Source organism: Actinomyces succiniciruminis, from assembly GCF_900002405.1.
In the GTDB taxonomy this organism is placed as follows: Bacteria; Actinomycetota; Actinomycetes; order Actinomycetales; family Actinomycetaceae; genus Actinomyces; species Actinomyces succiniciruminis.
The window spans coordinates 86,449-201,791 of record NZ_LK995542.1 but is presented as its reverse complement, the minus strand read 5'-3'; the positions used below and the strand labels follow the sequence as shown (position 1 = coordinate 201,791).

Here is a 115,343-nt window from a genome sequence, read left to right as displayed (position 1 = left end):
GGCCCGGACCCGGCCGCCGCATGGCCCAGCTGCTGGCCGACGGCGGCGTGCCCGCGCGCATCGTCACCGGCCTGGACGACGCCGCCGACCTGTCCTACCAGTCCCCCGACGGCGTGGTGCGCGTAACCCAGGCCTCCGCCGGGCACGGCTTCGTGGCCGAGGGACTGCGCCTGGCCCTGGTGGCCGAGTCCGACCTGACCGGACGCGCCCCCGCCGCGGCCCGCTCCGCCAAGACCCTGCCCGCCCGCCGCACCCGCAAGAGCGTGGACCCGCTGTCCCTGCGCCCCGGCGACCTGGTGGTGCACGCCCAGCACGGCGTCGGCCGCTTCGTGGAGCTGCTGCGCCGCGACGTCGGCTCCGGACGCGGCGCCGGCAAGGAGAAGGCCACCCGCGAGTACGTGGTCATCGAGTACGCCCCCTCCAAGCGCGGCCAGCCGGGCGACCGGCTGCTGGTGCCCACCGACGCCCTGGACCAGGTCACCAAGTACGTCGGCTCCGACAACCCCGCCCTGAACCGCATGGGCCGCGCCGACTGGGCCAAGACCAAGCAGCGGGCGCGCAAGGCGGTGCGGGAGATCGCCGGGGAACTGGTGCGCCTGTATGCCGCCCGCTCGGCCACCACCGGGCACGCCTTCGGCCCCGACACCCCCTGGCAGGCCGAACTGGAGGAGGCCTTCCCCTACACCGAGACCCCCGACCAGCTGGCCACCATCGACGACGTCAAGGCCGACATGGAGAAACCCCAGCCCATGGACAGGCTCATCTGCGGGGACGTCGGCTACGGCAAGACCGAGATCGCCGTACGGGCCGCCTTCAAGGCCGTCCAGGACGGCAAGCAGGTGGCGGTGCTGGTGCCCACCACCCTGCTGGTGTCCCAGCACGCCGAGACCTTCACCGAGCGCTACGCGGGCTTCCCCATCAACGTCGCCCAACTCTCCCGCTTCCAGACCGCCGCCGAGTCCGAGCGGGTGCTGGCGGGACTGGCCGACGGGACCATCGACGTCGTCATCGGCACCCACCGGCTGATCACCGGGCAGGTGCGCTTCAAGGACCTGGGGCTGGTGGTCATCGACGAGGAGCAGCGCTTCGGCGTGGAGCACAAGGAGACCCTCAAGGCGCTGCGCACCGATGTGGACGTGCTGTCCATGTCCGCCACCCCCATTCCGCGCACCTTGGAGATGGCGGTGACCGGCCTGCGGGAGATGTCCACCCTGTCCACCCCGCCGGAGGACCGCCACCCCATCCTCACCTATGTGGGCACCTACGAGACCAAGCAGGTCAGTGCCGCCATTCGCCGCGAGCTGCTGCGCGACGGGCAGGTGTTCTTCGTGCACAACCGGGTGGAGGACATCGAGTCCGTGGCCGCCCGGCTGGCCGACCTGGTGCCGGAGGCGCGGGTGGCCACCGCCCATGGGCAGATGCACGAGTCCCGGCTGGAGCAGGTCATCGACGACTTCTGGCACAAGGAGATCGACGTGCTGGTGTGCACCACCATCGTGGAGACCGGCCTGGACGTGTCCAACGCCAACACCCTGATCGTGGACCGGGCCGACCGCATGGGCCTGTCCCAGCTGCACCAGCTGCGCGGACGGGTGGGACGCGGCCGGGAGCGCGCCTACGCCTACTTCCTGTATCCGGCGGACAAGCCGCTCACGGAGACGGCGCTGGAGCGGCTGCGCACCATCGCCACCAACACCGACCTGGGGGCCGGCATGCAGGTGGCCATGAAGGACCTGGAGATCCGCGGCGCCGGCAACCTGCTGGGCGGCGAGCAGTCCGGGCACATCGCCGGGGTCGGGTTCGACCTGTACGTGCGCATGGTCTCCGAGGCGGTGGCCGCCTATAAGAAGGCCCTCAAGGTGGGGGACGCGGGCGGAGCCGGGGCCGCCGGCGCGGACGAGGAGGACCTGGAGGACGTCGAGCTGCGCGTGGACCTGCCCGTGGACGCCACCATCCCCGAGGAGTACGTGCCCCACGAGCGGCTGCGCCTGGAGGCCTACACCAAGTTCGCGGCCGCCCGCACCGACGCGGATGTGGCCGACGTGCTGGACGAGCTCACCGACCGCTACGGGCCGGTGCCCGAGGCGGTGCGCCGCCTGGCGGCCCTGGCGCGGCTGCGGGCGCTGGCCGCCCAGCTGGGGGTGCGCGAGATCGTGGCGCAGGGCAAGTCGATCCGCTTCGCGCCGGTGAACCTGCCCGAATCGGCGCGCATGAAGGTCACCCGCCTGTACCCGGGCACGGTGCTCAAGCCCGCCACCCGCACCATTGTGGTCCCCGCGCCCGGTACCGCCCGCATGGGCGGCGGTGCCATCGAGGGAGAGGAGCTGCTGCGCTGGGCGGAGGTACTGCTGCACGCCGTCGTCGCGGGGGAGGCCGACTGGGAGTCCGAGGCCACCAAGTATCGGCGGCGCCGCTGACTGTAGTCGAGTATCGTTACTGCGTTGGATGAAGAGTTTGTGGGAGGCAGTGTGGTCGTGCCGGGAGCGCCGGAGGAACCGTGCGGACTAGGGCGGAGTCAGGGTGAGGGGCAGGAACCGGCGTCGTTGACCATCGCTGTCGTATCCGTTGGAGATCCGCTCAATCCCGAGACCTGGTCGGGTACGCCTGCGGGGCTCATTGAAGGCCTGCGAGCTTACGGTGTGGAGGTACTGGCGGCGGATGTGCGACCTCCTTGCAGCATCATCGAGTATGCCCTGCGCGTCCTTGCACGGCTAACCCGGCACGGGGCGGCCGGGAGAAACTGGATGATGTGGCGTGATACTGCCCTGTACGGGGATTTGATTACGTTTACAGCGCGGGCAAGGTGCCGTCGATTCAATCGCGCTGACATCGTCATCCAAATCGGCTCCCAATTCCGAGTGCCTCACTCGCACGTGTTCACTCTGGAGGACATGACCCTGGTTCAGGCGCGTGGTGCGGGATTCGGCAACTGGGCACAGCACTCCGATCGCGCCGTCTCTGCCCGGCTGCGTCGTCACCAGAGGACTTACCGCGAGGTGGACGGACTGCTCGCGGCAACCGAGTGGGCCGCGGCGTCGATGCGGGAGGACTTCGGAGTGCCTGCGGAAAAGGTCAATGTCATTGGCCTGGGCGGACGCTACAGGGAGACGTCCAGAGCAGCGGCCGACGCCGCCACCCGTAAGAACTGGGAGGCGCCGTGCTTCCTGTTCGTTGGCCACGACTGGGAACGGAAGAACGGTCCCTTGCTGGTCAGGGCCTTTCGACGTGTGCGCACGGAGCTTCCCGAGGCGCGGCTCGTTCTCGTAGGCGAGCACCCCAGAGTGGAAGCTCCCGGAATCGAGGACTACGGCCCGCTCGTTCTGTCTGATCCCGCTGCCCAGGAGTTATTGGCCACGCTGTTCGCGCGGGCGACCTGCCTCGTCGTGCCTTCAAGAATTGAACCGGCCGGACTCGTCTACGCCGAGGCCGGACAAGTCGGTGTCCCCTCCATCGGCTCGGACGCTGGCGGTGCTCGTGAGATGATCGGCCCCGGCGGCATCATCGTTCCAGTCGACGACGAGTACGCCCTGGCGGAGGCCATGCGGACTCTCGCGGATCCTGCAACCGCTCGCAGGCTAGGTGCTCTGGCCAGAGAACATGCGGCTACTCTTACCTGGGAGCAGGTCGCGGCACGCGTTCTGAGGATCATCGCCCCCGAGAACGAAATGAGCCGGTGAGATATACGATGGGCGGTGGTCGAGCCCGGCAGCATCGTCGGTGACTCAACGAACAGGAGCAGACCGTGACCCGAACCACCACAAGTCTCACCCGGCGTGCCCGCGTACTGGGAGCCGGCGCCGCCCTGCTGCTCGGCGTCAGTGCCCTCGCCGGCTGCTCCGCACACCCGGGGCAGGCCGCCATCGTGAACTACACCGATGCCGACGGCGTCCTTCAGACGTTTACCCTCTCCGAGCAGGAGGTGCAGGACGCCACACAGGACCTCGCCGAGTACGCCGCCGCTGGCGGCGAGCAGGGACCCACCGCCGCCTTCGTCGTGACCGCGCTCGCGGATCTGCCGGCGGCCGAACAGCTGGCCGCAGAATTCGATATCGAAGTTTCGGACGCGGATGCGTTGGCCGAGTTGCAGGCGCAGAAGGATATTGACTACTCGCCCGCCGCCGTCGACACCTATCGCTATGTGCAGATAGCCAACCAGGTCTTCGCGCTGGAAGACCAGGACGCGGTCAGCGCCCGATACCAGGAACTGCATGGCGCCCTGAGTGTGGAGGCCTCACCGCGGTATCAGGGCGGCGGTGCGTGGCTGCTGCAGGATGACACCCAACTGCAGTTGGGCTGACGCAGACGGCGGCCCGCGCGCCTCGACTGGGTGGAGGAGGCGCGCGGCTGCGGCGACGTCGTTGGCCGAAACCGCCGGCGCGCCGGGTGCGCGATCTCGCCGGGCGTGAACAACTGCGGAACTGACGGGACCAATGCACTCGTGATGTGGGCCGCGGGCCGCTAGGCTGGCCCTGCATGTGCCTGTTCCCCAGGCAACACAACTTCAGCAAGGAGCATCAAGTGGCCCTCATCGAGAACGTTCACGCGCGCGAGATCCTCGACTCCCGCGGCAACCCGACCCTCGAGGTCGAGATCCTCTTGGAGGACGGCTCCTCCGCCCGCGCCGCCGTCCCCTCCGGCGCCTCTACCGGAGCCTTCGAGGCCGTCGAGCTCCGCGACGGCGACAAGGACCGTTACCTCGGCAAGGGGGTCGAGAAGGCGGTCGCCAACGTCAACGACACCATCGCCCCCGAGATCATCGGCTACGACGCCGCCGACCAGCGCGGCCTCGACCGCCTCATGATCGAGCTGGACGGCACCCCCAACAAGGGCAAGCTCGGCGCCAACGCCATCCTGGGCGTGTCCCTCGCCGCCGCGGCCGCCTCCGCCGACTCCGCCGGCCTCGACCTGTACCAGTACCTCGGTGGGCCGAACGCCCACACCCTGCCCGTTCCCATGATGAACATCATGAACGGCGGCTCCCACGCCGACTCCAACGTGGACATTCAGGAGTTCATGATCGCCCCGGTCGGCGCCCCGACCTTCCGCGAGGCGCTGCGCATGGGCGCCGAGGTCTACCACTCGCTCAAGGCCGTCGTGAAGGGCCGGGGCCTGTCCACCGGCCTGGGCGACGAGGGCGGCTTCGCCCCCAACCTCGACTCCAACCGCGAGGCGCTCGAGCTGATCGTCGAGGCCATTGAGAAGGCCGGTTACACCCCCGGCAAGGACGTGGCCCTGGCCATGGACGTAGCCTCCTCCGAGTTCTTCGACGCCGAGACCAAGACCTACCAGTTCGAGGGCGAGGCCCGCGACAACGACTTCATGGTCGACTACTACGAGAAGCTCATCACCGACTTCCCGATCGTCTCCATCGAGGACCCGCTCTCCGAGGACGAGTGGGACGACTGGAAGGCCCTGACGGACAAGATCGGTGACCGCGTCCAGCTGGTCGGCGACGACTTCTTCGTCACCAACCCCGAGCGCCTGGCCAAGGGCATCGAGCTCGGCGCCGCCAACGCCCTGCTGGTGAAGGTCAACCAGATCGGTTCGCTGACCGAGACCCTCGAGGCCGTGGAGATGGCCCACCGCGCCGGCTACAAGACGATGACCTCGCACCGCTCCGGTGAGACCGAGGACGTCACCATCGCCGACCTGGCGGTTGCCACCAACTCCGGCCAGATCAAGACCGGTGCCCCGGCCCGCGGCGAGCGCATCAACAAGTACAACCAGCTGCTGCGCATCGAGGAGGCCCTGGGCGAGGACGCCGTCTACGCCGGCACCAGCGCCTTCCCGCGTTTCAAGGCCTGAGCCGAAGCGTTAGCGGAGGCTCGGGGCGGGCACGGCGTAAGTCGTCTGCCTGAGCCGAGGCCTGCTTTCCCGGATTGGTCCCGGGGTATGCACGCGTTGATCGTGTGCGTGCCCCGGGACCGCTCTGTTTGGAGTTGTCGGGCGTTTCCCGTTTGCGCGTGTGGCGGGGCGGGTGGCGGGCGTCTGGTGGAGGTGGACCGTCTGGTGGGTGTGACGGGTGGGCGGGGTGTGCGCACGGCAAGTAGCGGTGGGTCGGGAGCGTCGGCTCGCCTGTCCCTTCGGGGTGGCCCGTGCACCGGGAGTCTCTAGGAGGGGTGATTGTCATGATTCGGGACAAACGGGTCCGGCGGCGTCGGCGGCCGTGAAGGAAACGTTGGAATCATGCGGGTGCCGGATGCCCCTGGTAGGTGTTGAGGCTCGTTTGTCCCGGTTGGTGACATTTCGGGCCACCACCGCACAGTGGCATGTGCGCCAACGGCAGGCCGGCTGCCGGTTGCAGCCGGCACACCCCGTAGGCGGACAGCCTGCGGGGCCGTCTCACGGTTCAGCGGGCGACGTCGAGCCGGCATGCCCGCAGGTTGACAGTTCGGCACCCCACGACACCAGAATCCACCACCACACCCACAAACTGGAAACGCCAGTTATCGGCGCGAATGTGTGCGCGTGATCGGGGGTTTTCGTTGAAATAGTGGGGAGAACTTGGGGTTTATCGGGTTGGGTATGGCTCAGCACGACACCCCGCGACACGCCGGTCTAATGCACCACGTTCGTGCCGATGACCCCGGTGGCGGTGATGCTCACCCCGCCCCTATGTATGTGCTGCACGACCTCGGGCTGCGTTCCACGACCTTGGTGTGTGTTGCACGACCACCCCGGGGTCGTGGAGTGCGCACCAAGGTCGTGCAGTGTCGCCCAAGGTCGTGCAACAACACCGCCCCCGCACGCCGCCGGGCCAAAACACGCGTTCGCGCCAATAGCCCCGAACCACGCACGTATTCGGTCCGATCACCTTCTATTCGGACCGCGAAAGTCTCTTGGGACCGCCCGTGTCGGGTTGGACCGCCCCAGTGGCACACTACGGCGGTCCAAATGGAGGATTGCGGTCCAACAGGGACGTTGACGCCCCGATGTCGTCCCCGCCGTGCGGTCGTCTTGCCGCCCTGCCATCGGGCCGCCGCCCTGCCGCCCTGCCGCGGTGTCGGGGCAGGGCCGGGATACTTGCCGCTTCGTGGCCGACGCACCGGCGCCGCACGCTCGCCATGCGCACGTCCGTGAGGCAGGATCGGTTCCATGACGCCGCGCCGACCTGTACCAGCACGCCCCGGCGCCCGCAGAACCCGCTCCGGCCCCTCCCGCGACGCTCGAGCCGGCGCCGGCCGGCACACCGATAAGCCCGATACCGCCCGCAGCACTTCCCGCGGCGCTGCCGACGCCGACCACAATGCCACCTCCGCCCCCACCCACGAAGATTCCGAAGATCCGGCTCCCCGCCTGGGCGGCGCGGAGGGGCTGTCCCTGCCCATGCGCCTGCTCATCCTCGCCGGTGTGTTGGCCCTGGCCTTCGTCGTGGTCTTCCCCTCGCTGCGCGGCTACCTAAGCCAGCGCGCCCAGTACGACGCCGTGCTGGACCAGATCGATGAGGCCCGTGCCACCTCCACAGCCCTGGAGGAGGAACTGGCCCGCTGGGACGACGACGATTACGTCAAGGCCCAGGCCCGCGAGCGCCTGTCGTATGTCATGCCCGGTGAGACCACCTACGTCGTGGTCGGGGCCGACGATTTCGAGGACACCGACGCGGCCGGCTCCGCCCGGGCCGACGCCGAGGAGCGACTGCCCTGGTACGAGGAGCTGCGCGAGTCGGCGCGCGTGGCCGGACAAGTCGAACGGGAACAGGCCGACGATCCCGCCCGCCGAGGCTGGTCCACCCCCGCCCCGCAGTCCACCACGACGCCGCAGCCGGCCACGCCGTCGACCGGCACCGATACCGAATCAGGAGACCAGCAGTGACCGTGAGCGAAGCCGACCTGGAGACCCTGCGTACGCAGCTGGGGCGTACACCGCGCGGTGTCGTCGACGTGGCCGCCCGATGCGTGTGCGGCCGACCGACGGTCGTGCGCACCGCGCCGCGCCTGCCCGACGGCTCGCCCTTCCCCACCATGTACTACCTGACCCATCCGGCGGCGGTGCGCGGCTGCTCCACACTCGAGGCGGAGCACCTCATGGAGGAGTTCAACCGGCGCCTGGCCGCCGAACCCGATCTGGCCGCCGCTTACGCGGCCGCTCACAACGACTACCTGGCTCGCCGCGCCGAACTGGGCAGCCCCGAGGAGATCACCGGGGTATCGGCCGGCGGCATGCCCAACCGGGTCAAGTGCCTGCACGCGCTGCTCGCGCACACGCTCGCGGTTGGCCGGGGCGTCAACCCCATCGGCGACCTCACCCTGGACGCACTGCGCGAGCGGGGCCTGTGGGACCCCGAACGCTGCTCCTGCTGAGCGCCGACCACCGCCGTAGAGTTACCGCTGAAGTCGTCGGCACAGCCATCCGAGGGGGAGCCACACATGACCCGCGTCGCCGCTATTGATTGCGGCACCAACACCATTCGGCTGCTGGTCGCCGACGCCGTCCGGGACGAGCGCACCGGCGCCGTCCGCCTGCACCCCCTGCACCGCTCCAGCACCATCGTCCGCCTGGGACAGGGCGTGGACCGCACCGGGCGCCTCGACCCCGAGGCCCTGGCCCGCACCCTGGCGGTGGTAGGCGAGTACGCCGCCACCTGCGCCGGCCTGGACGTGCCGCTGAACGCCGAGCACGCGCGCTTCGTCGCCACCTCCGCCACGCGCGACGCCGAGAACCGTGACGAGTTCGTCGACGGGGTGCGTGCGGCGCTGGGCATCGTCCCCGAGGTCGTCTCCGGCGAGGAGGAGGCCCGCCTGTCCTTCGCCGGCTCACTACTCGGGGCCGACGACGACGGCGCTCCGGCGGCCGGGCCCGCCGAGGCCGACCGGGCCGGGCAAGAGCCCGCCAAGCAGCGGAACGAGGCTACACACGGTCCCCGCCTCGTCGTCGATTTGGGTGGCGGCTCCACCGAGCTGGTCCTGGGCGTGGACGCCCCGCAGGCCGCCTACTCGATGAACACCGGCTCGGTGCGCATCACCGAGCGCTACCTGGCCGACGGCGTCACCCCCGCCGCGGAGCAGGCCGCCCGCGCGGAGGTACGCGCCCTACTGGACCGGGCCGCCGACGCCGTCGACCTGGGCGCCGCCACCCGGCTGGTCGGGCTCGCCGGCACCATCTCCACCGTCACCGCCCACGCCCTCGGCCTGGACGCCTTCGACCGTGACGCCATCGACGGGGCCGAGCTGAGCATCGCGCGGGTGCTGGCATCCTGCGACGCGATCGTGCACTCCACCGCTGCGCAGCGGGAGTCCTGGGGGTACCTGCTGCCCGGCCGCCGCGACGTCATCGCCGCCGGGGCGCTGGTGTGGAGCGAGGTGGTGAGCCGGGTCGCCGCCGACACTGCCGCCGCCGGGCATCCGCTGACCACCGCCGTCACCAGCCTGTCCGACATCCTGGACGGCATTGCCATCTCGCTCCTCCCCGCGGGAGCGCAGGCATGAACACGGACGGCATACGGGCAGCCAAGCCCGCGGCCGAGAGCGACTCAGTGGAAGTCCCCGAGGACTCGTCGTCGTCGGGCGTCCCCGCAGACCGACGGGCAGTACTCCGGGAGGCGCAGGACCTGCGCGCCCGCCTGGAGGAGAGCGGGATCGCGGTGCCGGGCTCGCCGGCGTGTGCACGACCGGCCACCTGGCGGCGGGCGACGTTGGGTGGGCCGGTGCCCATAGTCGCGGTCGCCACCACCGGGGCCGACGCCGCCGCCTGCGCCGAGCAGGCCCGGGCGGCCCGCCGGGCCGGGGCGGACCTGGTTGAGCTGCGCGCCGACTTGCTGACCGCACCGGAGGCGGCTGCGGCGACCGGGCGTAAGCGCGCCGCCACGACCATGCCGGCGCGGTGGGCGCCGCAGGAGCTTGCGGGACTGTGGCTGGCGGCCGCCCGCGCGGTGGGGGCGGAACTGCGCGGTTCGGACATGCCGGTGCTGCTGACGGTGCGCACAGCCGCGGAGGGCGGTGGGCTCGACGTCGACGACGTCACCTACCGGGCCGCGCTCGCGGACGCGATTGAGCGGGTCGGCAGGGAATGCGGTGCCGCTGCGGCGGTCGACGTCGAACTGGCCCGTGGCGACCTGCCGCGCCTGGTGCGGCTGGCGCGCCGGGCGGGGCTCGACGTGGTCGCCTCCAGCCACGACTTCGCCGCCACGCCGAACGACGTCGAAATGCTGCGCCGTCTGCACGCCATGCAGGACGCGGGCGCCGCGGTCGCCAAGCTCGCCGTCACCCCGGCGGGTCCGGCGGATGTGGAGCGGCTCGTGGGCGTGGCGGCGCGCGCCCGTGGGGAGCTGGACATCCCGGTGGTGGCGATCGCCATGGGGGAGGCGGGCGTCCTGACCCGGCTTGCGGGCGGGGTGTTCGGTTCGGCGCTCACCTTCGCGACCGCGGGATCGGCGGCTTCCGCGCCCGGCCAACTGCCTGTGGCTCGGGTGCGGGAGGCCCTGGCGTTGCTGCACTCCTGATGTCTCCATTCGCCGAGGTCGGTTGATCTTACGTGCCGAGGTCGGTGGAAGTTACGTGCTGAGGTCGGTCGGTATTACGCGTGTGATCGATCAGCGCCCGGGCCGTGGGGCGGGTCACCGTTGGCGGCGTCGTCGGAGAGCACCGTCATCGCGTAGAGTGGCGGCATTGCCCCGGCGAGGGATGCGCCCAGCGCATCCGTGATCGACGTGGTGGTGCCGGAAGGTGCTGCACGTCGTCGTGCCCGCCGGACCACCGAACCGCGGGGCACGCTCCCCGCCACAACCGAGGAGAACGCATGCCCGCCAACGCCATCAAGCTTGACGCCACCGACCGCACCGAGTTCGGCAAGGGTTCCTCCCGCCGCGCCCGCCGCGCCGGCCAGGTACCCGCCGTCGTCTACGGGCACGGCACCGAGCCCCGCCACCTGCTGCTGGAGGAGCACGCCACCCGCCTGGCCCTGCGCGGCAACGAGAACGCCCTGATCGAGCTGAACGTCGACGGTGAGTCCCTGCTGGCGCTCGCCAAGGACGTCCAGCGCCACCCCATCCGCCCGGGCGTGCAGCACATTGACTTCCTGCTGGTCAACCGCAACGAGAAGGTCGAGGTCGAGGTGCCCGTCGTCGTGACCGGCGAGCCCGAGCCCGGCACCATCCACATCATCGAGCTGGCCCACGTGCTCGTCTCCGCCCCGGCCATCGCCATCCCGGAGTCCATCGACGTCGACCTCACCGGTGTCGAGGCCGGCACCGCCGTCCGCGTGTCCGACCTGACTCTGCCCGATGGCGTTGAGGCGATCACCGAGGCCGACGCCGACGTCGTCAACGTCTCCCTGGAGGCCGTCGAGGTCGCCGAGGAGGAGACCCCGGCCGAGGCTGCCGAGGGCGCGGCCCCCGCCGAGGCCGAGTGACGCTCGCCGTCGCAGCCATACGCTCATGAACTCCCCTTGGCTCGTCGTCGGGCTGGGGAACCCCGGGACCCGGTACGCCCACAACCGCCACAACGTCGGACAAATGGTCATTGACGTGCTGGCCGGGCGCGCCGGGTCCCGCCTTTCCAGCCACAAGACCCACACCCGTGTCGCCGACGTGCGTCTGGGCGTCCTTCCCGGCGGCGCCCCCGGACCGCGCGTCATTCTCGCCTGCACCACCGGCTACATGAACGAGTCCGGCGGACCGGTCAAGGCGCTGGCGCGCTTCTACGATGTCGACCCGGCCTCGCACCTGCTGGTCATCCATGATGACCTCGACCTGCCCGCGCACACCTTGCGGCTCAAACGCGGCGGCGGCGAGGGCGGGCACAACGGCCTGCGCTCCATCTCCCAGGCGCTGGGCACCCGGGACTACGCACGGCTGCGCGTCGGCGTGGGGCGGCCCCCTGGGCGGCAGGACCCCGCCGACTTCGTGCTCAGCGACTTCCCAGGGCGGGAACGGGCGGAGCTGGCCGTCACCCTGGAACAGGCGGCCGACGTCGTCGAGCAGGTGGCGGTGGACGGTTTCACCGCTGCACAACAGCGGTTGCATACGGCCTGAGCCGCCCGCCGGCGTCGAACGCCATATCAACCGACCTCGGCACGTAAGATCTACCGACCTCGGCACGTAAGATCTACCGACCTCGGTACGTAAAATCAACCGACCTCGGCGAAGAGGGCGGGAGGGCGCGGTGGCGCCGGGGACTACTGGTGGTCGGGGCGCATGAGGCCGGTCTCGTAGGCGACCACCACCGCCTGCACCCGGTCGCGCACGTCCAGCTTGGCCAGCACGTTGCCGACGTGCGTCTTGACCGTGGTCGCCGAGACGACCAGATGGTCGGCGATCTCGGAGTTGCTCAGCCCCTGCGCCATCAGCATCAGGATCTCACGCTCGCGCGGCGTGAGCGCGGCGATGCGCGGATCCTCCTGCGCGCGCTCGCCGTCCTCGGGCAGGTGCGAGGCGAACAGCTCCAGCATGCGCCGGGTGATGCGCGGGCTGACCACGGCCTCGCCGCTGGCGACCGTGCGGATCGCCTCCGCCAACTCGCCCGGCCGCGTGTCCTTGAGCAGGAAGCCGCTCGCCCCGGCGCGCAGGCCCGCGAAGGCGTACTCGTCCAGGTCGAAGGTGGTCAGGATGAGGATCTTGGTGTCCGGGCACTGCGCGGTGATCGCGGCAGTCGCGTCGATGCCATTCATACCGGGCATGCGCACGTCCATGAGGATCACGTCGGGCTTCAGGGCGCGTGCCTGTGCCAGGGCGGTGGCGCCGTCGGAGGCCTCCCCGACGATCTCGATGTCCTCGGCCGGGTCGAGCACCATGCGGAAGCCCATGCGCATAAGCGCCTGGTCGTCGGCCAGCACCACCGTGATGGGCCGCTGCCGGCGGGCGGAGTCCGCCTGCCCGGGCGGCACCGCCCCGGCGCCTGCGGTCGGGTCGGCTGCGTCGTTCACTGCGGCATCTGCCACGGCGCTGTCCCTTCGTCGTTGTCTTCCAGGCTCTCATCCCAGTGCAGGACGGCCCGCACACGCCAGCCGGTCGGGGTCGGCCCCGCCTGCACAGTGCCACCATAGACGGCGGCCCGCTCGCGCATGCCGATCAGCCCCTTGCCGGAACCGTGCAGCGGCGTCGAGCCCGGGGCGGCGTCGTTGTCGATCGTGAGGACGGCGGTGCCGGAGTGCCGGTCGACGGCGACGGCGACCGAGCGCGTGGTGGGCGCATAGCGCAGCACGTTGGTCAGCGCCTCCTGGGCGATGCGGAACAGGGTGAGCTGCAGACCCTTATCCGCGGGCAGCCTGCGGCCGGTCCACCGGTAGGTGACGGGTACGCCCGCGGTGCGGAAGCGCTCGACGAGTACCTCCAGGTCGGCCTGCTCGGGGGCGGGGGCGAGTGGCGTCTGACCGCGGGAGGCGTCGGCGTCCACGTCGGTGGCCTGCCGACGCAGGTCGGCGATCGGCTGGCTGGGCTCGACCGGGGCGACGGTGCCGGGCGGGGCGAACTCGGGAACCGGCAGCTCGCGCACGGTGGTGCCCGCGGCCGCGGGCGGCTCGACGACGGCGCTTTCGCGGGCGGTGGTGGAGGTATCCGCCCCGGTCGACTCTGCGGGCGCGCGGCGGGCCGCTGGTACCGGGCGAGTGTCGGCGTCGTCCCGGGCAGTGGGGGAGGCGACGGGGTCCTCGCGCAGCACCCCCACCAGTCGGCGCGTGTCGGCCAGGGCGGAGCGGCCGGTCTCCGCCAGTGTGGTGAGGGCCTCTTTGGCCATGGCGGGGTTGCGGTCGATGGCGGTGGCCGCGCCGTCGGCCAGGGTGATCATGACCGCGAGGGAGTGGGCGACGACGTCGTGCATCTCGCGGGCGATGCGGGAGCGCTCGTTGGCGGCGGCCAGCGCAGCCTCCTGCTCGCGGGCCAGCATGAGGCGCGCTGAGCGCAGCTCCGCCTCGTGCAGCTGGGTCTCCTGGGCGCGGATCACCACCCCTACCAGCACCCCGATGATGTTGGTCAGTCCGTAGGGCATGAGCAGTCCGCCGAGGGTGTCGACCGCGTAACCGCCGAGCGCGGCCTGGCCGAACACGGTGGTCAGTGTGGAGACGGCGCAGGCCGCCCACACCCAGGCGGCCCGGTGGTGCAGGGCCAGGGTGGCCAGGGCGAAGGGCAGGCCCAGCAGGGTGAAGGCGCGCAGCGCGTCGGCCGCATAGCCGATCTCGGCCACCCCCATGTCGGGAAAACCGCGGGCTACCACCGCCTCGTGGGCGAGCGGCAGGAAGGTCAGCACCGCCCAGCTGACGGTCAGGTGGCGGCGTCGGAAGACCAGGGCCAGCGCGCACACCAGGCAGGCGGCCAGCGTCAGCGGCAGCCAGGAGTGCAGCGACGGGATCTGCGCCTGCCGCAGCGGCCACAGCCCCATGAAGACGTTGAGGACCAGCACCACCACCGCGATGGCGGCGTCGGCGAGGTAGGGGTGCGCGGCCTGCCAACGCAGCACCCGGCCGGCGCTTGACGGCGTGCTCATCGCGTGGGCTCCCCTCTGCTCATGGACTAATTGTGCCCCGGCGGCAGGTGGCCGCCGGGGCACGGGTGCGGTTCAGGCGTCGCGGCGGGCGAACAACACCCAGCCGGCCAGCAGCGGCACGATGCCCCAGGCACTGAATACCAGGATCGCCTGCATGTGAGACAGGGACGCGCCGTTCTGCGCTCCCCAGGCGGTGACGAGGCTGAAGGGATCGGCGACGGCGGTGGCCACATTGAGAGGCAGCAGTGCGATCAGGCTGGATGCCCAATCCCACTTCATCGCCATCAACGACAGCGGCACGCTCAACACGAACAGCAGGGTCATCACCACGGTGATGGAGCCGGCGGTTGAGCGCATGAGGAATCCCAGGCCCAGAGCCATCAGGGCGATCACCACGAAGCTCAGGCCCGTTCCCCATACGTAGCCGAAGTAGTGCATGTCGGTCAAGGAGCCGGAGTAGCCGTGCATGAAGGGTGTGGACACCGCCCACGACACCAGAATCGACACCGCTCCGATGCAGAAGGCCAGCATACTGGCGACGAGCGCCTTGGCGGCCAGCACCCGGCTCCGGTGCGGAACGGCTGCCAATGAGGAGCGGATCTGCCCGGAGGTGTACTCGCCGGTGATGATCAGCGCACCCAGCACCGCCACCACGATCTGGCCGAAGGAGGAGCCGAAGACGATGGCGTGCTTGGCGTCTTCCGCCAGTTCCGGGGAGGCGGCGTAGCCGATGGCCGTGCCCGCCCCCAGCAGAACGGTGATGCCGACGGCGATGAAGGACGTGATCCAGGTGGAGCGCAGGGAGCGGATCTTGACCCACTCGGCCCGCACCGCCCGGCCGAAGGTTTGGCGGCAGCCGGAGGGCGCGGCGGTCGGGCGGGCGTCGCTGCGGCGGGCGCGGGAGGGGTGGTCGTCACGGGTGCGGGCGACGTTGGTGGGAGCGGCGTCGGTCTGCTCCCGGCCGGGGGAGACGGTTTCGGAAACGGTGGAGGTGGACATGTGGATGCTTTCGTGTGTCGATGTGGCTTGTGGGGTGCGGCGGGCCGGCCGGCGCGCGGGCGGTGGGCCCGGCGGTCAGGGCCGGGCGGCGGCCGCGGGGAAAGGCGCCGGGGCCGAGCCGGCGGTGTATTCGACGTCGTTGCCGGTCAACTCCAGGTAGGCCTCCTCCAGGGAGGCGCGCTGGGTGGCCAGCTCGTGCAGGACGATGCCGTGTGCGGCGGCGATCTCCCCGACCCGGGCGGCGGGTGCCATCGTGGTGGTCAGGACGCCGGGCTCGGGAGCCTTGGTGTCGATGCCGGCGGTGTTCAGGGCGGCGGCGAGGTCGGCTGTCTGCGGCGAGGCGACGCGGACGACGTCGTTGGTGGCGGAGGCGATCACCTCGTCGACGGGGCCGGAGGTGAGGATGCGGCCGCGGCCGATGACCAGCAGGTGGTCGGCGGTCTGCGCCATCTCGCTCATCAGGTGGGAGGAGATGAAGACGGTGCGGCCCTGGTCGGCCAGGTGGCGGCAGGTCTCGCGCACCCACTTCACGCCCTCGGGGTCCAGGCCGTTGACGGGCTCGTCGAAGATGAGTACCTGCGGGTCGCCCAGGAGTGCGGCGGCAATGCCCAGGCGCTGGCTCATGCCCAGGCTGAAGCCCTTGACGCGCTTCTTGGCCACCGGGGTCAGGCCGGTCAGGTCCAGCACCTCGTCGACGCGGCGGGTGGGGATGCCGTTGGAGACCGCCAACTGGGTCAGGTGGGCGCGGGCGCTGCGGGAGCCGTGCAGGCCCTTGGCGTCCAGGAGCGCACCGACCTGGCACAGGGGAGCCGCCAGGTCCCGGTAGAAGTGGCCGTTGACCTTCACGGTGCCCTCGGTGGGCTTGTCCAGGCCCATGATCAGGCGCATGGTGGTGGACTTGCCGGCGCCGTTGGGGCCGAGGAAGCCGGTGACGGTGCCGGGTTCGATCGTGAAGGAGATGTGGTCGACGGCGGTCTTGGAGCCGTAGCGCTTGGTGAGATCGACAGCTTCGATCAACGGAATCAACTCTTTTCGGGGCGGGGTGGCGCGTTTGCGTGTTCGCGCATTTGCGCGGCGGCTGCGGCCGGATGTTTACCGGCCTGCGTCCGAACACCACCAGGTTAGGAAGCGTCCCGGGCGCCTTCATCGGTCCGGCTGGCGATTAGTCGCCGCGTCGTCCTGGGCACGCCGGAGGAGCGGGGTCCTCCTGGAGGAGGAACCTGACCGAGGCCGGGTGAGGTTACCGGCGGGGTCGGTAGATATGCCGGGTGACCGGAGCCTTGAACTCCTGGTGGAGCCGGTGGCTGACCGCGTTCAGGGCTTCTTCAGGAATATCGGCGATACTTCACGCGATGAGCAACCCGTACTTCTCCCGCAGCCCCGTATTCGACGGGAGCGCCAGTTCGGCGTCGTCCGTGCAGCGCACTCCCAACGGCTATCCGACCATGCCGGGATACCAGCCCGGCCAGGCCGGCCCGCAGGCCACCCAGCCGTACGGCCAGGCACCCGCCTACGGCTATCAGACCGGCGGCCAGTACGGCCAGGCGCCCGCCTACGGCAGCGTCTCCCCGCAGCAGCTCTCCGACCTGGAGGCCCAGTACGGCGCGCCGGCGGCCACCAACGTGGACCGCGGCCGCATGACCTACGACGACGTCATCGTGCGCACCTTCGGTATCTTCGCGGTGATCCTCGCCGTCGGCGCCGTCAGCTGGATGCTGGCCACCACCGAGGCCACGGCGGAGATCGGCCTGCTGGCCCTGGTAGGCGGCGCGATCGGCGCCCTGGTGCTGGGCCTGGTCAACTCCGCCAAGCGCGAGCCCAGCCCGGCACTGATCATGGCCTACGCCGTCTGCGAGGGCGCCATGCTCGGCGCGTTCTCCGGCGTCATGGAGAGCTTTTACGACGGCATTGTCATGCAGGCGGTGCTTGCCTCGGTGGCGACCTTCGGCGTGGTGCTGGCGGCTTACAAGTTCGCCGGCTTCCGCTTGAGCTCCAAGGCGCAGCGCATCCTGCTGACCGCCATGGGCGGCTACCTGATCTTCAGCGTGATCAACTTTGTGCTCATGCTCACGGGCCTCGTCTCCGACCCGTGGGGCCTGCGCGGCGCCACTATCTTCGGCATTCCGCTGGGCCTGGTGGTCGGCGTGCTCGCCGTCGTCATGGCGGCCGCCAGCCTCACCATGGACTTCGAGTCCATTCAGCGCGGGGTGGAGCGCGGCCTGCCCACCCGGTACGCCTGGTCCGGCGCCTTCGGCCTGACCGTCACCCTGGTGTGGCTGTACGTGGAGTTCCTGCGCATTCTCGCCATACTGCGCGACAACTGACGCCTTCGGTGCCGACGACGGTGCCCGCGGTCCGGTCTCCGGCGCCGCGGGCACCGTCGCGTCCTGAGTGGGGCAGACGACGCCGTCGGGCCGTGCGGCGAACTGGGCGCGGCTGCGCCCCCTGCCGTAGCCTGGCCCGCATGATCAACAGCAACATGCCCACCGTTTCCGGCGCCAAGGGCGCCAAGCCGACCTTGACCTTCCCCGGGCCGGATGCCCCCGAGGGCCTGCAGGTGCAGGTGCTTGACGCCGGTGACGGCGCCGTCATCGAGGCCGGCGACACCGTCGTGTGCCACTACCTGGGCCAGGTCTGGAACGGGCGCGTCTTCGACAACTCCTACGACCGCGGCCAGCCGCTCAACTTTCAGGTTGGCGTTGGCATGGTCATCCGCGGTTGGGACGATGGGCTGGTCGGCCAGCGCGTTGGCAGCCGCGTGATTCTGTCCATTCCGTCCGAGCTCGGCTATGGCTCGCGCGGAGTGCCGCAGGCCGGTATCAAGGGCGGCGACACCCTGGTGTTCGTCACCGAGATCCTCGGCACCATGTGACGCGGGCGCCCCGGGCGGGTGGCCGCCGCGGCGGTCCGCTCCTGGAGCGCTTATCTACTCGGCCGGAGACGCGAGTTCGTGCTCTGGTATGAGTTTTTGCCCCCTGATGTACGGCGAAATGGTGTACACCAGGGGGCAAAAGTTCGCAGTAGAGGGCGATGGCGGGTGGGGCGGGCATGTCGGCGGCGGGGCAGGAGGAGGGAGGCGTGAGGAGTGTGTGCCGTAATTCGGCGGGTAGATGTGAGGCGTCTCGCCTGCCGGTGAGTGGGGACGTCGTCGGTGGAATGGTGCTGTGCCGCGGGAAACCGGTGGTCCGGTGAGTGAACGCACACGGACTGCCGACGTTGCTGACACTACGCTGTGGCCATTCGAAAATCGTCCGCATCCCAGGAGACGCTCATGCCCCGCTATCGCAGTGCTACCTCCACCACCGGCCGCAACATGGCCGGCGCCCGCGCCCTGTGGCGCGCCACCGGCGTGAAGGACTCGGACTTCGGCAAGCCCATCATCGCCATCGCCAACTCCTTCACCGAGTTCGTCCCCGGACACGTGGGCCTGCGGGACGTCGGCCGCGTCGTCGCCGAACAGGTGGAGGCCGCCGGCGGCATCGCCAAGGAGTTCAACACGATCGCCGTCGACGACGGCATCGCCATGGGGCACGACGGCATGCTCTACTCCCTGCCCAGTCGCGAGCTGATCGCCGACTCCGTGGAGTACATGGCGAACGCGCACTGCGCCGACGCCCTGGTGTGCATCTCCAACTGCGACAAGATCACCCCCGGCATGCTCATGGCCTCGCTGCGCCTGAACATCCCCACGATCTTCGTGTCCGGCGGGCCCATGGAGTCCGGGAAGATGGTCGCCGCCGACGGCACCACCCGCAAGCTCGACCTGATCGACGCCATGATGGACGCCGCCGACCCCACCGTCCCCGACGAGACCATTTCCGCCATCGAGCGCCTGGCCTGCCCCACCTGCGGCTCCTGCTCGGGCATGTTCACCGCCAACTCCATGAACTGCCTGACCGAGGCCCTGGGCATGGCGCTGCCCACCAACGGCTCGCTCGTCGCCACCCACGCGGACCGCAAGGCCCTGTTCCAGGAGGCCGGCCGCCGGATCGTGGAGATCGCCAAGGCCTACTACGAGGACGACGACGCCTCCGTCCTGCCGCGGTCGATCGCCACTAAGCCCGCCTTCGAGAACGCCATGAGCCTGGACATCGCCATGGGCGGGTCGACCAACACGGTGCTGCACTTGCTAGCCGCCGCCCAGGAGGCGGAGGTCGACTTCAAGATGGCCGACATCGACCGCCTCTCCCGCAAGGTGCCCCACCTGTGCAAGGTGGCCCCCTCGACCAACCTCGTGCACGTGGAGGACGTCCACCGCGCCGGCGGCATCATGGGCATCCTCGGAGAACTCGACCGCGGTGGTCTGCTCGACACCACTACCCGCACCGTGCTGCGCGGCACCCTGGCCGACGAACTCGACCAGTACGACATCGGCCGCCCCGGCGAGGACGGCGTGCGCGACCCGCAGGCGAGCCGTGTCGACGAGGCGATCCGCACCCGCTACCTGGCCGCCCCCGCGGGCGTGCGCACCACCCAGATGTTCTCCCAGAACTCCCGGTGGGAGGCCCTGGACGTGGACCGGGAGAATGGCGCCATCCGCGACATCGCCCACGCCTACTCCGCAGACGGCGGCCTGGCCGTCCTGTTCGGAAACGTCGCGGAGAAGGGCTGCATCGTCAAGACCGCCGGGGTGGATGCCTCGATCCTGACCTTCTCCGGCCCCGCCGTCGTCTTCGAGTCCCAGGAGGAGGCCGTGGACGGCATCCTCGGCGGCAAGGTGAAGGCCGGGGACGTCGTCATCATCTCCCACGAGGGGCCCCGCGGCGGCCCGGGCATGCAGGAGATGCTCTACCCGACCACCTACATAAAGTCCATGCACCTGGGCAAGGAATGCGCGCTGCTTACCGACGGCCGCTTCTCCGGAGGCACTTCCGGGCTGTCCATCGGGCACGTCTCCCCGGAGGCCGCCGCGGGCGGGCTCATCGGACTGGTACGCACCGGCGACCGCATCGTCATCGACATCCCGAACCGCTCCATCGAGTTGGATGTGGACGAGGCGGAGATCGCCCGGCGTCGCGCCGAGGAGGAGGCTCGCGGGGAGGACGCGTGGACGCCGCACAACCCGCGTCCCCGGCACGTGTCCAAGGCTCTGCGCGCCTACGCCATGCTGGCCACCAGCGCCGACCTCGGCGCGGTGCGCGACCTTAGCCGGATCCGCGTTCGCTGACGCCTGGCGCATTCGGAACTGGCGCAGCTGAGCGGGCGTGCGCGTCCCGCCGTCGTCGGGGCCGCACCCGCTCAGCGTGTGAGCGCCCAGCATGCGGTGGAGAGTATGCAGGCGACGAGTGCGGGAACGTACTTGCGCGGGTGGCGGATTACTTCGCGTTCGGACTTCCAATCGAGCAGCGGCCAGCGCCATTCCATGACTGCAGCGGCCAGGGCCGCGGATGAAGCCGCGGTGACCACGAAGACGACGTCGTTGCCGAAGTGCGCGAGGGTTGGCTCGGGAGCGAAGACGGCGACGGCTCCGCATATCAGGTACAGGGCCGCGAGTTGGAGGGCGTAAACGCATAGCGTGCGCCACGTGCGTGGGCAGGTCTTGACCACGAGCCAGGTGCTCGGATGCCGGGAGAAGTAGGCGTTGAGCGGGGTGTTTTGCACCACCATGACGGCCCCGAGCGGCAGCGCGGCACCGTGGTTGTGGAGCATTGCGTTGAACAGCCAGCCGAAGGCAACCAGCGCGGCGGTGTTGATCTGCGTCATCCGGGAGCTCGCCAGCTCACCGAGTACGAGGCTGGAGACGCGCAGTCCGGCTCCTCGCCTTCGTGCGGCGTCATCAACCACCTCGAAGCCGAGGAGGAAACAGACGGTGCCCTCGACGGCGAGCATCACGGCCGCTATGAGCGGATTGAGGACAACGCCAAGGACGATCCCGGCCGCCAATGCGATGAGCGCTCCCAGGCGATGGCGGCGCGTGGGGCCGCTCCAGAGCAGGAGGACCGGGGGCGCCATTCCGAGGGCGAGCAGAGTCACCGTGATGGCATCGGTCCACGTGACGTTTTGAGCCGTGGAGATGAACGCGATCACGGGTAGAACGACTTCAAGGAACACCACCAGCGAACCGACGAGGTAGGCGGCGCGAGCCAGGTCCTTGGCGGCGATCGGGAAACGTGTCAGGCCCGGCCACCGCTCGCTGTGGACCCAGGTCCAGGCGATTGATGACATGGCTGCCGCCGTGGCCAGGAAGACCCCGGCGGAGGCGACCCGCAGGTTGACCACGACGCCCAGGTGCATGCCAACCCACGCCGCGACCGCCGTCAGGATCAGGCTGGACCATATGGTCCGTTTGCTGAGGAACTCGCCCGCCACGGCTCGAGCTGCCAGAGCGCTAGTTGATGAGGGCTGCGACAGCATCGGAATCACCAGGAGTGTCGAAGGGGCCGCTGAGCCGGCCCGCGGAGAGTACGTAGAGCCTAGTGGTGCACCGGGTGAAGGACTCGGCGATGTGGGAGCTCAGTAGTACCGCCTGCCCACGTTCGGCGGCAGCGACTATGCAGTGGTAGAGATATTCCGTTGCCGCGAAGTCGAGGAAGTCCACCGGCTCGTCGAGGAATAAGATGTCGGCCGGCGTTTGGAAGGCGGCGATGAGCGCTGCCTTCTTTCGGGTGCCGCTGGACAGCTGCCCGAATGGGGTTGACCGATAGTCGCCGAAGTTGAAGCCGTCGATGAGTTCGTCGAGCAGCTGCGGGCGTTCTCGCCGCCCATAGGCGCGGTCCAGGAAACGAATGAAGGTGTCCAAGGACCAGGTGGGGAACGACGTGTCGTTGGTTAAGGCGAAATAGCGCTGCTGTTTGAATGCGGGCGTATCCGGCCTGCATGCGCGTCCGTGGTACCGCATGGACCGGAACTCGTAACCCCGGTGCGCGTCGCAGAGCGCCTTGAGCATGGTGGTTTTTCCGGCGCCGTTGACGCCCAGTAACCCCACCGCCTCGCCCGCATCGAGTGTCAGCGAGACATCGGTCAGGACGGGGTCGGAGCGGTTGTACCAGGAGCGCAGCCCAACAACCTCGAAGACGTGTTCCATGATTCTCTCCTCGATCGGGGTGAGGTGAAAAGCAGGGGAAACGGATGATCTGCGTGCGGCTCAGGCCTTCGGTGATCCGGAGCGCCCTAGGAATGCGGCGGCGACGAACAGCACCCCTAAAACAAGGCTCGCGATGGCTTCGAGGGTATTGCCGATCGTGAATGCTCGTACCGCCACCGCCAGTGCTAGCAGGCCAATTACCAAACGCAGTGTGCGTCGCGAGCGAGTGGCGGGTTCAGGGGGCATTGTTGATCGCGCCTTTCGTATTGAGGATGCCGCTCGTCGTAAATATATCAGATGTGTAATGAAGGTGCAAGGTGTGCTATTGAATTGCTCTTAATGTGGCGATGTTTATGGGTCTTCGTGTTTGAGGGTGCGGCGGGTCGAAAGGACAATGCGGAGGCTGTCCTCGGGTGTGGGAGGGCGGCGTTCGGGCATGAGGAGGCCGTTGCGGGGCCGGCCAGAACACGCCGCCAGTCACAACCCTAAACAGGCTCTTCCGGTTTGCGGGTGTGGGTTCCGGCCGGGTCTGTGGTGTGGGGGTGGTGGTTGGTGCGGTGCGGTCGTGCTCGGGTCGGCGGAGTCGTCGTCGGGCCGCCGAGGATGCTCTCCCGGGAGGCGTCCTAGAGGGCCGGGCCGTGTCCTTGAACAACCCCACCAGGCCATCCAGACCGGCTCCTCGTGCTTGTGGATGTGGCGGCCGACGTGTCGCCGGGTGAGGAAACCGGTGACCCTGCCGGTTCACCAGGCCGGACTTGTCTGCCGGCGACCCCGGCGTCTGGGAGCGGGGGTCATCTGCTACGCCACTTCCCGGTCTCCAACGCCACTTCGGGGTTAATAACGCCTGTTAACGGTTTACTGAAGGGCTCCGAGGTATACAGCAGAGCGTTAAGTAGCGTTGTTAACGCCCAACCGGCGTAGCAGAGCCCCCAGTCCACTTACACGCCCGGCTCAGGCTCCCGACCGGCCCGTGGACACCACACCCACAAACCGGAAGAGCTCCTAAACGCGAAGAGACCGTTGAGGGTGCAACCGACCTCGGTGTGTAAGATCTACCGACCTCGGTGAAGGGGGCGGCGGGGTCAGCGGGCAAGGAAGAAACGGGCGGAGGGGTCGTCCGTCTCCTCCTGGTAGGCGTAACCGAGCCGATCCATGTGCTCGGTCAGCTCGGCGTCGTCCGGGCCGGCCTCGAAGGCCGTCAGGATGCGCCCGTAGTCGGCGCCGTCGGTGCGGTAGTGGAACAGGGTGATGTTCCAGCGGGTCCCCAGGATCTCCAGGAACCGGGTCAGCGCCCCGGGAGACTCCGGGAACTCGAAGCTGAACAGCCGCTCCACCAGGCCCTCCGGGGCCCGCCCGCCGATCATGGAGCGCACATGCACCTTGGCGAGTTCGTCCTCGGTCAGGTCCACCACGCCGTAGCCGGCGGCCTCCAGGTCGGCGACGATCTCGCGGCGCTCGTCGCGTCCGCGAGTGAGCCGCACGCCCACAAAGATTCGGGCCGGTGCGCCCGCGGGGGCGGAGGCCGAGACCCGGTAGTTGAACTCGGTGACCGCGCGGCCGCCCAACACGGAGGCGAAGCGCAGGAACTCGCCCTGCACCTCGGGGATGGTCACGCCCAGGATGGCCTCGCGCTGCTCGCCGATCTCGGCGCGTTCGGAGATGTAGCGCAGTTGGTGGAAGTTCAGATTCGCGCCCGACAACACGCAGGCCAGTCGCTCGCCGGAGAGGTCGTGCGCGGCGACGTACTGCTTCAGCCCCGCCAGGGCGACGGCGCCGCTCGGCTCGGGCACGGCGCGCAGGTCCTCGAACAGGTCGCGCACGGCGGCGGAGACCTCGTCGGAGGAGACGGTGACGACGTCGTCGAGCAGCTGCGCACACAGGCGGAAGGTCTCATCTCCGATGCGGCGCACCGCCACCCCCTCGGCGAACAGGCCGACGTGCTCCAGCGTGACCGGCTCCCCGGCGGCCAGTGCGGCATTCAGGCAGGCGGACTCCTCGTGCTCGACGCCGATGACCTGTACCTGCGGCATGAGCTGCTTGATCAGCACGGCGATGCCGGAGACCAGGCCACCACCGCCCACGGGCACGAACACGCGGTCTAGATTGGCGTCCTGCTGGATCATCTCCAATCCGATGGTGCCCTGGCCGGCGATGACGCGGGGATCGTCGAAGGGGGCGATGTAGGTCAGCCCCTCGGCCTCGGCCAGGCGCAGCGCCTCGGCCTTGGCGGCGTCGAAGTTGTCCCCGCTCAGCAGCACCTCGCCCCCCAGGGTGCGCACGGCGTCGACCTTGATGCGGGGGGTGACGGTGGGCATGACGATCAGTGCGCGCACCCCCAGCAGGGAGGCGGAGCGGGCGACGCCCTGGGCGTGGTTGCCGGCGGAGGCGGTGACCACGCCGCGCTCGCGCTCGGCGTCGGACAGTGAGCGCATGGCGTTGTAGGCGCCGCGGATCTTGAAGGAGTGAACGGACTGCAGGTCCTCGCGCTTGGTCTCAACCGTGTTGCCCAGGCGGGTCGACAGCGCGGGCATCGGCTGTAGGGGGGTGTGCTCGGCGGCCTCATAGACGGGGACGCGCAGAATCTCCCGCAGGTAGCGGGCACCGTCCCAATGGGAGTCGGGGTCGGCGTGGTTTCCGTTGCTTCCGGCATCGCTCACGCTCTCAGCCTAACTGGGGGCGTGCCTTGGAAACACACGGCCTTCTAGAAGCATGAGCGATGAGTATGAGCAAGGTCATTGGATGAGCTGTATGTCGGCGGGGACCTTTGGCCTAGAGTCCGGTCTGCTTGATTTGCTTTCAACCGTGCTTTCAAGGAGTACAACATGACCAAGATCGCCGTGATCACCGGCTCCGTTCGCCCCAACTCCGTGGGCGGGCCCGTCGCCCAGTGGGTTGCCGAGAAGGCCAACACCGTTGCGGGCGTGCAGGCCGAGGTCCTCGAGCTCGCCGCCTTCAACCTGCCGGTCTTCGCCGAGGAGCTTCCCCCGATGGCCGCCCCCGCCAAGGACCCTGCCGCGGTGAAGTGGAACGAGACCCTGGCGGCATACGACGCCTACGTCTTCGTCACCCCGGAGTACAACCACTCCGTCCCGGGCGCGCTGAAGAACGCGATCGACTTCGTCACCCCGTCCGTGCTGGCCAACAAGGCCGTCGGCCTGGTCGGCTACTCCTTCTCCGCCGGCCACCGGCCGATCGAGGCCCTGCGCCTGATTCTGTCGAACTTCACCACCGGCGTGGTGGGGCCGCAGGTCAACCTGCACCTGGCCACCGACTTCGAGAACATGTCCAGCTTCGCCCCGGCCGCCTTCCACGACGCCGAGGTCCCCGCAATGGTCGAGGCGATCGTCGCCCAGGACCAGGCGCTGGCCGCGCTGCGCTGAATCCGTCTCGCGCTGCCCATACACGCGGGAGCCCGTCACCTCGCAAGGTGGCGGGCTCCCCGTCCATTTGGGCCTTGAGCGGCGCTCAGCTGCCTGTGTGGGCTCCTCAGGCCAGCTTGAGCTTGCGGTAGCGGTTCACCGCGGCCGCCACGTCCACCATGCGCGGGCGCACCAGGAAGGCCGGGCGACGATCCAACGCGTCCAGGCCCTCATCGTCCAGCAGCGCATCCAGGTCCTCCAGACACTGGGCAAGCGTCGACTCCCCGTCGAAGCGCTGCTCCAGCAGTGCGCGCAGGGCGTAGGCCACGGCCTCCGCCTGTCCGGACTCGACCACGCCGGCCACGTCGGAGATGTCGATGTCTTCCCGGTCCAGGGTGAGCGAGTCCGTACCGCGGGCGCGCGTGCGCACCGGGCCGCGCTGGGTGCGCTGCGAGGGCAGCGGCACGCGCGGGGTCTGCATGGGGAAGTCCGCGAGCGCCGTGGCCTCCCGCGGCTGCGCCGCAGCGACCTCGGCGGCCCGCTCGGTGGCGTCGTGCAGCACGTAGGAGTCCAGCAGCAGCACTCGGTCGGCCACATCCAGGTAGTCCCCGGAGCCGCCCATCACCAGCACGGTGGACACGCCCGCCTCGGCCAGCGCGCCCACCCGGTCCACGAACGGGGTGATCGGCTCCTGGTCGTCGGCCACCAGCGTGCGCATGCGCGCATCGCGGATCAGGAGGTTGGTGGCGGAGGTGTCCTCATCCAGCAGCAGCGCCGAGGCGCCCGCCTCGATCGACTCCACGATGGAGGCCGCCTGCGAGGTGGAACCGGAGGCATTGGTGGTGGTGAAGGAGGCGGTGTCCCTCCCGCCGGGCAGGTGGGAGATGAACGGGGTCAGGTCCACGCCCGTGACCGCCCGGCCATCCGCGGCGCGTACCTTGACGGCGTCCGGGACCGTGGCGACCAGCTCGCGGCCGTCGCCCGGCACGTGCGGGTAGACGCCGCGCTCGATCGCACTCAGCAGCGTGGACTTGCCGTGGTAGCCGCCGCCGACGATGAGCGTCACTCCGGAGCCGACGGCGGTGCCGCGCACCTCGCCGGCGTGCGGCAGGGTGACGGTGGCGGCCAGCGAGTCCGGGGCGGTCAGCGCGACGGCGCCCTCCTCCATGGGGGCATCGCTGACGCCGGAGCGGCGGGGCAGGATCGACCCGTCGGCGAGGAAGGAGACCCAGCCGTTGTCGAGCACCGCCCGCGTCAGCGCCCGGTGGTCCTCCAGGGCGGCGACGTGCGCCAGCAGGCGCTCGGCACGCTCGCCGGTCAGGTCCAGGGCCGCGTTGACCTCGCGGGTCAGGTCCAGGTTGAAGATATTCGCGGCCTCGCGGCCGCGGATGGAGCGGCCACGGGCCGGCAGCGCCACCCGGGCGCGGATCTCAATGATGAAGTCGGGGCCGGAGGCGGCAGCCGGGGCGGGCGCCTCCTCTGCTTCAGCTCCTGCGACCTCGGCAGTGTCCTCGGCGTCCTCGACGGCGTCCGGGGCCTGTGGAGCGGAGGCGGCGGAGGCCGGCTCGGTGAACTCGATCTGCGCCGACGGCGCCGCAATCGTGGTGTCGACGGGCTCGGTGGAGCCGATGGCAGCGGCGAAGTCATCCGCGGCGGGCATGTCCTCTTCGGCAGCGCCCTCAGCGGCGTCATCGTCGGCGGCGGCATCATCCTCGGCGGCGGTCGCGCGGGGGCTGCTCGCCTCCTCCACTGCAACGGACTCGTCCGCGTCTTCGGCGTCCGTCTCGGTCAGCACCGTGAACAGGTCCACGACCTCGTCGGCCGGCTTTGCGGGGCCGCGCGATTCCTCCGCGTCCGCTGCGGACGCCGCGGCGGAGGCATCGGCGTCGGTCTGTGCCTCGGGATCGGCCTCGGCCGGGGCGGAGACGATGACGGAGCAGCGCTCGAGAATCTCCTGGCCGGGGCCGGCGATCGAGAGGTTGGTGCCGCGGAAACCGCGGTGCAGTTCCCGGGTGAGGAAGTCGCCCACCGCGACGCGCCGGTCGTGGGTGGACAGCAGGTCCTCCTCGTGAAGCAGCTTCAGACCCGGCAGGTCGGCAGGAACCTGAATGCGGATGCGGGTGGGCGGGGCGTAGGGGTCGGGCTGGACGTAGTCGACGTGCAGGACCCAGCCCTCGGGGGCGCGGTAGTGGCCGACCGTGTCGCGGTAGGCGGAATAGGAGCGGCCGTCGAGTACGTGCAGGTAATCCACCAGGTCGCTGAGCGTGCCCTTGCGCGGGCCCTTTTCGTGGCGGCGGCCCTCGCGCCGGTAGTCGCGGTCCCGATCTCCCCGGTCGTAACCGCGCCCGCCGCGGTCATACCCCCGGCTGTCTCGGTCGTATCCGCGTCCGCCCCGGTCGTAGCTCCGGCTCTGGTCGTAACCGCGTCCGCCGCGGTCGTCGCGCTGGTAGTCGCGTCCGCGCCGGTCGCCATAGCCGCGGTTGTCGCGATAATCCCGGTCCTCTCGGTGGTTGCGGTAGCCCCGGCCGTCGCGGTCGTATCCGCGCCCGCCCCGGTCGTATCCCCGGCCGTCGCGGTCGCGGTTATAGCCCCGGTCGTCGCGCCGGTCGCCATAGCCGCGATCCCGGCCGTAGCCGCGCTCGCCGTCGCCCCGGTAGTTGCTGCGGTAGCCACGGTCGTAGCCGCCGGAGCCGCGGTAGTCCCCGCGGTCGCGCCGGTCGTATCGGTCGCGACGGTTGCCGCGGTCGCCATAGCCGCGGTCGTCTGTGAAGTCACTGCGCTCACTCATGCCCTGATATTGGCACATTTCCGGTGCGATCCCTGCGGTGCGGTCCGCCGACGGCGAGTTGCACCCGGCACCGCGTGGGCTCCGCCACCGAGGCGGACGGCGGGCCGGGCTTACGGCAGCCCGGCCGTTGCCCGTACGGTCGGGTCGTGATCACTTCCATGAGCCTGCTGGATTGCGCGGCCTTGATCCCTGCGCCCTGGAATCCGACGTCCACTGCCCTGACGGCGGCACCGGTCTTCGGAACGGTGTCGGCCGCACACAACGCAGGCTTGGCACCGGCCATTACCGGCTTCGCCACCGGCCTGGGGCTGATCGTGGCGATCGGCGCACAGAACGCGTGGGTACTGCGCCAGGGCGTACGCCGCGAACATGTCGGGCTGGTGATCGCCATCTGCGCGCTCAGCGACTTGGCGCTCATCGCCATCGGCACCGGCGGGATCGGCGTGGTGGCGCGCCTGGCCCCCTGGGCCCTGGAGGTGCTGCGCTGGGGCGGCGTGCTCTACCTGATCGGCTTCGCGATCTCCAGCTTCCGGTCGGCCATGCGTCCCGGTGCGCTTGAGCAGGAGCAGGCGCGTCCGGCGTCGTCGGTGGCGCTGACGACGCTCGCGCTCACCTGGCTGAACCCGCACGTCTATCTCGACACCGTGCTGATGCTCGGCACGGTCACCAACGGCTTCGGGGCGGCCCGGTGGGTGGCCGCCGCCGGCGCCGGTACGGCGTCGATCCTGTGGTTCACGGCGCTGGGCCTGGGGGCGCGGGCGCTGTCCGGGCCGCTGTCCAGCCCACGCACCTGGCGCGTGCTGGATGTACTGGTCGGCCTGGTCATGCTGGGGGTGGCCGTCAACCTGGCGCTGGGTGCCTGAAGGCGGCGGCCTTCCTCGCCGCCGCCGGCGCCGGTAGGGCGCCGGGTGGGAACGTAACGGGCCGGGTAGAGACGCTGAACGCCTCTGCCCGGCCCGAACGCGTTGCCGCGGCGTGCTCGGTGTGCTTACACCGCCTCGGGCGGCAGCACGTCCGTCTGGGCGGGCACGTTCGCGATCCCGATCGGGCAGGTGATCCCGTTGGGGCCGTGGTTGCAGTAGCCGTCGGGGTTCTTATCCAGGTAGCCCTGGTGGTAGTCCTCCGCCAGGTAGAAGGGGCCGCCGAAGTCGGCGTACAGCTCGGTGGCCGGCGCGATCGTGGTCACGCAGGTGCCGCGGCCCAGCCGCGTCAGCTCCCCCTGGAAGGCGGTGCGGATCGCCAGGGCGGCGTTGGCCTGCGCCGACGTGGTGGTCCACACCGCCGAGCGGTACTGGGTGCCGACGTCGTTGCCGTGCCGGTTCAGCTGGGTGGAGTCGTGGTTCTCCCAGAAGGTGCGCAGCAGGCTCTCCCCGCCCTGCCCGCACACGTCCGGGTCATAAGCCACGCGCACCGTCTCGGCGTGACCGGTGGCGCCGGTGCACACCTCCCGGTAGGTGGCGTTCGGGGTGGTGCCGCCCATGTAGCCCACGGCGGTGGCCACGACGCCGGGCTGGCGCCACAGGAAGCGCTCCACACCCCAGAAACAGCCGCCCGCCAGGTAGAGCACCTGAGTGCCCTCGGGCCAGGGGCCGTCCAGGGGAGTGCCCAGGACGACGTGGTCACCCGGGTTGGGCAGGAGCGTGGTCTCCCGGCCGGGAATCTGAGGGTTGCGGGCCGGGCGGGGGCGCGCCGTCGGCGCGGCGGCAGGAGCGGGCTGTGTAGCTGCTGTCATGGGGGTGACCGTACTCGGGGCGGCCGAGCGCGTTAAGTGTGAACCATGGGAGTACGCCGGAGGCGTATGCGCGGGCACCCCCGCGGCACCCCGGTCGAAAACGCCCCGTTCGCGCCGACCCGGGAATGCGGCGCGAGGCGTGGAGTACGAGTGGGAACAGGAGAGGAACGAGCGCGCCCCGTGCCCGCCGCATGGGCGGGCACGGGGCGCGTTGGTCGTTGGTGCGGTCTACAGCGCCTTGACGTCGATGATCTCGGCGGTTATCTCCTTGCCGGTGGGCGCGTTGTAGGTGACGGTCTCGCCGGCGCGGTGCCCCATGAGGGCGCGGCCGAGCGGGGCATCGGGGGAGAAGACCTTGACGCCCTCGGGGACGTCCGCGGTGATCTCCTGCCCGCCCAGGGCGAAGGATTGCTCGCGGCCGGCGACCTTCGCCGTGACGACGGTGCCCGCGGTGACGGAGCCGTCGAAGCTGGCGGCGCCCACCTGCGCGTGCTCCAGCATCTCGGTGAGCGTGACAATGCGGGCCTCGTTGAGCGAGGCCTCCTCGCGGGCCGCGTGATAGCCGGCGTTCTCCCGCAGGTCCCCCTCCTGGCGGGCGGCCTCCACGCGCTGGGCGATCGCCTTGCGCTCAACGTTCTTGCGGCGCTCGAGTTCCTCGGTGAGTCGGTCGAACGCCTCCTGGGTGAGCCAGGTGCCCTGCTGTTCGGTGGTCTCTTCGGCCATGGTTCCTCCTTGCGAACGGGCGGCAGAAATCCTCAGGTGCTGTCCGGATATAAACCGCGAGTCTATACGCTCCCGCCGTCCCGTGGGTCGGCGACGGCGGTGTGCGTGGCCATGTCAGCCAGATGTCTGCGGTGGGCGTGGCGCGGTTCGCGGCCTCTCAGCCCAGCACCGCCAGATAACAGGCCACGCAGTGGCAGGCCCACGCGGCCACCGTGCACGTATGGAAGATCTCATGGAAGCCGAACCAGCGGGGGAACGGGTCGGGGCGCTTGCGCGCGTAGATGACACCGCCCACCGTATAGACGACGCCGCCGGCCACCAGCAGCCAGAAGACCGCCGGGCCGCCGGTGACCCAGAATTGGGGCAGGAACCACAGCGCCACCCAGCCGAGCAGGATGTAGAACAGGGTCGACAGCCAGCGCGGCGCCGTCGGCCACAGCAGCGTGGTGAGGATGCCGAGTACGGCCCCGCCCCACACGATCCCCAGCACCAGACGGGCCGTGCCGGCGTCTAGCAGCGCCACCGACAGGGGTGTGTAGGTGCCGGCGATCAGCAGGTAGATGTTGGCATGGTCAAAGCGCTGCAGCACCGTGGACACGGCGCTGGGGAAGTGGCCGTTGGAGATGTGGTAGACGCCCGAATTGGCGAACAGCAGCAGCGAGCAGGCCAGGTAGGCGGCACACGCCCACTTCAACCCCGCACCCGGCGCCAGTACCGTCAGCACGATGCAGGCGGCCAGCGCCAGGGGAGCGGTGCAGGCGTGGATCCACCCGCGCAACTTGGGTTTGACGGCGCGGGCGAGGTCGTTGGCGGCGCTGATTGCGGCCGCGCCGCGCGACCGGGCGGAAGTACGCATCGACGGTTCTCCTCACGTGGACGTCCCAGCAACCTACGCTACCGTAACTTACGCTTCCGTAGGTTTGTGGGGAAGGTGGGCTAGGGCTCACTCGCGGTACCCTCGGAGCTGGGCGCGCCCACCGACCCTGGTGCGGTGGCGTCATAGCGGACCGGCGCGCACAGAAAGAGACGAGCCATGGCGGGCGACAACCTCCTGTACGACCTCTACGAGCGCCGCCTGGTCGCCCAGGTCAAACCCGACCGCGTGCCCGAGCATGTGGGCGTCATCCTCGACGGCAACCGCCGTTGGGCGCGGGCCATGGGTATCGGCACCGCCCAGGGGCACAAGCGTGGCGCCGACAAGATCGAGGAGTTCCTGGGCTGGGCGGAGGATGCCGGAGTCGGTGTGGTCACCCTGTGGCTGCTGAGCACCGACAACCTCTCCCGCGACCCCGCCGAGCTCTCACCACTGCTGGACATCATCGCCCACGCCGTCGACGAGTTGGCCGCCGCCGGCCGCTGGCGGCTGCGTCTGGTGGGGAATGTGGACCTGTTGCCCGCGCCCGTGGCGGACCGGCTGCGCGCCGCCGTCGCGTCCACCGCCGGGCGCGACGACGACGGCCTCGACGACGCTGGGAGCGTCGGGCCCGGATCCGCCGCCGGCGGCGCCTCGGCGTCTGCGGCGGGGAATGCCGGCGGGCCGGGCGTGGATGGGCGTATGCAGGTCAACGTCGCCGTCGGCTACGGCGGGCGCCAAGAGATTGCCGACGCCGTGCGCTCCCTGCTGCGTGAGCGCGCCGCCGCCGGCGCCACGCTGGAGCAGGTCGCCGACTCCCTGTCCGAGGAGGACATCACCGCCCACCTGTACACCAAGGGGCAGCCCGACCCCGAGCTGGTCATCCGCACGTCGGGGGAGCAGCGCCTGTCCGGCTTCCTGCTGTGGCAGTCGGTTCACTCCGAGTACTACTTCTGCGAGGTGTACTGGCCGGACTTCCGCCGCATCGACTTCCTGCGGGCGCTGCGCGACTACGGGCGACGCGAGCGCCGATTGGGCAAGTAGCCGAGGTTTGTTCGGGCGCCGGCCCCCGCGGTCGGCGGTGGCTCCGTGGCTGGCCGTCGGCGGGTGGGTACGTGGCTGTAGACGTACGCGGACGGCGGTCCGGCCACCACGCCTCGTTGTGCTCAGCGTTCCGGCAGCGACAGCGGGTATGGTGAGCGGTATCACAGACGGGCCGGGTCCGGACGTCGGGTACAGCCCGCCGAGCACAGACGGAGACAGCCATGCGAACCTACGTCCTGGACACCTCGGTCCTACTGTCAGACCCCCGCGCCGTGTTGCGCTTCGACGAGCACGCCGTCGTGCTGCCGGTCGTGGTGGTCACCGAGTTGGAGGGCAAGCGTCACCACCCCGAGCTGGGCTACTTCGCCCGCTCCGCACTGCGGCTGCTCGACGGCCTGCGCGAGCAGCACGGCCGGCTCGACCGCCCCATCCCCGTGGGCGACCGCGGCGGCACGGTGCGGGTCGAACTCAACGGCGCCGACGACCACGTGCTGCCCGCCGCCATGCGCCTGGGCGACAACGACTCCCGCATCCTGTCCGTGGCCGTCACCCTTGCCCGCCGCGCCCGGCAGGGAGGGGACGACGGCGAGGTCGTCGTCGTGTCCAAGGACCTGCCCATGCGTATCAAGGCCGCGGCCGTCGGGCTGACCGCGGAGGAGTACCGGGCCGAGCTCGCCAGCGAGGACATCTACTCCGGCATGACCGCTGTAACCGTCACCGCGGAGGAGATCTCCCGCCTGTGGGACGACGGTGTCCTGGACCTGTCCGGGCTGACGGACGAGGAGGCCGCCGACGACCTGGCGGCTCAACCCACCCACACCGGCGTGGTGGTGACCTCCCCACGCGGATCGGCGCTGGCCACCGTGATCGGCGGGACCCTGCACCTGGTCGACCCCTCCCGTGAGGTGTTCGGCGTGCGCGGGCGCAGCGCCGAGCAGCGCATCGCCATCGACCACCTGCTCAACCCCGACATCGGCATCGTCTCACTGGGCGGCCGTGCGGGCACCGGCAAGTCCGCCCTGGCGCTGAGCGCCGGCCTGGACGCCGTCGTCAACCGGCACGAGCACCGCAAGGTGATGGTGTTCCGGCCCCTGTACGCGGTGGGCGGGCAGACCCTCGGCTACCTGCCCGGCGACTCGGCTGAGAAGATGTCCCCCTGGGGGGACGCGGTGTTTGACACCCTCAGCTCGGTGGTGCCCACGGACCGGATCGACCGGATCGTCGCCGCCGGGCAGCTGGAGGTGCTGCCACTGACGCACGTGCGCGGACGCTCCCTGCACGACGCCTTCGTGATCGTGGACGAGGCCCAGTCGCTGGAGCGCAATGTGCTGCTGACGGTGCTGTCCCGGATCGGCCAGAACTCCAAGGTGGTGCTCACCCACGACGTCGCCCAGCGGGACAACCTGCGGGTGGGCCGCTGGGACGGCGTGGTCAGCGTGGTCGAGTCCCTGAAGGACCGGGACCTGTTCGCGCACATCGACCTGGTGCGCACCGAGCGCAGCGAGATCGCCGAGCTGGTCACGCGCATGCTCGACGAGATCCCGCTGTACTGAGCGCCGAACCTGCCCGCCACTGCGGAGGGGCCGGGCGGGGTCAGGCGGTGTGGCCCTCCAGCTCGGCGCGGGTGGGCGGGTTGGCGCCGGCGCGGGAGACGGTGATGTCCGCGATGGCGGCCGCATGCCGCAGCACGCGCTCGAGCGCCGCGGCGTCGATGTTGCGCAGCGCCTCACGCTGCTCGGCGCCCACCAGGCCCTCTGCCCAGATGCCGTCCTCGAGCCCGCCCATGAAGGAGTCGCCCGCGCCGACGGTGTCGGAGACCACCACGGTGGGGTCGGCGGGCACCTCCATGCGCAGCCCGGAGGCGGTCACCGCCAGCGAACCCTGCTTGCCGCGGGTGACGACGACGACGGCCGCGCCCAGCTTCAGCCAGTCGCGCGCCACGGCCTCGACGTCCGCGTCCTCACCGTAGAACCAGGCAATGTCCTCATCGGAGCACTTGACCACGTCGGCCAGGGCGATCAGCCGCTCGACCTGCGCGCGTGCCTGCTCGGGCGTGCCCATCAGCTGCGGGCGGGCGTTGGGGTCGTAGCAGATCGTGGAGGTGGCCCGGTAGTCGGACAGCACCTGTTCGACCGTGCGTGCGCCGGGCTGGAGGACCGCCCCGATGGAGCCGGTGTGCACCAGCAGTGGCGCGGGGGCGCCCTCAGTGCGCTGCGGGTAGGGCGGATTCCAGTCCAGGTCGAACACGTAGGTGGCGGCCCGGTCGGCGCCGATGGTGGCCTGTGCCGTCGAGGTGCGCTCGGCGCCGTCGGACCCCGGTGTCAGCCGCACTCCGGAGGCCTCCAGGTGCGCCTTCACCGCCAGGCCGCGCGGGTCGGTGCCGATCCAGCAGTCCAGCTCGGCGTCGCGGCCCAGGCGACTGAGTCCCAGGGCGACGTTGGCGGGGGAGCCGCCGGGAATGTCTTGGGCGGGCTCGCCGGGGTGGATGACGACGTCGACGAGCGCCTCGCCGATGACGAGAGCGGCGCCTGCGGGGCCGGGTGCGGACATGTTGGGCTCCTCATGGTTGATGGGCGGTGGCGAGGGCGGACGGTGACAAGTGAATACGGGGCGGAAGGGCGCTCAGAAGGGTGTGGAATTGGCGTCGGGGACGGCGGATTCGGTGGACTCGCTGCCATTGCCGGCGACGGCGGCCAGGCGGGCGCGCGCGTCGTCGAGCCAGGACTGGCAGCGGGCGGCCAGGGCCTCGCCGCGCTCCCACAGCTTCAGGGCCTCCTCCAGGGGAACCTGACCGGCCTCCAGGCGCTGGACGACGCCGACCAGCTGCTCGCGGGCCTGCTCGTAGGGCAGGGAGGCGACGTCGGCGTTGGCGTCTGCGGGGCCGATCGACTCAGCGGGGGAGGGTGCGCTCATGGCACCGATTGTTGCACGCGGGCGGCGGATGTGCGCCAGTTAACGCTCGGGCACGGTGAATCCGGATCGAGACTCCGCGCGAACCGGCAAGCAACTGCACGCCTGGTACGCCGATGGCCTTGATGGCCCGCGCCTGCATCGCGGCGGACCACATGGGGGATACTTACCGCCTGCCCGAGTGTTTGCAGGAGGGAGTGGCCGATGAGCCCTGGTCGCAAGGCTGACCGGGTCACCATCAAGGATGTGGCCCGGGAGGCCGGCGTATCCGTCACGACGGTCTCGCACGCCTTGAACAACCCGGAGGGATCGCGCGTCTCGGAGGAGACCCGCACCCACGTCAAGTCCGTGGCGGCGGCTCTCGGCTACCGCGCCAACCCCTCCGCCCGCGCCCTGCGCACTCGACGCACGGACACGATCGCCTTGGTCGGGCGCCAACTGGCCACCACCGAACACCTGGGCCGCATGGTGCTGGGAGCCCAGGACGCCGTGCGCGCCCACGGCGGGCTGCTCATCGTCGCCGACACGGCAGACGACGAGGACGGTGTGATCGCCACCCTCATGGATCATCAAGTCGACGGCGTCATCCTCGGTGCCCTCTACCACCAGGAGGTGACGGTGCCATCCGCTTTGGCGGGCGTGCCCACGGTGGTGGTCAACGCCTTCACCACCGACGCCCGGTACTCCTGGGTGGTGCCGGATGAAGTGGCCGGCGGACGCGCCGGCGCCGAGACGCTGTTAGCGTCCGGGCACCGCCGCGTGGCCATGATCAACAACCAGGATGACATCCCCGCGGCTCACGGGCGCGCACAGGGATTCGTCGCCCGCTGCCGCGCTAGTGGCATCGAGCCCGTCGTCGCCGCCTGCATGCCGACCGGTCGCGCCGCTCACGACGCCGCCATCCGGCTGCTTGACGCGCCACCGGCACAGCGCCCCACCGGAGTGTTCTGCTTCGCCGACGCCATGGCCATGGGCGTGTACGCGGCCGCCGCCGAGTTGGGACTGCGTATACCGCAGGACCTGTCGGTGGTCGGATTCGACGACATGGTGCTGATAAACGAGTCGCTGTCCCCGCCGTTGACCTCCATCGCCCTCCCGCACGCGGAGATGGCGGCGTGGGCGGTGGAGCGGCTGTATGGGCTGCTGGACAACCCGGATGCGCAGCCGCAGAACCTGCGAATCGTCGGGCGCGTGGTTGAGCGGGAGTCGGTGACGCGGCCGGGAAGCTGAACCTGGCACTCGGCAGGGTCGGGCTCGGCGCAGGTGGGTGTAGTCCGACCCGGCGCGGGGCGGCGTTTCGTTATTCGGGTGCGTTGGAGGCGGGCTTGGTGGTGCCCACAACCTGCGCCACCAGGCGGCCCGAGGCCAGCACACCCTCGATCAGATCGCCCTTCTTCAACTGCTGGGCGGAGGTGATGATGCCGCCGCCCGGGCTGCGCAGGATCGCGTAGCCCCGGTCGAGCACACCCTGGGGGGACAGGGCCCGCAGGCGGGCGTGATCGGCGCGCAGATCGGCGTCGGCCAGGGACAACGTGGCGGACAGCGCGCGGCGCATGCGCTCGCGGGCCTGCTCCAGCTCGGCAACCCGGTCGCGCACGATGAGTGTCGGATCGGCCATCACCGGCCGGGCCAGCACCTGGTCCAGGCCGCGCTGCTCGGCGTCCAGGCGGGAGCGCAGCACCGTGCGCATGCGCTCACGGGCCTGGTCCAAGCCCATGGTCTCCTCGGCCAGATCCGGCACAATGCGACGGGCCGCATCCGTGGGGGTGGATGCCCGGTAGTCGGCGACAAGGTCCAGCAGCGGGCAGTCGGTCTCGTGCCCGATCGCGGAGACGATCGGGGTGCGGGCGGCGGCCGCGGCCCGCACTAGCCCCTCGTCGGAGAATGGCAGCAGGTCCTCTACGGCCCCACCCCCGCGCGCCACTACGATCACGTCCACGCTCGGGTCGGCGTCGAGCTCCCGGATGGCGGCGGTGACCTCCCGCACCGCCTGCGCCCCCTGCACGGCGACCTCACGGATCTCGAAGGGCAGGCCGGGCCAGCGCAGGCGGGCGTTGACGACGACGTCGTCCTTGGCCTTGGCGTTGCGGCCGCAAACCAGTCCGACCTTGCGGGGCAGGAAGGGCAGTGGGTGCTTGCGCTCGGCGTCGAACAGGCCCTCGGCCGCCAGGATCCGGCGCAGCTGCTCGATGCGGGCAAGCAGGTCGCCGATACCGACCGGGCGGATGTCGTCGGCGCGCAACTCCAGGCTGCCGCGCTTGGTCCAGAAGCGCGGCTTGGCGTGGACGACGACGCGGGCCCCCTCGGTCACCTGCACGCCGGTGGCCCGCTCGATGGCGGTCAGCTCCCGGGTGAACACGGACACGGACATGGACATGTCGGCGTCGGCGTCGCGCAGGGTCAGGTACTGCATGCCCGAGCCGGGGCGCCGGTTGAACTGGACGATCTGCCCCTCCACCCACACGAAGGTCATCTTGTTGACGTACTCGTCGATCTTGGTGGACAGCAGCCGCAACGGCCAGGGGTTCTCCGGGGTGGTCTCACGCGCCAGACGAGCCAGGGGTCGGCTCGTGCCGGGACCAGCGGGCTGGGCGGCGGGCGGGTTCAGGGGCGCCTGCGCGGGCGGCGAAGGTGTGCGGCGGGGCGAGGAGTCGGTCACGTGCTCCACTGTGCCACGTTAAACGCCGCCGGGGCGTGTCCGTCCGACCGGGTGGTGTGGCACAGTGGGAGCGTGACGATTGCTCAAGCTGCTGCGGGTGCGCCGGATACCGCCGGCAGGCCCGGAAAGCGCATCCTGCTGGCCTCCCCGCGCGGCTACTGCGCCGGCGTGGATCGCGCCGTCGACGCCGTGGAACAGGCCCTGGCCCTCTATGGGGCGCCGATATACGTGCGCAAGGAGATCGTGCACAACAAGTACGTGGTGGAGGCGCTCTCGAAGCGGGGCGCGGTGTTCGTCTCGGAGACCGATCAGGTGCCCGAGGGGGCGCGCGTGGTCTTCTCCGCCCACGGCGTGTCCCCGGCCGTGCACGCGCAGGCGGCCGCCCGCCACCTGCAGACGATCGACGCGACCTGCCCGCTGGTGACGAAGGTACACAAGCAGGCGATTCGTTTCGCCAAGGACGACTACGACATCATCCTGGTCGGTCACTCGGGCCACGAGGAGGTCGAGGGGACCCAGGGGGAGGCGCCCGACCACATTCAGGTGGTCAACGGTCCCGACGAGGTCGACTCGGTGCAGGTGCGCGACCCGAGCAAGGTGGTGTGGATCAGCCAGACCACCCTGTCCGTGGACGAGACCATGGAGACGGTGCGGCGCCTGCGGGAGCGTTTCCCGGGCCTGAGCGACCCGCCCGGTGACGACATCTGCTACGCCACTCAGAACCGGCAGGGGGCCGTTAAGAGCATCGCCTCGCAGGTGGACGTGATGATTGTGGTCGGCTCCGGCAACTCCTCCAACTCCGTGCGGCTGAAGGAGGTCGCCCTGGAGGCCGGCGCGCCCGCCGCCCACCGGGTCGACTACGCCCGCGAGTTGGATCCCTCCTGGTTCGACGGCGCGAACACCGTGGGCTTGACCTCCGGGGCCTCGGTGCCGGAGATACTGGTGCGCGAGGTGATCGAGCGACTGGGGGAACTGGGATTCACCGACGTTGAGCAGGTGCGTACCGCGACGGAGAAGATTGCCTTCTCCCTGCCGAAGAACCTGCGCGCCGACCTCAAGGCCGCCGCTGGCGGCCGCGCCCCGGAGCGCGACCGCCCGGCGCACGACCACACCCGCTGAGCTGTCGGCCGCGCACCGGTTGGTGCGCGGCCGACAGCTCGCTGTCTGATAGGCGGATCGGGACTCGCGGCAGGGCGCGAGGCTCAGCCGATTATGCCTGCCAGGGTATCGGCGTCGGCCACGACCCGATCGAAGGGGACTACCCACACCGGACCGCTCGGGGCGTCAACCTGCACCACCAGGTGCTCGGCCTGAAGACAGTCCAGGCGCGAGGCGGTGTCGTCCCCCTGGGTCTGCCATGAGGGTTCCTCGCTGGGAATGACGTAGCCGCCCAGTGCCGGATTCGCCCAGCGCAGCAGGAGTACGCGGGCGCCGGCGCGGGCCGGGACCTCGGGGTTGGTGGCCAGCGAGGAGGCCACTCCCTTTGCCGAGCCGATGCCCACGGCTTCTGCGAGTGCGCCGTAGGTGGTGCAGATCGGGGGGCGGTGGGCGACCAGGATGGACATGGCCCGCGAGATGCGCTCGCGGGCGGAGGAGTCCGCCGCGGCATCGGCGATGGCGCGTACGCGCGCCCCGGTCAGGTGGGCTGTCTCGGCCAACTCGGTGGAACTCAGGCCATTGGCGAGTCCGCGCAGGATGAGGCTGTCGCGCTCGTCGCGCAGCGTGCTGAGCTGGTCCTGCAGCTCCTGCTGCTTGGAGGCGAGGGTGTCCAGGTGGTCGAGTACCTCATCCGCGCTCGCACCGTGTGCGGAGGCGGCCTCGCCGTGAGTGGCGTTGACGCTGGATGGGGGGCTGCTGGTGGTTGGGGCTGCCATGTAGGAAGAACCTCCACAAGGTAGATTCAAAGATCACCAGGTACGCTAGGGGGCGCACCTGGAAGGTTGCTGTGAGATATTGTGTGCAACTAGTTTATGCGAATGAAAGCGCATATGTAACCCCATCGTTGCGAATCGTTGGTGCTGCGGACTCCTGCTGCTACTCGGACGCCGCCGCCAACTCGGCGCTGGCGAAGCGCCGAACCTGCGCGTTATCCGGGGAAACCTGCCGTGGCGTGGTCAGGTCGTCGCCGAGGGTCTCGAAGGAGCGGGCCGTGACCAGTAGTCGCGACTCCATGGACCCGACCGCCTGGTTGTACGCGGTCACGGAGCGCGTCAGGGCGGAGCCCAGGGTGTCGAGGTGTCTGGCGACCGTGCCGAGGCGCTCGTAAAGTGTGCGGCCCAGCTCTACCAGTTCGCGTGCGTCGTCGTTCACGGCGGTGCGCGCCCATGCGATCGCGCAGGTCCGCAGTAGCGCCAGCAGTGAAGCGGGCGTGGTCAGGGCGACCCCGTGGTCGAGTGCATGCTCCATGAGCGTGGGATCTGCCTCCAGCGCCGCAGCCAGGATCGGCTCGGCCGGCACGAACAGCACCACCAGTTCCGGGGAGTCCTGGAGCGTGCGCGCATAGTGACGCTCGGCCAGGGCGTCGACGTGAGCACGCAGCGCCTTGGCGTGCTCTGCCAGCAGCCGGGCCCGGCGCTCCTGCGTGGCGGTTCCGCAGTGGGCGCCGTCGGTAGTGGGGCCACCGGGCGCGGCGGCACCGTCGGCAGTGGCGCCGTCGGGATCTGCTCCGACGGCGCAGGCCTTCAGGTAGGAGTCCAACGGCACCTTGGCGTCCAGCGCCAGGAATCCGTTGCCGGGCAGGTGCACGACGACGTCGGGACGCGCCTTGCCGCTTGCGCCCCCGCTGCCGCCGGCGCCGCTGCGGCGACCGACCACGGAGGCCACCGAGCGCTGCTCGGAGAAGTCGATATGCCGCATCATCCCGGAGGCTTCGAGCACGCGGGCGAGCTCGACCTCACCCCACAGCCCACGCGAGGAGCGCGAGCGCAGGGCGCCCTCGAGCGCCGTCGTCGTGCGCCGCAGCTCGCGATCGGACTCGGCCCCCGCGCGCAGCTGTTCGGTAAGCGTGGCGTGCTCGGCAGCGCGCTGCTGCTCCATCCGCTCGACCCGGGCGCCGACCTGCTCCAACTGGGAGCGGACCGGCGCGAGGGCGCGCAGCACGGAGCCGTCGCGCTCGGCGCGTTCCTCGGCCGCGACGGTGCGGGCGGTCAACTCCTCGGCGCGAGCCCGCCACTGGGCCGCCTCGGCGCGCAGGGCGGCGGCCTCGTCGCGACCGCCGGCACGGGCGGTAGCCGAGCGGGCCACCGCCAGGGCGTAACCGGCCACCGCCCCGACGAGCAGGCCGATGAGCAGGAGCAGGATGGGAAGCGCTGTGGACATGGGGCCACCATGACACGGGGCGCCGACATGAATTCCGGGCGCTTAGCGGCGGGCCGCTACACTCGCCCCGTGGCACTCACTATCGGAATTGTTGGACTGCCCAACGTCGGCAAGTCGACCCTGTTCAACGCCCTGACCCGGGCGACCGTTCTCGCGGCGAACTACCCCTTCGCCACGATCGAGCCGAACGTCGGTGTGGTGCCCCTGCCGGATGCGCGGCTGGACGCGCTGGCCAAGATGTTCCACTCCCAGAAGATCGTGCCCGCCACCGTCTCCTTCGTCGACATCGCCGGGATCGTGCGCGGCGCCAGCGAGGGGGAGGGACTGGGCAATCAGTTCCTCGCCAACATCCGTGAGGCCGACGCCATCTGCATCGTCACCCGCGCCTTCGACGACCCCGACGTGGTCCACGTCGCCGGGAAGGTGGAGCCCGCCTCGGACATTGAGACCATCACCACCGAGCTGATCCTGGCCGACATCCAGACCATGGAGAAGACGATCCCGCGCCTGGAGAAGGAGGTGCGCGGCAAGAAGACCGACGCCGCCGTGCTGGAGGTGGCGCGGGCCGCGCTGAAGGTGCTGGAGGCGGGCGAGCTGCTGTCGGCCGCCGCGGCGGGCAAGGCGCTGGATGAGGAGATCCTGCGCGAGTTCCAGCTGATGACCACCAAGCCCTTCATCTACGTGTTCAACCTGGACGACGCCGGCATGCACGACGCCGCCCGGCAGCAGGAGCTCGGTGCCCTGGTGGCCCCGGCGGAGGCCGTGTTCCTGGATGCCCAGTTCGAGGCCGAGCTGGTGGAGCTGGAGCCCGACGAAGCCGCCGAGATGCTGCACGAGAACGGCCAGGACGAGTCCGGTCTGGACAAGCTGGCGCGGGTCGGCTTCGACACGCTCGGTCTGCAGACCTTCCTGACGGCGGGGGAGAAGGAGTCTCGCGCCTGGACCATCCACAAGGGCTGGACCGCCCCGCAGGCCGCGGGCGTGATCCACACCGACTTCGAGAAGGGCTTCATCAAGGCGGAGATCGTCTCCTACGACGACCTCATGGAGTACGGCTCGATGGCCGAGGTCCGCGCCCACGGCAAGGTCCGCATGGAGGGCAAGGACTACGTCATGGCCGACGGCGACGTGGTCGAGTTCCGTACAGGACTTACGTCTGGAGGTAAGAGATGATCAACACCGACGCGGGGGCGCACTGGATCCGGGCTGCGTTGCAGGTCAACCCCTTCACCTACGAGGGGCGCAACGCGCCGAAGGCGTTCTTCAGCGATGAGGCCGCCTACAACTTCGCGCTCTTAGACGCGTGCCAGAAGATGGGCATCAGCATGATCGCTGTGACTGACCACTGGCGCGTCGACTCGGCAGCAGGCCTTATCGCTGCCGCTGAGTCCCGTGGAATCGTCGCATTTCCAGGGTTCGAGGCGAACTCGTCGGAGGGGATCCACATCCTGGTCATCTTTGAGTCTGGGACTCCCATTGCGACGATCAATGCTGCCATCGGTCGGTGCGGAGCCACCCCCGGGTGCGACAATGGGACTACTGGCGAACCCTACGCGAAGATCATGGAGCAGATGACCGCTGCTGGAGCGTTGCCTGTTCCCGCCCACGTGAATGTGAAGCCTGCCGGGCTGTTGACGACACGCTCGGGCCAGCCGCTTGCGACGATGATTCTCCACGAGGATCTTCATGCCATTGGCGTGTCGCCAAATGCCGAACCAGCCAAGGATCAGGAGTCGGTTGTCAACGGGAGCGGGATCTTCGAGCGTGTTCACCCTCTGGCAGTGATCCACGCCGACGACGTTATGGGTCCTCGTCAGATGTGTCAGCCCGGTGCAAGCACATGGTTCAAGGTCAGCTCGCGCTCGCTTGAGAGCTTGAAACTTGCAGTGAGGACACCAGAGACGAGAGTGTCCCTTAATGACCCGCAGTCGAAGCCGAGGCCCCGCATCAAGAGTGTGTCTTGGACCGGGGGATACCTCGACGGGGTAACCGTGCCGATCTCATCTGACCTGACAGCGCTCATCGGTGGAAGGGGCGCTGGAAAGTCGACCGTGATCGAGAGTATCCGCTATGCGCTCGACATCCAGCCGATTTCGGCTCAGATGGCCAAAGACCACAAGGCGATTGTGGACCAGGTGCTGAATGTGGGCACGATCGTACGGGTTGTGGTTGAGAGCGTTTCTCCCATTATCCAGACCTACACCATTCAGCGCGAGGTGCCACATCCCCCCATTGTGTTCGACTCTGCGGGCGTCCGAACCAAGCTCACTCCCGAAGATGCAGTTGGGCCTGTCGAGGTATTCGGTCAGCACGAGCTTGCGGAGCTTTCCGGTGACTCGGACAGCATCGCCGAACTCATCAGGCGCTTTGACGGCTCTGAAGGCGAAGATCCAGCACTGGTGGATGTCCGCGAGCGGCTACGGGTGAATCGGGAAGACTTGAGGCGAGAAGAGGAACGCAGGACTCAGCTCGAAGAGGAGCAAGCGCAGGCTGACCGACTTGAAGAGAAGCTCGATCGGTATAAGGACACCGACGTGCCCGGCAAGCTTCGGGGGCACGAGCGGCTCGTCCAGGATGAAGCTGTATTCGAGGAAGGATCGTCGCGGGTAGGTGCGGCAAGGACCACACTGGACCAGTTTCGACAGTCAGCATCTCTGACGAATCTCGCTGCGACGATCGACGATATTGATGGTTCGCCGCAGATGGAGCGGCTGTCTCGTGTGACGGCGGCGCTAGATGGACTGCGTCAAGTGCTGGAGGGGCTTGGCGAGCAGGCAGCCAAAGCGATCGAGGTGGCGAAGAGTGAGATCAGTGCGGCACAGGCTGATTGGACAGACGCCACCAGCGGTGAGAGGGAAGGTTACGGAGAGGTACTCAGAGAGCTCGCCGAAGAGGGGCTCGACCCCGGTACGTACATCGCTGCCAAGAAGAGGCTGGCATCGATTAATGCCGCAGAACCGCGCCTGAATGCAAACGCCAAGGCGATTAAGGAATTGCTCAAAGCGCGCAGTGGCATGCTTGACGAACTCCGTGCCCATGAGACGGCCGCGACCGAGCGCCTGCATAAAGCGATCAGGTCAGCGAACGAGTCGACTGATGGAGTTGTGGTGGTTAGGCCTATACCGGCCACGGACCGCTCCAATGTAATCAACGCGATCAAAGAGAAGGTCACTGGTCAAAGGACTAAGATCCTCGCTGCCGTGAATGATCAAGCGTTCTCTCCGCAGCGGCTTGCGCAGGCGATAAGGGCTGGCAATGGAGCACTCGCCGAGTTGGGGATTACCGGATCACAGGCATCGAATCTGATCCAAGCAGGTGAGGAATTGGCACGCGAACTGGAGGAGCTGACTGTAGGCCTCGCAGTCGAAGTGCTTCTCAAGCTTGACGGAGCGCAGGGTCTTCGGAGTTTAGGGCAACTTTCCAAGGGGCAGCGGGCCACGGCTCTACTACTCCTGCTGCTTGAAGCCTCGGATGCACCACTGATCATCGACCAGCCGGAAGACGACCTTGACAACAGCTTCATCTACAGCGGAGTGGTCCGACATCTACGAGAGCTGAAGGGTAAGCGGCAGATCATCGCTAGCACCCATAATGCAAATGTGCCGGTGCTTGGCGATGCTGAGCTGATTGTGGCTCTCGAGAGCGATGGGAACCGCGGACGACCGACTGAGGCTGGAGTTGGCTCTCTCGATGACCGTGCTGTGCGTGCCCTAGTGGAGGACATCCTCGAGGGTGGCCCTGCTGCCTTTGATGCCCGTCAGCATCTCTACGGGTTCTGATTCGAGCCTCGGCTCCTTCTAGGGGCAGGCAGTGAGGCTTCAACGGCCCTGAAAGGGGAGGTGTGCCAGCTGAGGAGGTGAAATATGATCTCCGGGACATCGTCGAGTTCCGGTTTAACGTGTGACGAATTCGTCCCTTCGGCATCACGCAGCACACGCTCGCGGTGTCGATCGGTGTGCCTCCGCGTCGTATCAACGAGATCGTGCATGGCAAGCGGGCGATTACTGGGGACACGGCGCTGCGCCTGGGGCGTTACTTCGGCGTGAGCCGCAGTTCTGGCTCAACCTGCAGTCGCGCTAGGAACTGGAGTTGGCGGAGGGGCGCATCGCCGCTGAGCTCGATGCCATCAGGCCCATCCAAGCCGCCTGAGTGCCGACGGTGCGATGGTGGTGGCTTACGAACATTCCGGAAGGCCGACGGCGTCGGCCTCGACGTGGTGGCCCCGGCGGCAGGACAGGCGCGCCTCGACGGGGCTGCCACAACCCAGGTGAACCGGCTCCGGCGCAATCGGTGCCACGTCCGGCAGATGCTTGAGTCCCCATTGCTGTAGCGCCGCCAGCACGAGGGCAAGATTGCGTCCCTTGGTGCTGAGGGTGTAGGCGTGTCGCTGCCTGCGGCCGGGCTCCCGGTAGGGCTCGGCCCGCAGGATGTCGTGTTCGACGAGTTTCCTCAGTCGCGCCGACAGTACCGAGCGCGGGCATCCGAGACTCTCCTCCAGGTCGCTGAACCGGCATATACCCCGGTGAATATCGCGAAGGATCAGTAGAGTCCACTTCTCGCCCAGCAGCTCCAGGCTGGCGGCGATGGGGCAGGTGGTTTGTGGTCCCGTCATGGTCTCTGACACTCCCTGATCCGTTGCGGCTGCCGATGGCACCGCGGTCTCCTGGATGCGTGTATATACGGCGTCGATGCGGGCGGAACAGGCTCGTCGGCTCGCCTGCAGGTGTGGCCGCAGCCGTGCATGCGCGTCGCACCCGCGTACGCTCGTCGCCTGCGAGTCCGGCGCATCTCTGAGTCCGCTTTTGATACCCAGGGAGCGTAGCACTGAGCTCCACGGCTCGCGACCGGGGTGTGCAGGGGTTCTCCGTGTTTTGTGGGTGTGGCGGTTTGGGTTGGGGTTGTGATGCGGTGGTCGGTTTCGGCTCGGCGAGGTCGTGCTCGGGCCGAGGAGGTCGTACTCGGGGCGGCGAGGTCGTACTCGGTAGGTGTCGGTCTGCCGAATACGACCTCGTCGGCCCCAAACCCTCCCGAATGTGGAGGGTTTCGGGTTGACGAGGACGTCTTGGCCGAACCCGGGTCGTCCTCGGGCCGAAGAGGTCGTTCTCGGGTTGGCGGGGTCGTTCTCGGATCGACGGTGTTGGTGACCGGCGGAGGATTCGTTGGAGCCATTGGAGTCATGTGGGCGCCGGCTCGAGACCGCGGCTTCTTGGCTGTGAATGCCTGCCGCATTGGTGGCGAACCCAAGACGCCCCCGGGCGTACGTGTCCGACATTCCAACCACGTACGCCGACCGCCGGCCCGCCGCACCCCGCGAACGCGAAGAACCGTGAAGGCTGTGCATGAAGAAGACGTTGTGGGCTGGACATCCGGTTGACAGTGCAGCCGGCACAGGCTAAGTTCGCGATCTGGACTTAGATGGTTGTCGCCTGCCGGGTCGTATCCCGATGGGAGCATGACAGAGACAGGAGCAGACGTGATGAAGGCCTATGCCCTTACCTCCTACCGCAACGGTGGGACACTCGAGTGGCTGGACATACCCGAGCCGGCGGCCGGTCCAGGGCAGGTGGTTGTCGAGATCCGTGCGGCCGGCCTCAACCCGCTGGATCGCATGATCGCCGCCGGGCAGTTCCGGCAGCTCATTCCCTACCGGCTGCCGCAGGTGCTGGGGCAGGAGCTCGCCGGCGTGGTCACCGAGGTGGGGCCCGGCGTTGAGGACCTAGCGGTGGGTGACCACGTGTTCGGGCGCCCGAGCATCAACCGGATCGGCACCTTCACGCAGGCCATCGCCGTCGATGCCGCCGACCTCGCCCCCATGCCCGTCGGGCTCAGCTTCGCCGAGGCGGCCTCCCTGCCGCTGGTGCTGCTCACGGCCGCGCAGGCCTTCATGGAGAAGGTGCGAGTCAAGCCGGGGGACAAGGTCTTCATCCAGGGTGGCACCGGGGGCCTCGGCTCAGTCGCCATCCAGGTGGCCAAGCACCTCGGCGCCACGGTCGCGACCACCGTGAGCACCAAGAACGTCAACCTGGCCCGCGAGCTGGACGCCGACGTCGTCGTGGACTACCGCACCCAGAGGTATGAGGACCATGTCCAGGACTACGACGTCGTCCTGGACACCCTGGGAAAGGACGAGACCCTGCGCTCCATGAAGGTGCTGCGACCGGGAGGCACCATGGTCTCGGTCGTTGGCGCGCCCGACCCCGACTTCGCTGCACAGCTGGGCAAGCCGATCCTGAAGCCGGTCATGTGGCTGATGGGCCGCAAGGTGCGCCGCGCTGCCAAGCAGCAGGGAGCCGCGTATAAGTTCCTCTTCATGCGTGCCGACGGCGGCCGACTGGCGCAACTCGCCCCCGCCATTGAGGACGGCAGCATCAAGCCGCTGGTGGGACACACCTTCAGGCTGGACGAACTGGAGCAGGCCATGGAGCTGTCCGCCTCCGGGAGGGCTCGCCCGGGCAAGATCGTCGTGGAGGCAGGGGAGTGAGCGCCGTGAAGTACTTCGACGGCCCATACGTGGACGCGCCGGTCGAGCGCATGTCCACACCCCAAGGGGCGCATTTCGCGTACCGGGCGGTCGGTTCCGACGGCGGGGTGCCCCTGCTGCTCCTGAACCACCTGGCGGCCACCCTCGACGGCTGGGACCCGCTGCTGGTCGACCGGTTGGCGCAGGACCGCCCGGTCATAGCGGTGGATTACCACGGCATGGGCGGCTCGTCCGGCTCGGCGCCAACGACCGTTGCGGAGATGGCCGACGGCGTGATCGAGTTCCTGGACGCCGCAGGGCTGGAGCGGGTGGACGTGCTCGGGCTCTCGCTGGGCGGCTTCGTTACTCAACAGCTGCTGCTGGCCCATCCGCAGCGGTTCCGCATGGCCGTGCTGGCTGGAACCGGCCCGGCGGGAGGCGCGGGTATCGCCAGGGTGCCGGGCCTGACCTTCCGGGCCATGGCGAAGGCGGCGCTGACCCGAAAGGACCCCCGTCACTACCTGTTCTTCCCCGTGACCGCCTGGGACAGGGCGGATGAGTTCCTGGACCGCGTGGCGGCCTTCAAGCATCCGGACAGGGCCGCGCGGGTGCCCGGCCTCCTACGCCAACTCAGGGCCGTGCGCGGCTGGGGGCGGCAGGAACCGCAGGACCTGTCCCGGATCGGCCACTCGGTCCTGGTGGTGAACGGCGACAACGACCTCATGGTTCCCAGTTCGAACACCCTAGACCTGGGACGGCGCCTGCCCGCCGCCAGGCTCGAGGAGCTCTACCCCGGCGCCGGCCACGGCGCCATCTTCCAGGAGCCGGACCTCTTCGCCTCACAAGTTCGCGCCTTCCTGGACTGACAGGACTGCGTTGCCTGCACAGCTTCGTTCATCGGGGCGTGCCCTCCCACGGATTGACGACCGCTACCTCCAGCGGTGCGAAGTCCTTGACGTTGCGCGTCACGACGGTCAGGCCGTGGACCGCGGCGGTGGCCGCGATCAGTGCGTCGCGCTCCGGCCGCGGGTCGGGGACATGCAGGTGTGCGGCACGGCGGGCTTGCGGAGCTCACTGACTGCATTGGTATCCAATAGGTAGCTCATAACTCCGGAGCCTTCAGACCGATAGAGGCCGGCTCGAACTCGACGTCGACGTCGTCATCCATGCTCAGCCTGTCCACGAGCGAGGCGCCCGTCCCCCCGAGTCGGCGGTAGTCGTTAATGGTCAGCAAAACGTAAGCTGGCTTGCCTCGGTCCGTGATGATGACCGGTCCCTCATTGGCGGCCCGCTTGGTGGCACTGACATCGTGGTTGAAGTCGCGAGCAGTGATCGACGGCATGTCGACACCTCCTGTGTAGCCACATACCCGACGTTATGTCGGGTGTATAGCCCGTACAAGAGGCCGACGCCCACTTGCATCTGACACGGTGTGAGGATGTTCCATGGAGGCATGGATCACGACGAGGGACTGCTGCGTATCGGTCTGTTCTCCAGGCTCACGGCGATCAGTGTGAGGATGCTGCGCTACTACCAGGAACAGCGTGTACTCGAGCCCGCCGCCATCGACCCATTCACCGGGCACCGGTCCTACGCGCCCTCTCAGCTCACTGACGCACACTGGATCGTACGACTGCGTGACGCCGGAATGCCGGTCGGGGAGATCGCCGAGATTATGGCCAACCGTGGTGATCCGACGCGTGTGCGCGCCATCATGTCCGCCCACGGCGACCGCTTGGATGCCGAGCGGGAACGGCTGGAACGCATGAGCGCCGCGTTTGAACATATCAACGCCTATCTCAAGGAGTCGACCATGGATATCGATGTCCGCCAGATTCACATGCCTGCCATGACCGTGGCAGTCCTGCGCCGCGTCCTGCCGTCCTACAACGACGAGGGCCGGCTGTGGCAGGAGATCGTGCCGCTCATGGAGCGCAGCGGCCTGGAACTGCCCAGTCATGACGAAGGGCTGGGTGGGGCGACCTACCTAGACCCGGAGTACAGGGAGACTGATGTAGAGCTCGAGGTTTGGATCAGAGTCCCGGAACCCTTCACACCGGTAGCGCCGTTGGAATGCCGTGAGGTGCCTGCGCGCGACGTCGTGGCCGCCACGCTACATGGCGGATATGACGGCATGCCGGAGGTCACCGCGGCGATCGGCAGTTACATCGCGGCCCACAACCTTCGCACGGGACCCATGCTCAACATCTACCGGGTCGGCCCGGCGCACAACCCCGACCCGTCCACCTGGGTTACGGATGCGTGCTTCCCGATCATCGAGGAGTGACCGCGCGCCCGTGTGCGACGTCTGCGGTGTTACCGGTTCTTCCGGTTTGGGTGTGTGGTGATTGCATCGGGGCCGAGGTGTCTGCTGCGCCGGTTGGACGTTAACAACGCTACTTAACGTTCTGCTGTATACCCCAGGAGCTTTCAGCAGACGGTTAACCGGCGTTGTTAACCCCGAAGTGGCGTTGCAGACGGTGAAGTGGCGCAGCCCAGGGCTGAGTGACATACGTTGCTGGGAGCAATTCCGCCGTAGGATCCCCGCCATGGACGAGCCGACCTACCTCACCGGCCGCGGCGCCGTCGCGCCCGGACAGATCGAGGGCATGTTCGTCTGCTGGCCGTCTCCTCCCTCCCCGCAGCAGCTGGTGGCGGTCATGGACGGCAGTTACCGGCGCGTCTGGGCGCTCGACGGCGACCGCGTCATCGGCTACATCAACGCCATCAGCGACGGCGTGCTCAACGCCTTCATCCCCTGGCTCGAGGTCCACCCCGACTACCAGGGCCGGGGGATCGGCGCGGAACTGGTGCGTCGACTGCTAGCCCAGCTCGGTGACATGTACGCCGTCGACCTGTGCTGCGATCCGGGAATGCTGCCGTACTACGAGAAGCTCGGCTTCGCGCGCCTGGCCGGCGCGGGCCTGCGCAACCCCCGCGCGATTATGAGCGGAGGAGCTTCAAAGACGCTCGCGGGTCTCTGAGACCGCTCGCCCACATCCCTGCCGCCCGGCAAGCGCCTGCGGCTCTACTCGGCGGACGGTCTGCGCCGCAGGCCCTTAAGCTCCGCGCGCCGTCGCTTGGCCGCCAGACGACGACGCTGGGAACCACGGGTGGGCTTGGTCGCCCGGCGTGGCACTGGCGGTGCGAGCGCACCCCGCAGCAACGCCGCCAGGCGCTCCCGCGCCGCCATCCGATTGCGGTACTGGGAGCGGTGCTCGGCCGCGGTAACCGTGAGCACCGTCCCGGTCAGGCGCTCGTTCAGGTTTTGTAGGGCCCGCTGGCGCTGCCGCTCGTCAAGCGCCGTCGTCGTCGCCAGGTCCAGGCTCAGCTGGACGCGGGAGTCGGCGGTGTTTACGCCTTGGCCGCCGGGGCCGGAGGCGTGCGTGAACTGCTCGCTCAGCTCCGCCGCCGGCACCGTCAGCCCCCGCGGGCAGCCGGGGCCGGGCGGGATCGACAGGTCCTTCATGCGAACAGTGTGCGCCGGGCCTACCCTGGGCGCATGCCTACGTCCCAGCCGGCATCGCCCGTGTTCACCGCCGCGGGCAGGCACACGCTGGCCCTGGTGGCCCGCGAGGCCCGCGCCGACGGCGTCCGCGAGGTCCTGGCGCCCCGCGTGCGCTGCACCGCCATGACCACCCCCTTCGAGCTCGAGGGCCTGCACGTCACTAACGTCGACTGCGCACCATCCGGCCTGCTCGACCCCGGCGCCCTCGCCGCCGCGCTCGCGGCCTGCAACCGGCAGCCACTGATCCTGCACGCCGAGACCTTCGGCAACCGGGCCGGCGACGAACTCCGCGCCGTGCTCGCCGCCGCCCGCTCGACCGGGGCGCGCATCGTCGTCGACGCCACCCACACGGCACTGGAACGCGCCGAAGAACTGCTGACAGACGCCGAGCCCGAGGCCGCTCGCCCTCACGACGCCGACTATCTGGTGGCGAGCCTGCGCAAGCTGCTGCCCATCCCGCTCGGCGGCGTGGTCCACGGGCTCGCGCGCCCGACGGCGCCGACCCGGGACGAACTGAACGCGGACCTGGCCGCCGTCGCCGCGATCGCCGAACGCCACCGGGATGTGCCCGTGCTCAAGGACGCCGTCGAGGACCTGCTCGACCTCGCCTGGGCTCCCGCCCCCATGCCGGGCCCTTACCGTGCCCGGCTCGCCGCCCCGGGGCTAGGCGCCGAGCTCACCCGGCGTCGCGCCCGCCTGGCGCGCCTGCACGCCGCCGTCGCCGATCTGGACGTCATCAACCCCGGGGCCGCCTACCCGCCGGTGATCGCCCATCCCCAAGCCGCCGCCATCCGCACGGCGCTCGCACGTGCCGGCTTCTCCCCGCCCCTGCACTGGCCCGGCGTCACCGATGGGCTCGTCGTGCTGCCCGACGATCCTCGGGCAGCAGCCATTGCACGCCGCGCGGCGGGACCGACGGCACTGCGCGAGGCGCTTGCAGCAGGCGAAGCGAGCGGCCCCGCGGAGCCCTTCGACTTCGATGCCTTCATCTCATCCAAAACACCGAAGACGGCATGACTGCCTACCGGCTGACGCCGGCTGCGCGCTGACCCCGGCCGCTAAACCCGCAGCACGCCGCGCCAGCCGCGCGCCCCGTAGTAGGAGTCGGCGCCGTTGTGGTAGACGAAGACCCGGCCGAAGCGCCGGTCGCCGAACAGTGCGCCTCCCAGTGCCCGGACATCCGCCGGCGTCGCCAGCCAGGTCGAGGTCTTCAAGTCGAACTCCCCCAGGCCCTGCAGGTGGTGGTAGTCCGCCTCGCTCATGAGCTCGACGCCGATCGCCGCCGCCTCACCCGCGGCGCTGCCCCGCGGCGGGTTCCGCTTGCGGGAGCGCAGGGCCTCGTCGTCCAGGCACAGGCTGCGCCGGCCGGCGGGCGTTTCGGCCGAACAGTCGTAGAAGACGAATTCGTCCGCCTGCGCGTCATAGGCGACGACGTCGGGCTCCCCGCCCGTGTCCTCCATGCGTCCGAGCGCGGTCAGCGCCTCGGGATGCGCGGCCAGGCGGGCGGCGACCGCGTCCCAGGAGATGCCCTCGTGTCGGTGCGGATGCGCCTCGAATCGGGCCCTGAGTACGTCGAGCATGTCGTCTCCTGCGTTTGTACTGCGCCAACGGCCTGACATTGTTCCCTATGCCTCGGTGGAGTGGCGAACGGTGCTGCGGGTACCGCTCCCCGACACGTCACACGGCGGCAACACGCCCGGTCTCTAGGATCGCCCCATAGCAAACACACCAGGAGGCAGCATGATCAGGGTAGCGATCAACGGATACGGCAACCTCGGGCGCGGCGCCGAGCAGGCCATCACCAAGAACGAGGACATGGAACTCGTCGTCGTCTTCACCCGGCGCGACCCGACCACGGTCACCACTCAGGGCGCGCCCGTCGCCCACGTTGATGACATGCCCGCCTGGGCGGACAAGGTCGACGTCTGCCTCAACTGCGGCGGCTCGGCCACCGACCTGATCGAACAGACCCCGGCCGCCGCCGCGTTGTTCAACACGGTCGACTCCTTCGACACCCACGCCCGCATCCCCGAGCACTTCGCCGCCGTCGACGCGGCCGCCAAGGCTTCCGGGCACGTCGCCCTGATCTCCACCGGCTGGGACCCGGGCCTGTTCTCCATGCTGCGGGTCCTGGGCGAGGCCGTCCTGCCAGACGGCGCCACCACCACCTTCTGGGGTCCCGGCGTCTCCCAGGGGCACTCCGACGCCCTGCGCCGCATCGACGGCGTCGTGGACGCCAAGCAGTACACCCGCCCGGTCGAGGCGACCGTCGCCGCGGTCAAGGCCGGTGACGACGTCGAGCTCACCACCCGCTCCATGCACACGCGCGAGTGCTACGTGGTGGCCGAGGAGGGAGCCGACCTGGCCCGCATCGAGCGGGAGATCAAGGAGATGCCCAACTACTTCGCCGACTACGACACCACCGTCAACTTCATCACGGCCGAGGAACTGGCCGCCGAGCACGCCGGCATCCCGCACGGCGGCACCGTGGTTCGCCGCGGACACACCTCCGACGGCGTCGCCGAGACCGTGAACTTCGAGCTGCAACTCGACTCCAACCCGGAGTTCACCGGCTCCGTCGTGGCCGCCATGGGGCGGGCGGTGGCGAGGCTGGCAGCCCGCGGCGAGTCCGGCGCGCGCACCGTCTTCGACGTGACGCTGGCGGACCTGTCCGCCAAGACCTCCGAGGACCTGCGCGCCCACTACCTGTGAAGCGCGACCGGAAGCGCGCGGCGGCCCGCCGACCGCTCACGCGAGCGGGGCGGCGTGACCGCCCGCGCCCACAGGCCGATAGCAATGACCGCTGCGAAAGTGTTCGATGTTCCTGGCCTCGGCGGTGTGACCGTCTGGGGTGAGAACGCGCCGCGCGCCTTCCTCTGCGTCCACGGGGCAGGCGGATCGCGGCGCGACGCCGAGGGATTCGCTTTGCGGGCCGCGCAGACCGGCTGGCAGGCGGTCGCCTGCGACCTGCCCGAGGGGCTGCTGCCCTGGGACTGCGTGCCCTATTTGCGTCACCTGGCGGCGCGGATGCGGAGCCGTTGGCCCGTGCTCGGGCTGCGTGCCACCAGTATCGGCGCCTGGCTGTCCCTGGTGGCGCTGTGTGATGAGCCCCTGGCGTTGGCGCTGTTCCAGTCTCCGCTGTTGGACATGGTCGGCATGATCGAGCGGATGCTGCGTCAGGCAGACGTCTCCCGTGAGGAACTGGCCGAACAGGGAGAAATCCGCACCGATTCGGGTGTGCTCTCGTGGCGATACCTGGTCTACGCGGAAAACAACAGCGGGCTCTCCTGGGACGTGCCGACGTCGGTCATTATGGGGGAGCGGGATGAACTGGTACCGCACAAGTCGGTAGAGGACTTCTGCCGCCGCTTCAGCGCCGACCTGACGGTTGTGTCAGGCGGCGCCCACTGGCTGCACGCGCCGCGGGAGTTGGCCGCCGTGGCTGCTTGGGAGGCGGACGTGCTTCGGGGTGAGCGGTGACGAGCAGGATGTCGGTGCTTGCTCCAGGCATACGTGTCGGCGGATAGTGCCATTGAATGAGCTTGATCCTGCGCTGCTCGACTGGCTCGATCGGACGCCAAGCACGCTGGTCTCCAGTGATCTGCTTGAGGTTGAGTTGCGTCGTATTGCGGTCCGAGAGAGTCTTAATCAGGACGACGTGACGCGGCTCCTTGAAGGAGTGTCGTTCGCGTCCCTCGACCGGGCGGTCTTCCGCAATGCGGGTTTATTGCCGATGCCATATCTGCGCACCCTGGATGCATTGCACCTTGAGGCTGCGATCAGGCTAAATGTAGATGCGGTACTCATGTACGACCACAGATTTGGCGAAGCTGCCAGAGCTCTGGGGCTGGCGGTCATCGCGCCCGGGGCGGCCGGTGCCGCATGAGCGTCTGAGTGGCCTGTCGCCGTAGCGGCACAACCTGAGCTCCCGCGCGAGACTCGCCTCCGCGGTGACCTGTAACTTCACCGTGTCGTACCTCCCATGCGGCTTGCGACTGAGCCGACGTAGGGTGAGCGCATGAGTAACCCCGTGTCTCCGGAGCCTCAGAACGGCATCCCGAGCGACTCCAACGCCCAGAGTGGCGCACCGGCCGGCTCCGATCCGGCATCCTCGGCCCAGGCGGGTGTGCCGCAGTCGCCCGCCTACCAGTCCGCTCAGGTACCGCAGCAGGCCTATGCGGCACCGCAGCAATCCGCCGCGCCGCCCTCCGCCCAACCGGGCTTCCAACAACAGGCCCAGGCGCAGTTCCAGAACCTGCTGGCCAAACCGAGCCCGCATTTCCCGACGAATGTGCGCAATATTCTCGGCGGCTTGTCCGCGGCCACCGTGGTTGTCACGCTCCTGGCCATGTTCACCCCGTTCGTATCCATTTCCGTGTGGGGTTACTCCAACTCGATGTCACTGGCTGGGAGCCGGGACGGAGCCTTCTTCTGGATCCTGCTCATTGGCACGATCGCCGCCACGGTTCTTGTCTTCCTGCAGGACAAGGTCGCCAAGGGGGTCATGTGGGTCATCCCGAGTGTTGCCATCGTCGGCGCTCTGATGGGGTTCGGTGAGGCGCTCGGTAACAACGAGGTCTTCGACTACGGAGCCTCACGCGGTTTCGGCTACTTCATGGTCTTGATTGACGCGCTCCTGTTCATCGCAATCGCCATCTACTCGATCATGTCCCTCGTCAAGAAGGAACCCGCCGCCGCTTCGGCGTTCCCCGCCTATGGGGGCCCGCAGCAGTTCCCGCAGGCCCATCAGGCTCAGCAGGGTTACCCGGCGCCTCAGCAGTGGCAGGCCAACCAGGCTCAGCCGCCCGCCGGTCCGCAGCCTTACGCTGCCCCGCAGCAGCAGTTCCCACAGGCCCATCAGGCTCAGCAGGGTTACCCGGCGCCTCAACAGCCGCAGGTACCGACTCCTCAGCCGCAGGCGCCGCAGGATTACTCGGCGTCACAGCAGCCGCAGCAGTCGGCTGGCCCGCAGAACCCGGATTCCGGGCAGTCGCAGGCCTAAGGTTCGCTGTCGGGCCTCGTGCCCGCGCGCGTTGGCGTGCGCCCCTCGCCGTATTCAGGCGAGGGGCGCGTCGTCGTTGTGGGGTCTGTTGGAGCCGTCCGCACGCTTCGACGCTACCTAGCGCCGCGGCAAAGCCCGCCACTTGCGCGGACGCGCGGCTGAGCACTCGTGGCGCTTCGCAATTCCACGGTCCGCGGATTGGTGGGCGCACGAGAATCGGTTAGCATCGATTCGATGTGAGTCGGCCTGCTTCGGCTCATGCAGACATGAGAGGAGGGGGCGTGCACGATACCTGGAACCCCTGGCACGGCTGCCGCCGCGTCTCCGAGGGCTGCGACAACTGCTTCATGATGTTCCAAGACGCCTCGCGAGGCGTCGACGGCGAGCTCATCCGCCGCGTCGGCGACGATGGTTTCCGCTATCCCCTCGCCGTCGACCGCACGGGTGCTTACAAGGTCCGCGCCGGCGAGATGCTGCGCGTGTGCATGACCAGCGACTTCTTCCTGCGCCAGGCCGACCCCTGGCGCGAGGAGGCCTGGGACATCATCCGCGCCCGCCCGGACGTGAAGTTCTTCCTGCTCACCAAGCGCCCCCACCGCGTCGCCCGCTGCCTGCCCAGTGACTGGGGTGACGGCTGGGACAACGTCATGCTCTCGGTGTCAATTGAGAACCAGCGCCGCACCGACCAGCGCCTGCCCGTGCTGCTCGACCTGCCCTTCACTCACAAGGGCGCCATGGCCGCGCCCCTGATCGGCCCCATCGAACTGGGCCGCTACCTGGCCGATGGCCAGATCGAGCAACTGATCGTGGGCGGCGAGAACTACGGCGGCGCCCGGCCGCTCGACGTCGACTGGGTCCGCTCCCTGCGCGCCCAGTGCGAACAGGCGGACGTGTCCATGACCTTCATCGAGACCGGCTCCACGCTGATCAAGGACGGGCGCACCTACCGGATGGGTACCAAGCGCAACCAGTCCGTGCAGGCCCACCGCTCCGGCCTGTCCTACACCGCGCAGGATCGCCGACCCTGGCACCTGCGTGCCCCGCTCGGCTGGGAGGTCCCCGCCGCCGAACTGCACGTGCCCCACTTCGACGGCGACTGCCTGAACTGCGGCTCCCGCCCCATCTGCAACGGCCTGTATCGGGGGCGCTGCGCCTGAGGCGCTTCGTTTCCCGGCGCCAAGCGCGCGACAGCCGGGGCAACCGCGGCTAGGCTCGGATCATGACGACGCTTCCCTGGTCCGCAGGACACTGGCTGAACCCGCCCGCCGCAGTCGAGGAGAGGGACGGAGACCTGCTGGTCACCGCCGTCGAGAAGTCGGATGCGTGGCGGCGCACCAGCTACGGCTTCATCGTCGACACCGCCCATGCCCTGCTGACCCCCTTCGAACAGAACACGGCGGTCGAGGTGGACATGACCGCCGCCTTCACCGAAAACTTCGACCAGGCCGGCGTCATGGTGCGCGTCGACGCCGAGAACTGGGTCAAGGCCGGGGTGGAGTTCTCAGACGGCACCTGCCAGCTGGGCGCCGTCGTCACGGCCGGCAACTCCGACTGGTCGGTGGCCCCCGTGCCCGACTGGCAGGGCAAGCGCGTGCGCATCCGCGTCAGCCGCAAGGGCGATGCGATCACCATGCGCGCCGGTCTGATCGCGCCCGACGGCACCGCCGCGCTGCGCATGGTGCGCCTGCTGCCGTTCCCGGAGGACGCCGTCGCCGAGGCCGGCCCATTCCTGTGTGCTCCCAGTCGGGCCGGGCTGACCGTGCCCTTCCACGCCTGGCGGGTCACGGACGCAGACGTCTCCCTTCACTGACTTTCCCTGGCGAAAGGGGATGTTCGCCTGCGGAAGGACGGGTCTTCACGCCGCAGAGGCCGTGAGGGTCTGTCGAGCGAACTCGGACCTATTGACTCCGGCTCGGGCGGTTGACGGAGTACCCGGCGAGCGCTTACGGTACAAGCGTTCGGGCGGGCCGGAGATGGTCGGTTATCGGACCGGCGGTTCGGGGTTCGAGTCCTCGTCGGCGCTTCGCCGGTAGCTCAAGGGTAGAGCGGTCGGCTCCGGTCATCGTGCCACGCCCGCTCGGACAGCCCGCCAGGTTCACGCCCGCTCGCGCACATGTGCCCGGGACCGATGACGTGGGGGCGTGGGAATCGGCGCGGTGGCAGGAACACGAGTTTGCGTCAGATACACGAGTTCCGGAGGTTTATGTGCCCAGCGCACGCGAAGCTCCAAAACTCGTGTCTTTGCAGAGAACTCGTGTACGAGCCGCGGCCCGGAGCCGGAGGGCTCTGAGGTGGTTCCGCGTGCTGGTAGGGGCCCGGTTCTGGCGGGCGGCGTGGTCGGACGGGTGCGTCACCTCACAAACATCACCGGTGGGGATGGATTGAGTTCCAGGTGTGTAGGGGTCTACACTCCTGCGAGTCGGCCACGGCCGATATGCGCGAACGGTGCGCCGGCGGGCCGGAAGGTCTTCGGTTATCGGTATTAGTTGGTTCGACCCCAACCCTCCTCGGAGGATCCGGAGGCCGAACACACGCCCGCCTCCGCCGTTCGTGCAGCCTGAATACGGGCGCACCCCCTGTGCTCGTGCGGGATGGCGGCGGGCCGAAGCCGGTCGGTTATCGCTCTCCAACAGCGCGGTTGACACCGCTTGTCCGGCGGGCAAGAACACGCCCGCCGCCACCCCGGCACATCTCATATCCCCGGAAGCAGGAAAGGAGAGGGAAGAAGAAATGGATTTCTTGAAGGACATCAGTACTCGGCGCACGCCGCAGCGTGAGTCGGCTCGAACCGGCCAGGTGCGTAACGCCGCCGGCGGCTACGGCTTCGCGCTCGATGACGCCGCCCGCCTGCGTCGCTTCCTGATCCTGGGGGTGGACGGCGGTACCTACTACACCGACGCCCGCACGCTGGCACTCGAGAACGCCGAGGTCCTGCACCGCATGGCGGTCGCCGACCCGCAGGGGCTGGTGAACACGATCATCGAGGTCTCCACCGCCGGTGCTGCGCCGAAGCAGAACCCGACGCTGTTCGCCCTGGCGTACGCCGCCTCCGTGTCGCAGGCCCGTGACGCCGCGCTCGCGGCGCTGCCGCGTGTGGCCCGCACCGGAACGCACCTGTTCACCTTCGCCACCTACGTTGAGCAGTTCCGTGGATGGGGGCGCGGCCTGCGCCGCGCCGTCGGCTCCTGGTACACGACCAAGACCGCCGAGCAGCTCGCCTACCAGGCGGTCAAGTACCGCCAGCGCGACGGCTGGACGCACCGCGACCTGCTGCGCCTGGCTCACCCGGCCGCCGCGGAGGCCGACATGCGCGCCACCCTCGACTGGATCGCCCACGGCACCGTAGGGGAGGAGGTGCCCTCCCTGATCGAGGGTTTCGTCAAGGCTCAGGAAGTGGATGCCGCTCGGGCCGACGCCGATGCCACCTGGGCGCGGATCGTCCGCGACTACCGCCTGACCTGGGAGATGCTGCCGGATGCGGCGCTGGCCCGGCCCGAAGTCTGGGATGCGCTGCTCGACGCCGGGGTGCCGCTGACCGCACTCATGCGCCAGCTGCCGCGCCTGACCCGACTGGGGCTGCTGCCCGCAATGGGCGGGCGCACCGATGAGGTCTGCGCGCAGTTGACCGACACCGAGCGCCTGCGTGCCGCCCGCGTGCACCCGGTATCCGCGCTGATCGCCCAGCGCACCTACGCCTCCGGGTTTTCCCGGCGCGGCAAGAGCGCCTGGACGCCGACGACGAAGGTCGCCGACGCGCTGGACGCCGCCTTCTACGCGGCCTTCGGTGCCGCGGAGAGTGCGGGGAAGCGCACCATGCTGGCCGTCGACGTGTCCGGCTCCATGGGTATGCCGATCTCCGGCATGGCCTTGACAGCCCGCGAGGCGGCGGCCGCGCTGGCGCTGGTGCAACTGGCCACCGAGCCGGGCTCCGCCGCCTTCGCCTTCTCCAACGCTCGCCCGGGATACTGGCAGCCGGCCGCCATGGCCCCGCTGGACATCAGCCCCCGCCGTCGTCTCGACGACGCGCTGAAGGTGGTGGACGCGATGCCCTTCGGTGGTACGGACTGCGCACTGCCCATGCTGTACGCCGCCGAGCACGACCTGGAAGTGGACACCTTCGTCATCTACACCGATAACGAGACCTGGGCCGGTGACATCCACCCGTTCCAGGCGCTGCGTCGCTACCGCGAGCACAGCGGCATCCCCGCCAGGCTCGTCGTGGTGGGAATGACCTCCACGGGCTTTTCCATCGCCGACCCGGACGATGCCGGCATGCTCGATGTCGTTGGCTTCGACACCGCGGTGCCGAGCCTGATCACGGAGTTCTCGCGGGGGCTCTCAGGTGGGCTCTGACCCGCTGCGCACAGTGCGCAACCGGAGGGCGGCCGTCCCAGACGGGGATGGCTGCCCTCCGGCACGCTCAATGGGAGTATCCGACCCGTTGGCGGCCCGGGCCGCCGAGTTGCACGCACAGGCCCTCGAGGCCGACGCCTTGGCCGCCCGCTACCGGGCCGAGCGGGACGAGCTCATCGACCAGCTCCGCGAGACCGAGCCGAAGCGCTGGTCCTACACCGCCCTCGCCCAGGCACTCGGCTGCAGCCGGGAACTGATCGCCCAGATCGTGCGTCGGCGGCGCTGAGTAGGACCTGCGGAGCGAACGTCTAGCAATTCGTGTCGTGAGGAACCGGTAGCCTGCTCGAGTCGGCTCCACCCCGCCCTGTGGAGCCGCCCTCCGGGGAGTGCTGGGCATACGCTCAAACGGCTCAGCGTCAAGAAGCGCAAGCTCAGCGCCGGCGGAGTCAAGAAGGCTCTGACCGATGCGTTGGCGGAGGTCGAGCAGGAGGACGGCGGGTGGTAGCACGGCGGGGCTGAGGGACTCGGAGGTTCGTGCTTCTGCGCGGCCCGCCATTGCGCTGAGTCGGTTCGAAACGTGTCGGACCCCGCCCGTATGGTGGGGGCATGGCCCGAGAGATCACGCCCGAGGATTGGCCGGCACGGATAGCCGACGCCGAGATCGCGGCCGTGGTCGGTGCGCCGGCCTTCGGCCGCGGACGCCACTACGCGGAGCAGGGGCGGGTAGCCAACCTCTCCCTCTCGGGCAATGGCGAGATTCTTGCCGCCGCGGTGCGCGGCGCGCAGGGGCGGATTTATCAGACCATGGTCTATGCCCGCATCGCCGGTGAGCGCGTGAACTGGTCTGGCACCTGCTCCTGCCCGGTGGGCGGGAACTGCAAGCACACGGCCGCCCTGGTGCTGACCGCCCGCCACCTGGCGCATGCAGCCTCCGCCCCGCCCGGCGACGCCGATTGGGAACGCCGCCTGGCCCAACTGCTGCACACGCGCCAGACCGCACGCCGGGCCGTCGCCATTGAGGTGGTAGACACCTCCGCTGCTCAGCACGGCGCCGGCTCCCGCCGCACTGGCCGCTTCGGATCCGGATCCGCCCGGCCGGGCCGCCTGCACCTGCGCCCGCTGATCGCCGGCAAGCGCGGCTGGGTCAAGCAGGGCATCTCCTGGCGCGGCCTCACGAACGGGGATCTGACCGGTGAGGTGGCTCCGGATGTACTGGCCGCCCTGACCGAGTTGGCGGTCATGGACCCCTACGGCGACTTCTACTACAGCAACTCCGTCATCGATCTGGGCGCGCTGCCGGCCCGCGTCTGGGATGCGCTGCGGCGCGCCGTCGCCGCCGGGGTGACGCTGACGACGGCCCAGCACGGCGGCAACCCGGTACGCATCCTGTCCGGCCTGCGCGCCGGCCTCGCAGTCACCCGTCAGCCCGACGGCACCGCCCTGATCGCCCCCGCATTGGACCTCGACGGCGTCGAGGGGCTCACCCTCGGCGAGGGACATACCGCTGAGAACCGGCCGCTGGGCAACCCCACCCACGCCTATGCGCTCACGGGTGCCGACGGCGCCCTCAACCTGATGCCGCTGGAGCCACCCCCGGATGAGGTGCTGGGGCGGGTACTGGCGCGCAACGAGCACCTCACCATTCCCGCCGCGGACGTGGACCGCTTCGAGCATGACCACCTGGGGAGGCTCGCCGCGGCCGTGCCCATCGTCGCCCTCGATCCCACCCTGACCGTGCCGGACCTGGGCACACCCGTCGCCGTGCTCCACGTGAGCATGGACGCCTCCAAACACCGCGCCGAGATCTCCTGGTCCATTCGCTACGAGACGGCGTCCGGCGCCAGTCGCGGCGAGGTCTCCATCGGCAGTCTGGCGGAACTCGTCATCGGGTCCGCGCCTCCGGACTGGGACCGCTCCACCGGCGCTGCACAGACGGGCTACGACGGCGCGGCCGCGGTGAGCGGCACGGGCTCTGGAAGCCAATCCCGGCAGGCCCCCTCGGCGCGCGACGCCCAGGCCGAGGACCGCCTGGCCCGCCGCATCATCGACGCCTGTACGCCGCTGGCCCCCACCCACGGCCCGCTGTGGCAGCCCGGCCGCTTCACCGGCATGGACACCGCCCGCCTCATCACCCTGGCCGTGCCCGCGCTGGAGGCGATCGACGGCGTCGTCGTCGAGGTGGACGGGCAGGTGCCCGACTACCGGGAGGCCGAGGACGTCCCGCTGATCACCACCGACGTCGAGGACGACGACGATCGGCCGGACTGGTTCTCCCTGCGGGTGCGCGTGAAGGTCGGTGACGAGGACGCGCCCATCGAGCGGCTGATGACAGCGGTCGCCACCGGCGCGGACGAGGTACTGCTCGACTCCGGCAAGTGGATCAACCTCGCCAACCGTCCCGAGATCGTGCGCCTGGCCCGGCTCATGGAGGAGGGCCGCGACCTGCGCGACCCGCGCTCCCGCAGCGCCGGCGACCTGTCGGTCACGCCCTTCCAGGCGGGCCTGTACGCCGAACTGGAGCAGCTGGGCGTTATCGGCGAGGCGACTCGGCGCTGGCGCGAAGGCGTCGAACGGCTCCTGGCGGTGACGGCCACGGTCGACGGCGCCGAGGGGGACGGCGTTGCCGGTGCCGCGGCGGGCGACGCCAACGGACAAAGCTCCGCCGGCATCGTGGATGCGCCGGCGCCCGCGGGACTGCAAGCCGAGCTGCGGCCCTACCAGCTGGAGGGCTACCGCTGGCTCGCCCTGCTGCAGTCCACCGGGCTCGGCGGCGTCCTCGCCGACGACATGGGGCTGGGAAAGACCGTCCAGGTGCTCGCCGTCGTCCAACGCGTGATGGAGCAGCGCAGGACGGGCGCCGGGGCGGCCCCGGACGGGACCGTGGCCGAGGCAGCCTCTCAGCGGCCCGGGATGCACGAGGACTGCCCGGTGCTGGTGGTCGCCCCCACGAGCGTCGTCGGCGCCTGGGCGGAACAGGCCGCCCGTTTCTGTCCCGAGCTAAGGGTGCGCACCGTCACCCGCACCCGCGGCAAGCGGGGGGAGGACCTGGAAGCAATCCGCTCCGGCGCCGACCTGGTGGTCACCAGCTACACCATCGCCCGGATCGAGGAGGAGGACTTCACCGCCGTCGACTGGGCGTGGGTAGTGCTCGATGAGGCCCAATTCGTCAAGAACCACAATGCGGTCACCTACAAGGCCGTGCGGCGCCTGCGCACGCCGTCGATGGTGGCGATCACCGGCACGCCGCTGGAGAACTCGCTGATGGACCTGTGGAGCCTGCTGTCCATCACCGCGCCCGGGCTGCTGCCCGGCCCGGACCGCTTCACCGAGCTGTACCGGCGGCCCATCGAGCATGGGGACGACGCCGCCCTGGCGGCGCTGCGCGCTCGTATCCACCCGTTCATGCTGCGCCGCACCAAGGAGGACGTCGCCGCCGACCTGCCCGCCAAGAACGAGCAGATCCTGGCGGTGGAATTGCCGCCGGCACACCGGCGTGCCTACGACCGGCGGCTCGCGCGTGAACGGCAGAAGGTACTGGGGCTGCTGGAGGAGGACACCGCCCAGTCTCGATTCACCGCCTTGAAATCACTGACGATCCTGCGGCAGATGGCGCTCGACCCGGCTCTGGTTGAGGGGCCCGACGCCGGAGGCTCCCAGGCAGGGAAGCGGGGCAGGGCCACGCACAAGCCCACGGCCAAGGTCGAGGTGCTTTTGGAGACGCTGCAGCCGGTGGTCGCGGAGGGACACCGCGCCCTGGTGTTCAGCCAGTTCACCCGCTACCTGAGTGGGGTGCGCGAGGTACTTGAGGCCGCCGGCATGCGCACCGCCTACCTTGACGGCACAACCACCAACCGGCAACAGGTCATCGACGCCTTCCGGGCCGGGGACGCCGACGTCTTCCTCATCTCGCTGAAGGCCGGTGGCTTCGGGCTGACGCTGACGGAGGCCGACTACGTGTTCCTGCTGGATCCGTGGTGGAACCCGCAGGCCGAGGAGCAGGCGGTGGATCGCACCCACCGCATCGGCCAGGACCGGCCCGTCATGGTCTACCGGCTCGTTTCCGCCGGGACTATCGAGGAGAAGGTCATGGACCTGAAGGAGAAGAAGGCCGAGCTCTTTGACCGCGTGGTGGAGGGCTCCGCCGACGACGCCGCGGGCGGGGTAGCCGACGGGCCTGTCGGCGGGGGAGCGGCTCACCCCGGTGCGGCGGCGAGCCGCGCCCGCCTGACCGCCCAGGAGGTTCGCGAACTCCTCGGCGGCGAGTAGCACTCTCCGCCCGCTCCTATTCGAGGTCGGCCAGCGGCCTCGGCTTCTCCGGGTGCCGACCCGTAGTTCAGGCTTCTTCCTCTCTCCTCGGCAGCCTCCATTACACGTTCAAGCGCGATGAGCCCGTCTTGTCGCAGTCCGTGTGGACGCAAATCAGGCGGCCGGTTCAGGCTTTTCCGCGGATGCTTTCAGGTGCTGTTCAATTTGCGGGTGCACGCGGCGTGCCTGCGCGCTTGCATGAATTTGTACGACTATTTCCAGCCTGCTTTCTGGTGCTTTTCAAGTGGCTCCTGGTGACGCCGGCTATAAAGAAAAGCTTGAAGAATGCTGGCAGGTGTAGCAATTGTTTCGGAAAGCTGGGAGGAATATCCGTGGTAAATTGCAAATGCGGCCTTATTGTCTGGTGTGTGTGGTAGCAAGCACGGCGTGGTGATATTCCTATGTCAATCGTTGCCAACCGAAAGGAGAATCCGACATGTCACGGCCAGTATTCGACGGTTCTTCCGCCCCGGATCCGGGCAGCAGTGAACTCAACCCGCTGTTCGCCCGCCCCGGCGAGGCCTATGACCTGCCGAAGTTCCGCTTCCCCAGCGGGGAGGCGCTGCCCGAGACCGCCTACCAGGTGGTCCACGACGAGGCGATGCTGGACGGCAACGCCCGGCTCAACCTCGCCACCTTCGTCGGCACCTGGATGGACGAACGCGCCAACCGCCTGTACCTGGAGGCGGCCGACAAGAACATGATCGACAAGGACGAGTACCCGCGCACCGCGGAGATTGAGACCCGCTGCTGGACCATGCTCGCGGACCTGTGGCACGCGCCGGACCCGCGCCGCGCCATCGGCACCTCGACCATCGGCTCCTCGGAGGCCTGCATGCTGGGCGGGTTGGCGCTCAAGCGCCGCTGGCGCAACGCCCGCCGCGCCGCCGGCAAGCCCACCGACCGGCCGAACCTGATCATGTCCAGCGCCGTGCAGGTGTGCTGGGAGAAGTTCTGCAACTACTTCGACGTCGAGCCCCGGTACGTGCCCATCACCGAGGAGCACAAGGTCCTGGACGGCTACCGGCTGGAGGACTACGTCGACGAGAACACCATCGGCGTCGTGGCCATCATGGGGGTGACCTACACCGGCATGTACGAGCCGGTCGCGAAGATCGCCCAGGCGTTGGATGCCATCCAAGAGCGCACCGGCCTGGACATCCCGATCCACGTCGACGGCGCCTCCGGGGCCATGATCGCCCCCTTCATCCAGCCGGAACTGGAGTGGGACTTCCGCATCGACCGGGTGGCCTCCATCTCCACCTCTGGCCACAAGTACGGTCTGGTCTACCCCGGCATCGGTTGGGTGGTGTGGCGCGAGGAGGCCGCCCTCCCCGAGGAGCTGATCTTCGAGGTCTCCTACCTCGGCGGGCAGATGCCCACCTTCGCGCTCAACTTCTCCCGCCCCGGCGCCCAGGTGCTGCTGCAGTACTACATGTTCCTGCGGCTCGGCTTCGACGGCTACCGCCGGGTGCAGTCCAACAGCCGCGACGTCGCCCGCTACCTGGCCGACCAGGTCGCCGCCATGGGGCCCTTCGAACTGTGGAACGACGGTTCGGACATCCCCGTGTTCGCGTGGCGGCTGCGCGCCGACCACGCCGACAAGTGGAACCTGTACGACCTGTCCGACCGGCTGCGCATGAAGGGCTGGCTGGTCCCCGCCTACCCGATGCCCGATGACCTCACCGACGTCACCGTGCAGCGGATCGTCGTCCGCAACGGGCTCAGCCACGACATGGCCGACGCCCTCCTGGAGGACATGCGCGCCGAGGTCGCCTACCTCGACCGGCTCGACGGGCCGCTGCCCCACGAGTCGAACCGCCCCACCGCCTTCCACCACTGAGGGGTCGAAATGTCCGTCAAAACCACCGGCAGTGCTGCCGGAACCTCCTTCCCCGACGACGGCGCTCGCGCCAGCACCGCTAACGCACCCGCCTCGTCTGGCACATCCGCCTTTCGCGGTGCCCGCTCCGGCCACCCACCCGCCGGGACGCTCGGGGACCTGCCCGCGCCCGCGCCCGGGGCTGCCGCTCCTGCCGCACCCGCCGCCGTCGGGCCGAGCCAGGACGCGGTCCGCCCGCCCGCCTCAATGAGCGTATTCAACCTGGCCATGCTCACGGTGGTGGCCGTGGCCTCGCTGCGCTCCCTGCCCGCCATGGCCGGCTACGGCCTGCCCTCGGTGGTGCTGTACATCATCCCGGCGGTGCTGTTCATGGTGCCGACGGCGCTGGTGGCCGCGGAGCTGGCCACCGGCTGGAAGGGCGGCGTGTTCATCTGGGTGCGCGAGGCCTTCGGGGAGCGCTGGGGCTTCGTGGCCATCTGGCTGCAATGGGTGCAGAACGTGGTCTGGTACCCCACTCAAATCGCCTTCATCGCCGTGAGCCTGTCCTACGTGCTGGGCCGTGGCACGCTGGCGAACAATGGCGTGTACGTGGCCGGTGTCATCATCGTCCTGTACTGGGTATCCACCCTCATCACCCTGGCCGGCGGCAACCTGTTCGCCAAGGTCGGTTCGTGGAGCGGCATCATCGGCACGCTCTTCCCGGCCGCGCTGCTGATCATCTTCGGCGCCGCCTGGCTGATCTCCGGCACGCCCTCCCAGACGGAGCTGACGACGTCGGCGATCCTGCCGCCCTGGACGGGCCTGGCCTCCATCGTGCTGATCGTGTCCAACGTGCTCGCCTACGCGGGCATGGAGGTCAACGCGGTGCATGCCAACGACCTGGCCGACCCCGGCCGCGGCTATCCGCGCACCGTCCTGATCTCGGCGGTGGTGATCCTGGCGATCTTTATCCTGCCGACCCTGGCGATCGCGGTCGCCGTGCCCAAGGCCAGCCTCGGAGTAGTCGACGGCATCAACCTGGCCTTCAAGACCTTCTTCGACCACTGGCACCTGGCCTGGGGCACACCGGTGATCTCGCTGCTGATCGCGCTGGGTGCCTTCGCCTCCGTTGTCACCTGGATCGCCGGCCCGTCCAAGGGTCTGCTCGCCGCCGCCCGCACCGGTCTGCTGCCTCCGGCGCTACAGCGGCGCAACGGCGCCGGCGTGCAGCGCTCGATCCTGCTGCTGCAGGGCGTCATCGTGACGATCCTGGCGCTGCTGTTCGTGGTGATCCCCAACGGCAACACCGCCTTCGTCACGCTGATCGACATGGCCGCCGCCCTGTACCTGATCATGTACATGATGCTGTTCGCCGCCGCCCTGCGCCTGCGCGCCACCCGCCCGCAGGTGCAGCGCACCTATCGCACACCCGCGATGGGGCTGGTGGCCGGCGTCGGCTTCGTGGCCTGTGCGGTTGCCTTCGTGCTGTCCTTCGTGCGTCCGTCCGGTTTCACCGGACTGAGCACCGTCGGCTACGCCCTGGTGGTGGGGCTGGTGATCGTGGGGCTGGGGGTGCCGCCGCTGATCTTCTACGCGCTGCGCCGGCCCAGCTGGCAGCTGGAGCCCGACCACGCCACCGGTGACGCCATCCTGGTCAACCCGCCGCATCCGCGCGCCGACTGGGCCGCGAGCGGGCCGCACACTCCCCGGCACGAGGTGCGGGCCGTCTCCCGGCACCCCGGAACTCACCCGCTGGGGCGGGCCTCGTAGCGGGAGCCCGGTAAGCGGCTCGGGATGAACCGCCCGGGTTGTCGGCCACTGCGTGGGCCCCGGCGTCGTCGTACAGGCGGCGCCGGGGCCCACGGGTGCATGATGGCTCCCATGCGCGTCACCGGCATCGACCACCTCGTACTCACCGTCGCCTCGGTCCCCGCCGCGGTCGACTTCTACACGCGCGTACTCGGCCTGGAGACCTTCACCTTCGACGGCGGCCGGGTCGCACTGCGGCTGGGGAGCCAGAAACTCAACCTGCGTCCCGCCGACGGGCGCCTCACCCCCGAGGCCGCCGCCCCCACCGTTGGCAGCGCCGACCTGTGCCTGGTCGTCGACGCACCGCTCGACGACGTCGTCGCGCACCTGGCCCGGACGGGAACCGAGATCGAGCTCGGCCCGGTCGCCCGCTCCGGAGCCCGGGGCCCCATGCACAGCGTCTACCTGCGCGACCCGGACGGCAACCTCGTGGAACTGGCTTCATACGACGGGCAGGCGGGTAGCCCGCCGACCGACCCCGCCGACGCAGAGGGAGAACGAGCATGACCGCGGCGCCGTCGGGCGTGACCATTCGCCCAGCCCGTCCCGACGACGAGGCGCGGGTTGCCCGCCTGCTGGCCCTGCGCGGGATCACCGTGGAGGAGGCGCTGGAACAGGCGCCGCGCATGATTGCCGCCCTACCGGTGCTGCTGCTGGCCTCCCTCCCCGCCGACGACGCCGAGCCCACCGGGGCCGGAGGCGCGGCCGCACGGTCGGCCGAGGTCGATGCGGTAGCCCACGCGGCCGAAGTTGATGACACGGCCGCCCCGGTCGCCCTGTCCGGTGCTTTCGTCCTGCCCGCAGACTTGGAGAATGACCGCCCGGAGCGCTGGATGGTTTCCGGTCTGATCGTCGATCCCGGCGCCCGCAGCCGCGGCATCGGCCGTGCCCTGCTGGCCGCGGTGGGCGCCGCCGTGCAGGAGATCGATCCGGCGGAGGACCTGTTCAGTGTTGTCGAGACCGCCAACCACGCCTCCGTCGCCGCTCACCTTGCCGCCGGCTTCCAGGAGGCCGCCCACGTGGACGGCTATGCGGGCCTCGTCTTCGACGGCGACGCCCTGCTGATGCGCCTGCCGGGCACGACGGTCTAAGCGACGGGGGCGGAGTCCGAGGGCAAGCCCCTTGGGCCGGGGGCTCAGTCCAGCAGGGGGAGCAGGTCCCGCAGGCTGGCGACGACCAGCGCTCCGGGAGCATCATCCGGCAGAGTCACCGACGTCCCCGGGCGCACCAGCAGCGCCGCGGGCATACCCGCCCCCCGGGCGGCCACCACGTCGATCGGTCGGTCGCCGACGCACAGCACCTCCGCCGGGTCGAGCCGGTGGCGCTCGGCCAGCAGCAGGTTCATGTCCGGGCTGGGCTTGCGGGCCACCCCGTCCGGGGCACAGACGATGTCATCCATCTTCAAGTGCAGCCCCTGCAGCAGGGCGGTGGCGGAGTCGCGGTCCCGGTGTGTGGCCAGCAGGTTCAACCCGCCCAGGGACCGCACGCGCGCCATCACTTCCCGCGCCCCGTCCATGACCGGCGCCGGTTGCGTGTGCCACCGCTCCTTCAGATCGTCGTATGCCTCTTCCAGCCCGTGGGGATCGAGGCGCTGCTCCTCGCTGAGCGTGGCGATCGCATGGGCGATGGAGTGACGGGTCAGTTCGGTCACGTGATGCAGGTGGGCGGGGTCGGCGTCGCCGAAGGCCGCCTCGCACAGCACCCGGTCGACCTCCGGGTAGGTGTCTACCAGGGTGCCGCCCATGTCCCAGATAATGTGACGCATGCAGCCATTGTCCCCGCAAAACGTCCCCGGTGCGGCCGATTCGCCCTCCCCATCCGCTCACGCCGACCACCCCATTCCCTGGGCCATGCAAATCGCCGTCCACTACGACAAGGTCCACCCGCCCCGCCGCATCGACGTTGCGGAGGCCAGCGCCCGCGCCGTCGTGGCCCTGCTAGCCGCCCCCGAGTCCGCCCCCGGCGGCCCCTGGCACGACGCCGTGGAGTACTGGCGCGACGGGCGCATCCGCAAGTTGGTGCGCCGCGCTCGCGGTCGACGCTGGGATGAGATTCAGGAGCTGCCGGGCGTCACCGTCGCCCAGGACGGACCGGCCGGCTGGGGGAGGGCCGAGGCGCGCGCGATCGTGCCCGGGCCCGTCCGCCCACTGCCGCCCGCGCTGGCCAAGACCCAGGTGGAGGGCACCCACTTCCCGCACGGGGGCGAGCTGCCTCCGCCGCCGGCCGCGATCACGGCCGCCGTCGCCAAGGACCCCGACGCCGCCCGCGGGATCGTGCTCACCAGTGACTCGGTGTCGCAGCAGGCCCTGGTGACGGTGGAGGTCACTCCGCTGGAGGAGATGACCAGTGGGAAGCTGTGCGCGCAGGTCGCCCACGCCGCCCAGCTCGCCTGGGAGAGCCCGCAGCTGCCCGCCGACCTGCGGGAGCGCTGGGCCGCGCAGGGCTACCGGGTACGCGTCGTCTTCCCGTCGGAGGCGTCTTGGCGGAACCGTCCGCGGCCGGTGTCGGTGGTGGATGCGGGTTTCACCGAGCTGGACGGGCCCACGGAGACCACGCGCGCCTGCTGGTGAACGGCGGGTAAGCGACGGGCACGGGCGGCGACGGCGGGCGGGCCTGCGGGCGCTCCCGTCCGCGCTTACGCGGGCGGGCTCAGGCGGCTTCGCCGGCGGGTTCGGGCGTGCCGCGGAACACCCACAGGCGCATCAGTGCGTACAGGTAGATCCCCTCGCAGCAGGCCGAGATCAGCCGCGCCAGCTCCGCGTTCACCCCCACCAGGTGCAGCAGGCTGGACAGGCCCAGAATGAAGATCACGTACTGGGAGACCAGGCCGACGGCGTAGCGCGACCCCTGTGAGACCAGCGAGCCGTGCGACTGGAAGTTCAGCCAGCGGTTGAGCAGCAGTGAGTACACGCCCGCGATCGCATAGCCCACGGTGACGGCCAGGGGGTAGAACCAGTGCAGTTGCTCGTAGAACAGCGTCAGGAAGCTGATGTCGATGACGAATCCGGAGCCGTTGATGAGCGCGTAGCCGATGAAGGTCACCGGCACTCGGCGGCGCAGGAACCCCGGCAGCAGCCGGTGAATGCGGTCGATGAGGTGCCGGAACACGCGCGGAGCACGCCGCGCCGGATCCTGCAGGCGAGCATCGAAACGACGACGGGCGGCGGCTGTGGCCCTCATGGCATCCGACGTCCGGGCCGCGGCAGAGGATTGACGCTGCTCCCGCACATTTCCGGACGTCGTAATGCTCGTCATGGTGATCCTTCCGGGCGCCGCCTCCGCCGCGCTCACAGGCTTGAGTTTTGTACCGCCGTCGACGCCTGGCAAGTCCGTACGGATGAACTCTAGATTCCGAAAGTATGAGGAAAACCTGGTGCCCCTCCTCCCGCAGGAGGAGAGCGCTGAGGCGGCCCCGGCCGGCTGCGTTCAACCTTGACCGAGGAGGCGACAGGGCGCCGTATTACCCGGTGGAGGCGACTCAGGCCACCGTGGTGCCGTCGAGCACGGCGACGATCTCCTGGCGCAGCAGGTCCCCGCCCGCGTCCGCCGGGTGGTGCACCGTGCGTATGCCGAGCGTCGCCGCCGCGGACACATTGGCCGCGCTGTCGTCCACGAACAGCGCCTCCTGCGGAGCCACGCCAACCAGGTCCAGCACCGTGCGGAAGTACTCGGCGCTGGGCTTGGCCACGCCGAGCGTGCAGGAGTAGGCATCCACGTCGCACAGACCGTCGTACCCGAGTACCGAGCGCATCCAGGCGCGACGCTCGTGCTGCTGGTTGGTGGCCAGCACCGTGGTGTAGCCGGCGGCCCGCAGCTCGCGGACCGCCTGCCAGGCGGCCGGGTCCGGCGTGGCCCGCCACCACAGGTCGAGCAGTTCTTCCACGCTCGCGCCGAGCCGTAACTCGTCTACCAGCCGCTCAAGCAGGGTGCGCAGATCCTCGTCTCCTCTCAGAGCGGGGCCCTCCTCGGCGAGCAGGCGACGGCAGAAGCGCTCCCCGCCGCCATTGGTCAGCGCCTGATCCCAGGGTGTGCCGATCAGCTGCAAAACGCCGTCGGCGTCGAGCAGCACGGCGCGTACCGGGCTGGTTCCGAGCGGGGGAATCTCGGGCGGGGCGGGTGAGGGGGCCGGCGTCATGAAGCGATCGTGGCGCATGATCGCCGGTTTGGCCAGCAGTCCGCCGGGGAGGGGCTGAAAGCGGGCAAGGATCGAGCCGGGCGCGGGTGGCCCAAGTGTGGTGGTGCCGGTGGTTGACGTCACGCATTTCTTCGACTAGAAAATAATCGCTGTGCAACAGCCCGGCCGCGCCGCGGCGGCCGGACCCGCGGGGAACAGCCCGCAATCCCAGCCGCAGATCCCACATAAGTCGAAGGAGACCCCGTGTCCCACTCTCGTACCGTCCACCTGCGCCGGGCCGGCACCTCACTGGTCCTGGACCTGATGCCCGACCGGCACCCGGTCGTGCGGCACTGGGGCGAGGACCTGGGCGAGCTCGATGGCGCGGCCCTCGCCGACGTCGGCATCGCCCAGAACACGGCCACCGGCTCCAACCAGACCTGGACCACCCCGGATCTTCCCGTGCTGCCGCTGCCACACCTGGGCTGGTCCGCGCGTCCCGCCGTTCTGCTGCACCGCGCCGACGGCTCGGCCTTCTCCGTCCACCCCGAGAACGTCACCCACACGGTCGAGACGGTCGCGGCCCCCGGCGGCCAGGCCGATCAGGTCACCTCCACCGCCACCGACCCGGTCCACAGCATCGTCCTGACCACCGTGTTGCGTCTGGAGCCATCCGGCCTGGTGCGCCTGCGCGCCGAGGTCGCCGACGCGGCCGGCCCCGACGCCGCACCCCTGGAGGTCGACGAACTCACCCCGCTCCTGCCGGTGCCCGCCGACGCCACCGAGCTGCTCGACTTCACCGGCCACCACGCCTTCGAACGGCAACCGGTGCGCACCCCCTTCACCCCCGGCACCCGCCTGCGCGAGTCCTGGGAGGGCCGCACCGGTCACGACGCCGTCACCTGGCTGGTCGCCGGCACCGCCGGCTTCGGCTGGCGCCGCGGCCGCGTCCACGCCGTACACCTCGCCTGGTCCGGCAACACCCGCGCCCTGGCCGCCCACCCCGCCCAGGGTTACCGGCTGCTGGGGGCCGGGGAGCTGCTCCACCCCGGTGAGATTGTGCTCGGCCCCGGCCAGAGCTACACCAGCCCGTGGGTGGTCGGCTCCTGGGGGGAGGGCCTGGACGCGCTCGCCGCCCGGGCGCACGCCCACGTGCGGGCCCTGCCCTCCTACCCGGCCCGCCCGCGACCGGTGCTGCTCAACATCTGGGAGGCCGTCTACTTCAACCACGATCTGGACAAGCTCAAGGCCCTGGCCGATGAGGCCGCCGCCATCGGCGTCGAGCGCTTCGTCGTCGACGACGGCTGGTTCGGTTCGCGCCGCGACGACACCTCCGGCCTGGGCGACTGGCAGGTCTCCCCGGAGGTCTGGCCCACCGGGCTGGAGCCGCTGGCGCAGCACGTGCGCGAGTTGGGCATGGAGCTGGGACTGTGGTTCGAGCCGGAGATGATCAACCGCGACTCCGAGCTGGCCCGCACCCATCCCGACTGGATCCTGTCCGACGGGGCCGGCGGCGCCGTCGAGCACCGCCACCAGCGGGTGCTGGACCTCACCGCCCCGGGCGCCTGGGACTACCTGTTCGGCGCCATCAGCGACCTGGTGGAGCGCCTGGACCTGGCCTACATCAAGTGGGACCACAACTCCACGGTGCTGGCCGCCGGGCACATGGCTCCCAATGCCGCACTCGGGACCCGCTACGGCGCCCCGGCCATCCACGAGCAGACCCTCGCCCTCTACCGGCTACTGGACGCCCTCCACGAGCGCTTCCCGAACCTGGAGATCGAGTCCTGCTGCGGCGGCGGGGGCCGCATCGACCTGGGGATCATCGAGCACACCCAGCGCGTGTGGACCTCCGACTGCAACGACGCCCACGACCGCGCCAACATCAACCGCGGCACCATGCTGCTGCTGCCGCCCGAACTGATCGGCACCCACGTCGGCTCCGGGCGCGACCACACCACACTGCGCAGCCTGGACATCTCCTTCCGCGCGGCCACCGCCCTGTGGGGACACATGGGCGTGGAGTGGGATCTGCTGAGCGCCACCGACGCCGACAAGCAGGGCCTGGCGGAGCTGATCGGCCTGCACAAGCGGCTGCGCCCCCTGCTGCACGCCGGCACGGTTGTCCACGCCGACGTCGACGAGGACGACGCCGTACGCATTCAGGGCGTCGTCGCCCCGGATCGCTCCGACGCCCTGTTCGGACTGACCAGCCTGGGACAGGCACTCACCTGGCCCGGCGCCCCCCGGCCCCTGCCCGGCCTGGACCCGCAGCGCACCTACCGGGTGCAGCTGGCTGCTCCCCTGTACGAGGGCCACACCTACGAGGCCGCCTGGACCCGCCCCGAGGGGGTGGTCCTGCCCGGCTCGTACCTGGTGAACACCGGCCTGTCATTGCCCGTCATCCATCCCGACCACACGCTGCTCGTGCGCGTCACCGCCGTCTGAGCCGCTCCGCGCCCAAGGGTGCGCCGCCCGACCCTGGCCGCGTCGTCGCACCGGAGCGATTGACCACCAACCCGTATTTCCCGATCCAAATCCCGCCAGGAACGGAGTATCGCCCATGTCCACAGCGACCGCCGCCGCCGGACCGGCGCTGCGCAGGAAACCGAAGGACGACCGCCTACTCGGCATCGCCTTCATCATTCCCGCCGGCATCGGCCTGGTCGCCTTCTACATCTGGCCCCTGATCCGGGGCATCTGGCTGTCCTTCACCGAGTACAACCTGCTGACCCCGGAACAGTTCATTGGCCTGAGCAACTACAAGCGCATGATCGGCGACTCCATCTTCTGGAACGCCGTCAAGGTGACGCTGGAGTACGTGCTGATCAACATCGGCCTGCAGACCATCCTCGCACTGGTGATCGCCGTGCTCATGCAGCGGCTGACCCAGTCGACGCTGGTGCGCTCGATCGTGCTGACCCCCTACCTGGTGTCCAACGTCGTCGTCGCCATGCTGTGGCTGTGGATCCTGGACAACACGCTGGGCATCTCCAACGAGATCATCTCCGCCATCACCGGGGAGAGCGTCAACTTCTTCTCCTCCGCCCTGGCCATCCCCACCATTGCCCTGATCAACGTATGGCGGCACGTGGGCTACACCGCCCTGCTGATCTTCGCCGGGCTGCAGTCAATCCCGGAGACGGTCTACGAGGCCGGCAAGATGGACGGCGCCAGCGAGTGGACCATGTTCTGGAAGATCACGGTGCCGCTGCTGCGCCCCATCCTGGCCCTCGTGCTGATCATGACGATGATCGGCTCCTTCCAGGTCTTCGACACCGTCTCGGTGACCACCCAGGGTGGGCCGGTCAACGCCAGCCGCGTGCTGCAGTACTACATCTACGACATGGCCTTCGGCCGCTTCCAGTTCGGCTACGCCTCCGCCATGGCGGTGGGGCTGCTCATCGTGTTGGCGGCCATCACCATCCTCCAGTACCGCATGACCCGTGCGGGCGAGACGGACCTGGACTGAGAGGAGAGCAAACATGAGCGCTTTGACCACAACCGCCCCCGACGCGAGCCCCGCAGCCGAGAACCGCCGCACCCGCAAGAACGGCATCTCCGTGGGGCGGGTGATCGCCTGGATCTTCATGGCCCTGATCATCGTCATTACGATCCTGCCCTTCTACTGGGTGCTGCGCACCGCCCTGTCCTCCAACGCCGGGATCACCTCCGACCCCACATCGATCCTGCCGGTGGACATCAACCTGCGCGGCTTCGCCCGCGTGTTCGGCATGCAGTCCACCGAGGAGGCCCTGGCCGACGGCGGCTCCGGCGCCTCCATGAACTTCTGGATCTACCTGCGCAACTCGGTGATCGTGGCCACGCTGGTCACCGCCGGCCAGGTGTTCTTCTCCGCCATGGCGGCATACTCCTTCGCCCGCCTGCGCTGGCGCGGCCGGGACGCGGTGTTCACCCTGTTCCTGGCGGCCCTGATGGTGCCCTCGATCTTCACGCTGCTGCCCAACTTCGTGCTGGTCAAGCAGATCGGACTCATCGACAACCTGCTGGGCGTGGCGTTGCCGACCATGTTCATGACGCCGTTCGCGGTGTTCTTCCTGCGCCAGTTCTTCATGAACATCCCCCGAGAGCTGGAGGAGGCCGCCCTGCTCGACGGCGCCTCCAAGATCCGGGTGTTCTTCCAGCTGATCCTGCCGATGGCCAGCGCCCCGATCTCCACCCTGGCGATCATCACCTACATCACCGCCTGGAACGACTACTTCTGGCCCCTGCTGGTGTCCTACACGGACTCCTCCCGCGTGCTTACCGTGGCCGTGGCTGTCTTCCGGTCCCAGGCGCCCACCTCCGGCACGGACTGGTCCGGACTCATGGCCGCCACGCTCGTTGCCGCCCTGCCGATGCTGCTGCTGTTCATGGTGGCCGCCAAGCGCATCGTCAACTCCATCGGCTTCACCGGAATCAAGTGAGGAACGCGAGATGAACAACAAGCTCCTACTCACCCGCCGAGGCCTGCTGACCGGCGCGCTCGCCGGTGCCGGGGCGCTCACCCTGGCGGCCTGCTCCGGCGGTGACAATCAGACGAAGTCCAACACGATCGACTACTGGCTGTGGGACGCGAGCCAGGAGCCCGCGTATCAGGCCTGCGCGGACCGCTTCAAGGAGAAGACGGGTATCACCGTCAACATCACCCAGATCGGCTGGGGCGACTACTGGACCAAGCTGACCGCCGGCTTCATCGCCGGCACCGGCCCGGACGCGTTCGTCGACCACATTGCCAAATTCGCCCAGTTCGTGGACCTCGATGTGCTCGTGCCGCTGGACGAGCAAACCGCGTGGTCCGACGTCGACGAGTCCGCCTTCCAGGAGGGACTGTTGGACCTGTGGAAGGGCGAGGACGGACACCAGTACGGCTGTCCCAAGGACTGGGACACCGTGGCGCTGTTCTACAACCAGGACATGCTCGCCGATGCCGGTATCTCCGAGGAGGAGATCCAGACCTGCGACTGGAACCTGGAGGACGGCGGCAGCTTCGAGCGGATCCTGGCGCGCCTCACCGTTGACCGCAACGGGGTGCGCGGTGACGAGGAGGGCTTCGACCCGAAGCATGTGGCCGTCTACGGGCTCGGCATTCAGGACTCGGGCTCCAATGACGGTCAGACCCAGTGGAGCCCCTTCACCGCCACGGTGGGGGATTGGTACTACACGGACCAGGAGACCTGGGGCACCCACTACCGCTACGACGAGGAGGACTTCCAGCGCACCCTGGACTGGTACTTCGGGCTGGTGGACAAGGGCTACCTGAACCCCAACGGGGCCTTCTCCGACGCCACCAGCACCGACATTCAGCTCGGTTCGGAGTCCATCGCCATGGCGATTCACGGGGCGTGGATGTTCAACACCTTCGCGGGTCTGGACATCAACGTGGGCATCGCCCCCACCCCGATCGGTCCCAACGGCAACCGCGCCTCCCTGTTCAACGGCCTGGGAGACTCGATCGTCAAGGACTCCGACAAGGTGGACCTGGCCTCCCAGTGGGTCGCCTTCCTGGGCACCGCAGAGGCTCAGGACATCGTCGCCTCCTACGGGATCGTCTTCCCCGCGATCGCCTCCTCCACTGAGAAGGCCATTGAGGTGTTCGAGGAGACCGGGCTGTCCACCGACGCCTTCACCGTGCACCTGGAGGAAGGCGGGCAGACCTTCTTCTTCCCGCTGACCTACTTCGGTGCCGACGTCAGCGCGATCATGAGTCCGGCGGTGGACGCGGTCTGGGTGGATCGGGTCCCGGCGTCGACGCTCACCGGCTACAACGAGCAGGTCAATCTGCTGTTCGAGACCTCCGCTCACAGCGAGTGAAGGTCCAAGCCGTATTCGTGGCGACATTCGCAGCCGCGCAGCGGTGAAGTCGGGTAGTGTGAGCCTGACATCAGCCCTCGTGCTGGTTCGCATCGGCGCAAAGGTGCAATCCCTGCATCCCGCGCGCTGATCCCGGTTCTCTCTAAGGAGTACATATGGCCCAGGTCACCGCCACAATCGCCTCCAAGGTCGGCCTCCACGCCCGCCCCGCCGCGACCTTCGTTAAGGCCGTCGCCGAGAAGGGTGTTCCCGTCACCATCGCCAAGGAGGGCGGCGCCCCCGTTGACGCCTCCTCCATCCTGGGCGTCATGACGCTCGGTGCCGGCTTCGGCGACGTAGTCACCCTCGCCTCCGACGCCGATGGCGCCGACGGCGCCCTGGAGGAGCTCAAGGCCCTCCTCGAGACCGACCTCGACGCCTGACGCACTAACCGCACAAGACGCGCCACCTGCGCCCGCCTCCCTGAGACGGGTTCGCAGGTGGCGCGTCCTTTGCAGCGGGACGGCGCTGCGGCGATGGCCCTCGGGACCCACAAGGTCCCGGGGGCTTCGCTCATTTCGCCGGTTCCGTACCGTCGACAGGGGATTGTCGGTGTGAGTGTGGGTTGTCGGCGTGAACGTGGTGCTTTAGGTCGGCGTGTCGTGGGGAGGTCGGGTTGTCGGCGCGGATGTGTGTGGTTGGGGCGTGTTGTGGTCTGCCGGCTGGTTCGTTCGGCCGGGGTTTTGTGTGGGTGGTGGTGTCCGGCCTCGGGACTGGGGTGGCTTTGCACGACCCTGGGTGACACTGCACGACCCTGGTGCGCTTTCCACGACCCCGGGGTGGTCGTGCAACAGGCACCAAGGTCGTGGAACGCGGCCCGAGGTCGTGCAAAACACGGCCTGTGTTGGTGCGAGGCGTGCTGAATCATGCCCCACTGTTAATTGGCTCCTACTTTTCCCCGCCAAGTCAACGAAGAACCCTGATCCTGCACACATGTTTGCGCCGATAACTCGCCATATCGATGTACCTCGGTGCCTATTCGGCCGGCCTGCCGCAGTGAGGTGAGAGAGGACGGTGGACCGAGCCGGTAGGGTGCGCCCATGACGATCATTGCTGCGGCGGACGGCTCCGCCCTGGGAAATCCCGGTCCGGCCGGTTGGGCCTGGTATGTGGGTGAGGACTGCTGGGCCGCGGGCGGCTGGGAGAACTCCACCAATAATCGCGGCGAGCTGACCGCCGTGCTAGAGCTGCTGCATGCGACGGCGCAGGCGGGCCTGGCAGGCGAGGAACTGCTCATCCAGGCCGACTCCCAGTACGTCATCAACTCCCTGACCAAGTGGATTCATGGCTGGAAGAAGCGCGGCTGGCGCAAGGGCGACGGTAAGCCGGTCCTCAACGACGACCTCATGAAGCAGTTGGACGCGGCCATGCGCGGACGCAAGGTGCGCTTCGAGTGGGTACGCGGGCATGTCGGCCACCCCCTGAACGAGGCCGCCGACCAACGCGCCCGCGCCGCCGCCACCGCCTATCAGCGGGGCGGCAGTGTGCCGACGGGCCCCGGCTGGACCCGGGTGGCTGGTGCTGCGACGGAGCCCAACATGGAGGAGGCAACCGAGAGGGAGCCGCCGCGGCGGATAGCGGAGTCGGACGATGCGAGTTCAGGGCGAGCACAGCAGGCGCCTGCGGCCACCGGCACCCTCTTCTGACCAAGAACTCACGGGACGGCTGAATATGAATCGTCCCGGGTTTGATGGAGGCAACGTACGCACGGAAGGATCACTGCCGGGAGCGTTCAGAGGAAGTGCCCCGACGAGCTGCGTGAGCGGGCCGCCCGGATGGCGGTGAAGGCCCGCAGTCCCCTTCTCCTGGTGCCAGGGCGGTGCGTGATGACGCTCTTAAGAACGAGAACCAGGCACGCCCCGCAAGGACAGCCGCCGTGTGCTGGGGGCCCGCAAGATGCCTGCGATGCTGAACTGGACCCAGGGGAGACTTGGCGGCATGGCCTGGGGCTGGCGGGGCCGCTCGTGGGACTGAGACGGGCCATGGGCCTGCAAGGCCACCTTGCCGCGCCGAATCGCCCAGGACGATCCGCTCAGCTCCCTAGGATCAGTGCCTGGCAGGCCACCCGTGAGCCCGTGCGTACCGACCTGGCCCAGGGGTGCCCTGAAAATGGGCATCTGGCAGCTGGCAGTGTGAGGGCGCGGACCTGAAGGGCCTGAGCCCGCCACTCCGACCGAGGCGCGCAGTTCCGGGCGATCCGAGTGCGGGCAGGCCCTATCGGGTTGTGGCGCTGTGGCCCCGGTGGACTCTAAGCGCGACTCGTATGACGACGCTCTGGCTGAGGCTTTGATACTGGCTGTACAAGGCGGAGCCGATCCGGTGTCCACCACTACCTTGATGAGCATGGTCCCTGGGCGGGTATCGACGACGCCCGTGTTCGCCACCGCCGAGTCGGGCCACTGGTCGGGCAACATCCGTCCCCACTTCGCCATCGACAAACGTGGCCCCCCGCCCAGCGCGAGCAGACCTACACCCCATTACCAGGCGCCAACATCACCGACACCGACGGCACCACCACCATCACTGGCACTGTCTCTCAGACCGAGAGCGTCGGTGAGCAGACCACCGTCGACCAATCCGAGCCGGCAACCACCGGCGTCAGACAAAACACTCTTCACAAAATCCCGGGGCTTGACATAACGGATCTAAGTTATCGGCGGGCGAAGCGCAGTGCGTTGCGATAGCTCGCGGGCTGCTGCGAAGATGTCAGATACCAGTGTTGGGCGAAGCTACGAGCGACCTAGGTGCAGAGCTGGAACAACAGGTCATTAATCACCTGTGGCGAGAAGAGTCGCCGTTATTGTTGTGCCTCATCGTGCATCCGTTTTGAGGCTGTGCGAGTCAATGTTACGTTTGGATGGATGGTCGCTTCGTCGGGCCGGCGACCGGCGGAACAGGAACGGAGTTGAGGTTTGAAACTAGATATCGAACGCTACGCCGCGCGATTCAAAATGCCCGTCGTGTTGTACGTCGACGTGTATCCGTATACTTGGAACGGAAACGAATTACGGTTCTTGTGCTTGAAGCGACGGCACGACGTCGCGTTAGCCGGTCAGTGGCAGGCGGTGTCCGGAAAGATGGCTGAAGGCAGGAGCATATCCGAGAGTTTCTTAGATCAGGTTATGAAGAAGACCGGGTTCGCTCCTACGACGATATTGCCTCTGCAGCGTGTGACAACCTACTACAGCGTGGAATGCGACCGCGTGATGATGGTTCCGGCAGCAGCTGCAAGAATTGACAGCAGTTCGATCGAGATCGATCGAACACTGCATTGCGAATACGCATGGAAATGCGTCGCCGACGCCGAGAGGCTGCTGCCGTTTCAAACTCAAAAGACAGCTGTCCGCGAGATCTCCGAATGTCTATTGGCGAATGGTGGAGGGGAAGCGGGTATTGTTTCAATTTGACGGGCCAATGTCGCCATCCACCGACGGTGCCCAAAGAAGAACTCTTACCCGACTCGTGCCAGTTTAGTGCCCGGGGCTTAGGCTGTTGAGGATTCGCTGTGCGGCCGCGGTGAGCTGGGGTTGGGCGGTGACCCGGTGGCCGCTGATGCTGGCAGTTACTTCTTGAAGGGGCTTCAGGCCGCGGACGAGTCTTTTATCGCTGATGCCGGTGGCGGCTTGTTTATGGCGGCGGGCGAACTTGGTGGCCTTGGTCGCCGATCCCCGGTGAACACCGCCCGGGCCCGGTTGGCCTGAGCGGTCAGCGTCAAGTTGTCCCGGGCGAGCCTCTTGGCGGAATACGCCCAGATGGCCCGCGATGAGCCCGGATGTGCCTGCGGGGCCCATGCAGGCTCATCACGCAGCTTCTCGTCTCTCTCGGTCGAGCGCGCGAGCCTGTGCGTGGGGTGAGCGCGTCGATGGCCTGTCCATCAGCCAGAGCGTCCCCGTGCCGGCGGAGGTGGGCGGCCAGGTCCGCCGGCGGCTTGGTCATCCGCGAGCCAACGATGAACCCCATGCCCGCCTGATAAAGGGCTTGAAGACTACTGGCTGGGAGCATGCCGGCGTCGGGGACCATGACCAGGTGCTCAATCCCGGACCCCTTCCGGAAGTCCTCGATCATGGGGATTATCGTGCTGGTTTCGGCCTTGTTGCCCTTCCAGCAGCCTATCTGTAGTGGGAGCGGCCCTATCCAGCAGCAATCCCACGATGATCTGCGGGTCCACCCTGCGCTCCGGTAGCCGATCTGCCCGAGGGAGTCCTCCTTCTCAGCCTCGTAGCACAGGGACGTGACGTCATACGAGCATGGGGACAAATCTCCGCCGGCATTCGTGACCCGCGCAACGGGCCGGAGTCCTGAACCGTGTCCTCCTGGAGGCCGGCCGGACATCCAGGTCGCTGATGCGGGGTACCTGCTCCTTGCTGGTGGGCTGCGCCAGGCGGGCCGTCACCATCTGCCTAAACCCTTCAGCCCCACCGTGGCCTCGCCCAGGCTCAGGCGCTCGTACGCCTCGGACAGTACATCCCACAACACCGCCGAGCGCTTAGCCTCCACCGCCGGCGGAACCACGGCCTGGGCGGAGTCAGCAGCCAGGGACTCAAGCTCAAGAGCCCGCTGGCCCGATCGGACGGCGATCATGTCCCGCCCCGCCCCCATCAGGGCGGTGAGTCCCGCCTAATCATGCGCTGAACCCGGATGCTCCACAGTCCGGCGCACACCGTGCGTCTTGGCCACGATCTGCACCGCCGTGGCGCCCGACACGGCGGATATACGGGTTCACGCCCCACCGCCCTTCAGGTCACCGGGTTGGTGCCCGACAGCCACCAACCCGACCACGCCACACCAACGAAAAACCCTGAGCATTACGCCGTGCCACCAAAACTGGCACGAGTCAGGTCTTCCCTGTTCCGAACGCCTGCTGGCGGATGGACGCGACCGAGTACGTCCTGTCAGGCGGCTAGCGCCACTTTCGACAAGGCCGTCGTCCGCTGCGGGGTGTCCCAGCGACTGCTTGTTGCCGCTCAGGTACCACGATCCAAGGCGAGCACGTCTCTCATGCCGGCAACAAGCGCCTCAAGAGAGCCATGTTCTCCTGCCCGCTGGAGGCGGGGCCGGATCCGTCAGATGAGTGTCATGGCCTGGCGGGCGATGGCCAGCTCCTCGTTGGTGGGGTAGACCAGCACGGCGATGGCCGAGTCCGGGGTGGACACCAGGCGTCCCTCGCCGGAGCGGACGGAGTTCTTGTCGGCGTCGATCCGCATGCCCATGAATTCCAGGCGCTCCACCAGTTCGGCGCGCAGGCGGTCGTCGTTCTCGCCGATGCCGGCGGTGAAGGTCAGCGCGTCCAGACCGCCCATGACGGCGGTGTAAGCGCCCACGTACTTGACCAGACGGTGCAGGTAGATGTCCATGGCGTCGCGGGCGTCCTGCTCGCCGGCGTCGATGCGCTTCCACACCTCGCGCATGTCGTTGTCACCGGCCAGGCCCTTCATACCGGACTCGCGGTTGAACAGGTAGTCGATCTCGTCCACGCTCATGCCGGCCACGCGGCCCAGGTGGAACACCGCCGCCGGGTCGATGTCACCGGTGCGCCCGCCCATGACCAGGCCCTCCAGGGGGGTCAGCCCCATGGAGGTGTCCACGGCGTGGCCGGCCACAACGGCGGAGGCGGAGGCGCCGTTGCCCAGGTGCAGCACGATCTGCTTGAGGTCGTCGCGCCCAAGCATGCGTGACACCTCACCGGAGACGAACTGGTGGCTGGTGCCGTGCGCGCCGTAGCGGCGGATCGAGTACTTGTCGGCGACCTCGCGCTTAAGGGCGTAGCGGGCGGCCTCCTCCGGCAGGTCCTGGAAGAAGGCGGTGTCGAATACGGCCACGTGCGGCACGTCGGACAGCAACTCCAGGCCCACCTCGATGCCCTTGAGGTGGGCGGGGTTGTGCAGCGGGCCCAGCGGCACCAGTTCGCTGATCTTGGCGATCACGTCCTCGTCCACCAGGGCCGGGCCGGAGAAGTAGCGACCGCCCTGGACCACGCGGTGGCCCACGGCCACGATGTTCGCCTCGGACAGGGTCGGGCCCTTCTCGTCGAACAGGCGCAGCACCTCGGACAGGCCGTAGCCGTGGTCGGGCACCGGCTCGTCCAGCTGGGTCTTCTCCCCGGCGTGCCGGTGAATGATCGTGCCGGTCTCCTCACCGATGCGCTCCACCAGGCCCGAGGCCAGGGACTGGCCGGAGTCGGGGTCGACGAGCTGGTACTTGATGGAGGAGGAGCCGGAGTTGATGACAAGGACGGTCCGGGTGGTCACAATGAGCCTTTCATACGGTCGGGTTCTGACGGACGGGGAAACGGGATGGGATCCGGCCGAAGCCGGCAGTGCCCCGGCGGGGTCGCCGGGGCACTGGGTCAGGCCTGGGCCTGGACGGCGGTGATGGCGACCGTGTTGACGATGTCCTCCACCAGCGCGCCGCGGGACAGGTCATTGACCGGCTTGTTCAGGCCCTGCAGCACCGGGCCGATGGCGACGGCGCCGGAGGAGCGCTGCACCGCCTTGTAGCCGATGTTGCCGCTGGACAGGTCGGGGAAGATGAACACGTTGGCGCGGCCGGCCACCTCCGAACCGGGGGCCTTCTTGGCGGCCACGGTCGGGTCGATGGCGGCGTCGTACTGGATGGGGCCCTCCACGGCGAGCTCGGGGGCCTTCGCACGCACGATCTCGGTGGCCTCGCGCACCTTGTCCACGTCGGCGCCCTTGCCGGAGGTACCGGTGGAGAAGGACAGCATGGCCACCCGGGGCTCCACCCCGAACTGGCGGGCGGTCTCTGCGGAGGAGATGGCGATATCGGCCAGCTGCTCGGCGGTCGGGTCGGGGTTGACGGCGCAGTCGCCGTACACCAGCACCCGGTCCTCCAGCAGCATCAGGAACACCGAGGACACGATGGAGGTGCCCGGCTTGGTCTTGATGATCTGGAAGGACGGCACGATCGTGTGGGCGGTGGTGTGGGCCGCTCCGGAGACCATGCCGTCGGCGTCGCCCATGTGCACCATCATGGTGCCGAAGTAGGACACGTCCTGCACCCGGTCGCGCGCCTGCTCCAGGGTGACGCCCTTCTTGGCGCGCAGGCGGGCGAACTCGACGGCGTACTTCTCCAGCAGCTCGGGGTCGGTGGTGGATACGACGCGGGCCGCGGAGATGTCCAGACCCAGTTCGGCGGCGCGTTCCCGCACCGTGGCCTCGTCACCCAGCAGGATCAGGTCGGCGATGCCGCGGCGGGCGATGACGTCCGCGGCACGCAGAATGCGGTCGTCGTCGGGCTCGGGCAGCACGATGGTCTTGCGGTCGCCGCGGGAGCGTTCGATCAGCTCCGCCTGGAACATGATGGGGGTGACCACCTCGCTGGGCTCCACCTCCAGGGCGGCCAGCAGGCCGTCGACGTCGGCCTCCTGCTCGAAGGTGGTCACGGCGACGTCGAGCTTGCGGGACGATGCCTTGCCCAGCTCACCCTTCAGGGGGCCGGCGACGGAGGCGGCCGCGAAGGTGTCCAGCGGCGAGGTCATAACCGGCAGCGGCAGGCGCAGGCCCTTGATCAGGCGCAGCGCGTGCGGGGCCACCTCGAAGCCGCCGTTGAGGACCAGGCCGGAAAGGTTCGGGAAGCCGGCGGAGGCCTGCGCGGCCGCCAGCGAGATCAGGGCGGCGGAGCGGTCGGCGGGGACGATCACCACCTGCCCCTCATCCAGGCGCTCCAGCACGTGGGAGACATCCATGGCGGCGATCAGTACGCCCTCAGCCTCGCGGTCGAGCAGGGCCTCGTCACCACTGATGAGAGTGCCGTCGATTGCGTTCATCACCTCGCGTACGGAGGGGGCGCTCAGCAGGGGCACCTCGGGCAGGGTCGTGGTGGTTACGCCCTCCAGGTCGGCCAGGGCGGCGGCCACATCGGCGCGCGTGTCCGCCGGGCACTTGTTGGCCACGACGGCGACGGTGCGGGCGTGGTTGTCGGCGATCTCGGCCATGGAGACCTCCACGCTGCCGCGCACATCGTCGGGGTCGCCCTGCCCGGAGACCACCAGCAGCACGGGCACGCCGATGTTCGCGGCTACGCGGGCGTTGAGCTCCAGCTCGGGATTCCCGACGACGTCGGAGAAGTCCGAGCCGTCGATGATGACGACGTCGTGGTCGCGCGCGACGGCCCGGTAGGCGTCCACGATGCGGGACAAGGACTCGTCGGGATCGGCGTGGAACTCATCCCAGGTGACGCCGATGCACTGCGCTGCCGGGGTGGTGGAGCCGCAGCGGCGCAGCAGCAGGTCGAGGAAGGGCTCGTTGTCACGGGAGGCGACGAAGGGGCGGAAGACACCCACCTTCGCCACGACTTTCGTCAGGGAGGCGACCAGGCCCAGGGCCACGGTCGATTTGCCGGTACCGGCGTTGGGGGAGGCGATGTAAATGCTGCGCGCCACGGTTTAGCTGTCCTTCTTGCGTCTCGACGTCGAGTGTCGGTGCGCCGCGGGCGGCCGTAGCGCATCGGACCTAAGTCTGCCCCAACCGGCGCGGTCTTGGGGGCCGCAGAGGCGGGCGGCTGGTGTTTATGTCCGACTTTTTGGTCACGTGGCGGGAGGGGAGGGGCCGGCGTGAGCGGGAGAGACGGGCCGGCGGCGGGTGGGAGGAGGGAACGAAGGCGCGGTCGGGGCCGGTGAGGGCTGCCGAGGTGCGAGGGCCGCGGGGCACAAGCCGAGGCAGCCTCCTCCCGCCCGCCGTTCCTACCCGGCCTGTGGCGGCCGAGGTCCGCGGCTACCGCCCGCCCAGGAGAGCGGGAGGGAACCGCGAGCCGCGTATGAAGCGGTCAGAAGCGGACCGTTGCTTAGAGCTTGGCGGCCGCCGCAAGCAGGTTCGTGGCCGAGAGCTGCAGGCCCTCGACGTTTCCGTACTCGGCGTCCTCGTGCTCGATGTTGACGTTCATGTCCGGGTTCACCGCGGCGATGGCGCGCAGGAACTCGGCCCAGTAGTCGGTGTCGTGCCCCAGGCCGAGGGCGACGAACCGCCAGGCCGGGTCCTGCGGCCAGGCGGTGCACCAGTAGCCGTAGGCCGTCGGGGTCTTGTCCTCCGCCTCGGCGGGGACATGGCCGAAGTCGGTGTCCAGCACACCGCGGTAGGCGACGCCGGGGAAGATCTTGGTGTCCTTGGCGTGGACGTGGCCGACCAGGCTCCCCAGCCGCTTGGTGGCGGCGATCGGGTCCATCTGCTGCCAGAACAGGTGCGAGGGGTCCATGTTCACCTTGATGTTGGTCGCCCCGGTCTCCTCTACCAGCCGTTCGAAGGCGGGGATGTTGAACACGAGGTTGCGCGGGTGCAACTCCAGGCAGACCTGTACGTCGTTGTCCCGGGCAAGGGCGTCGATCTCCTTGAAGAAGGGCACGACCACGCTCCACTGGTAGTCGAGGATCTCCATGTCGATGCCGTTCCACGGGTTGACGACCCAGGTGGGGTACTTCGCCGTCGGGTCGGTTCCGGGCGTGCCGGACATGGTGACGATCTCGCCGACGCCGAGCAGACCCGCCAGCTTGATGGCGCTGCGGATGTCCTCGGCGTGCTTGATGCCCTCGGCGGGCAGCGGCGACGTGGGGTTGCCGGAGGTGTTCAGGCCGGACAGGCGCATGCCGCGCTCGGCGAAGACGCCCAGGTAGTCGTCGCGTGCCGCCTTGGAGGCGAGAAGCGCGTCGACGGGGCAGTGAGGGGAGGGGATGAACCCGCCGACGTTGACCTCGGCGCCGGTCAGACCGGCCTCCTTGAGGACGTCGAGGGCGGCCTCCAACGGCCGGTCGGACAGGCAGGCGGTGTAAGCGCCGTAGTTGAGTGCCATGACTGGTTCTCCTTGTTGTGTGTTGGTTCTGGCGAATGGTCTTGTGCGGGTGGGCGCAGGCCGGGCGGGTCCGGCCTACTGGTTGAGGTGGCTGAGGTCCACAGCTGCGCCGCCGTTGGCGGCGGAGGTGGCGACGGCGTCGGCAATGCGCATCTCCCGGTAGCCGTCGGCGAAGGTGGCGCACGGGGGGAGGGCGCCATCGGTGACGCCGGCGACCTGCTGGAGGAAGGCGTAGGCCTGGTAGGTGAACTGCTCGATCTGGGTCAGGCCGACCCCGCCGAAGGCCATGGAGGAGCCGCGCTCGAAGTAGGGGAAGGCCGGGTTCACGAGCACCTGGCGGGCGCCGCCCAGGCCGGCGGGCGAGTTCACGTCGTCGAGCTTGATCTCGCCGCAGCGGGCCAAGTCCCAGGAGGCGCGGCCCTTGGTGCCCAGCACGTCCAGCATCATGGCGTTGGGCATGTTCCAAGCCACGCGTGAGCAGGAGAAGGTGCCCACCGCGCCGCTGGCGAAGTGGCCGGTGAAGGTGGCGACGTCGTCGTTGGTGACGTCGGCCAGCTCCACCTCCGAGGTGTCCAGGGCGGTGCTGCGGGTGACATGCCCCTTGGCGACGGGGCGCTGCTTGATGGAGGTCATCATGGCGCCGCCGGACACGGACACCAGCGGCCCGCAGATGGTTTCGGCGGTGTCGATGAGGTGGCTGCCGACGTCGCCCAGTGCGCCGGAGCCCATGGGGCCGGAGTAGCGCCAGGCCATCGGCGTGTTGGGGTCGACGCCGTAGTCGCACCAGTAACGGCCCTCGAAGTGGTTGACCTCCCCCAGGTGGCCCTCATGGACCAGCTTGGCGATCTCGGCGATGGCGGCGTTGCGGCGATAGGTGAAGCCGACGGCGGTGACGGTGCCGGCGGACTGCTCGGCCTCGGCCATGGCCCTGGCGGACTCCAGGGTGTCCGCCAGGGGTTTCTCGCACAGGACGTGCTTGCCGGCGCGGATCATGGCCTCGGCGATCTCGCGGTGCAGGGCGTTGCCCACCACGATGGAGACGATGTCGATGCTCGGGTCGTCGGCGATGTCGCGCCAGTCGGTGACGGCCTTCTCGTAGCCGTAGCGCTCGGCGGCGTCCTTGGCGAAGGGCTCGTAGGCGTCGGCGATGGCCGCCAGCCGAACCTTGGGCAGACCCAGGTCGTAGACGGTGCCGACCTGACGCCAGGCGTTGGCGTGGGTGGTGCCGGCCATGCCGGCGCCGATGACGGCCACTGACAGGGATGTATTGCTCATGGTGTGTCCTCGTTGACGGGTGGGTTGTTGCTGGTGGGCGTCCGTGACCTGCCGTGGGCACTGGAGGTGGCTGCCCGCTCAGTAATTCACGCGCGTGAATCAGCGTCTTCAGTATGTTTGTAGCGGGGTGGAGGAGTCAAGGGGTTGGGCCGATGAACTTCGAGTTCGTCCGGACAATCGCTGTCGGCCTGGTGTTGGCCGGGATCGGCGTGTCGACGTCTGCAAGCGGGCGGTCCGCGGCGCCGTCCCGGCTTCGGCGGGGCTCATAGAATGCTGGCCGGGTGCCGCCCGCCACGGTCGGCATCGGCGAGGGAGGCGTGGGAGAGGAGCCGCTGATGTCCGCCGACCGCGTACCGCGCGTAACCATAGCCATGGTCGCGGCCCGGTTAGGGCGCTCGGCCTCCACCGTCTCGGCGGCGCTGAACGGGGTGCCGGGCGTAGCCGCCGATACTCGGGAGGAGATCCTGAGGGTCGCCGACGAAATGGGCTATGAGGCTGATCCGCGCGCACGCCTGCTACGCCGCAGTCACTCCGGGCTCATCGGAGCGAGCTTCGCCGTCGGGCAGGCCTTCCAGGGGCTGATCGTGGACGGGCTGTATCTCGCTTGTGCCGCCCTTGACCACTCGCTGGCGCTCGCAGCCGTCACGCCGCACCGCGGCGGTTCGGAGGGGCTGCGCTCCCTGCTCGCCGACCACTGCGAGGGGCTGGTCCTGGTGGACCCGGCGATCCCCGAGGATGTGCTTGCCCGGGCGGCGAACCGCGTGCGCATCGTGGTCGTGTGCCGTACCACCGCCGTCGCGGGCATCGACGAGGTGCGGTCGCGCGACGAGCTTGGAATCGCCGCCCAGGTCGACCATCTGGTCGCACGCGGCAGACGCCGCATCGTCTACATCGACGGCGGCGACGAGTCCGCCTCGGCGGTCCGCACCGCCGCGTACCGCGCCGCCATGTCCGCTCACGGCCTGGCGGAGGCGGTGCGGGTGCTTCCCGGCGGTGCCGATGAGGATGCCGGCGCCGGCTGTGCCGCGGTGCTGGCCGAGGAGCCGACACTGCCCGATGCCGTCATGTGCTTCAACGACCACGCCGCGGTCGGGGCGCTGATGGAGCTGCGGCGGCGAGGGGTTCGGGTGCCCCGGGAGATCGCCGTCTGCGGCTACGACGGCATTCCCGTGGCCGCGTCCTCGGCCTTCTCCTTGACCACGGTTCGCCAGGACGCCGCGCTCATAGCCGAGACGGCGGTGCGGGCGCTCCTGCGGCGTGTGCATCCCGGGGCGGACGACGACGGGGCCTGGCTCCCGGACGGCGTTGTACGCGAGGCCCGCGCGCAGGGCGGGTGGTCCTACCTGGTTACCCCGGAGCTGGTCGAGCGCGACTCGACGGCGTGACCGGGCCGCATCCGCGATGATGCGGCCCGGTCACTCGGGCACGGGCGCGTGGGCCGGGTTGGATATCAGGCCAGGTGCACCGGGCTGCCGGTGTTGGCGGACTCGGTGGCGGCCTCGGCCAGGCGCAGTGCGGCAACGGCGTCGGCGATGCCGGTCGGGGGAGTCGTGCCTGCCTCGACCGCCTCGATGAAGGCTGACAGTTCCAACCGGTAGGCGTCCGCGTAGCGCTCCAGGAAGAAGTCCAGGTAGGGCTCCTGGGCGTCGGTGACCTCGGCGTTGGACAGGCGCACCGTGTGCGCGCGGACGTTCTCGGCGAACAGTGCGCCGTCCCGGCCGGAGGCCTCCAGGCGCTGGTCGTAGCCGGAGGCGCAGTGGCGGTTGTTGATGATCGTCGCGACGGCGCCGCTGGCGGCCTTGAGGGTGACGACGGCGGCGTCGAAGTCGCCGGTCGCCGCGATGGCCGGGTCCAGGTGCTGGCCGACGGCGTGGACCTCGACGATGTCGCCCAGGAAGAAGCGGGCGGTGTCGAAGTCGTGGATGGTCATGTCGCGGAAGATGCCGCCGGAGACCTTGATGTACTCCGCGGGCGGGGCCGCCGGGTCGCGGGAGATGATCGTCAGCTGCTCCAGTGCGCCGATCCTCCCCTCCTGGACCGCGGCGTGCACGGCGGCGAAGGATGGGTCGAAGCGCCGGTTGAAGCCGAACATGACCGGGGTGGTGATGGCGTCGAGCTCGGCGCGGGCCGCCTCCACGTCCTTCATGTCCAGGGCGATCGGCTTCTCGCACAGGACCGCCTTTCCGGCCTTTGCGGCGGCCAGCAGGTGGGGAATGTGTAGCGGTGTGGGTGAGCCGACGACGACGGCGTCGACCTCTGCATCCGCGAAGACCTCTTCGGCGTCCTTGCAGGAGCGGGCTCCGTACTGGGCTGCGAGCTTCTCGGCGGCGTCGCCGAAGGGATCGCACACCAGGGCGAGCCTGGCCTGGGGGTGGGCGGCGACGGTGCCGGCGTGGACGTGGCCGATGCGGCCGGCGCCGATGATGGCGATATTGAGCATCTCAGAGCATCCTTGTTCTTGAGTGGGCAGTGGAGGCTGTATTGGTCAATGGCCGGTGCGGGGTCAACCGGTCCGCATTTGACCGGACAATATGGTAGCGCGCGTTAGCGGTGGGCGCACTCGCGCGGCAGTGAAATTGTGAAACGGGGGTAAAGCAGTTCCGGGCACCCCTTGATCGCCGGGGCGCCCGGAACTTTAGGACTTATGGCTGGGGCATGATGACGTCGCGCACCAGGGCGTCCAAATCAGCGTCGGCTTGGAGGAAGCCGCGCAGCGTGCGGCGGGTGGCGCCGTAGGAGTCGAACTCCTCCGGCGTCATCCCGTCGGGCTCGTAGGCGCGTACGAAGTCGGGGATCGACATGAGGGTCTTCATGATCTCCGGGGCCACGGGCACCTCGATTCGCGGCTCAACCTTGTAGTCGGAGTCGTTGATGAGCTTCTGCCACTTGAAGGGCGGGGAGACCACCAGGTCGCCGCCGACCAACTCGGACCAGTGCATGACGTTGCGGAAGGCCGCAGACAGGACGCGAGCGCGCAGGCCGCGGGACTGGAACTCCTGGTAGGCGCGCTTGAGCGCGGCCACGCCGCCCCACTCCAGGTGGCCGGGGTCGATGAACAAGTTGTCCCGCTTGGCGACGATCTTGAGCCAGTCGTCGAGACGACCACCCATGATGGTTACGACCGGGCCCATGGTGGCGACGTCCTTGCCCTCGGCCTCGCGGCGCTTGAGTCCGCGCTCGATCGCCTCGCCGGCGGTGACGGCCTGCGGTACGGAGAAGGAGACGGTCACGTTGACGGACACGCCACGGTAGGTGGCGTCCTCGATGGCCTTGATGCCGGTGGCGGTGGCGGGGATCTTGACGATGATGTTATTGGCGAGCTTGGAGAACTCCTCGGCCTGGTCCGCCAGAGCCTTGGCGGAGCGGGCCAGGCGCGGGTCCGTCTGCATGGACAGGCGGCCGTTGCGGCCCTTGTGCTCCTCGAAGATCGGCTCCAGCAGCTTGGCGGCGTCAATGCTCAGCTCGCGCACCACCTGCCAGCCGATCTCGGACTCGCTGGCCTCGGGCATCTCCTCGGCGAGCTCGGCGATACGGGGGAGCCAGCGCTCCTTCTTCTGGTTGATGCAGGTGTAGGCGATCGTCGGGTTGCAGGTGGCGCCTACACCGCCGAAGGAGATGGACTGGCTCAGCTCGTCGGGGTCGGCCGAGTCGTTCCACAGGGCCGTGGGGGTGGTCCGGGAGGCCTCGAGAAGGGGGCCGGGGGTGTATTCGATGCTCATCGGCGTGCTCCTGGGTTTTGTGTGGGCCACCGGCATCCTCGGCAGCGTGGCCCGTTGGGGCAATTCAAACCCTCCGCCACGCCACTGTCAAGGGTTTGTACTGACAAATTTGGTTCGGCGGGGCGATGAAGTGTGGGGTGGGAGTGCCGATGCGTCGGTCAGCCGGTGAACAGGGAGGTCTCGAAGGAGTAGCGCGAGGCGCGGTAGATGTGGTCGCCGTATTCGATCACGCGGCCCGCGGCGTCGTAGGTGGTGCGTTTGGCCGTCAGTAGCGCGGCGCGACGACGCTCGTCCAGGGCGTCGGCCTCCTTGGTGGTGGCGTTGCGTGCGCCGATGACCTGTCGGGCGGTCGCGGGAACGATTCCGCGCGAGCGCAGCAGGTCGTACAGGCCCGCGTGCTCCAGCTCCTCGCGGGTCGGCGCGATGCTTGCCGGCAGCAGGTTCTCCATGAGCGCGATCGGCTCGCCGTCCGCGCTGCGCAGGCGGCGCATATGGGTGACCTCGGTGCCCGGTTCGACTTCCAGCTGCTCGGCCTCTTCTTCGGTTGCGGGATGCGTGGTGTACTCCAGCAGTTCGGTGGAGACCTTGTGGCCGGCGGCGGTCAGGTCGGACAGCAGGCTGGACAGCTCCATCGGGCGGCGCACGTGCGGGGAGGCGACCACTGTGCCGGCGCCGCGACGCCGTGAGACCAGTCCGCGGTCGGCCAGGGACTGCAGGGCTTGGCGCGCGGTCGGGCGTGATACCTGCAGGCGGCGCGCCATGGAGACCTCGTCCTCGATGCGGGTCCCCGGTGTCAGCTTGCCCTCAAGAATGAGTGCTCCGAGGGCCTCCGCTATCTGGGCGTACAGCGGAAGCTCACTGGAGCGATCGATGGTGATCTCTGGTTGGAAGGGCGTATCCGACATGCAGGCTCTCTGAAAGAGGTGAAGGTTGTGAACATGGTACGGCGCCGGGGTGGCGCGTGGAGTGGCAACGGGGAATCGACTTCAACTCGTTCGGGTCGCGGGTGTGTCCATGAGTCGGTGCAGGCGGGTGTGGGCATCTGTGGAGTCCGAGTCGATTTGTTCGGACAAACCCCTTGACTGTGGGGTGAGTCATGAGGCACGCTTCTCGCAGCGGGCCCTCGCGGGCGCCGGTTGTGCGCCCCGCCCCGATGATGTGGAAAGGGAGACACCATCATGACCGCTCCGTCGAGCACGCCGCCACTCGATGTCCTTACAATCGGACGCTGCGGAATCGACATCTACCCGCTTCAGGTCGGCGTCGGCCTGGAGGAGGTGGAGAGCTTCGGCAAGTTCCTGGGCGGAAGCCCAACCAACGTGGCCGTGGCCGCCGCGCGCTACCGCCACCGCTCCGCCGTGATCACCGGGGTGGGCGACGACCCTTTCGGGCGCTTCGTCTGCTCGGAGATGCGCAGACTCGGCGTCTACGACGACTACGTCGTCACCAAGGCCGACTTCAACACCCCGGTCACCTTCTGCGAGATCTTCCCGCCGGACAACTTCCCTCTGTACTTCTACCGTGAGCCCTCCGCGCCGGACCTGGAACTGACCGAGGACGACATCCCGGGCGACGCCGTCCGCGACGCCGCCATCTTTTGGATCTCCGCCACCGGACTGAGCAAGGAGCCCTCACGCAGTGCCCACCACACGGCCCTGGACCTGCGGGCGCGCAAGCGGCACACCATCATCGACCTCGACTACCGTGCCATGTTCTGGGACGACGAGGTCACCGCCCACCGCGAGGTCGCCGCGGTCCTGCCCAAGGTCACCGTGGCGATCGGCAACCGCGAGGAGTGCCGCGTAGCCGTTGGCGAGACCAATCCCGACAAGGCGGCCGACGCACTGCTGGACGCCGGCGTTGAACTGGCCATCGTCAAGCAGGGGCTGGAGGGGACGCTGGCCAAGACGCGCGACGAGCGCGTCGAGATCCCGGTGACACCCGTGGTCACCAAGAACGGCCTGGGTGCCGGGGACGCCTTCGGCGGGGCCGTCTGCCACGGGCTGCTGTCCGGCTGGTCGCTGGAGAAGACCATCTTCGCCGCCTCCACGGCGGGCGCGATCGTCTCCTCGCGGCTGGAGTGCTCCACGGCTATGCCCGCCGAGCCCGAGTTGCTCGCCCTCATGCGTACGCACCGCGAGCTCGTGCCCGCCCTCAAGGACCTGTGAGGAGGAACCATCATGTCCGATACTCCGTTGACCGATCAGATCGTCGCCGTCCGCACCCACGAGCCCGAGCGCATCGCCCAGGCGCTTGCAGACCGTCCCCGCGGCACGCTGCCCGACGGCGACGGCAAGCTCATGATCATCGCCTGCGACCACCCCGCCCGCGGGGCGCTCGCCGCCGGTACCGACCCCACGGCCATGGCCTCGCGCGAGCAGCTACTCGCCCGCTGCGTGACCGCCCTGTCGCGGCCGGGCGTGAACGGCTTCCTCGGCACTGCCGACCTGATTGAGGACCTGGCCCTGCTGGGCGCCCTGGACGGCAAGCTCGTCTACGGGTCCATGAACCGCGGCGGTCTGGCCGGCGCCTCCTTCGAGATGGACGACCGCTTCACCGGATACGACGCCGCCGGCGTGGTGGCTGCGGGTCTGGACGGCGGCAAGATGCTGCTGCGCGTCAACTACTCCGACGCCGGCACCGCCGCTACGCTCGCCGCCTGCGCCAAGGCCGTCGATGCTCTGGCCGAGCGCCACGTCATGGCGATGGTCGAGCCCTTCATCTCGCGCTGGGAGTCCGGCCGGGTGGTCAACGACCTCAGCCCCGACGCCGTGATGACCTCCATGGCCATCGCCTCCGGGCTGGGGCGCACCTCCGCCTACACCTGGCTCAAGCTGCCGGCAGTGGATGACATGGAGCGCGTCATGGAGGCCTCCACCCTGCCCGCCCTGATCCTGGGCGGCGCCGTCGCCGCCGACGCCGACGCGGCTCGGAAGTCCTGGGCGCGCGCCCTCGCCCTGCCCACCGTCAAGGGGCTGGTCATCGGCCGGTCCCTCCTGTTCCCCCCGGACGGCGACGTAGCCGCCGCCGTAGACAACACCGTAGGACTCCTCGCATGAACAACACCGCCCTCACCACCGCTGACATCTACGTGCCCGCCGGCACCTCCGGCCACGACACCCTCACCGTCGACGTCGACCCCGCCCGTGCCGGCTGGACCTACTCCGGGCTGCGCGTATGCGTGCTCGCCCCGGAGCGCTCCACCACGTTGGAAACCGGCGAAAGCGAACTGCTGGTGCTGCCCCTGGAGGGAGCCGCCACCGTCCTGGTGGATGGTCGGAGCTATGAGCTCGCCGGCCGGACCGGCGTGTTCGAGGAAGTCACCGACTACCTGTATGTGCCGCGCGGCAAGACCTTCACCCTCACCTCCCACGGGCGTGGACGCTTCGCCCTGCCCGCCGCCGTGGCCTCCCGGGACCTGCCGGTGGCCTACTACGGCCGCGACCAGGTGCGCACCGATCTGCGCGGCGCGGGAGACTGCTCCCGCCAAGTGAACAACTACGCGCTGAACAACGGCGTGGAGACATCGCACCTGCTGTGCTGCGAGGTGCTCACCCCCGGGGGCAACTGGTCCTCCTACCCGGCTCACAAGCACGAGGTCGCCTCCGCCGACGAGCGCGAACTGGAGGAGATCTACTACTTCGAGATCCGCACCGCTCCGGACGGCACCCCCGGCTTCGGGCTGCACCGCACCTACTCCTCCAGTCCGGATCGCCCCATCGACCTGTGCACCGAGGTGCACCAGGGTGACGTCGCCCTGGTGCCCTACGGCTACCACGGGCCGTGCGTGGCCGCACCCGGCTACGACATGTACTACCTCAACGTTATGGCCGGCCCGGCCGAGGATCTGGTCTGGCTCGCCCCCGACGACCCCGCCCACCACTGGATCCGCGGCACCTGGGAGGACCAGGAGGTCGACCCGCGGCTGCCCATGACCCACTGAGCCGTTCGTCGGCACCCCATTGTTGAAATTCTCAAGACAACCCAAGAACGTCCAAGTCGACACAGAAGAGAAGACAGACACATGAGCAACGAAGCCTATGCAGGCACCATCCGCCTGACCGTCGCCCAGGCGACCATCCGTTTCCTGTCCAACCAGTACTCCGAGCGCGACGGTGTCGAGCAGCGGCTGATCGCCGGGGCCTTCGGAATCTTCGGACACGGCAATGTCGCCGGCATCGGCCAGGCACTCTTGCAGAACGAGGTGGCCCCCCTGGAGGGCGAGGAGCCGATGCCCTACATCATGCCCCGCAACGAGCAGGGCCAGGTGCACGCCGCGGCCGCCTACGCCAAGACGAAGAACCGGCTGCAGACTTACATGTGCACCGCCTCCATCGGCCCCGGCTCGCTCAACATGGTCACCGGTGCGGCCCTGGCCACCACCAACCGCCTGCCCGTGCTGCTGTTCCCCTCCGACCAGTTCGCCACCCGTGTGCCCGACCCGGTGCTCCAGCAGCTGGAGGATCCCACCACCCTGGACATCACGGTTAACGACGCGTTCCGGCCCGTGTCCCGGTTCTTCGACCGCATCAACCGCCCCGAGCAACTGATCCCCTCGCTGCTGAACGCCATGCGCGTGCTCACCGACCCGGCCGACACCGGCGCCGTCACCATTGCCATGCCCCAGGACGTGCAGGCCGAGGCGCACGACTGGCCGATCGAGTTCTTCCGCAAGCGCGTGTGGCACGTGCGCCGCCCCGTGCCCGAGCCGGCCGCCCTGGAGCGCGCCGTCGCGCTCATCCGCGGCGCCAAGCGGCCGCTGTTGATCGCCGGCGGTGGGGCCATCTACTCCGAGGCCTCAGAGCAGCTGCGCGCCTTCGCCACCGCCACTGGCATCCCGGTGGCCGACACCCAGGCCGGCAAGGGCGCGATCAACTTCGACCACCCCTGCGCCGTCGGCGGCGTGGGCTCCACCGGTGGCGACTCCGGAAACCACCTGGCGGACAAGGCCGATCTGATCATCGGTGTGGGCACCCGCTACTCCGACTTCACGACTGCCTCAAAGACTCAGTTCAAGAACCCCGAAGTCAAGTTCGTCAACGTCAACGTCGCCGCCTTCGACGCCGCCAAGGAGAGCGCCGAGATGGTCGTGGCCGACGCCCGCGAGGCGCTCGTGGCCCTGACCGACGCCCTGGCCGACTACCACGTGGAGCCGGCCTACACCGAGGAGATCGCCCGCGAGCGGGAGGCCTGGTTCGCCGCCACCGACAAGTGCTACCACCTGGGCCACGAACCCCTGCCCGCCCAGACCGAGGTCTTCGGCGCCCTCAACGAGCTGCTCGGGGACGAGGACGTGGTCATCAACGCCGCCGGCTCCATGCCCGGTGACCTCCAGGCCCTGTGGCAGGCCAAGACCCCCATCCAGTACCACGTCGAGTACGCCTTCTCCTGCATGGGCTACGAGATCCCGGCCGCCCTGGGCGTCAAGCTCGCCCGGCCGGACAGCGAGGTCGTCTCCATCGTCGGCGACGGCACCTACCAGATGCTCCCCATGGAGCTGGCCACCGTGGCCCAGGAGGGCATCAAGGTCATCTACGTGCTGCTGCAGAACTACGGCTTCGCCTCCATCGGCTCCCTTTCCGAGTCGCACGGCTCCCAGCGCTTCGGCACCAAGTACCGCCAGCGCGGGCGGGGCGGCCACCTGCAGGACGAGGACAAGATCGCCGGCGTCGACATCGCCGCGAACGCCGAGTCCTGGGGCCTGAAGGTCTACCGGGTCAGCACGATCGCGGAGTTCAAGGAGGCCTACGCGCAGGCGCATGCCGGCGAGGAAGCGGCGATGATCCACATCGAGACCGACCTGTACGGCCCGAACCCGCCCGCCTCCTCGTGGTGGGACGTGGTGGTCTCCAGCGTCTCCAACCTGGAGTCCACGCAGAAGGCCTACGCGCAGTACGTCGAGGACCGCAAGCCGCAGCGCCACTACCTGTGAACGGCGGCCCCAGTATCGGAAGAACACCTGAACAAGATCCCAAGGAGTCAGTGATGACACAGAGCACGTCAGCGTCCGGCCTGCGGACCATTACGCACTGGGTTGACGGCAAGCCCTATGAGGGCAGCCCGATCGGCCGCTTCCCGGTGGAGAACCCGGGCACCGGCGAGGTCGAGGCCGAGCTGCTGCAGGCCTCCGACGCCGACCTGGACTACGCCGTCGAGGTGGCGACCCGGGCGCAGAAGGAGTGGGCCAAGTACTCACTTGCCAAGCGCACCGCCGTCATGTTCCGCATGCGCGATCTGGTCCTGGAGCACCAGGATGAGATGGCCAGGATGATCGTGGCCGAGCACGGCAAGAACTACTCCGACGCCATTGGGGAGATCCAGCGCGGCCGGGAGACCCTCGACTTCGCCACCGCGATCAACCTCGCCCTGAAGGGGGAGTACTCCTTCGACATCTCCACGGGCGTGGACATTCATACCCTGCGTCAGCCGGTCGGCGTGGTCGCGGGCATCTGTCCCTTCAACTTCCCGGCCATGGTGCCCATGTGGATGCACCCGATCGCCATCGCCACCGGCAATGCCTTCATCCTCAAGCCGGCCTCCATGACGCCGTCGGCGGCGCTGCTGACGGCCGAGCTGTACAAGGAGGCCGGCCTGCCCGACGGCGTGTTCAACGTGGTCTCCGGTAACCGGAAGATGGTCACCAAGGTGCTGGAGCACCCGGGTATCAACGCGATCTCCTTCGTGGGCTCTACGCCGGTGGCCCATATCGTGCAGGACACCGGTGTCACTCACGGCAAGCGGGTGCAGGCGCTCGGCGGAGCCAACAACCACGCCATCGTCATGCCCGACGCCGATCTTGACTTCGCCGCGCAGCACATCTCCGCCGCCGCCTTCGGCGCCGCCGGTGAGCGCTGCATGGCCCTGCCGGTCGTCGTCGCCGTAGGGGGGATCGGTCCTGACCTGGCGCAGCGGGTCAAGGCCCATGCCGAGAAGATCAAGGTCGGCTACGGCATGGACGAGGGCGTGGAGATGGGGCCGGTGATCGACACCAAGTCCAAGGAGAACATCATCGGCCTGATCAATGAGGGCGAGTCCAAGGGCGGCGACGTCGTCCTGGACGGGCGGGGCCTGGTGGTCCCCGGCCACGAGAACGGGCACTTCTTGGGCCCCACCATCGTTGACAACGTGCCGCTGGACTCCGAGCTGTACCGGCAGGAGGTGTTCGGCCCGGTGCTGTCGATCGTGCACGCGGACAGCTATGACGAGGCCATCCGGATCGTCAACTCCTCGCCATACGGCAACGGATCGGCGATCTTCACCAACGACGGCGGAGTGGCCCGGCGCTTCCAACTGGACGTCGAGGCCGGCATGGTGGGCATCAACGTGCCCATCCCCACTCCGGTTGCGTACTACTCCTTCGGCGGGTGGAAGGAGTCCCTGCTCGGGGACACCCACATCCATGGTCCGGAGGGCGTGAAGTTCTACACCAGGGCCAAGGCGATCACCTCCCGCTGGCCCAGTGAGAAGACCTACGCCGCCACCATGTCCTTCCAGCGCGAGGAGTAGCCCACGAACGCGGGGCGCGGTCCCTGTGCGTGCGCCCCCGCAGCGGCCTGCTGCTGCGGGGGCGCGCCGTTTGCCCGCCGGTTCGCGGGGTGGTGGCGCGATCCCGCATTCCATGAAATTTGTCCGTACAAACCTCTGGTGTTTTGGGGTTGGACTCGTTACACTCGTAATTGTCCGAAACGATTCGGGCGGCCGGGCCGGGTCCCAGCCCCGGCCCGCGAAATCGATCAGAACTCTCAGGAGCGACAATGACGTCAACCGCCTCAAAGGCTGTCAACACCAACGATCCGAAGTACTCCAAGCTCACCATCGGCGTCTGCCCCGACCAGTGGGGCGTGTGGTTCGCCGACGACCCGAAGCAGATGGATCCGCGCCAGGCCTGGCAGGAGATGGCCGAGGCGGGCTTCGAAGTCATCGAGACCGGGCCGTGGGGCTATTTCCCCACCGACCCCAAGGAGCTGCAGAAGTGGTGCGACGAGTACGGCATGCGGGTCGTCGCCGGAACCGGCTGGGGCATCCTGCACAAGGCCGAGGCCTGGCCCGAGACGCTGCGTCACTTCCGTGAGATCGCCGAGACCCATGCCGCCGTCGGCGCCGAGTACATGGTCCACCTGCCCCCGCTGTACCGCGATGACAAGACCTGGGAGTGGACCGACGACCGCGTCCTGTCCGACGACGCCTGGAAGCTGTACGTGGAGCACGCCAACGCCCTGGGGCAGATGCTGCTGGACGAGTACGGCCTGAAGATGGTGCTGCACCCCCACGGCGACTCGCACATCGAGACCCCCGAGGAGATCGCCCGCATCTTCGACGCGACGGATCCCAAGTACGTCAACCTGTGCCTGGACTCCGGCCACGTGGTCTACGGAGGCGGCGACCCCGTCGAGCTGTGCAAGAAGTACCCCGAGCGCATCACCTACGTGCACATCAAGGCCTTCGACGAGGACATCACCCGGGAGGCCCATGAGAAGGACTGGCCCTTCGGTGAGGCCGTCACCAAGGGGGCCTCGGTCTGCCCGCCCGCCGGCCTGCCGGAGATGCACGCCTTCGTGGACGCGCTCGCCGAGCTCGACAAGCCGATCTACTGCATCTGCGAGCAGGACTGCTACCCCTGCGAGCCGTCCTTCCCCAAGCCCAACGCCATCAACATGCGCAAGTACCTGGCCGAGTGCGGCCTGGGTCTGGCCTGACCACCATCCGGCGGCCCCACCGGGGACGCACCACAGAACCATCAATACATCCACACGATTCTCAAGGAAGAGAGCAATCATGACCGTTCGTATTGGTCTCATCGGCGCCGGCGGCATGGGCCGCGCCCACCTCGCCCGCATCACGAACGAGCTGTCCGGAGGCAAGATCGTCGCCGTGGCGGACATCAACCACGACGCCGCCGTCTCCGCCGCCGAGCCCTACGGCGCCAAGGCCTACGACACCTCCGACGAGCTGATCAATGACCCCGAGGTCGACGCCGTCGTCATCGCCACCTTCGGCAAGGTCCACGCCCCCGACGTCATCAAGTGCATCGAGGCCGGCAAGTACGTCCTGTGCGAGAAGCCCCTGGCCACCACCGCCGAGGACTGCATCAAGATCATGGAGGCCGAGCAGAAGGCCGGCAAGAAGCTGGTCACCGTCGGCTTCATGCGCCGCTTCGACGCCGCCTACAACGAGATGAAGGCGGTGCTGGAGGCGGGCGAGAACGGCCAGGCGCTGCTGGTCCACAACCGCCACCGCAACCCCTCCGTCCCGGAGTCCTACACCTCGCGCATGGCCATCGACGACACCGCGATCCACGAGATCGACACCATGCGCTGGCTGCTGGGGGAGGAGATCGTCAAGGTGCGCGTCGAGCGCCCGAAGTCCACCACCCATCGCTTCGAGCACCTGATCGACCCGGTCGTGGTGGTCATGTACACCGAGTCCGGCGTGCGCATCGACGACGAGGTCAACGTCAACCTCCAGTGGGCCTACTCCATCGAGTGCGAGCTCGTGCTCGAGACCGCGGCGGTGCGCCTGGGTGACCAGGAGAAGATCCACATCCGCGACGCCCACGGCAACCGCAACGCCATGTGCCAGTCGCACATCGATCGCTTCCAGGGGGCCTTCAACCGGGAGTTCCAGGAGTGGATCAACGCCGTCGCCCGCGACGAGCACACCGGCTCGACCTCCTGGGACGGCTACGCCGCCACCTCCGTCGTCGACGCCGCCGTCGCCTCCCTGGAGGACGAGACCTCCCCGCTGGTGGACGTCACTCTCATCGACAGGCCAGACTTCTACGCCTGACGACAGCCGGGAAGACCGACGGAAAGGAGAGGCCTAATGGTCGATATCGCACTAGACCCGAACATGTATTACCTGACCATGTCCACAGCGGACACGCTGCACAAGGCCGCGGAGCTCGGGTTCAAGTACGTGGAGCTCTCGCCGAACAACGAGTTCCACCTCTGGCACCACTACCCCAAGGCCGACCGGGCCTTCATCGCCGAGCTCAAGCAGGCGGAGAAGGCCTCGGGCGTCAAGGTCCGCACGCTGAACCCCGTGTTCAACTGGTCCTCGCCCGATGAGGTCGAACGGCAGGCGCAGGTGCGCAACTGGCGGCGCCTGCTGGAACTGGCCGACGCCCTGGACGTGCGCGACATCGTCTCGGAGTTCTCCGGCGACCGCAATCGCGCCAGCCGCTCCGAGCAGCAGTGGTACAAGTCCATCGAGGAACTGATCCCGCACTTCGAGAAGTACGGCATCCGGCTCAACATGGAGGCGCACCCCTACGACTTCGTGGAGCTGCACGATCGGGCCCTCGAACTCGTCCGCAGCGTGGACAAGGACTGGCTCGGTTACGAGTACTGCTGCCCGCACACCTTCCACCTGTCCGACGGCGTCGGCGACGCCGACCGGATGATCCGGACCGCCGCGGCCGCCGGCAAGCTCCGGGAGGTGCACGTCTCCGACGGCTTCAACCACCGCATCAACGATGGCAACCGGTACATCATCAACCCCCCGGGTGCCGACGTCACCGTCCACCAGCACAATGCGATCGGCAACGGCGAGGTCCCCTGGGAGCAGGTCTTCGCGACGCTGCGCGAGGTGAAGTTCGACGGCATCATGTCCGTGTGCATCTTCGGCTGGCACGAGTGGGCCGACGAATACAACAAGGCCGCGCTGGAGCGTTTGACTCAGGAACTCGGCGCCTGATCCACCGGGCCGGCCGCTTCCTGCGCCGCGAGGCGGCCGGCCCGCTCCCTCCCCTCCGCCGTCTCGATGGACGGTGGTGGGCCCCAGACTTTTCTCGGCGCGTCCCCTCACCTGCCGAAGGCGGCAGGACCCTAAAGGAGATCACTATGTCCTCAACCCCACTCGCGGCCAGTGACTACAGCCGCGAGAAGATCCAGGAGCTGGTCGACCAGACCCCGCCGTCGGGCAAGAAGCGCTCGCTCGGCGCGATCGCTGTCGTCGCGACCCTGGGATCCCTGCTCTTCGGCTACGACACCGGCGTCATATCCGGTGCCCTGCCGTACATGCACCTGCCACACGCGGCGGACGGCCTGGCCCTGACAACGACGGAGGAGGGTTGGATCGGCGGGCTGCTGTGCATCGGCGCGGCCCTGGGTGCCTCGCTCGGTGGCAAGCTCTCCGACAAGTACGGGCGGCGGCACAACATCACCATGTTGGCGATAATCTTCCTGATCGGCGCCCTGGGCTGCACCCTCTCCCCGAACATCTGGATCCTGTACGGCTTCCGCATCATCCTCGGCTTCGCCGTCGGCGGCGCCTCGGCCACGGTCCCGGTGTTCCTCGGTGAGACCGCCCCCAAGCGGATCCGCGGCACCCTGGTGGCCGTGGACCAGATGATGATCGTCTTCGGTCAGTTCCTCGCCTACTCCATGAATGCCATCCTGGCGCAGGTCCGCGGCGGCCCGGAGATCACGGTGGCGGGCGATGTCGTCAACTCGGCCGGTGAGACGGTCGCCCAGGCGGGAGAGACCGTCGCCTGGGAGAGCGTGCAGAACCTGGCCAATGTCGTGGCGACGTCCGGCAACGGCACGACCTGGCGCTACATGCTGGTGCTGGCCTCGATCCCGGCCGTCGCCCTGTGGATCGGCATCCGGCTCATGCCGGAGTCGTCGCGCTGGTATGTGGCCAACCTGCGCATTCCGGAGGCCATCGGTTCCCTCAAACGGGTGCGCAATGAGGAAAAGGACGGTCCCATCGCCGACGAGATCGACGAGATGCTTCAGATCCAGCGCAAGGAGGCCAATCAGGAGAAGTGGAGGCTGTCCCAGATCTGGAACACCAAGTGGACGCGTCACCTGCTCATCATCGGCATCATCCTGGGGCTGGCCGACCAACTGACCGGCATCAACACCGCCATGTACTACACCCCGAAGGTGCTCGCCGCCGCCGGGTTGCCCATGAGCGACGCCATTTCGCTGAACGTGGTCTCGGGCGGCGTGTCCTTCATCGGCTCGGCCGTGGGCCTGTGGCTGGTCACCAAGTTCGCCCGCCGCCACGTCGGCATCTACCAGGAGACCAGCATCGTGATCTCCCTGGGCCTGTTGGCCGCGGTGTTCTACTTCCTGATCCAGCCCTACCAGAACGCCGACGGCGACATCGTCGGCGCCCCGACCTTTGCACCCTTCCTGGTACTGATCATCGTCAGCCTCTTCGTGTTCGCCAAGCAGTCCGGCACGGTCACCTGGGTGCTGGTCGCGGAGATCTTCCCCAGCAAGATTCGCGGCACCGCGATGGGCCTGGCGGTCGGCGCCCTGTGGATCGCCAACGCCATCGTCTCGATCGTCTTCCCGATCATGATGGAGAGGCTCGGCGGCGCGGGCACCTACCTGGTGTTCTGCCTGATCAACGTGCTCTCGCTGCTCTTCTACATCAAGTTCGTGCCCGAGACGAAGTACGACTCCCTGGAGGAGCTGGAGGAGCGCTTTGAGCGGGAGTACAGCTGAGTCGCCCTCCCCTCACCGAGATCGGTTGATCTTACGTATCGAGGTCGGTTGATCTTACGTACCGAGGTCGGTTGACGTTACCGTCGGCCGACCTCGACACGTGTGTGCCGGGTGCGCGGTCCGGGGCAAGCCCGGGCCGACGAGTCAGCCGGTGGAGGAGGTGCGGATGACCAGTCGGCCGGCGGCCCGGATGTCCTCAGGCGGGGGCGGGGCGTCGGGACGACGGGCGAGGGCGGCGGCGCGCTCGACGACGAGCCGCACCGCCGCCTGAGCCATCTCCTGATCGGGCTGATTCAGGCTGGTGAGGGCGAACTCCGCCCGCCGGGCCAGGTAGGTGTTGTCGTAGGAGGCCAGCGGGACGCGGCCCCCGCCCTCGTGTCCCAGCTCCCGCAGCACGGCGACGGCGTCGATGGCGAGCATGTCATTGTGGGCGATCAGGCCCATCTGCGGGGTGCCGACGCTCAGCAGGCGCCGGATGGCGGCGCCGGCGTCGTCGGTGCTCGCCTCCTCGGTGGTCAGCGTGAGTCCCACCTTGTGGGCGGCCCGGGCCAGGGCGCGCTCGCGGGCCAGGCGGGAGGCGTCGTCGCCGATCCTGGGGGCCACGTACCCCAGGGAGTTGACTCCCTGGGCGTCCAGGTGGGAGACGATCTGCTCGGCGGCGAGCTGCTCGTCGATGTGGACGGCGTCGACGTGCCCGCCGGGCGTGCGCCGACCGATCAAACATGTCGGAGCCTCGTCTCCCAGCGCCACCAGCTGCTCATCCGTCAGCCACGGGGATACCAGGATCATGCCGAGTACCCGCACGCCCAGCAGGGAGTTGATCGCCCGGTGCAGGCGCTCCTGGTCCTGGGCGCCGACGGTGACGAAGACGGTGAGCCCCTGTGCGGCGGCGGCGTCGTCGAGTGAGCGCGAGACCTGCTCGAAGAAGGCGTTGCGGAGGTTGGGCAGTACCAGGCCGATCGTGGACGAGCGCTGGCGCGCCAGCGCGGACGCCGCCGTATTGATGCGGTAGCCGAGAGTCGCGGCCACCTGCATGATGTGCGCGCGGGTCTCGTCGGCAACCTTGGGGGAGCCGCTCAGTGCCAGGGAGACAAGGCTGCGTGAGACTCCGGCAGCTGCGGCGACGTCGGACTGGGTGACGTCGTGACCGCTGGCAGGCATGGCTTTCCCTCCTGTCCGCGCACGAGTGCGGACAGGAGGGACTCTAGCCGACATGGGGTGCGCTGCCGGGGCGCGACTCGGACACCCGCGGCTGTGATGCCGCCCGATTCACGTCGTTTGTTAGGACAAAGTACGTGTGTCTGTGTTACGCTGCAACCAGGCCACGCGCCGGGGGCGCGATCGTCGCGTCCGCTTCGAGAGAGACACCCACATGACGAGCAACGAAGCAGTCCAGAACACCAACATCCCGGAAACCATGCGCGCCGCAGTGCTGCGCGACCCCGCGGTCGGCCTCAAGGTCGAGACCATCCGCACCCCCCACCCCAAGAACGGGGAGGTCCTGATCAAGGTCGCCGCCTGCGGCCTGTGCCACTCCGACCTGCACGTGATCGGCGGCGCCATCGCCTTCCCCAAGCCCGCCGTCCTCGGCCACGAGGTCACCGGCACCATCGTCGAGGTCGGCCCCGGCAACGAGCACACCGGGCTCAAGGTCGGTCAGAACGTCGCCGGCGGCTTCCTCATGCCCTGCGGCCAGTGCGAGGCCTGTGCCTCCGGCCATGACGAGTTGTGCGGCCCCTTCTTCAACCTCAACCGTCTGAAGGGTCTCCTGTATGACGGCACCACCCGCCTGGCCACACTCGAGGGGGACCCCATCTACATGTACTCCATGGGTGGACTGGCCGAGTATGCGGTCATCCCCTCCACCTCCGTCACTCCGGTGCCCGACACCCTGGACCTGGTCCCCGGTGCCATTCTCGGCTGCGCCGCCATGACCGGCTACGGCGCCGTGCGCCGCGGCGCCGACTTGCGCTTCGGGGAGACCGTCGCCGTCGTCGCCACCGGTGGCGTGGGCACCAACATCGTTCAGATCGCCCGCGCCTTCGGCGCCAGCCAGGTCATCGCCATTGACGTCGCCGACGACAAGCTCGCCCCCATGCCCGGCTACGGCGCCACCGCGGTGATCAACTCCGTGACCCAGGACGCCCGCGAGGAGGTCCTGAAGCTCACCGGCGGCAAGGGCGTCGACGTCGCATTCGAGGCGCTCGGTATCCCCGCCACTTGGAAGACCGCCCTGGACGTTCTCGCCGACGGTGGCCGCATGGTCCCGATCGGGCTCGGCGCCGGCGTGCAGACCGCCGAGGTTGAGATCAACCGCACCGTGCGCCGCTCCCAGAAGATCCTCGGCTCCTACGGCGCTCGCACCCGCCAGGACCTGCCCGCCGTGGTGGACCTGGCCGCCCGCGGCGTCATCAACTACAAGGACGTCGTCTCCCGCCGCTTCCCGCTTCAGGAGGCCGGTGCCGGCTACGAGGCCCTGCGCAACCGCCAGATCCAGGGCCGTGCCGTGGTGGACATGAGTCTGTGAGGCCGATGCGCTGAGGCGCACTTAACGACGCGGCGCAGGCCGAGTCGTCGGGAGCTGCCGCGAGGCCCCGGGGCTGATTGCCTCGGGGCCTCGCAGTGTGGATCGGCGGACGCGACGTCGAGTGGGGGTCAGAGGGGCAGTAGCGTGGACTCGATGTAGGCGCGGGCCTTGGCGCCGTACTCGTGCGGGTTGGCGATGGCCGGGTCCTGCTCGGCCTCTACCAGGATCCAGTCCCGGTAGCCGTGGTCGATCAGGAACTTGTAGGGCTCGGTGAAGTCGATCATGCCGTCGCCGGGGACGGTGAACATGCCCGCCAGGAAGGAGTCCAGGAAGGAGCGCTCAAGGCGCTTGGACTCCTCCAGCTTCTCCGGGCGCACGTCCTTGAAGTGCACGTGTGCCACGCGGTCGATGGTGGCCTCGAGCAGGCCCATGACGTCGCCGTCGCCGACGAAGGCGTGGCCGGTGTCGAACAGCAGGGAGACCTTGTCCGGGTCGGTCAGCTCCATGAGCTTGATGGTCTCCGCCTTGGTCTGGACCACGGTGCCCAGGTGGTGGTGGTAGACAAGTGTGAGCCCATGCTCATGCGCGATCTCGCCCAGGCGGTTCAGGCCCGCGGCGAGCACTGGCCACTGCTCGTCGGTGAGGACGGGCTTGTTGGTGAAGATGCACACGTCGCGTTGGCCCTGTACGGAGCCTGTCTGCTCGGAGACAACCACTCGGCTGGCGCCGAGGTACTGCAGGTACTCGCAGGTCGTGGTGAACTCCGGGATGACGGCGTCAATGCCGTCGCGCACGATGAAGGAGGAGAACCACTGGGCGACGATCTGGATGCCGCGGGCGTCGGCCCGCTCCTTGGCGACCTCCTTGGCCGGGAACCAGCCGGCCACCTCGGTGCCGCGGAAGCCCAGGTCGGCCAGGTCCAGCAGCATGTCCTCCAGGGTGTTGAAGGCGCCGACCTCCTTGATGTCGTCGTTGCGCCAGGCGATGGGGTGCATGCCCCAGGTGATGCCGTGTGGGTCGTTGATGGCGGTGGTGGGGTCGAGACGGAAGCTCATGAGTGATCTCCTTTGATTTGCTTGGGTTGGATCCGTCGTGATTGCGGGGCGGGCGCCGGTGGGAGCGCGACGCCTGTCCGTATAATTGTAAGGACAAAATGCTGTGGTGGTCAGGGGCTGGGCCACTGCTTGAGGACGCTGCTGTGGGAGGCGCGGTTCCGCCGTCGTCGCGGTCGTCGACGGCGGGCCGGGGCTCACGAGTAGCGTGCCTCCATGTCGCGCTCGATCTGCTCCAGGGAGCGCCCCTGGGTCTCGGGCATGATCTTGAACAGCACCACGGCCACCGCCAGGTTGAGCGCGCCGTAGAAGGTGTAGGTCAGCCCGCCGCCCAGGTGCTCCATCATGCTGGGGAAGGTCCAGGTGATGATGGCGTTGGCGATCCACATGCAGAAGATGGCGGTCCCGTTCATGACGCCGCGCACGTTCGCGGGGAAGATCTCACCCATCATGGTCCATACCACGGTGCCGTTGGAGGACTGGACGATCAGCATGAACACGGCCATCAGCCCGAGCACGAGGAAGGCGGCCCAGGCGGGCGGGGTGGTGCCGTCGGCCATGTGAGGGGCGATCAGGAACTGGAAGGTGGCGGCGATGCCCAGCAGACAGATGCCCACGCCGGTGACGTCGGCGATGAGGATCTGGCGACGGCGGAACTGCCCGATCAGCCAGATGCCGATGGCGGAGCCGACCACGCTCATCACGCCGTTCGCCACCTGGGCGGTGATGGAGGCGGAGGTGGACATGCCGGCGTACTCCAGGACCTTCGGCGCGTAGTACATGATCGTGTTCACGCCGGTGGTCTGGTTGATGATGGCCAGGAAGATGCCGACCCCCATGAGCTTGCGCAGCCACGGGGTGGCCCACACGTAGCCCATCCCCTTGGCCCGTGCGGCCTCCGCCAGCTCGTGACGGCGGGACTCGGCCATCTCCATGAGCTCGTCGGTGATGGGGCCGTCCTTGTCCTCATTGCGCACCCGCTTGAGGGCGCCGATGGCGTCGTACAGGCGCTCCTTGGTGATGTACCAGCGCGACGACTCGGGCATGAGGCGGATGCCGATCCACAGGGCCACAGCGGGAATCGAGCACAGCACCAGCATGTAGCGCCAGGTCATGCCGTTGCCGGAGGCGATGACCAACTGGTCCAGGAAGGCGTGGTATTCGGCGCTGGACAGCGCCCCGCCCTGGGACGCCTGGAGGGCGGTGATGTCGTCGTAGACGTAGGTGCCCGGCGCGACGGTTCCCGAGGGGTCGGCGGTGATGGTCAGCTGTGGGCCACCACGAGTGGTGGAGATGATGGCGTTCATCGTGAAGGCGAGCAACTGACCGGTGACGATCATGAGCTGGTCGATGGCGACGATGGAGCCGCGGATGCGCTTCGGTGCGGTTTCCGACAGGTACACCGGCACGGTCGCGGAGGCTCCGCCGACGGCCAGGCCCAGGATGAAGCGGAAGGGATACATGATCCATACGTTGGGGGAGAGCGTTGTCCCCAGGGCTCCGATCAGGAAGATCGCCGCTAGCAGGGTGATGTTATGGCGGCGCCCGTAGCGGTCGGAGAGGCGGCCGCCGAACAGGGCGCCGAAGGCCGCGCCGATCAGGAGGGTGCCGCCTACCGCGCCCTCCTCCAGGCTGGTCAGCTGCAGGCCGTCGGCGGCGTGCGGCATGTACATGTAGGGAAGGGCGCCGGAGATGACGCCGGTGTCGTAGCCGAACAGCAGTGAGCCGATGGTGGCGACGGCGGCAACGGCGACGATGCCGCGGTGCTTGCCTGACGGCGGGGTGGCGTCCACCGCCTGCTGCATCTGGGCGCGGTTGATGGTCTGCAGGGTTGGGGGAGCGGTCGTGCTCATGGGTGGCTCCTTGAAAGCTAGGGGGGCGGGACGGGTCAGGCGTCGAAGGTGGTGCGGCCCTCGACGCGGGCGACGTCGTGCCACTGGCCGTCGGCGGCGGAGGCAACGACGGCGGCGTCGACCTCCGCGGCGCACCAGGCGTCGGCGGCGGAGGGGGCGTGTTGCTCGCCGGTCAGTACGGAGCGGATGAACTGGGCGGCCTCGATGGACTTCAGGTCGTCAAAGCCCATGGAGGTGCCGATGGCGGGCTGATAGCGGTGCCATTCGCCCCAGGCGGGGCCGGCCATGGCGCGGCGGTAGCCGTGGGTGGGGCCGCCGTCGACGCCCAGGCACACCTCGAGCTCGTTGAGTCGCTCGAAGTTCCAGCGGGCCGAGCCTTCGGTGCCGTAGACCTCCACCACGTACTCGGCGCGCGGGCCCACGCTCACGCGCGAGGACTCCATTGTGGCGACGACGCCGCCCTCGAAGCGGGCGAGCATTCCCACGTAGTCCTCGTTGCCCACCTCGCCGACCTCATCGCCGATCTCGAAGCTGGAGTGGCCGATGCCCATTTTGGTGGGTATGGGGCGCTCCTTGATGAAGGTGTCGGTCAGGGCCGTGACCGAGGCGATGCGACCGATCAGGTACTGCGCCAGGTCCGCCCCGTGGCTCATCAGGTCGGGGACGACGCCGGCACCCGCCTTCTCTCGGGAGGCGCGCCAGGTGAGCGGGCTGCGAGGCGAGGAGTTGTAGTCGGCGATGAACCAGACGCGGGCATTGGTGATGCGCCCGAGTTCTCCGGAGCGGATGAGCTCGCGCATGTACTCGATGGCCGGCACGTGCCGGTAGTTGAAGCCGACGCCGGTCATCAGCCCGGCGGCCTCGGCGGCGCGGGCGATGTTCTCTGACTGCGCGGCCGAGGTGCCCATGGGCTTCTCGATCCAGAAGGGCTTGCCGGCCTCTACGGCGGCCAGGGCGATCTCCTCGTGGAGGAAGTTCGGGGAGGCGATGGAGACGACCTCAACCTCCGGGTCGGCCAATAGCTCGCGGTAGTCCGCGTAGGCGCGCTCGAAGCCCAGGTCTTCGACCGCCGCCCGCTGCGCCTCCTCGATCGGGTCGGCGGCGGCCACGAGGCGGGCCTCGACCTCCAGCTCGGGGAAGCGCTCGGACAGTGCGCGGTAGCTGCGGGCGTGCAGGCGACCCATCCAGCCCAGAGAGATGACTCCGACTCCGAGCTTGCGTTTCGTGCTCATGCTTGGCTCCTTCGCCGACCGCCGTGGTCGGCTTGATGGTGTATTGCAGAGGGGCGTAACCAGGCTGGTAACGCGCGTCAGCGGTGACGTGTCGGCGAGTCTATGGTCTGAGCGTTTGTCCTGTCAAGCACCTGTACTGGGGCTTGACGACGGGGCTCAGAGTCGAGCGGTGGAGGAGCGTTCTACGAGGCGCGCGGGGACTGCTCGATAGAAGTCGGAGGCGTCCCCGGGTGTTAGCAGTGCTTCGAGGGCTCCTGCCGCCAGCATGTCCGGATTCTGGTCGATGCTCGTGATGCGCAGCTCGGCGCGTTCCGCCAGTGAGGTGTTGTCGTAGGACGAGATTCCGAGCCGCCGGGGGATGTCCAGGCCCAGGCTCAGTCCGGCGGCGACGGCGTCAACCGCCAGTAGGTCGTTGTAGGTGATCAGTCCGAGTGGCCCCGTCCCGGCCGTCAGCGCGTGCGATATGGCCTGTCGTACCCCCGCCTCGGCGTCGACCTCTATGAAGTCCACTCCGGCCAGCGCGGCCGCGGTGCGACACTCCTTAACGCGTTCGTCCAGAATCGTCTCCCGCAGGCGTACGGCGGGGGAGAGGAAGGCGATGCGCTCATACCCCTGGGAGGCGAGATGGGCGACGGTCAGGCGGGCGGCGTCGGCCTCGTCGAGGCGGACCGTGGCGATACCGGCCGACTCCGGCAGGGTGCGGTCGATGACGCACAGGCGTACGCGCTGTCCCAGATCCTGCAGCTCCTCGACCGTCATGGAGGTGCCGGGGAGGATGAGGCCGGCCGGGCGCAGGGACAGTACGTCGTCTATGGTGGAGCTCTCCAGCTCGTCGACCAGGTCGGACACCAGGGCGACGAGGGTGTAGCCGGCCTGTCGGGCCCGGCGGCGCAGGGCGCGCAGCAGCAGGTCGAAGAATGGATTGTCCAGGTAGGGGACGACGACGGCCAGGCGCTGGGAATGTCGGGCAGCCAGCTCCGCGGCTGCGGAATTGGGGTGGTAATCGAGTCGGGCGGCAGCATCCAGAATGCGCCGACGCGTCTGATCCGACATGCGGCCCTCGCCTTTGAGAGCCAGGGAGACGAGTCCTCGGGACACGCCGGCTGCGGCGGCGACGTCCTGCTGGGTAGCGGGCGCTCGTGCCGGACGTGGGGTGGGGGACACGGTGACTCCTAAGCGGCCCGGAGCGTGTGGGCTCGTACGGCATCAGGATAGATGACGGTTCCGAAGCTGGTCCGTTGCCGAGCGCCGGTCGGTGAGACTGTGAGGTGAGGGGTCGATCTGTGCTGGAAATCGGACGGTGTCGGCGGAAGGTGCGGCCGCTTGCCGGAGCGTGACGCGCTTATCAGCGGTTTGTATTTACAAACCGGCGGGAAGGTTTCTAATGTACTGCTTGCCGGCCACCGCGGCCGGTACCGACCGCCAGGTCGGGCACACCGCTGTGCGGGCCGCCCGACCGGTTCCGCACCGGAACCGGAAGGAAAGCCAATATGAACGCTCCCGTCATCGACGCCGTCGCCGTCACCACCCCGGAGTCCACCGCCTCCACCCAGGACGAGGCCAAGGCCGCCGACCTGCTCACGTTCCGGATCGGCCTGCTGATCATCGGCGCGGTGCTCATGGTCATGACCATCGTGGGACTCGTGACCGCGTCGGCGCCCCTGCTGATTGCCGCCGGCCTGTTCACCGTCGTCACCACGTTCGTCGGCGTGTACACCGGCGTGAACCTGCTGGCCGAGTGAATCACTGACCTGCAAAGGAGGACGGGCCGCGGAGTCCACTCCTCCCGAGCTGCGCGGGCAACGCGGACCGCGCAGCAGGCGAGCCACCAGAATCTCGGCCGCATTGGTCATCCGCGAGCAAATCGCCGAGCGCCGACCTGATCATCCAAATGGTCGGCGCTTTTCGCTGCCTCAGCGCAGCGCCTCGAGTGCCCACGGCAACGCCGCCACGGACACCACCAGGCTGAGAACCTGACAGCTGAGTACGGCGCCGACCGCCGCGGGGAAGGGGGTGAGCGCCAACAGCAGCGCCGGAACCAGCACGGAAATCAACTGCACCAGGGGCCTGAGCGTGGCGGCGGCTCGCCGTTGTGAACGCAGCAGCCACGGCGGGACGAGCGGGTCGATGCTGCCGGTGCAGGCCGGCGCCACCGCCAGGAACTGGCAGGCCACAAGCAGCACGTCCACGCCGATCAGTAGTGCCATCAGACCGACGCCATGGGCGGTGTCGGCCAGCGCCAGCAGCGTGATGCCGCAGGCGGATGCTCCGGTACCCGCAAGAATCCACGCGTAGGGGAAGTGGTCGCCGTGGCGCCCGGTGCCGAGCAGGCCGACCAGCACCCAGGCGGCGGCCAGCGCTGCGGCTATGGCGGGCC

Annotated in this window: 94 protein-coding genes and 4 pseudogenes (1 of these 98 running past the window's edge); 60 read left to right on the top strand and 38 right to left on the bottom strand. The window is 68.8% G+C overall.

The window, feature by feature from the left end:
• The 10 genes from mfd to pth all read left to right on the top strand — a co-directional run.
• Positions 1-2,417: the 3' portion of a transcription-repair coupling factor gene (gene mfd / locus BN1056_RS14285; RefSeq protein WP_210582325.1), read on the top strand. Its footprint begins 1,333 nt before the window's first position; the window shows 2,417 of its 3,750 coding nt (coding positions 1,334-3,750); its start codon lies off the left edge, out of view; it ends in the stop codon at positions 2,415-2,417.
• Positions 2,418-2,543: 126 nt separating this feature from the next.
• Positions 2,544-3,677: a glycosyltransferase family 4 protein gene (locus BN1056_RS14280; RefSeq protein WP_210582322.1), complete on the top strand. Its 1,134-nt coding sequence runs from the start codon at positions 2,544-2,546 to the stop codon at positions 3,675-3,677.
• A gap of 65 nt (positions 3,678-3,742) precedes the next feature.
• Positions 3,743-4,297: a hypothetical protein gene (locus BN1056_RS14275; protein ID WP_073328327.1), complete on the top strand. Its 555-nt coding sequence runs from the start codon at positions 3,743-3,745 to the stop codon at positions 4,295-4,297.
• A 221-nt stretch (positions 4,298-4,518) separates the two neighbouring features.
• Positions 4,519-5,805 (top strand): phosphopyruvate hydratase, encoded by a 1,287-nt coding sequence (gene eno, locus BN1056_RS14270; RefSeq protein WP_210582320.1) that lies wholly within the window; start codon positions 4,519-4,521, stop codon positions 5,803-5,805.
• Positions 5,806-7,095: 1,290 nt separating this feature from the next.
• Positions 7,096-7,812 carry an FtsB family cell division protein gene (locus BN1056_RS14265; RefSeq protein WP_210582318.1) on the top strand — a complete coding sequence of 239 codons (717 nt, stop codon included), beginning with the start codon at positions 7,096-7,098 and terminating at the stop codon, positions 7,810-7,812.
• Positions 7,794-8,300, top strand: coding sequence for a DUF501 domain-containing protein (locus BN1056_RS14260; protein ID WP_244671750.1), 507 nt, complete (start codon positions 7,794-7,796; stop codon positions 8,298-8,300). The genes BN1056_RS14265 and BN1056_RS14260 overlap by 19 nt, the downstream gene beginning before the upstream one ends.
• Positions 8,301-8,366: 66 nt before the next feature.
• Complete coding sequence (locus BN1056_RS14255; protein ID WP_210582316.1) at positions 8,367-9,425, top strand: Ppx/GppA phosphatase family protein; 1,059 nt, start codon at positions 8,367-8,369, stop codon at positions 9,423-9,425.
• Complete coding sequence (locus BN1056_RS14250) at positions 9,422-10,438, top strand: type I 3-dehydroquinate dehydratase (RefSeq protein WP_210582314.1); 1,017 nt, start codon at positions 9,422-9,424, stop codon at positions 10,436-10,438. The genes BN1056_RS14255 and BN1056_RS14250 overlap by 4 nt, the downstream gene beginning before the upstream one ends.
• Before the next feature lie 296 nt (positions 10,439-10,734).
• Positions 10,735-11,346: a 50S ribosomal protein L25/general stress protein Ctc gene (locus BN1056_RS14245; RefSeq protein ID WP_210582312.1), complete on the top strand. Its 612-nt coding sequence runs from the start codon at positions 10,735-10,737 to the stop codon at positions 11,344-11,346.
• A gap of 25 nt (positions 11,347-11,371) precedes the next feature.
• A complete protein-coding gene (gene pth / locus BN1056_RS14240; RefSeq protein WP_073328339.1) occupies positions 11,372-11,968 on the top strand; it encodes an aminoacyl-tRNA hydrolase in 597 nt (198 codons plus the stop codon).
• A gap of 143 nt (positions 11,969-12,111) precedes the next feature.
• Here the strand turns inward: pth and BN1056_RS14235 are convergent, their stop codons facing one another.
• The 4 genes from BN1056_RS14235 to BN1056_RS14220 form a co-directional block, all read right to left on the bottom strand.
• Positions 12,112-12,873, bottom strand: coding sequence for a response regulator (locus BN1056_RS14235; RefSeq protein WP_083565525.1), 762 nt, complete (start codon positions 12,871-12,873; stop codon positions 12,112-12,114).
• A complete protein-coding gene (locus BN1056_RS14230) occupies positions 12,855-14,414 on the bottom strand; it encodes a sensor histidine kinase (RefSeq protein WP_210582310.1) in 1,560 nt (519 codons plus the stop codon). The genes BN1056_RS14235 and BN1056_RS14230 overlap by 19 nt, the downstream gene beginning before the upstream one ends.
• 72 nt (positions 14,415-14,486) lie before the next feature.
• Positions 14,487-15,413 carry an ABC transporter permease subunit gene (locus tag BN1056_RS14225; protein WP_210582309.1) on the bottom strand — a complete coding sequence of 309 codons (927 nt, stop codon included), beginning with the start codon at positions 15,411-15,413 and terminating at the stop codon, positions 14,487-14,489.
• A gap of 75 nt (positions 15,414-15,488) precedes the next feature.
• Positions 15,489-16,430, bottom strand: a complete 942-nt coding sequence (locus BN1056_RS14220) for an ABC transporter ATP-binding protein (RefSeq protein WP_210582307.1) — start codon at positions 16,428-16,430, stop codon at positions 15,489-15,491.
• 335 nt (positions 16,431-16,765) lie between these two features.
• Here BN1056_RS14220 and BN1056_RS14215 point away from each other — a divergent pair, with 335 nt between their 5' ends.
• The 3 genes from BN1056_RS14215 (at position 16,766) to ilvD (ending at position 20,580) form a co-directional block, all read left to right on the top strand.
• Positions 16,766-17,737, top strand: coding sequence for a Bax inhibitor-1/YccA family protein (locus BN1056_RS14215; protein WP_210582304.1), 972 nt, complete (start codon positions 16,766-16,768; stop codon positions 17,735-17,737).
• A gap of 140 nt (positions 17,738-17,877) precedes the next feature.
• A complete protein-coding gene (locus BN1056_RS14210) occupies positions 17,878-18,285 on the top strand; it encodes an FKBP-type peptidyl-prolyl cis-trans isomerase (protein WP_073328349.1) in 408 nt (135 codons plus the stop codon).
• A gap of 399 nt (positions 18,286-18,684) precedes the next feature.
• A complete protein-coding gene (gene ilvD / locus BN1056_RS14205) occupies positions 18,685-20,580 on the top strand; it encodes a dihydroxy-acid dehydratase (RefSeq protein WP_210582302.1) in 1,896 nt (631 codons plus the stop codon).
• Positions 20,581-20,651: 71 nt separating this feature from the next.
• Here the strand turns inward: ilvD and BN1056_RS14200 are convergent, their stop codons facing one another.
• From BN1056_RS14200 to ilvA, 3 genes are all read right to left on the bottom strand, one after another.
• Entirely contained in the window at positions 20,652-21,647 is a 996-nt protein-coding gene (locus tag BN1056_RS14200) for a hypothetical protein (RefSeq protein WP_210582300.1), read from the bottom strand.
• Positions 21,648-21,741: 94 nt separating this feature from the next.
• Entirely contained in the window at positions 21,742-22,437 is a 696-nt protein-coding gene (locus BN1056_RS14195; protein ID WP_210582298.1) for an ABC transporter ATP-binding protein, read from the bottom strand.
• A gap of 1,082 nt (positions 22,438-23,519) precedes the next feature.
• Positions 23,520-25,094 (bottom strand): threonine ammonia-lyase, biosynthetic, encoded by a 1,575-nt coding sequence (ilvA, locus tag BN1056_RS14190; protein WP_210582295.1) that lies wholly within the window; start codon positions 25,092-25,094, stop codon positions 23,520-23,522.
• A gap of 165 nt (positions 25,095-25,259) precedes the next feature.
• On the opposite strand from ilvA, the gene BN1056_RS14185 reads away from it, so the two are divergent.
• Entirely contained in the window at positions 25,260-25,817 is a 558-nt protein-coding gene (locus tag BN1056_RS14185; RefSeq protein ID WP_210582293.1) for an NADPH-dependent FMN reductase, read from the top strand.
• Between the two features lie 106 nt (positions 25,818-25,923).
• Here the strand turns inward: BN1056_RS14185 and BN1056_RS15160 are convergent, their stop codons facing one another.
• On the bottom strand, positions 25,924-27,546 hold the full coding sequence (locus tag BN1056_RS15160) for a P-loop domain-containing protein (RefSeq protein WP_425306135.1): 1,623 nt from the start codon (positions 27,544-27,546) through the stop codon (positions 25,924-25,926).
• Between the two features lie 183 nt (positions 27,547-27,729).
• Positions 27,730-28,584 (bottom strand): annotated as a pseudogene (locus BN1056_RS15155) (ABC-ATPase domain-containing protein); the annotation flags it as partial.
• A gap of 269 nt (positions 28,585-28,853) precedes the next feature.
• On the opposite strand from BN1056_RS15155, the gene BN1056_RS14170 reads away from it, so the two are divergent.
• Positions 28,854-29,447, top strand: a complete 594-nt coding sequence (locus tag BN1056_RS14170; protein WP_244671742.1) for a LysE/ArgO family amino acid transporter — start codon at positions 28,854-28,856, stop codon at positions 29,445-29,447.
• Positions 29,448-29,572: 125 nt separating this feature from the next.
• Here the strand turns inward: BN1056_RS14170 and msrA are convergent, their stop codons facing one another.
• From msrA to trhA, 3 genes are all read right to left on the bottom strand, one after another.
• Positions 29,573-30,316 carry a peptide-methionine (S)-S-oxide reductase MsrA gene (gene msrA, locus BN1056_RS14165; RefSeq protein ID WP_108968364.1) on the bottom strand — a complete coding sequence of 248 codons (744 nt, stop codon included), beginning with the start codon at positions 30,314-30,316 and terminating at the stop codon, positions 29,573-29,575.
• 228 nt (positions 30,317-30,544) lie between these two features.
• A complete protein-coding gene (locus BN1056_RS14160) occupies positions 30,545-31,039 on the bottom strand; it encodes a GreA/GreB family elongation factor (protein ID WP_210582291.1) in 495 nt (164 codons plus the stop codon).
• A gap of 157 nt (positions 31,040-31,196) precedes the next feature.
• On the bottom strand, positions 31,197-31,895 hold the full coding sequence (trhA, locus tag BN1056_RS14155) for a PAQR family membrane homeostasis protein TrhA (protein ID WP_210582289.1): 699 nt from the start codon (positions 31,893-31,895) through the stop codon (positions 31,197-31,199).
• A 177-nt stretch (positions 31,896-32,072) separates the two neighbouring features.
• On the opposite strand from trhA, the gene uppS reads away from it, so the two are divergent.
• Together uppS and phoH2 are read left to right on the top strand one after the other, a co-directional pair.
• Positions 32,073-32,936 carry a polyprenyl diphosphate synthase gene (gene uppS, locus BN1056_RS14150; RefSeq protein ID WP_210582287.1) on the top strand — a complete coding sequence of 288 codons (864 nt, stop codon included), beginning with the start codon at positions 32,073-32,075 and terminating at the stop codon, positions 32,934-32,936.
• A 221-nt stretch (positions 32,937-33,157) separates the two neighbouring features.
• On the top strand, positions 33,158-34,489 hold the full coding sequence (phoH2, locus tag BN1056_RS14145; protein WP_210582285.1) for an RNA 5'-3' helicase PhoH2: 1,332 nt from the start codon (positions 33,158-33,160) through the stop codon (positions 34,487-34,489).
• 40 nt (positions 34,490-34,529) lie between these two features.
• Here the strand turns inward: phoH2 and BN1056_RS14140 are convergent, their stop codons facing one another.
• Together BN1056_RS14140 and BN1056_RS14135 are read right to left on the bottom strand one after the other, a co-directional pair.
• A complete protein-coding gene (locus BN1056_RS14140; RefSeq protein WP_073328381.1) occupies positions 34,530-35,486 on the bottom strand; it encodes a carbohydrate kinase family protein in 957 nt (318 codons plus the stop codon).
• Between the two features lie 72 nt (positions 35,487-35,558).
• Positions 35,559-35,849, bottom strand: a complete 291-nt coding sequence (locus BN1056_RS14135) for an exodeoxyribonuclease VII small subunit (protein ID WP_210582283.1) — start codon at positions 35,847-35,849, stop codon at positions 35,559-35,561.
• A gap of 201 nt (positions 35,850-36,050) precedes the next feature.
• On the opposite strand from BN1056_RS14135, the gene BN1056_RS14130 reads away from it, so the two are divergent.
• Complete coding sequence (locus BN1056_RS14130) at positions 36,051-37,076, top strand: LacI family DNA-binding transcriptional regulator (RefSeq protein ID WP_210582280.1); 1,026 nt, start codon at positions 36,051-36,053, stop codon at positions 37,074-37,076.
• A gap of 70 nt (positions 37,077-37,146) precedes the next feature.
• Here the strand turns inward: BN1056_RS14130 and xseA are convergent, their stop codons facing one another.
• On the bottom strand, positions 37,147-38,514 hold the full coding sequence (gene xseA, locus BN1056_RS14125) for an exodeoxyribonuclease VII large subunit (protein WP_210582278.1): 1,368 nt from the start codon (positions 38,512-38,514) through the stop codon (positions 37,147-37,149).
• 63 nt (positions 38,515-38,577) lie between these two features.
• Between xseA and BN1056_RS14120 the strand changes: the two genes are divergently transcribed.
• Positions 38,578-39,624 (top strand): 4-hydroxy-3-methylbut-2-enyl diphosphate reductase, encoded by a 1,047-nt coding sequence (locus BN1056_RS14120; protein WP_210582276.1) that lies wholly within the window; start codon positions 38,578-38,580, stop codon positions 39,622-39,624.
• An 83-nt stretch (positions 39,625-39,707) separates the two neighbouring features.
• Here the strand turns inward: BN1056_RS14120 and BN1056_RS14115 are convergent, their stop codons facing one another.
• Both BN1056_RS14115 and BN1056_RS14110 read right to left on the bottom strand, forming a co-directional pair.
• Positions 39,708-40,379, bottom strand: a complete 672-nt coding sequence (locus BN1056_RS14115) for a hypothetical protein (protein ID WP_210582274.1) — start codon at positions 40,377-40,379, stop codon at positions 39,708-39,710.
• A 160-nt stretch (positions 40,380-40,539) separates the two neighbouring features.
• Positions 40,540-41,823, bottom strand: coding sequence for a DNA recombination protein RmuC (locus BN1056_RS14110; protein ID WP_210582272.1), 1,284 nt, complete (start codon positions 41,821-41,823; stop codon positions 40,540-40,542).
• 69 nt (positions 41,824-41,892) lie between these two features.
• Between BN1056_RS14110 and ychF the strand changes: the two genes are divergently transcribed.
• The 3 genes and pseudogenes from ychF to BN1056_RS14095 all read left to right on the top strand — a co-directional run bounded on the left by ychF (position 41,893) and on the right by BN1056_RS14095 (position 45,972).
• A complete protein-coding gene (ychF, locus tag BN1056_RS14105; RefSeq protein WP_210582270.1) occupies positions 41,893-42,996 on the top strand; it encodes a redox-regulated ATPase YchF in 1,104 nt (367 codons plus the stop codon).
• Positions 42,993-45,602: a TrlF family AAA-like ATPase gene (locus BN1056_RS14100; RefSeq protein WP_210582268.1), complete on the top strand. Its 2,610-nt coding sequence runs from the start codon at positions 42,993-42,995 to the stop codon at positions 45,600-45,602. Before ychF ends, BN1056_RS14100 begins: the two co-directional genes overlap by 4 nt.
• 128 nt (positions 45,603-45,730) lie before the next feature.
• A pseudogene (locus BN1056_RS14095) lies at positions 45,731-45,972 on the top strand (HigA family addiction module antitoxin).
• Positions 45,973-45,997: 25 nt separating this feature from the next.
• On the opposite strand, the gene BN1056_RS14090 reads toward BN1056_RS14095, so the two are convergent.
• The gene (locus BN1056_RS14090) at positions 45,998-46,435 is read right to left on the bottom strand and encodes a winged helix-turn-helix transcriptional regulator (RefSeq protein ID WP_210582266.1); all 438 of its coding nucleotides are present in this window, start codon (positions 46,433-46,435) and stop codon (positions 45,998-46,000) included.
• A gap of 840 nt (positions 46,436-47,275) precedes the next feature.
• On the opposite strand from BN1056_RS14090, the gene BN1056_RS14085 reads away from it, so the two are divergent.
• Positions 47,276-48,304, top strand: coding sequence for an NADP-dependent oxidoreductase (locus BN1056_RS14085; RefSeq protein ID WP_210582264.1), 1,029 nt, complete (start codon positions 47,276-47,278; stop codon positions 48,302-48,304).
• The gene (locus tag BN1056_RS14080; RefSeq protein ID WP_210582262.1) at positions 48,301-49,149 is read left to right on the top strand and encodes an alpha/beta fold hydrolase; all 849 of its coding nucleotides are present in this window, start codon (positions 48,301-48,303) and stop codon (positions 49,147-49,149) included. Before BN1056_RS14085 ends, BN1056_RS14080 begins: the two co-directional genes overlap by 4 nt.
• A 236-nt stretch (positions 49,150-49,385) precedes the next feature.
• On the opposite strand, the gene BN1056_RS14075 is transcribed toward BN1056_RS14080, so the two are convergent.
• Positions 49,386-49,625, bottom strand: a complete 240-nt coding sequence (locus BN1056_RS14075; RefSeq protein ID WP_210582260.1) for a type II toxin-antitoxin system Phd/YefM family antitoxin — start codon at positions 49,623-49,625, stop codon at positions 49,386-49,388.
• Positions 49,626-49,736: 111 nt separating this feature from the next.
• On the opposite strand from BN1056_RS14075, the gene BN1056_RS14070 reads away from it, so the two are divergent.
• Both BN1056_RS14070 and BN1056_RS14065 read left to right on the top strand, forming a co-directional pair.
• Positions 49,737-50,570, top strand: a complete 834-nt coding sequence (locus tag BN1056_RS14070; RefSeq protein WP_073328407.1) for a MerR family transcriptional regulator — start codon at positions 49,737-49,739, stop codon at positions 50,568-50,570.
• A 262-nt stretch (positions 50,571-50,832) separates the two neighbouring features.
• Positions 50,833-51,267, top strand: coding sequence for a GNAT family N-acetyltransferase (locus BN1056_RS14065; RefSeq protein ID WP_210582258.1), 435 nt, complete (start codon positions 50,833-50,835; stop codon positions 51,265-51,267).
• Between the two features lie 44 nt (positions 51,268-51,311).
• Here BN1056_RS14065 and arfB read toward each other — a convergent pair whose 3' ends face one another.
• Positions 51,312-51,752 carry an alternative ribosome rescue aminoacyl-tRNA hydrolase ArfB gene (gene arfB, locus BN1056_RS14060; RefSeq protein ID WP_210582257.1) on the bottom strand — a complete coding sequence of 147 codons (441 nt, stop codon included), beginning with the start codon at positions 51,750-51,752 and terminating at the stop codon, positions 51,312-51,314.
• A gap of 33 nt (positions 51,753-51,785) precedes the next feature.
• Between arfB and BN1056_RS14900 the strand changes: the two genes are divergently transcribed.
• Complete coding sequence (locus tag BN1056_RS14900) at positions 51,786-52,808, top strand: type II toxin-antitoxin system ParD family antitoxin (RefSeq protein ID WP_244671741.1); 1,023 nt, start codon at positions 51,786-51,788, stop codon at positions 52,806-52,808.
• A gap of 41 nt (positions 52,809-52,849) precedes the next feature.
• Here the strand turns inward: BN1056_RS14900 and BN1056_RS14050 are convergent, their stop codons facing one another.
• Entirely contained in the window at positions 52,850-53,371 is a 522-nt protein-coding gene (locus BN1056_RS14050) for a DUF4256 domain-containing protein (protein WP_210582254.1), read from the bottom strand.
• A 160-nt stretch (positions 53,372-53,531) separates the two neighbouring features.
• Between BN1056_RS14050 and BN1056_RS14045 the strand changes: the two genes are divergently transcribed.
• The 13 genes from BN1056_RS14045 (at position 53,532) to BN1056_RS13985 (ending at position 70,173) form a co-directional block, all read left to right on the top strand.
• Positions 53,532-54,503: a diaminopimelate dehydrogenase gene (locus tag BN1056_RS14045; protein WP_210582252.1), complete on the top strand. Its 972-nt coding sequence runs from the start codon at positions 53,532-53,534 to the stop codon at positions 54,501-54,503.
• An 84-nt stretch (positions 54,504-54,587) separates the two neighbouring features.
• The gene (locus tag BN1056_RS14040) at positions 54,588-55,271 is read left to right on the top strand and encodes an alpha/beta hydrolase (RefSeq protein ID WP_210582250.1); all 684 of its coding nucleotides are present in this window, start codon (positions 54,588-54,590) and stop codon (positions 55,269-55,271) included.
• 52 nt (positions 55,272-55,323) lie between these two features.
• Positions 55,324-55,677, top strand: a complete 354-nt coding sequence (locus BN1056_RS14035) for a type II toxin-antitoxin system VapC family toxin (protein WP_210582248.1) — start codon at positions 55,324-55,326, stop codon at positions 55,675-55,677.
• 132 nt (positions 55,678-55,809) lie between these two features.
• Entirely contained in the window at positions 55,810-56,793 is a 984-nt protein-coding gene (locus tag BN1056_RS14030) for a hypothetical protein (protein WP_139240837.1), read from the top strand.
• A 281-nt stretch (positions 56,794-57,074) separates the two neighbouring features.
• A complete protein-coding gene (locus BN1056_RS14025; protein ID WP_210582245.1) occupies positions 57,075-57,950 on the top strand; it encodes a DUF5131 family protein in 876 nt (291 codons plus the stop codon).
• Between the two features lie 62 nt (positions 57,951-58,012).
• Positions 58,013-58,603: a DUF1349 domain-containing protein gene (locus tag BN1056_RS14020; RefSeq protein WP_210582243.1), complete on the top strand. Its 591-nt coding sequence runs from the start codon at positions 58,013-58,015 to the stop codon at positions 58,601-58,603.
• A 920-nt stretch (positions 58,604-59,523) separates the two neighbouring features.
• A complete protein-coding gene (locus tag BN1056_RS14015; RefSeq protein WP_210582241.1) occupies positions 59,524-61,146 on the top strand; it encodes a TROVE domain-containing protein in 1,623 nt (540 codons plus the stop codon).
• A 70-nt stretch (positions 61,147-61,216) separates the two neighbouring features.
• Positions 61,217-61,432 carry a hypothetical protein gene (locus tag BN1056_RS14010; protein ID WP_210582239.1) on the top strand — a complete coding sequence of 72 codons (216 nt, stop codon included), beginning with the start codon at positions 61,217-61,219 and terminating at the stop codon, positions 61,430-61,432.
• Between the two features lie 320 nt (positions 61,433-61,752).
• The gene (locus BN1056_RS14005; protein ID WP_210582237.1) at positions 61,753-65,412 is read left to right on the top strand and encodes a DEAD/DEAH box helicase; all 3,660 of its coding nucleotides are present in this window, start codon (positions 61,753-61,755) and stop codon (positions 65,410-65,412) included.
• Positions 65,413-65,887: 475 nt separating this feature from the next.
• Positions 65,888-67,294 carry a glutamate decarboxylase gene (gene gad / locus BN1056_RS14000; RefSeq protein ID WP_108968302.1) on the top strand — a complete coding sequence of 469 codons (1,407 nt, stop codon included), beginning with the start codon at positions 65,888-65,890 and terminating at the stop codon, positions 67,292-67,294.
• 9 nt (positions 67,295-67,303) lie between these two features.
• Entirely contained in the window at positions 67,304-69,043 is a 1,740-nt protein-coding gene (gadC, locus tag BN1056_RS13995) for a glutamate/gamma-aminobutyrate antiporter GadC (RefSeq protein ID WP_210582234.1), read from the top strand.
• 111 nt (positions 69,044-69,154) lie between these two features.
• Complete coding sequence (locus tag BN1056_RS13990) at positions 69,155-69,589, top strand: VOC family protein (protein WP_210582231.1); 435 nt, start codon at positions 69,155-69,157, stop codon at positions 69,587-69,589.
• Positions 69,586-70,173 (top strand): GNAT family N-acetyltransferase, encoded by a 588-nt coding sequence (locus BN1056_RS13985; protein WP_210582229.1) that lies wholly within the window; start codon positions 69,586-69,588, stop codon positions 70,171-70,173. Before BN1056_RS13990 ends, BN1056_RS13985 begins: the two co-directional genes overlap by 4 nt.
• 44 nt (positions 70,174-70,217) lie before the next feature.
• Here BN1056_RS13985 and BN1056_RS13980 read toward each other — a convergent pair whose 3' ends face one another.
• Entirely contained in the window at positions 70,218-70,847 is a 630-nt protein-coding gene (locus BN1056_RS13980; RefSeq protein WP_210582227.1) for an HAD-IA family hydrolase, read from the bottom strand.
• Between the two features lie 85 nt (positions 70,848-70,932).
• On the opposite strand from BN1056_RS13980, the gene BN1056_RS13975 reads away from it, so the two are divergent.
• Positions 70,933-71,652 carry an aminoacyl-tRNA hydrolase gene (locus BN1056_RS13975; RefSeq protein ID WP_210582381.1) on the top strand — a complete coding sequence of 240 codons (720 nt, stop codon included), beginning with the start codon at positions 70,933-70,935 and terminating at the stop codon, positions 71,650-71,652.
• A gap of 79 nt (positions 71,653-71,731) precedes the next feature.
• Here BN1056_RS13975 and BN1056_RS13970 read toward each other — a convergent pair whose 3' ends face one another.
• Together BN1056_RS13970 and BN1056_RS13965 are read right to left on the bottom strand one after the other, a co-directional pair.
• The gene (locus BN1056_RS13970) at positions 71,732-72,262 is read right to left on the bottom strand and encodes a GtrA family protein (protein ID WP_210582224.1); all 531 of its coding nucleotides are present in this window, start codon (positions 72,260-72,262) and stop codon (positions 71,732-71,734) included.
• Between the two features lie 298 nt (positions 72,263-72,560).
• Positions 72,561-73,217, bottom strand: a complete 657-nt coding sequence (locus BN1056_RS13965) for an HAD-IA family hydrolase (protein WP_210582379.1) — start codon at positions 73,215-73,217, stop codon at positions 72,561-72,563.
• A 243-nt stretch (positions 73,218-73,460) separates the two neighbouring features.
• On the opposite strand from BN1056_RS13965, the gene BN1056_RS13960 reads away from it, so the two are divergent.
• The 7 genes from BN1056_RS13960 to BN1056_RS13930 all read left to right on the top strand — a co-directional run bounded on the left by BN1056_RS13960 (position 73,461) and on the right by BN1056_RS13930 (position 82,456).
• Positions 73,461-75,644, top strand: coding sequence for an alpha-galactosidase (locus BN1056_RS13960; protein WP_244671740.1), 2,184 nt, complete (start codon positions 73,461-73,463; stop codon positions 75,642-75,644).
• A gap of 115 nt (positions 75,645-75,759) precedes the next feature.
• Complete coding sequence (locus BN1056_RS13955; RefSeq protein ID WP_210582222.1) at positions 75,760-76,668, top strand: carbohydrate ABC transporter permease; 909 nt, start codon at positions 75,760-75,762, stop codon at positions 76,666-76,668.
• A 13-nt stretch (positions 76,669-76,681) separates the two neighbouring features.
• On the top strand, positions 76,682-77,623 hold the full coding sequence (locus BN1056_RS13950) for a carbohydrate ABC transporter permease (protein ID WP_210582220.1): 942 nt from the start codon (positions 76,682-76,684) through the stop codon (positions 77,621-77,623).
• Positions 77,624-77,633: 10 nt separating this feature from the next.
• Positions 77,634-79,010, top strand: coding sequence for an ABC transporter substrate-binding protein (locus BN1056_RS13945; protein WP_210582218.1), 1,377 nt, complete (start codon positions 77,634-77,636; stop codon positions 79,008-79,010).
• Positions 79,011-79,165: 155 nt separating this feature from the next.
• Positions 79,166-79,432, top strand: a complete 267-nt coding sequence (locus tag BN1056_RS13940; protein ID WP_073328472.1) for an HPr family phosphocarrier protein — start codon at positions 79,166-79,168, stop codon at positions 79,430-79,432.
• A gap of 657 nt (positions 79,433-80,089) precedes the next feature.
• Entirely contained in the window at positions 80,090-80,695 is a 606-nt protein-coding gene (locus BN1056_RS13935) for a ribonuclease H family protein (protein WP_210582216.1), read from the top strand.
• Positions 80,696-81,961: 1,266 nt separating this feature from the next.
• A complete protein-coding gene (locus BN1056_RS13930; RefSeq protein ID WP_210582213.1) occupies positions 81,962-82,456 on the top strand; it encodes an NUDIX hydrolase in 495 nt (164 codons plus the stop codon).
• A 63-nt stretch (positions 82,457-82,519) separates the two neighbouring features.
• Here the strand turns inward: BN1056_RS13930 and BN1056_RS15150 are convergent.
• The 5 genes and pseudogenes from BN1056_RS15150 to BN1056_RS13905 form a co-directional block, all read right to left on the bottom strand.
• Positions 82,520-83,762 (bottom strand): annotated as a pseudogene (locus tag BN1056_RS15150) (IS1634 family transposase).
• Between the two features lie 350 nt (positions 83,763-84,112).
• Positions 84,113-85,297, bottom strand: coding sequence for an acetate/propionate family kinase (locus BN1056_RS13920; RefSeq protein ID WP_210582211.1), 1,185 nt, complete (start codon positions 85,295-85,297; stop codon positions 84,113-84,115).
• 98 nt (positions 85,298-85,395) lie between these two features.
• Positions 85,396-87,450, bottom strand: a complete 2,055-nt coding sequence (gene pta, locus BN1056_RS13915) for a phosphate acetyltransferase (protein WP_210582209.1) — start codon at positions 87,448-87,450, stop codon at positions 85,396-85,398.
• A gap of 401 nt (positions 87,451-87,851) precedes the next feature.
• A complete protein-coding gene (locus BN1056_RS13910) occupies positions 87,852-88,850 on the bottom strand; it encodes a sugar phosphate isomerase/epimerase family protein (RefSeq protein WP_210582206.1) in 999 nt (332 codons plus the stop codon).
• A 75-nt stretch (positions 88,851-88,925) separates the two neighbouring features.
• A complete protein-coding gene (locus BN1056_RS13905; protein WP_210582204.1) occupies positions 88,926-90,125 on the bottom strand; it encodes a Gfo/Idh/MocA family protein in 1,200 nt (399 codons plus the stop codon).
• A 335-nt stretch (positions 90,126-90,460) separates the two neighbouring features.
• Here BN1056_RS13905 and BN1056_RS13900 point away from each other — a divergent pair, with 335 nt between their 5' ends.
• Entirely contained in the window at positions 90,461-91,510 is a 1,050-nt protein-coding gene (locus BN1056_RS13900; protein WP_210582202.1) for a LacI family DNA-binding transcriptional regulator, read from the top strand.
• A 65-nt stretch (positions 91,511-91,575) separates the two neighbouring features.
• Here BN1056_RS13900 and iolG read toward each other — a convergent pair whose 3' ends face one another.
• The 3 genes from iolG to BN1056_RS13885 all read right to left on the bottom strand — a co-directional run bounded on the left by iolG (position 91,576) and on the right by BN1056_RS13885 (position 94,749).
• Positions 91,576-92,565 carry an inositol 2-dehydrogenase gene (gene iolG / locus BN1056_RS13895; protein WP_210582200.1) on the bottom strand — a complete coding sequence of 330 codons (990 nt, stop codon included), beginning with the start codon at positions 92,563-92,565 and terminating at the stop codon, positions 91,576-91,578.
• 202 nt (positions 92,566-92,767) lie between these two features.
• Positions 92,768-93,844, bottom strand: coding sequence for a transaldolase family protein (locus tag BN1056_RS13890; RefSeq protein ID WP_210582198.1), 1,077 nt, complete (start codon positions 93,842-93,844; stop codon positions 92,768-92,770).
• Positions 93,845-94,002: 158 nt separating this feature from the next.
• Positions 94,003-94,749: a GntR family transcriptional regulator gene (locus BN1056_RS13885; RefSeq protein ID WP_210582196.1), complete on the bottom strand. Its 747-nt coding sequence runs from the start codon at positions 94,747-94,749 to the stop codon at positions 94,003-94,005.
• 273 nt (positions 94,750-95,022) lie between these two features.
• Here BN1056_RS13885 and iolC point away from each other — a divergent pair, with 273 nt between their 5' ends.
• From iolC to BN1056_RS13840, 9 genes are all read left to right on the top strand, one after another.
• Entirely contained in the window at positions 95,023-96,012 is a 990-nt protein-coding gene (gene iolC, locus BN1056_RS13880; RefSeq protein WP_210582194.1) for a 5-dehydro-2-deoxygluconokinase, read from the top strand.
• Positions 96,013-96,024: 12 nt separating this feature from the next.
• Positions 96,025-96,903 carry a Cgl0159 family (beta/alpha)8-fold protein gene (locus BN1056_RS13875; protein ID WP_210582192.1) on the top strand — a complete coding sequence of 293 codons (879 nt, stop codon included), beginning with the start codon at positions 96,025-96,027 and terminating at the stop codon, positions 96,901-96,903.
• Complete coding sequence (iolB, locus tag BN1056_RS13870; protein WP_210582190.1) at positions 96,900-97,787, top strand: 5-deoxy-glucuronate isomerase; 888 nt, start codon at positions 96,900-96,902, stop codon at positions 97,785-97,787. The genes BN1056_RS13875 and iolB overlap by 4 nt, the downstream gene beginning before the upstream one ends.
• 81 nt (positions 97,788-97,868) lie before the next feature.
• A complete protein-coding gene (gene iolD / locus BN1056_RS13865) occupies positions 97,869-99,776 on the top strand; it encodes a 3D-(3,5/4)-trihydroxycyclohexane-1,2-dione acylhydrolase (decyclizing) (RefSeq protein ID WP_210582188.1) in 1,908 nt (635 codons plus the stop codon).
• Between the two features lie 80 nt (positions 99,777-99,856).
• Complete coding sequence (locus BN1056_RS13860; protein ID WP_210582375.1) at positions 99,857-101,350, top strand: CoA-acylating methylmalonate-semialdehyde dehydrogenase; 1,494 nt, start codon at positions 99,857-99,859, stop codon at positions 101,348-101,350.
• A 248-nt stretch (positions 101,351-101,598) separates the two neighbouring features.
• A complete protein-coding gene (locus BN1056_RS13855; RefSeq protein WP_136193703.1) occupies positions 101,599-102,540 on the top strand; it encodes a sugar phosphate isomerase/epimerase family protein in 942 nt (313 codons plus the stop codon).
• 79 nt (positions 102,541-102,619) lie between these two features.
• The gene (locus tag BN1056_RS13850; RefSeq protein WP_210582185.1) at positions 102,620-103,630 is read left to right on the top strand and encodes a Gfo/Idh/MocA family protein; all 1,011 of its coding nucleotides are present in this window, start codon (positions 102,620-102,622) and stop codon (positions 103,628-103,630) included.
• 36 nt (positions 103,631-103,666) lie between these two features.
• Complete coding sequence (locus tag BN1056_RS13845; protein ID WP_210582183.1) at positions 103,667-104,539, top strand: sugar phosphate isomerase/epimerase family protein; 873 nt, start codon at positions 103,667-103,669, stop codon at positions 104,537-104,539.
• 146 nt (positions 104,540-104,685) lie between these two features.
• Positions 104,686-106,302: an MFS transporter gene (locus BN1056_RS13840; RefSeq protein WP_210582181.1), complete on the top strand. Its 1,617-nt coding sequence runs from the start codon at positions 104,686-104,688 to the stop codon at positions 106,300-106,302.
• Positions 106,303-106,446: 144 nt separating this feature from the next.
• Here BN1056_RS13840 and BN1056_RS13835 read toward each other — a convergent pair whose 3' ends face one another.
• Positions 106,447-107,463 carry a LacI family DNA-binding transcriptional regulator gene (locus tag BN1056_RS13835; protein ID WP_210582179.1) on the bottom strand — a complete coding sequence of 339 codons (1,017 nt, stop codon included), beginning with the start codon at positions 107,461-107,463 and terminating at the stop codon, positions 106,447-106,449.
• A 211-nt stretch (positions 107,464-107,674) separates the two neighbouring features.
• On the opposite strand from BN1056_RS13835, the gene BN1056_RS13830 reads away from it, so the two are divergent.
• Positions 107,675-108,829, top strand: coding sequence for a zinc-binding dehydrogenase (locus tag BN1056_RS13830; RefSeq protein WP_210582177.1), 1,155 nt, complete (start codon positions 107,675-107,677; stop codon positions 108,827-108,829).
• Positions 108,830-108,957: 128 nt separating this feature from the next.
• Here the strand turns inward: BN1056_RS13830 and iolE are convergent, their stop codons facing one another.
• From iolE to BN1056_RS13810, 4 genes are all read right to left on the bottom strand, one after another.
• Complete coding sequence (iolE, locus tag BN1056_RS13825) at positions 108,958-109,884, bottom strand: myo-inosose-2 dehydratase (RefSeq protein WP_210582175.1); 927 nt, start codon at positions 109,882-109,884, stop codon at positions 108,958-108,960.
• A gap of 194 nt (positions 109,885-110,078) precedes the next feature.
• Positions 110,079-111,734: an MFS transporter gene (locus tag BN1056_RS13820; protein ID WP_210582173.1), complete on the bottom strand. Its 1,656-nt coding sequence runs from the start codon at positions 111,732-111,734 to the stop codon at positions 110,079-110,081.
• A gap of 35 nt (positions 111,735-111,769) precedes the next feature.
• Positions 111,770-112,966: a Gfo/Idh/MocA family protein gene (locus BN1056_RS13815; RefSeq protein WP_210582171.1), complete on the bottom strand. Its 1,197-nt coding sequence runs from the start codon at positions 112,964-112,966 to the stop codon at positions 111,770-111,772.
• Positions 112,967-113,122: 156 nt separating this feature from the next.
• Positions 113,123-114,130 (bottom strand): LacI family DNA-binding transcriptional regulator, encoded by a 1,008-nt coding sequence (locus BN1056_RS13810; protein WP_210582169.1) that lies wholly within the window; start codon positions 114,128-114,130, stop codon positions 113,123-113,125.
• A gap of 326 nt (positions 114,131-114,456) precedes the next feature.
• On the opposite strand from BN1056_RS13810, the gene BN1056_RS13805 reads away from it, so the two are divergent.
• Entirely contained in the window at positions 114,457-114,708 is a 252-nt protein-coding gene (locus BN1056_RS13805) for a mandelate racemase (RefSeq protein WP_210582167.1), read from the top strand.
• 171 nt (positions 114,709-114,879) lie between these two features.
• Here the strand turns inward: BN1056_RS13805 and BN1056_RS13800 are convergent.
• Positions 114,880-115,343, bottom strand: a pseudogene (locus tag BN1056_RS13800) (MFS transporter); the annotation flags it as partial.

Excerpts from the sequence above, each read along its gene's own strand:
- iolE (WP_210582175.1), bottom strand. The coding sequence starts at position 109,884 with ATGAGCTTCCGTCTCGACCCCACCACCGCCATCAACGACCCACACGGC.
- iolB (WP_210582190.1), top strand. The coding sequence starts at position 96,900 with ATGAACAACACCGCCCTCACCACCGCTGACATCTACGTGCCCGCCGGC.
- iolD (WP_210582188.1), top strand. The coding sequence starts at position 97,869 with ATGAGCAACGAAGCCTATGCAGGCACCATCCGCCTGACCGTCGCCCAG.
- msrA (WP_108968364.1), bottom strand. The coding sequence starts at position 30,316 with ATGACAGCAGCTACACAGCCCGCTCCTGCCGCCGCGCCGACGGCGCGC.
- BN1056_RS14075 (WP_210582260.1), bottom strand. The coding sequence starts at position 49,625 with ATGCCGTCGATCACTGCTCGCGACTTCAACCACGATGTCAGTGCCACC.
- BN1056_RS13815 (WP_210582171.1), bottom strand. The coding sequence starts at position 112,966 with ATGAGCACGAAACGCAAGCTCGGAGTCGGAGTCATCTCTCTGGGCTGG.
- BN1056_RS14255 (WP_210582316.1), top strand. The coding sequence starts at position 8,367 with ATGACCCGCGTCGCCGCTATTGATTGCGGCACCAACACCATTCGGCTG.
- BN1056_RS13940 (WP_073328472.1), top strand. The coding sequence starts at position 79,166 with ATGGCCCAGGTCACCGCCACAATCGCCTCCAAGGTCGGCCTCCACGCC.
- BN1056_RS13980 (WP_210582227.1), bottom strand. The coding sequence starts at position 70,847 with ATGCGTCACATTATCTGGGACATGGGCGGCACCCTGGTAGACACCTAC.
- BN1056_RS13855 (WP_136193703.1), top strand. The coding sequence starts at position 101,599 with ATGACGTCAACCGCCTCAAAGGCTGTCAACACCAACGATCCGAAGTAC.
- iolC (WP_210582194.1), top strand. The coding sequence starts at position 95,023 with ATGACCGCTCCGTCGAGCACGCCGCCACTCGATGTCCTTACAATCGGA.
- BN1056_RS13965 (WP_210582379.1), bottom strand. The coding sequence starts at position 73,217 with ATGACGCCGGCCCCCTCACCCGCCCCGCCCGAGATTCCCCCGCTCGGA.
- BN1056_RS14070 (WP_073328407.1), top strand. The coding sequence starts at position 49,737 with ATGGATCACGACGAGGGACTGCTGCGTATCGGTCTGTTCTCCAGGCTC.
- BN1056_RS14115 (WP_210582274.1), bottom strand. The coding sequence starts at position 40,379 with ATGGCAGCCCCAACCACCAGCAGCCCCCCATCCAGCGTCAACGCCACT.
- BN1056_RS14195 (WP_210582298.1), bottom strand. The coding sequence starts at position 22,437 with ATGGAACACGTCTTCGAGGTTGTTGGGCTGCGCTCCTGGTACAACCGC.
- BN1056_RS13935 (WP_210582216.1), top strand. The coding sequence starts at position 80,090 with ATGACGATCATTGCTGCGGCGGACGGCTCCGCCCTGGGAAATCCCGGT.
- BN1056_RS13830 (WP_210582177.1), top strand. The coding sequence starts at position 107,675 with ATGACGAGCAACGAAGCAGTCCAGAACACCAACATCCCGGAAACCATG.
- BN1056_RS14230 (WP_210582310.1), bottom strand. The coding sequence starts at position 14,414 with ATGAGCACGCCGTCAAGCGCCGGCCGGGTGCTGCGTTGGCAGGCCGCG.
- BN1056_RS13890 (WP_210582198.1), bottom strand. The coding sequence starts at position 93,844 with ATGAGCATCGAATACACCCCCGGCCCCCTTCTCGAGGCCTCCCGGACC.
- arfB (WP_210582257.1), bottom strand. The coding sequence starts at position 51,752 with ATGAAGGACCTGTCGATCCCGCCCGGCCCCGGCTGCCCGCGGGGGCTG.
- BN1056_RS13850 (WP_210582185.1), top strand. The coding sequence starts at position 102,620 with ATGACCGTTCGTATTGGTCTCATCGGCGCCGGCGGCATGGGCCGCGCC.
- BN1056_RS13885 (WP_210582196.1), bottom strand. The coding sequence starts at position 94,749 with ATGTCGGATACGCCCTTCCAACCAGAGATCACCATCGATCGCTCCAGT.
- BN1056_RS13845 (WP_210582183.1), top strand. The coding sequence starts at position 103,667 with ATGGTCGATATCGCACTAGACCCGAACATGTATTACCTGACCATGTCC.
- BN1056_RS14065 (WP_210582258.1), top strand. The coding sequence starts at position 50,833 with ATGGACGAGCCGACCTACCTCACCGGCCGCGGCGCCGTCGCGCCCGGA.
- BN1056_RS14020 (WP_210582243.1), top strand. The coding sequence starts at position 58,013 with ATGACGACGCTTCCCTGGTCCGCAGGACACTGGCTGAACCCGCCCGCC.
- BN1056_RS14160 (WP_210582291.1), bottom strand. The coding sequence starts at position 31,039 with ATGGCCGAAGAGACCACCGAACAGCAGGGCACCTGGCTCACCCAGGAG.
- BN1056_RS14185 (WP_210582293.1), top strand. The coding sequence starts at position 25,260 with ATGACCAAGATCGCCGTGATCACCGGCTCCGTTCGCCCCAACTCCGTG.
- BN1056_RS13985 (WP_210582229.1), top strand. The coding sequence starts at position 69,586 with ATGACCGCGGCGCCGTCGGGCGTGACCATTCGCCCAGCCCGTCCCGAC.
- BN1056_RS14100 (WP_210582268.1), top strand. The coding sequence starts at position 42,993 with ATGATCAACACCGACGCGGGGGCGCACTGGATCCGGGCTGCGTTGCAG.
- BN1056_RS14210 (WP_073328349.1), top strand. The coding sequence starts at position 17,878 with ATGATCAACAGCAACATGCCCACCGTTTCCGGCGCCAAGGGCGCCAAG.
- BN1056_RS13990 (WP_210582231.1), top strand. The coding sequence starts at position 69,155 with ATGCGCGTCACCGGCATCGACCACCTCGTACTCACCGTCGCCTCGGTC.
- BN1056_RS14200 (WP_210582300.1), bottom strand. The coding sequence starts at position 21,647 with ATGCACCTGGGCGTCGTGGTCAACCTGCGGGTCGCCTCCGCCGGGGTC.
- BN1056_RS14010 (WP_210582239.1), top strand. The coding sequence starts at position 61,217 with ATGGGAGTATCCGACCCGTTGGCGGCCCGGGCCGCCGAGTTGCACGCA.
- BN1056_RS14250 (WP_210582314.1), top strand. The coding sequence starts at position 9,422 with ATGAACACGGACGGCATACGGGCAGCCAAGCCCGCGGCCGAGAGCGAC.
- BN1056_RS13945 (WP_210582218.1), top strand. The coding sequence starts at position 77,634 with ATGAACAACAAGCTCCTACTCACCCGCCGAGGCCTGCTGACCGGCGCG.
- BN1056_RS13975 (WP_210582381.1), top strand. The coding sequence starts at position 70,933 with ATGCAAATCGCCGTCCACTACGACAAGGTCCACCCGCCCCGCCGCATC.
- BN1056_RS14085 (WP_210582264.1), top strand. The coding sequence starts at position 47,276 with ATGACAGAGACAGGAGCAGACGTGATGAAGGCCTATGCCCTTACCTCC.
- iolG (WP_210582200.1), bottom strand. The coding sequence starts at position 92,565 with ATGCTCAATATCGCCATCATCGGCGCCGGCCGCATCGGCCACGTCCAC.
- BN1056_RS14900 (WP_244671741.1), top strand. The coding sequence starts at position 51,786 with ATGCCTACGTCCCAGCCGGCATCGCCCGTGTTCACCGCCGCGGGCAGG.
- BN1056_RS14245 (WP_210582312.1), top strand. The coding sequence starts at position 10,735 with ATGCCCGCCAACGCCATCAAGCTTGACGCCACCGACCGCACCGAGTTC.
- BN1056_RS14005 (WP_210582237.1), top strand. The coding sequence starts at position 61,753 with ATGGCCCGAGAGATCACGCCCGAGGATTGGCCGGCACGGATAGCCGAC.
- BN1056_RS14090 (WP_210582266.1), bottom strand. The coding sequence starts at position 46,435 with ATGACGGGACCACAAACCACCTGCCCCATCGCCGCCAGCCTGGAGCTG.
- BN1056_RS13840 (WP_210582181.1), top strand. The coding sequence starts at position 104,686 with ATGTCCTCAACCCCACTCGCGGCCAGTGACTACAGCCGCGAGAAGATC.
- BN1056_RS13875 (WP_210582192.1), top strand. The coding sequence starts at position 96,025 with ATGTCCGATACTCCGTTGACCGATCAGATCGTCGCCGTCCGCACCCAC.
- BN1056_RS14045 (WP_210582252.1), top strand. The coding sequence starts at position 53,532 with ATGATCAGGGTAGCGATCAACGGATACGGCAACCTCGGGCGCGGCGCC.
- BN1056_RS14215 (WP_210582304.1), top strand. The coding sequence starts at position 16,766 with ATGAGCAACCCGTACTTCTCCCGCAGCCCCGTATTCGACGGGAGCGCC.
- BN1056_RS13805 (WP_210582167.1), top strand. The coding sequence starts at position 114,457 with ATGAACGCTCCCGTCATCGACGCCGTCGCCGTCACCACCCCGGAGTCC.
- BN1056_RS14140 (WP_073328381.1), bottom strand. The coding sequence starts at position 35,486 with ATGTCCGCACCCGGCCCCGCAGGCGCCGCTCTCGTCATCGGCGAGGCG.
- BN1056_RS13950 (WP_210582220.1), top strand. The coding sequence starts at position 76,682 with ATGAGCGCTTTGACCACAACCGCCCCCGACGCGAGCCCCGCAGCCGAG.
- BN1056_RS14265 (WP_210582318.1), top strand. The coding sequence starts at position 7,096 with ATGACGCCGCGCCGACCTGTACCAGCACGCCCCGGCGCCCGCAGAACC.
- BN1056_RS14040 (WP_210582250.1), top strand. The coding sequence starts at position 54,588 with ATGACCGCTGCGAAAGTGTTCGATGTTCCTGGCCTCGGCGGTGTGACC.
- uppS (WP_210582287.1), top strand. The coding sequence starts at position 32,073 with ATGGCGGGCGACAACCTCCTGTACGACCTCTACGAGCGCCGCCTGGTC.
- BN1056_RS14050 (WP_210582254.1), bottom strand. The coding sequence starts at position 53,371 with ATGCTCGACGTACTCAGGGCCCGATTCGAGGCGCATCCGCACCGACAC.
- gad (WP_108968302.1), top strand. The coding sequence starts at position 65,888 with ATGTCACGGCCAGTATTCGACGGTTCTTCCGCCCCGGATCCGGGCAGC.
- BN1056_RS13910 (WP_210582206.1), bottom strand. The coding sequence starts at position 88,850 with ATGGCACTCAACTACGGCGCTTACACCGCCTGCCTGTCCGACCGGCCG.
- BN1056_RS13820 (WP_210582173.1), bottom strand. The coding sequence starts at position 111,734 with ATGAGCACGACCGCTCCCCCAACCCTGCAGACCATCAACCGCGCCCAG.
- BN1056_RS13955 (WP_210582222.1), top strand. The coding sequence starts at position 75,760 with ATGTCCACAGCGACCGCCGCCGCCGGACCGGCGCTGCGCAGGAAACCG.
- BN1056_RS14015 (WP_210582241.1), top strand. The coding sequence starts at position 59,524 with ATGGATTTCTTGAAGGACATCAGTACTCGGCGCACGCCGCAGCGTGAG.
- BN1056_RS14225 (WP_210582309.1), bottom strand. The coding sequence starts at position 15,413 with ATGTCCACCTCCACCGTTTCCGAAACCGTCTCCCCCGGCCGGGAGCAG.
- ilvD (WP_210582302.1), top strand. The coding sequence starts at position 18,685 with ATGCCCCGCTATCGCAGTGCTACCTCCACCACCGGCCGCAACATGGCC.
- BN1056_RS13900 (WP_210582202.1), top strand. The coding sequence starts at position 90,461 with ATGTCCGCCGACCGCGTACCGCGCGTAACCATAGCCATGGTCGCGGCC.
- pth (WP_073328339.1), top strand. The coding sequence starts at position 11,372 with ATGAACTCCCCTTGGCTCGTCGTCGGGCTGGGGAACCCCGGGACCCGG.
- BN1056_RS13835 (WP_210582179.1), bottom strand. The coding sequence starts at position 107,463 with ATGCCTGCCAGCGGTCACGACGTCACCCAGTCCGACGTCGCCGCAGCT.
- BN1056_RS14030 (WP_139240837.1), top strand. The coding sequence starts at position 55,810 with ATGAGTAACCCCGTGTCTCCGGAGCCTCAGAACGGCATCCCGAGCGAC.
- trhA (WP_210582289.1), bottom strand. The coding sequence starts at position 31,895 with ATGCGTACTTCCGCCCGGTCGCGCGGCGCGGCCGCAATCAGCGCCGCC.
- BN1056_RS14110 (WP_210582272.1), bottom strand. The coding sequence starts at position 41,823 with ATGTCCACAGCGCTTCCCATCCTGCTCCTGCTCATCGGCCTGCTCGTC.
- BN1056_RS14130 (WP_210582280.1), top strand. The coding sequence starts at position 36,051 with ATGAGCCCTGGTCGCAAGGCTGACCGGGTCACCATCAAGGATGTGGCC.
- gadC (WP_210582234.1), top strand. The coding sequence starts at position 67,304 with ATGTCCGTCAAAACCACCGGCAGTGCTGCCGGAACCTCCTTCCCCGAC.
- phoH2 (WP_210582285.1), top strand. The coding sequence starts at position 33,158 with ATGCGAACCTACGTCCTGGACACCTCGGTCCTACTGTCAGACCCCCGC.
- BN1056_RS14135 (WP_210582283.1), bottom strand. The coding sequence starts at position 35,849 with ATGAGCGCACCCTCCCCCGCTGAGTCGATCGGCCCCGCAGACGCCAAC.
- BN1056_RS13970 (WP_210582224.1), bottom strand. The coding sequence starts at position 72,262 with ATGAGGGCCACAGCCGCCGCCCGTCGTCGTTTCGATGCTCGCCTGCAG.
- BN1056_RS13905 (WP_210582204.1), bottom strand. The coding sequence starts at position 90,125 with ATGAGCAATACATCCCTGTCAGTGGCCGTCATCGGCGCCGGCATGGCC.